The organism is Gloeotrichia echinulata CP02 (assembly GCA_038087035.1).
Classification (GTDB): domain Bacteria; phylum Cyanobacteriota; class Cyanobacteriia; order Cyanobacteriales; family Nostocaceae; genus Gloeotrichia; species Gloeotrichia echinulata.
Genome location: CP051187.1, coordinates 1,862,501 through 1,977,843, shown reverse-complemented (window position 1 = coordinate 1,977,843; position 115,343 = coordinate 1,862,501). Strand labels below are relative to the sequence as shown.

Genomic DNA, 115,343 nt, shown 5'->3' with positions numbered 1-115,343 from the left:
GGGGTATTATATGAGAAGTTAAATCAAATTCAGAGGCAACATTTAGGAGAAACAGTTGTAAATTCCTGGAATGGCTATGAAGGCATAGAGCAAAATAACGCTGAAGCTACTTATTGTTGTACTCGCCTTCCCGAAGATGGTGAAATTAATTGGTCAGGTTCCACCAGAAGCATAGATTGTTTGATTCGGGCATTAGCCCCGCCTTTTCCTGGTGCTTATACTTACTTTGAAGGCAAAAAGTTGCTGATTTGGCAAGCCAAGTATGTAGATCATCCCCCCAAGTATGTAGGACGCATTCCCGGAAGAGTCATTGGCAGATCTAAAACAGAAGGTTTTGTTGATGTTCTCACAGGTGAGGGCGTGCTGAGAATTTTGCAAGTGCAATTGGCACCAGAAGAAAGAACAGCAGCAGCAAATATAATTAAGTCTGTGAAAACCACTTTAGGTTTACGCATTTCCGATTTGCTAAATCATATTCAAATCCTGGAAGCAGAAATTACCAAACTAAAAGAAGATGCAAAATAGTCGAGTATTAATTACCGGTGGTGCAGGTCTAGTAGGCTCCCATATTGCCGATTTGTTAGTCAAAGAAGGAGTATCTGAAATTATTGTTTTAGATAACTTCACCCGTGGACAACTGAAAAACCTCGCCTGGACAAAAGAGCAAGGTCCATTGGTAATTGTGGAAGGCGATATCCGCGATCAAAAACTCCTTGGGGAAGTGATGCAAGGTGTGGATATAGTTTTTCATCAAGCCGCAATTCGCATTACCCAATGTGCTGAAGAACCGCGTTTAGCCTTAGAAGTTTTAGCAGATGGGACCTTCAATGTTTTGGAAGCAGCGGTAAAAGCGAAGGTAAAAAAGGTAGTAGCTGCTTCATCAGCATCAATTTATGGTATGGCGGAGGAATTTCCCACCACGGAATCCCATCACCCCTACAATAACCGCACCATCTACGGTGCAGCCAAGACCTTTAATGAAGGATTGTTACGCAGTTTCTACGATATGTATGGGCTGAATTATGTCGCGTTGCGATACTTTAATGTATACGGACCGCGAATGGATATTTACGGTGTATATACGGAAGTGCTAATTCGTTGGATGGAGCGCATCGCCGCAGGTCAGCCGCCATTGATTTTCGGTGATGGTAAACAGACAATGGACTTTGTGTATATCGAAGACATTGCTAGAGCGAATATCTTGGCTGCCAAAGCGGATGTTACTGATGACGTATTTAACATTGCCAGTAGTGTAGAAAGTAGCCTGAATGACCTAGCTTATAGTTTAGCTAAGGTGATGGGGTCAGATTTACAACCAGAATATGGCCCAGAACGCAAAGTCAACCCCGTAGCCCGCCGACTAGCAGATGTGAGCAAAGCCAAGAAATTACTCGGTTTTGAGGCAGAAATCTCCCTAGAAGAGGGATTGCGGCGGTTAGTAAGTTGGTGGCGGGAACAAAAGCTGACAAAGGAAGCTACTAATGTCTGAAAAAATACAAACAATTCCAATTGCTAAACCTTGGATGGGGGAAGCTGAGGCAGAAGCGGCAAAGCGTCCAATCCTCACTGGATGGGTAACACAAGGACCTGAAGTTGCGGCCTTTGAGCAGGAATTTGCTGCTTATGTCGGTGCAAAGCACGCTTGCGCTGTATCTAATTGTACTACAGCGTTGCACTTGGCCTTGTTAGCTGTAGGTGTGCAGCCAACAGATGAAGTAATTACCGTCAGCCATTCCTATATTGCCACCGCCAACAGCATCCGCTACTGTGGGGCGATCCCAGTATTTGTGGATATCGAACCACAGAGCTATAACATCAACCCGATGTTAATTGAGGATGTGATTAACGAACGCACCCGTGCGATTTTGGTAGTCCACCAAATCGGAATGCCTTGCGACCTCAAAGCCATTTTAGAAATTGCTCACCGTTACAATTTACCAGTAATTGAAGACGCAGCCTGTGCGATCGGCAGTGAAATTCTCTCCTATGGAAACTGGGAGAAAATTGGTAAACCACATGGGGATATCGCCTGTTTTTCCTTTCACCCCCGGAAAGTTATTAGCACTGGCGATGGGGGGATGCTGACTACATCTAATCCTGAATGGGATAAACAGTTTCGTCTCTGGCGACAACATGGGATGAGTGTACCAGATACAGTCCGCCACGGTGCTAAACAGGTGATATTTGAGTCATATCCCATGTTGGGCTACAACTACCGCATGACTGATATTCAAGCAGCCGTTGGACGGGAACAACTCAAACGCCTACCGGAAATTGTGGCACGTCGGCGTTATTTAGCACAGCGATATCAGGAATTGCTCGCAGATGTGCCGGGATTGAAGTTACCCACAGAACCAGATTGGGCAAAGAGTAACTGGCAAAGTTTCTGCGTTAGGTTACCAGAGAAGTGTGACCAACTGCAAGTAATGCAGGCGATGTTAGATGCTGGGGTGTCTACACGTCGGGGAATTATGTGCGCTCATCGGGAAAGTGCTTATCAAAAAGAACCTTGGTCATGTGGTGTTGTCAAGGAAGATTGTCATTGCGAAATAGGAAGTTGTCAGCGCTTAAGTGAGAGCGAGCAGGCGCAGGAACGGGCGATTATTTTGCCATTGTTTCATCAAATGACCGAGGAAGAACAGGAACGGGTGGTTGAGGTTTTGAAAAAGGTTTGTCAGATTTAGGAATTCGTTGACAATGGAAACAACATCTCAAGATACACTAAGCCTATGGCGAGAAGAAGGTAGTCGCCTGATTCCCCAAAACTTTGAAGTGTTTAATAGCCTAGTGGCGCAGGCGAAAGCGCTGGTTCAGCGGGGAAAGTATGAAGAAGCTGCGGTTTATGGAGAGATCGCAGCTTGGTTTACATGTGCACAACCCTGTGGTTTATTTGTCAGCTTTGAGCTTGAGCAAATCCTCTTAAAGATTGGACAACAAGCTATCAAATGCAATAGTTATCCGAGTCAAAATCCCTCAATATCTCAAAGACCAAAGAAGATATTGCATGTGTGTACATCTGTGATGTCCATTGGTGGACTTTCCAAGATGCTTTGGCGCTGGATTCAGCAGGATACCGAGAGTACCCATTCAGTAGCTTTGACAAAGCAGGAATCAAATAATGTACCGCAAATCTTGAAAGACTCTGTGAGCAAGAGTAACGGTAAGATATACATGTTGAACCAGTTAGCTAGTGGCCTGATTTCTCGAGCTAAAGAGCTACGGGAAATTGCCGCAACAGTAGATGTGGTTGTACTGCACGTATATAACCAAGATGTGATTCCCATGATTGCTTTTGCGAATAAAGAGCAATCTCCACCAGTGATATTTTTGGATCATGCGGATCACCTGTTTTGGCTAGGTGCTAGTATCAGCGATGTGGTTGCTAATTTGCGTGAGTCTGGTATGCGCTTATCACAGCAACGTCGGGGTATTGAGCCACAACGCAACGTACTTCTGCCTACCATTGTAGAACCTACTGACCGAAAACTTTCTCGCGTGCAAGCCAAACAACAGATCGGTATTCAAGAAGATACTATCGTATTGCTCTCAATAGCTAGATCTGTTAAGTACAATAGATCTGTCAATGGCATGAACTTTGCAGATGCACATGTTCCTATCCTAGAAAAATACAAAAATGCTTGTCTGTTGGTTGTGGGTGCTAACAATCCAGAGGATTGGTCAACAGCCATTGAGCAAACAGAAGGCAGAATTAGAGCGATCGCCGAAACTGAGAATACTGCTATATATTACCAGGCTGCTGACATTTATGTTGACTCGTTTCCATTTGTTTCCATTACATCCCTATTAGAGGCTGGAAGCTATGGTGTACCTTTGGTAAGCCGTTATCCTTACTCTTGCGATGCTTCCGAAATTCTTGGTGCTGATATGCCGGGGTTAACAGGTAATCTAATTAGAGTGCGGAACCTTGAAGAGTATACAGATTGTCTAACGCAGTTGATCGAAGATCAAGAATTTAGACTTTCCCTAGGGGAAGCAACCAAAAATAAAATAGCACAGACACACTGGGCAAGCAATTGGCAACCTGCTTTAGAAAATCTCTATACTCGTGCTATTACACTCACCCCTGTAACTGCACCGTTGGCTCCCAAGGATCAGATGTTTCTGGGTGAGCCAGATGTTTTCTTACCCAATGTTCATGGCTGGTACTTCAATTTTACTCTGGCAATTCAACCTTATCTAAAATTTATGCCCTTGACTCAACGGCTGTACCACTGGTACAGATTAGTCAAAAAGCATGGACTTCGCAATCGGGTTACTTTATTGCTACCTAGTTGGCTGTATTCACGCTATCAAGGCTTGAAAGTGGGTAGTAAATTGTAATCTGCCATCTGTAATCTATTTTTACTAATAAATTTAAAAAAATAAAAAGTATTATGAGTATTAGCGTTGTTTGTACAATAGATGATAAATATGCACAGCACTGTGCAGTCATGCTAACATCATTATTCAAAAATAATCCCACTCAAGTTTTTGAAGTTTATATCATTACTGACAGCATCAAATCTCAGGAATTTCAAAAATTAGAGATATTCCTAACCCCGAATATACATAAGTTTTATTTTATTAAAATAGATAAAGATAGCTTTCAAGAAGCACCTATTAGCCATCATATATCTATTGCTGCCTACTTTAGATTATCAATAACTGAAGTATTACCTATTGAGTTAGAAAAAGTATTATATATAGACTCAGATATAATTTTTAGGAGAAAAATAGATGATTTATGGAAAATTGATATTGGAAATTTTACCCATGCAGCAACTATTGCTATAGGTATGGATGATTATCCAAAAAAAATAGGTTTACCAGAAAATTCCCTTTATTTCAATTCCGGATTAATGTTAATCAACCTTGAATATTGGCGGGAATTAAAGATTTTTGAACGAGGATGTGAACTAATTCGTCAACAACGTGAAAAACTGCAATGGTGGGATCAAGATGTTCTAAATATCCTCCTTCATAATTCTTGGCTGCCTATAGATTTAACATGGAACTCACAAGTATTTATGGATGATGAAGAAGTGCCAATCAGTTCTCTGTACCAAGAGAAATACACAAAATTTAATTATCTCAAAGCCAAAGTTGATCCAGCAATTGTTCACTTCATAGGAGGTGGTAGTTCAAAACCTTGGTATTATGGTTGTAAACATCCATTCAAACATGAGTACGAAAAATATCTTCACGCTACACCTTGGAAAAATACAATTCCCATTGGTCAGCCAAGCTTAATTTCACGAATCAGATTTCGTCTTGGTATAGGTAGTAAACTGCGTCAGATATGGCAAGTTTTAACAAACAAGTTTATTTAGCTATTACTCGTGTTTAAGCAGTTATTAAAACTACAACTAAAGCTGATAAATAGGTGGGAGCGTTTTCGTCTGAGATTCAGCGGAGTGCAATTGGATTCTTCTTGCTCTATAGGTAGGCAAGTTTTAGCTCAACTCGGATTTTCTAATGGCTTTACTGGTGAAATTTATTTATCACCAAACGTCAAATTAGAACAGGGTGTGATTTTACAGGCTTGGGGAGGAAGTATCGCAATTCAAGATAATGTTTTTATTGGTCCTTACACCGTTATTTATGGTCACGGTGGTGTGATAATTGGTGAAGACTCCTTGATTGCAATGCACTGTCGCATTCTTTCCTCCAATCATACAATTCCTGAGCAAGCGCAACATATTCGTTGGCAACCTGATATTTTGATGCCTACGACTATAGGTAAAGATGTCTGGCTTGGTGCAGGAGTTACCGTTTTAGGAGGAGTCACAATCGGCGATGGTTGTGTCGTAGGTGCTGGTGCTGTTGTAACCAAGGATCTACTACCTTATTCGATCGCTATAGGTGTTCCGGCAAAAGTTGTAAAGACACGCACATGATACCTCTAATTTCAGTCATTATTCCAACTCATAATCCTAATTTAACTAGATTGCAAAGAACTCTGTATGGTTTGATCTCGCAGTCTTTACCATACAGCAATTGGCATTTGTTAATTGTTGATAATGCTTCTAACGATCCAGATTTATTTGCGAATTTAGACCTCTCCTGGCATCCGAAAACAAAAATTATCCGAGAAGAACGTCTGGGACTAACACGGGCAAGAATTGCTGGAATTCAGGCAAGTACAGGCGATTATTTGGTATTCGTTGATGATGATAATGTTCTCTGTAGCAATTACCTCAAAGACATCGTTGAAATTTTTAATAACTATCCGCAATTAGGCGCAATTGGCGGCAAATCACTGCCAGAATTTGAAGTAGAACCAGATCCCTGGATTAAACAGTTTTGGGGTTGTCTTGCATTGCGAGATTTAGGAGATGATGTCCAAATTTATGCTTATGAAAAAACATCTAATTTTGAAAAAATTCATCCTGTATTTGCACCAATTGGTGCAGGTATGGCATTACGCCGAAAAGCCGCAGAGTTCTACGTTAGCTGTATCTTAAGTGATCACAGTAGACTAGCGCTTGATCGCACAGGAAAAAGCCTTCAATCTGGTGGCGATTGTGACATCAACCTGACCATTTTAGACGCTGGTTGGTCAGTCGGTTACTTCCCACAACTTAAACTCACTCATCTGATTTCTGCCAATCGCCTGACCAAAGAGTATCTTGCTCGCCTAAACTTTGCCTCTTCACGTTCCTGGGTTCAAGTGTTAGATGCTCATCATATTAGACCTTGGAAAAAAATTCCCAGTTGGAGTGTTATACCCAGAAAAATAAAAGCTTTTATTAGCTATAAAGCGTGGAAAAGTCGTGCTAACTATGTGAATTGGCAAGGTGCTTGTGGGATGTTAGAAGGTTTAGAAGTATTGAAACAGAAAAGCAATTTATGAATATAACTCAGGTTAGTCAACTAGCCAAAAAACTCAAGCTTGGGAAAATTTTATATAAATTTTATTATCAACCAAATGCAACAATTTGGTTTCGTTATAATTTACTTTTAGCCCGTTACGGTGAAAATCAATTAAAAAGTAAATTGCAGTTTATTCAGGCTCCACAATTCCCTGATATAGATATAGATATCACCTTTATGACAGGTGAAAAATATTGGCATCAAACTGTGCTTTGTGCATTGTCACTAGTACATGTTATTGAGCATGTCCCGCATTTCACTATTTATGATGATGGCACACTCAACCTTGAAAGAATTCAGCTATTAAAAAGGCTATTTCCCCAGACTTGTATAATAACCAAAGCACAAGCAGAAGCCAATTTAGAACCTGTTCTGCCAAAAACAAGCTATCCAGCTTTATGGACTGCACGTACAAGATTTGTCCAAATGAGAAAACTTATAGATATCAACATCTTATCTCCAGGTAAGCTTTACTTGGATAGTGACATGATTTTTTGGCAATATCCGTCTGAATTAATTGAATTTTATAACAACAAAAAAGCTTTTTTTATGGTGCAGAATAACGTTCCAGAATTCTGGGGTTTTATTTGTGATACCACCAAAATTTTTGCATCTACTGGAATCCAGCCAATTCCACATTTCAATGCAGGTATTTTTTTCTTGGGTAAGACAGAAATTGATTGGGATTTGGTTGAGTCTTGGACTAAAACTTTAATGGACATTCCCGAACAGCATAATCCGATTACTCTTGAGCAAACCTTACTGGCACTAATTTTTGCCCAGATCAAAAATGCGATTGGCTTACCTGATGCTTATTATGTAGCATCTGATGATAATTTTCCTCAGCATTTTATATTGACTCATTATATAAATAATCAAATGAAGCTTAAGTATATGAATAGAGAATGGTATCGCTGGTTTTCTCAGTTTGCAAATTAATAATCATTAAGATATAGCAATGTCAATAGATTTATCTGTCATCATTCCTGCCTATAATCGCGTGGAAATGCTCAAATATACCCTTGAGAGTATTCACCATGCTATTCAAGATTTAATTGTTGAAATCATCGTTGTTGATGACGGTTCACAACAGCCGTTATCGGATTGTCTGGCGGGTTTTTTGAATTTACCAATTTGCTTCATTCGTCAAACTAACCAAGGTTCAATTGTTGCTAGAAATCGAGGACTCAGAGAAGCAAAAGGTAAATATATTTTCTTTTTAGACTCGGATGATATAGTGCATCCAGAAAAATTCATTACCCAAATTGCTGCTTTAGAAGACAATCAAGCAGATATTTGCTACACCGATGAAGCTAGTGTCAAGCTTCAGGGAGACTACAATGCTCTTATTTCCCAACCCACACGTATCCTGACTACTGTTACCCAAGCAGCTGAATTTTATTTGAAAGTTCAACCACTTCCCTGCAATCCAATATACCGCCGGAGCTATTTACAGAAATATTTAATAAATCCAATAGTTCCGGAAAATCGGATTTATGACCCAGTAGGAGATGTCTGGATTTATTATAATTTGGCAGCTTACTCTGCAAAAATTACTAAAGTCAACGGTTATTACAGCATTTATGGCGAACATGAGGAGGAACGATATACGAATCATTGGGAAAAGTTAGGAGTAGCTTCCCTAGCATTAGCGTTGACATTCATCAAAAACTGTCCTGTTAATGAATCAACATTTGCAGCTCGGAGAATAACAGGTGAGTGTGCGTTAATTGGCTGGCGTAGATTGCCCAAAAATTTTGATTTAACCTTTGAAAATAAAGTACTAGAAATTTGGCAAAAGTCTCCTCAAAGTAATTTAGAAAATCTAGGTGGCAAGATATTTCAAATCATAGCAAAAATAATTGGTATACGAAATGCAGCATCTATTTTCAGGTATTTTCAAAGACCTGATTACTCAAAAATCCAGACAGTCACTAATGAAGAATTAAAAAAATTAGTCGCTAGCTTAGAGAACATTTAAATGCTTTTTGAACTAGGTAATAGTATGTCGTAAAAAGTAAATTATCTTCTTTCATAATGTTGCATTCCATGACATTAATCAAAAATTTTCGCCCGGTTGCAAAGCGTTGGCATTTGGGGAAGCTCGCTTACAAATTTTACTACGCTCCCAAAGAAGCATTGCAGAAGATCTGGCGTAAGGGGTTAATCAATACAGTAATTGATGCTTGGGCACAAGACCAGATGCAGCAAGCAGCTTATCAACTACCCACGATTTCCCCTACTTCCTCAGTACCTCCCCTGCAAATCCATTTTTTGACAGGTAAAAAGTTCTGGTATCAGACCTGCTTCTGCGCTTACTCAATGGCTAGGCATACCGATGTGCCCATTTGTCCAGTCATTTATGACGATGGTTCTCTGGAGAAACAATACCAAAATGCCATTCGCCAAGTGTTTCCCAACGCCAAAATTTTCCTTAAGCCAGAGCTTGACACCCGTATTGAAGAATGTTTGCCAGCGCACAAATTTCCTTATCTGCGAGAACGCAGAGAAAACTACCCCAACATCCGCAAACTGACTGATATTCATGTTGGTAGTAGAGGTTGGAAACTAGTGCTTGATTCCGATATGCTGTTTTTCCGTGCGCCGACTATGCTACTAGATTGGCTCAAGTCTCCCGAAATTCCCTGCCACATGGTAGACACTGAAACTGCCTATGGTTATCCTGAAACTTTGATGGCATCTTTAGCAAAAGCGCCGATCTCCGACAGGCTCAACGTTGGCATTTGTGGGCTGAAGAGTGAGGACATTGACTGGGAACAACTCGAATACTGGTGTAAAACCATGATTGAGCAACAAGGCACTCACTATTACCAAGAACAGGCACTTATCGCTATGTTGATGGCGGGTAAACCCTGTGCTGTTGCTCCGGCGGCAGATTACATTGTAATGCCCAATCAAGGAGAAGTCATTGAGCCGAAAGCTGTATTACACCACTACGTTGCCGACTCTAAACCCTGGTATTTCCGCTACGGGTGGAAACATATTTGACAGAATACATAACGAAATTAAAAATTAGCATAAACCTATTTAATATACTAATTAATAAATCATTATGTTAATAAGTAACAAAATAATTCAGGGTTTATGGATAGGTGGTGAACTTTCAATTATGGAACAACTATCTATCAATTCATTTATAAAATCTGGGCATGAATATCACTTATATGTTTATAGTGATGTTAAAAATATTCCCAAAAATACAGTAATTAAGGATGGTAATCAAATTTTACCATCTGAGCGTATTTTTACCCATAAATCGGGGTGGGGTAAAGGAAGCTATGCAGGATTTGCAGACCTCTTTCGGTACCATCTTTTGAAAAAAATAGGTGGTTGGTGGGTAGATACTGATGTAATTTGTCTCAAGCCCTTTGATTTTGAATTAGACTTTGTAATTTCCTCTAGTTATGAAGGTAAGTGGGGTTCCCTGGCTAATAATTGCGTATTAAAATTGCCTAAATTTAGTAATTTAGCTAATAATATTTGTGAAATTAGCAATAGTAAGGAGCCAGGAGATTTAGGTTATGGAGAGATTGGTCCATTGCTATTACAAAAAGTTGTGAAAGAACTAGAATACCAAGAGTATATTGTCTCACATGAAGCATTTTGTCCAATCACATGGAGGGCTGTGGATAAAATAGTTTATTCGCCAGAAAAAATCACAATTAAAAAAGCTATCAAAGCAGTAAAAGATCTGATTAGACCAATTATCAGTCCTGAGACAAACCCAGGAAAAATCACTACAAAAAGTTATGCAGTTCATCTATGGAATGAAATCTGGCGACAAAATAATTTAGATAAGAATGCTAATTATGACAAAAGTTGTTTATATGAACGCCTGAAAACAAAATATTTATGATCTAATAGTTATTAATTATGAGCATAAACCCTCTAGTTTCAATCGTAATACCAGCTTTCAATGTAGAAGCATGGCTAGCAGAAACCCTAGAATCTGCTTTAGCCCAGACATGGCAAAACACAGAAATCATTATTGTGGATGATGGTTCAACAGATAACACTCTTGCAGTAGCTAAAACTTTTGCATCCTCTAAAGTTAAAGTCATTAGCCAAGAAAATAAAGGACAGAGCGCAGCCGAAAATCGTGCCTTACAAGAAGCTCAAGGAGATTTTATTGAGTATCTCGATGCAGATGACTTGCTAGCACCTGACAAAATTGAGCGCCAGATTCATCTGTTGGGTGATAGCAATTCTGAGTTTGTAGCATCAGGAGAATGGGCAAGATTTTACCAATCTCCTGAAGAAGCTTTGTTTATTTCTCAACCTCTCTGGGTAGATATGTCACCGATTGAGTGGCTAATTTGTGCTTGGGAAGGTCATTACATGATGCATGGAGCCGCTTGGTTAGTACCACGACACATAGCAGAAAGAGCGGGTTGTTGGAACGAAAAATTATCCCTAATCAATGATTTTGATTATTTTAGTCGCATTCTTTTAGTGAGTCAGGGAGTTAAATTTTGCCAGGGAGCTAGAACATATTACAGGTCTGGAAATACCAACAGTCTCAGTGGTTCCAAGTCTCGTAAGGCTTGGGAATCTGCTTTTTTGTCCCTGGAACTTGGCACGAATAATTTGTTGGACAAAGAAGACAGCTTGCGTACACGCCATGCTTGTACAACTGTTTTTCAACGCTTTATTTATGAAGTTTATCCTGATGTCCCAGACTTACAGCAAAAAGCTGAAGCAAAAGTTAAACAATTTGGGGGTTCTGATTTGAAACCTTCAGGTGGACCAATGTTTCAGCTTTGGTCATCACTTGTGGGCTGGAAGCAAGCAAAAAGAATTCAGAGATTTGCTTATAAAAACGGATATCTAAAAGCTGCGGTAGGCTGGAATTTGTCAAGGCTATTTGAGCGAGTTTTGAGCGTTTAAGGCAGAAAAATATGCAAAATATCTAATCTAATGGCAAAAATTTTGATTTTAATCGGCGCTCACCTTTGCACAGCTCCCCGACCACAAAAAGAAGCTGAGGCCTTAGCAAATGCTGGACATGATGTAACAGTACGCGGTTTTTGGTTTGAGCCAGAACTAGTAAAGCGCGATCGCCTACTCATGGCGAACAAAAAATGGCAATTTGCACCCATTATCGACTTTCAACCAAACCAAAAATTTAACAACTGGGCTATTCGGCTCCAGGGACGTTTAGCCAGAGAAAAATTTCAACGTTTCGGGATATTTTCACCTGACCTACTGGGCTACGGAGCAAAAGCGATGCTAAAAGTTGCTCGAAAAACCCGTGCAGATTTAACGATAGTCCACTCAGAAGCAGGACTTTGGGTAGGAAACCAACTGTTAAATGAAGGTTATAAGGTAGGTGTAGATTTTGAAGACTGGTTTTCTGAAGACCTGTTACCATTGGCTCGTGTCAGCCGTCCGATTACGCAGCTAAAACTGCTCGAAAGCCGACTAGCCCAGGAGTGTAACTATTGTCTTACCACCTCCCAGTCCTTAGCTGAGGCTCTAGCCAAAGCTTATCACGCACGCCAGCCCACAGTGATTTATAACGTTTTTCCCTGGTCTGAGCGCTTGCAAATTGACCAGCAAAAGCGCGATCGCCAAAATCTCAATGTACCCTCTGTGCATTGGTTTTCCCAAACCATTGGACCGGGAAGAGGTCTGGAAACTTTATTTGAAGCTTTACCCTATATCAAAATTCCCTTAGAAATTCATTTACGGGGTAATTACCCGGAAAGTTCCCGCCAATGGTTAGAGCCATTAGTACCTGATGAATGGCGCGATCGCCTCTTTATTCACCCTACTGTTCCCAACGGAGAATTATTATCTCGTATTGCTGAACATGATATTGGTTTGGCTTTGGAGTATAACGATATTCCTAGTCGCAATCTTACAGTCACAAATAAACTTTTTCAATATCTACAAGCTGGTCTAGCAATTATTGCTACTGATACTGCAGGTCAAAGAGAAATTTTATCTCAATATCCGGCAATTGGTCACTTGATACCCAGCAATGATCCAATAGCACTAGCTCAAGCACTCAAAAATTTACTCTGTGAATCTGAGAAATTGCCAGCTGCTCAAGCTGCTTCTTTACAAGCCGCTAAAGAGCAATTTTGCTGGGAAACACAAGTTAATTTCCTCTGGAAAACCGTTAACATAGCCTTTATTTCGTAATACATATTACCATTTAAAATAAAATTATTGTCTGTATAGACGCGGTTTCTAACCGCCAAGGTGAGTAGTAAATTAGACTTTTCAAACATCCCCTTATGCATAATGTAACTCTGCAGATTAACCTTTCACCTAGTGATATTGCCTACGCTCATCTAACAGTACCAAATCTAGTTACTGCACATCGTGCTAATGTCGATGAAACCCTAGCAATAGTTGACTGTTGTCGCCCACAGAAAACTAAGATTATCGATCCCGATATTCGCTTTCCTGAACCTCAATTTAGTCAGAAAGTCCAAAAAATCGTGAGGATTGCCGAAGACTTAAAAGCAAAGGGTTATCTAGATCGAATTGTTTACCTGCATCCAGGAAACTCTTTGCAGCCAGTTATTGCTCGCAAGTACTTGGGTAATTGGGTAAATGAAACTCATGACTATGGTGCCTGTGCGCTTATGTCTTATCTAGCAGCCTTTGAAGCAACCACCACATCCTATCTTATCCATTACGATGCTGATATGCTGCTTTATCAAGCGCCAAACTATGATTGGTCAGTTGAAGCTAAATATCTAATAGATAAATATCCTCAAGCAGTAGCTGCTAGCCCAAGAATTAGCCCACCATTTCACCAAGAAAATCATCTTCCGGATGCACCGAGTGTTCATGAGGGACGGCCGTTGATTCCTGTTAAAGGTGGTTGGTGTAATGATTGGTTCAGCACCCGTTGCTTTTTAATGGATAAAGAAAAGTTAAATAGATATTTACCACTTATTCAAGGTCGTCTCATACTAGAAACATTAGCAATCAAATATTTAAATCGCGGTTATCCCAGATCTCCTGAGATTATGCTCTTTCAGCGTATAGGTCGTGCTGGTGGTTGGCGTTTAAACCTCAAATCGGAGCAAGCATGGTTGTTACGTCCTGCTACTAAACCACCTCGTTATCTAGAGCTATTACCAAAAATTCAACAGTTGGTGATGAAAAATCAAGTGCCAGTTGAGCAGAAAGGACAAGCGGATATTAATCTATCTGCATGGGAAAAGTTGTTTGAAACATCAGCCTGAAATGCGTATCTTACTGACTGCAGATCCGGAACTCCCAGTACCACCAAAACTTTATGGTGGTATTGAACGTATTGTTGATTTATTGGTCACTGGACTACGAAGCTGTGGTCATACTGTGGGACTCGTTGCTCACCCTGAGTCTAGCGCAAAAGCCAGTCAATTTTTTCCTTGGTGGGGCAAGCAATCTCAAAACAAATTAGATGCATTAAAAAACACAACGGTCTTGTGGTCTGCTGTGCAGCAATTTCAACCGGATATCGTTCACAGTTTTTCTCGCGTCCTTTATTTGTTACCCCTTCTCAACTCTCGCTTACCCAAGATCATGTCTTATCAGCGCAACCCCAGCCACCGAACGACCAGTTGGGGGGCAAAATTAGCCAAAGGTTCTCTAACCTTTACTGGTTGCAGTGATTACATTAGCGGCATTGGGCAGAAGGCTGGAGGAGTTTGGCAGACAATTCACAATTGCGTTGAACTAGAAAAATATACTTTCTGTCCAACTGTAACACCAGATGCTCCCTTAGTTTTTCTCAGTCGAGTCGAAGAGATTAAAGGAGCGCATCAGGCGATCGCCGCAGCTCGCAAAGCAGGAAAGCGCTTAATTATTGCTGGAAACCAAGTCAATACAGATGAGGGAAAACACTACTGGGAACAGGAAATAGCCCCTTATCTTGGGAAAGATGGTATTGAATATATTGGATCTGTCAACGATGCTCAGAAAAATGAATTACTTGGTCAAGCAGCGGTGATGATTGTCCCCATTCAATGGGATGAACCTTTTGGAATTGTTTTTGCTGAAGCTTTAGCCTGTGGTACGCCTGTAATTTCTTGTCATCGCGGAGCATTGCCAGAAATTGTGCGTGAGGGTGTAGATGGTTATTTGGTGAATAATTTTGAGGAAGCTTGTAGTGCGATCCAAAAAATATCTCAGATTAATCGTTATCATTGCCGTCAACGTGTTGAACAGTGCTTTTCTGCTGATGTGGTTGTTACTCAATATGAGCAGCTTTACCATAAATTAATCTCTTCTAAACCTCAACCTGGTTGAAACCTGTAGTTTTGATAAAATTAGCTGAACAGATCACAATACTGCTCGGTTAAGCCCTTTTTGGTCATCATAGACAACAATATTTCAAGGGTTTCAGCCTACTTGATTTCCTTAAGCGAGCAGTATTGGAACACATCATACTCAACATGCTGTTGAGAAAGCTCTAGGTTTTAAAATTGATGTGATTTATTTGTGGAGTTTTGTTAAATTATTAACTGATTTTGTACAGAGATGATTATGAAAAAGCTTATCGATTTAGGAAATTTACTGTCTTATTTTATTGAATTTATTATAAGAGAAAAAAGACTACCACAAAAATTGACGGAAAATTACTTTTTTCATTTTCCAGGTTATGCACGAAGACGCTTTGAACAAGAATTAAAACATGTAAAATCAGAAGGTACTACTTTGGTTTATTTACCTAATTTACAACAAAGATATGTATATCAATTACTCCATATTTTCAGTCTATCTTTTCCACAATTAATTTTTCTCTGTAAAGAAAATAATATCAAAGAATATATAAATCTAGGGTACGAAGGTAGAAGAATCTTTTCCATTAAAAACTTAAAGGTGGTTTCAACAATTCCTGATATCTTTCAAGCAGATGTAGTGGTTATTTGTGATAATAATGAAAATAATGAAAACGATGTATCTAAATTCACAGCAAAAAAAACTCAGATAATTATAGAAACTGATGTATCACAAAAGCCAAAAACGGAATCTTTTATGCTACCATATGGGATTCACCCTTATTTTTTACAAAATCATGAAAAATTTAATACTGACATTAGTCAACTGCGGTTGAAAAATAGATCTATATCTATTTTTTTCTCAGGTAATACTCGATTTCTAGGTGATAAACATTTAGTTGAAAGATATTATAGCGTACCATCGCGTGAGCGATGTGTTCAATTCTTGACTGAAAATTCAACCATCCTAAATATATGTGTTATTCAAAAATTCAAAGAGAGGAAGAATTTTAATGATAATCCTAATAAATATAAAGATTACTCACTAGTTTTTTGTACCTGTAAAGGGTTGCCTGAAAAATGGTTAAATGAATTGTCTAATGCTAACTTTTTCCTGGCACTTCCTGGTGGTTATATGCTGATGTGCCACAATGCCATTGAAGCTATGGCAGTAGGAACAATTCCTATTCTCAGCTATGAACATTGGTTTTTTCCACCTCTGATTAATGGTGAAACCTGCTTAACCTATAAATGCTTAGAAGAAATTCCTCAAGTTATCGCTTATGCAAACAAATTGAAAAAAAATGTTATTGAAAAAATGAGAGAAGCAGTCATAAATTATTATGATCGTTATTTGAGTGTTTTGAGAGTGGTTGATTTTCTGCAAAAATATGAGGGTTCTAAGCTCCATTTATATATTAATCATGAAGAGGCCGAAACTCTGCGAAAAGTGACAGATAAATCAATTCTAAGTTGTGGTGGCAGTCTCCAAGCTTTACCATAAATTAGTTCATAGCTAATGAAGGTTCTGAATGGCATAAAATTTAAAGACAATCTACGGAATTGTTTTAGCTAATAAAATTCATGAGAACTATTGCTCTACCTTTGCCTCTAGCCTGGATACAATCACTTGACTTTCCTCATAAATTAGGGATATGTGAGCGAATGTTTGGTCAAACTATATCTTCTCACGGTATATGCTGGGTAAAAACCGGAGCAGGAATTACCTGGAAACTTGATCTCACAAATCCCACTCATCGCTGGATTGTTTATGGCAAATATGAGGGAGAAGGATTTATCAACTGGGCTACAAGATTCCTGCCAAAAGATGGAATTATTGTAGATTCTGGAGCGAATATCGGTCAAATGCTGATGTATTTATCTCAATGGATTCCACAGGGAAAAGTATTAGCATTTGAACCTGGGAGGGAAGCAGGTAACTGGCTAGCAGAGTGTCTCTCTGCCCATAAAGCCCTACCTGTAGAACTTCTGCGATTTGGTCTTGGTGCCTCCACGGCTAAACTTCGCCTACAGAGTATTGGAGATAATTTTGGGCACGGGGCTTGGAACCAAATATCTGAGACTGAAGGTGAGGAGATTCAGATTGTACGTCTAGCAGATGAGTTGGTAGCACGTTCGCTCACAACTGTTCATTTGTGGAAATTAGACGTAGAAGGCTACGAGATTCCTGCTTTACAAGGGGCAGAAGTCTTACTCAAAGAGCAGCGCATTAAAGCTATCTATGCAGAATTAGCTGGTGAAAATGGGCAACGAGTTAGGGAGTATTTAGCAAATTTTGGGTACTACTGTCACTTCCTCAATAGTCAAGGTAAGCCCTATCTAGCTGAAGAATTGCCAGAACATACAAACGGGTTATTTCTGCCAAGATAATTTTTCAGAAATCATTTTAGCAAATAATTGATTAGAAAAAAAATGACAATCAATGTATCCGGAATTTCCAATCAATCTCTCATGGGAAAACTTCTACGCTTGCTCCTAAAAATAATTCCATCTACAACTATTTTACCTATCTTACAGGGTAGACTTAAGGGAAAAAAGTGGATTACAGGTTCAAGTCAACACGGCTGTTGGTTAGGCAGCTATGAATACGATAAGCAAATTATGTTTGAGCAAACTATAATCGAGGGAAGTATTGTATTCGATCTGGGCGCAAACGTTGGATTTTACACACTTCTAGCCTCAACTTTAGTTGGTTCTCAAGGAAAGGTATTTGCATTTGAACCAATGCCCACTAATGTTGATTATCTGAAGCAGCACCTGAGATTAAATCGTATATCTAATGTTAGTGTTATTGAAGCAGCAGTTTCAGATACTACTGATATTGCTTATTTTGAAGTCAATTGTTCTAGATCTGAAGGGAAATTATCACCACAAGGTACTCTTGAGATTAGAACAGTTACTCTAGATGACCTAATTGCTAAAGGGGATATTCCTACTCCCCACTACATCAAAATTGATGTGGAAGGAGCAGAAATGAAAGTTCTTTTAGGAGCTAAGTCTATGATTGTAAATGCTCATCCAACTATATTCCTAGCAACTCACGGTGATGAACTTCATGCACAATGCATTTCTTTTTTGACTTCATTAGGTTACAAATTACAAACAGTCAGTGATAAAATGTTGTCAGATGCTGATGAGTTGATTGCTTATTATTGAACATTCAACTTTTTTGTTAGCCATTGCCAGCGTAATATTTCTGTGTAGGCGCGAATTATATTCGCTTGATACTTGAAATAATGAATCATCGAGTTCTCATTATCAGTCCCCACTTCCCACCAATTAACGCCCCCGATCACCAAAGGGTGAGAATGTCTTTGCCTTATTTGGAAGAATTTGGCTGGGAATCTCATATTCTGACGGTGCGACCAGATGAAGTGGAAGGAGTTCACGATCCACTGTTAGCAAAAACAGTTCCCCAGCATATCCCAGTCACACGTACAGGAGCATTATCGATCCAACAGACTCGAAAAATTGGTATGGGTAGCCTGGGTCTGCGATGTTTTCCTCAGCTACTCAGGGCGGGAAATCGTCTTCTGCAACAGCAAAAGTTTGATTTGGTATATTTTTCCACAACTATATTTATCTCGATGGTGCTTGGGCGGATTTGGTATCGTCGTTTTGGTATTCCTTACATTTTAGACTTCCAAGATCCCTGGCTCAGTGATTACTACCAAAAATCAAGTCATGCAACGCCTCCAGGTGGTAGTTTGAAGTATGGGTTTTCTCAACTGCAAGCTAAACTACTAGAACCTGTTGCCCTAGGGGCAGTTAGTCATGTGATTAGTGTGTCACCAGGCTATCCGCAAATCCTACAACAGCGATATCCTCACTTGCGCCCGGATCAGTTTACGGTTCTACCCTTTGGTGCCCCAGAGGCAGATTTTGAAGCACTCCCCTCACTTCCGGTTCAGCAAACAATATTTAATCCTGATGATGGTAAGCGTCACTGGGTTTACGTAGGTCGAGGTGGTGATGATATGGCCCTAGCGTTGCGGGCCTTATTTTTGGGTATTCAGTGCGATCGCCGTCAAAATCCCGACGCATGGCAATCAATTCGGTTACACTTTGTTGGCACCAGCTATGCGCCGAAAGAATTAGCTGTCAAAACAGTAGAACCAATTGCTCAAGAGCTTGGTGTTGGTGATTTAGTGACCGAATATCCCGTTCGCATTTCCTACTTTGAAGCACTAAAAGTCCTCACGGACAGTGATGCTATCCTCCTGATTGGTTCCAATGACTCTAGTTATACAGCTTCCAAACTTTACCCCTGCGTTCTAGCTCGCAAACCCATATTTGCGATTTTCCATTGTCAGAGTTCTGTGGTTGATATTCTCAACCGCTGTCAAGCTGGGGAATCTGTAACTTTTAGCTCCAACAACCAACCAGATGACTTGCTCGGTGATGTAATTACTGCTATTCACAGATTGCTTTCTATACCAAAACAATTTATACCAAAAACGAACTGGTCAGCCTTTAAACCTTACACAGCAAGAGAAATGACCAGGAAGCAATGCCATATTTTTGATCAGTGTCTTGCTACTTCTGATAAGAGTAAATGACCATGAATCAGTCTTACCCAAGCACTTACCAGTCATTAGCTTTGCTACCCGTCGTTGAACGATATCAACAGCGACATCTGCTGAAAGTATTTTGGCTAATTGCTGTGGCGTTATTGGTATATGAATTTCGGGCTGAGACTAGTTCGGTAATCACTAAATTGGCAGCAATCTTAATAACTGTGGCAGCACTTATGCCCAGCTATCTTTGGTGTTCTGGTCGAGCATTGGGAATGCCTATTTTTCCTTTGTTTGCTCTCACATACACTTGGACTCATGCCTTACCCTTGGTGACTAATCATACGTCAGTAGTGATTTATTCTCCTAACAGTCATTTATTTGCTAGCCTCACTGTTGGTGGATTGTTAGGCTTAGGGACTTTAGTTTGGTTTCGATTGGTTAAATTTCCTCCTCCTTTGCCCAAACATTATCGGGCATTAAACGGTAAAAAGGGGAATTTATTTTTCTTATTAATTATGGCGCTAGCCGTTATTTTCAATGTGTCTAAAAACGGAGGATGGCTATTACTAGACGGAGGTATATTTGCTGCTGTTCGTGGCGCTGTTTTAGGACTAACTGTCCTGGCTAGCTTTGTGTTGACATATCAGTTAGGTAACCGGACTTTATCAAAAACTCAGTCACGATTATTTTTAATTTTCCTGATTGCCTACATGCTAGCAGATTCAGTTGGTTTACTACTTGTAGGCGCTGCTTCTACTTTTATGGTATCTACATCTGCCTTTATTATTGGTCGTAAAAGAGTACCAATTTTGGCGATTTTAATTGTTGCTGTCTGCCTATCTTTTTTGCAACAAGGCAAGGGCGAGATGCGTGTCAAGTATTGGTTTGAAGCAAAAAAACCAGCGATAGTTCAACCTTGGCAGTATGGAGACTGGTATAGGGAATGGATTGGTTACAGTTTAGAAAAGATGCAAAAGAAAGATGAGACATATACATCATCCAAGTCAGAAAAAAGTCCATCTTTTGTAGAACGTTCCAGTGTAATTCAGATGCTCCTTTTAGCTCAGAAGAAAAGCCCGCAACCAATTCCCTATTTATATGGAGAAACTTACGCTATTATACCACAGCTATTGATTCCCCGTTTCCTTAATTCCAATAAAATTCGCAGTCATGAAGGCACTTATATCTTGAGCATTCACTATGGATTGCAGAAACGTGAAAATACTTATGGCACGACGATTGGTTGGGGGTTGCTGGCTGAATCTTATGCGAATTTTGGTATTTTCGGCTGTGCTGGACTGGGCATAATTTTAGGAACCTTATACGGAAAAGTCACTCGTTGGTCGATGAATGCACCGATTCTTTCAGCCCAATCACTGTTTGCTGTGCTATTATTGGCGTTTTCTTTTCAGACTGAGTATAGTGCTGGAGTATACGTTTCTGCTTTATTTCAATCCAGTATGGTGCTGTTGGGGATTGTGGTAGTCTTAATGAAGAACCATAAAATACCAAAATTTCCAGTTTAGGGACTTCTCAATTAAAAAATATTCAACTATTTATTGTGGGGTGGGAGTCTCACCTGCCCCTAACCAAAGGCAAGATTACCCAGGTCATAAGATTTGCTAATTTATTTGGTTTATTTCTAGGACTTTCCTGATTACTCATGAAAAACAAGTTCAGTTAGCCCATGAAAAAACTGGCGATTGTTATATCCCATCCAATTCAATATTATTCTCCTTGGTTTAGTTATCTGGCTAACACAGCAGGTTTAGCTGTGAAAGTTTTTTATTTGTGGGATTTCGGTGTTTCAAAGCAGATCGATGTAGGTTTCCAGCAGGAGATCCAATGGGATATCCCATTACTGAGTGGGTATGATTATGAATTTGTTCCTAATATCAGTTCTCATCCTGGGACTCATCACTTTTGGGGTTTACAAAATCCATCGCTAGTCTCACAAATTCAAGATTTTAACCCGGAAGCAGTGTTGTTGATGATTTATAACTATGCCAGTATCTATCGTTTTTTGTGGAGATGGAATACAGGTAAAACTCCGTTGTTATTCCGTGGAGATTCTCATCGATTGCTAGCGTCTAATGGTGTAAAATCTTGGGCAAGACAGCAAGTTATTAGCCAACTATATCGTCGCTTTGCGGCTTTCCTTTATGTTGGTAAAGCCAACTATGATTATTTCCGCTATCATCATGTTGCCGATGAGCGTCTGTTTTTTTCTCCCCATACAGTAGATAATAATCGCTTCTTGGCTGAAGCTGATACAGTTCATCAGCAGGCATTCCTATGGAAACAAGGTTTGGGGATTCCCTGTGATCATGCAGTAATTCTGTTCGCAGGTAAACTCGAAGAGAAAAAACGTCCTTTGGACTTGCTCAATGCTTTCTTGTTAGCAAATATTTCTCAGGTATCTCTGTTATTTGTAGGTGCTGGTCCATTAGAGAAAGAACTAAAAAAAACAGCAGCAGGATACCCAAATATTCACTTTGCTCCTTTTCAAAACCAAACATTAATGCCCCGTACTTACGCAGCTGCTGATTTATTTGTTTTACCCAGCTACGGTAGTGGAGAAACTTGGGGACTGGCTATTAATGAAGCAATGTGTTTGGGTCGTCCAGTCATTGTCAGCAACCATGTGGGTTGTGCCCAAGACTTAATTCATAATTATCAAAATGGTTTAATTTTTGCCGCTGGTGATGTACCTGCCTTAGCTAATAGCCTACAGCAAGCATTATCAGACCGTCAACGCTTGCGAACGTGGGGAGAGAACAGCCGTGGTATTGTTTCCAAATATAGTTACACTCAAGCGACTCAGGGTTTAATTCACGCTCTCGAATATGTCAAATCAAGCAAAATCCAAGCATTTACATGTCTGGACACCCCACCTGTTTAGTTTTAATGGTGGTATCCAAACCTACTCAGCATTTTTTATTCAAGCTTTACAAAATATTTATTCTGACAGTCAGTATGATGTGTTTATCAAACATGACGTTCAGACCTCGCCCAGCAACCCCTATTTACCCCAAACTCGATTTCACTTTGCAGGTCGTTTACCACTCAAAGTCCGCACACTCTTTTTTGCAGCCCAAATCATTGGCCAGGGTCTGATACACAAACCAGACTTAGTGCTAGCAACGCATCTAAATTTTGCCCTGGCGTCCCTGCTACTCAAACGTTTAACGGGTATCCGTTACTGGGTAGTTGCTCATGGGATAGAAGCCTGGAATATTAAAAGCACAGCTTTGATCACAGCTCTGATGGAGGCAGACTTAATTTTAGCCGTCAGCAGCTACACACGCGATCGCCTATTACAGCAACAAAACCTCGACCCCAAAAAAGTCACCCTCCTACCCAACACCTTTGATGCTTCTCGCTTTGCGATCGCACCAAAACCTGATTATTTGCTCAAGCAATATAGACTCAAACCAGAACAACCTGTGATCTTAACTGTTGGACGATTAGCAGGAATGGAGCGATACAAGGGGTATGACCAAATTATCAGAGCCATGCCCCAAATTCGTCAATTTATTCCTAACGTTCACTATATTATTGTCGGACAAGGAGGTGATCAACCCCGAATTGAGCAGCTAATTGCTGAACTAAAACTACAAGATTGTGTCACCTTAGCTGGGTTTGTACCTGATGAAAAGCTCTGTGATTACTATAATCTCTGCGATGTTTTTGCTATGCCGAGTAAGGCCGAAGGCTTTGGTATTGTTTATTTAGAAGCATTAGCCTGTGGCAAAGCTGTTTTAGGAGGGAATCAAGATGGGGCAATAGATGCCCTCTGTCATGGTAAATTAGGGGCACTTGTCAACCCTGATGATGTCCAAGCACTGGCACAAACACTGACCGAAATTCTGATTAAGAAGTATCCCAACTCTTTGATGTATCAGCCAGAGTCATTGCGGGATTTAGTGATGAATGTATTTGGATTTGAACAGTTCCAATCAACGCTAAATCAACATTTGGAAACACATTTATATAACTGAAGAATAGACCAAAAAAATCAAATTTTCTAGATTTGTGTTCTGACAACTGTTGGATTGGACAAAACATAGATATATCGACTCTTAGCGGATATTTGGTAAGTATTCAAAGTAATAAAATTTTTCCACAGACACCTATAAACAGGGTACTTGCTATACCTTTAGAAAGCAAAGTAACCAAGTAGATCCCATTGAAAATTGGGACTTTAAAGTTCTATTTCTACACCGTATGGGGGTAGAGTAGAAAAATAAACTTTGGATATTCTTCAAACATCCTCTAAGCTTTTTAAGTTACTATTGTTTCACAACTAACAATAGAAATTCGGATAATATGTGTGGCATTGCTGGAATTCTTACAGTCCATCAGTATCAGGATAAATTAGAACAAATTATACGGCGGATGCAAGTTGCTTTGCATCACCGTGGACCAGATGATGCTGGTATTTTTATTGCCCAAGAAAAACAAGCTGCTTTTACCCATACGCGGTTGTCAATTCTCGACCTCAGTAGTGCTGGACATCAGCCTATGTCTACTTCTGATGGGCGATACTGGATTACTTTCAACGGTGAAATCTATAACTTTCAACAACTGCGACGGGATTTAATTACTCAAGGAGAAAAATTTAATTCGCAAACAGATACAGAAGTAATTCTGAAGTTATACCAAAGGTGGGGTAGTGATTGTGTACAGTATTTACGTGGCATGTTTGCCTTTGCAATTTGGGATGATTTTGAGAAAACTTGTTTTTTAGCTCGTGATCCTCTAGGTATTAAGCCACTCTATTATTGGCAATCTGGTGCAACGTTAATATTTGCCTCAGAATTAAGAGCGCTGCTTGCCTCCAGCTTACCTGCTGTTAATTTGAGCATGGAGGGATTATATGGTTATCTGATTAGTGGTTCAGTTGCGGAGCCAAATACTTTAATCGAGGGAGTTTACTGCTTAAATGCTGGTCACTATCTGCATTGGCAGGCTGGTCAACTGACGCAAAAACAATATTGGCAAATTGATTTTACGCCAGAATCAATTACATTGGAACAAGCCCGCGACAAAGTGCGCTCTGCCCTGATTGATTCCATTCAACACCATTTTGTCAGTGATGTACCAGTAGGTGTGTTTCTCAGTGGCGGGATAGATTCCACAACAGTGGTCGCCTTAGCACGTCAAACCCAAACTGGGTTACTAAAAACTTATTCAATAGGCTTTGAAGAAGCGGAATGGAATGAAGGAGAAATAGCCAGCAAAATTGCTCATCATTTTGATACTGAGCATACAGAATATACAATTACTTCTTCTGTAGGTCAATCATTATTTCCGAAATTCCTAGAAACCATTGACCAACCAACTGTTGATGGCTTTAATACTTTTTGTGTATCCCAATTAGCTCGTCAAGATGGTACAAAAGTTGTCCTTTCTGGATTAGGAGGAGATGAATTATTTGGAGGCTATGGCTCTTTTCATAAAATTCCCCAAATGGTTCGCTTAAGTAGGACAATTAAAGCCTTTTATCCGCTGAATATTGGTATTGGTATGGGATTAGAGCATTGGGCAAGAAAGCCCCAAATCAGACGCATAGGAGACTTCTTACAAGATACCCCAGACTCGAAAGCTGCTTACCGCAGTTTTCGAGGGATATTCTCCCATCAAGAAGCTTGCCAAATAGCACATCAATACCTTCCAGAACGGGATTTACCCCAACGTCTTCGCCATGATCAAGTTATGTCTCTACCTTCTGTTGAAGATGAAGTTAGTTTATTGGAAATTAGCGGCTACATGCGTAATCAGCTATTAAGAGATAGTGATGTTATGAGTATGTCATGGGGCTTAGAACTACGAGTACCCCTTGTAGACCGTGTGTTTGTAGAAACGATTGCTTCTATACCCAGTAACCTGCGCTTAATGCCGAAAAAAAAGTTGTTAATTGAATCGGTTCCCGAATTACCCAGTTGGGTGACTAACCGACCAAAACGAGGTTTTTCTTTTCCTTTCCAAAAATGGATAACAGATGAATGGCATGAATGTTTTCAGGGGATAAATTCATCGGAAAATATAGATTTGGGAAATTGGTATCGTCGTTGGAGTCTGGCATTACTACAGTATTGGTGGCAAAAAGTTTCTAACTAATCTATCGGCAATTAGTAATAAAAAAACTAGTGTGTTTCCTAGTCAGAAATTATTTTAATAAATAAATTAACTGCAATGAAAACAGTTTTACAGCAAGCATATGTCTGTCATGTAGTTGCCAATATTAATGAAAATAGTGGCGGACCAGCCTATTCAGTAACTAACCTAGCACAAGCTTTATCAGTGCAGGGAATTTCCCCTCATTTATTTACCCTTGACTATCAAGGACATGGTAAACAAGTTTCTACAACAAATGTCAATCTTCATAGCTACACGGCGACAAAATTAGCAAAATATCTGCGGGGATTTCAGCCAAGCGCTAGTCATGCTTTACAAAAATTGGCAGCAACAGAATTGGATTTAATTCATAATCACGGACTTTGGATGTTTCCTAACCTTTATGCCCGTCAAGCAGCCACAAGAAATAATCTACCATTGTTGATTTCTCCTAGAGGGATGCTAGAGGCTTGGTCTTTAAGGAATAGTTGGTTAAAAAAACTACCTGCATGGTTTCTGTATGAACAACAGAATCTCCAGAAAGCCATCGCCTTCCATGCAACTTCAAAAGAAGAAGCTAAGTCCCTTCGCCAGCTAAATTTTCGTCAACCTATCGCTGTAATTCCCAATGGAGTCAGTATCCCTAACCTTGATACTCAACCTAGTCGAGAGGTTTTATGTAGCCTATTTCCTGAACTGACTGCCAAAAAATGGCTACTGTTTCTATCTAGGATTCATCCAAAAAAAGGTCTAGATAACTTACTATTGGTATGGAAAACACTAGTAAAACAATTTCCTGACTGGCATTTGGTAATTGCCGGACCTGACTTAATCGGCTATCAAGCCAAATTAGAAGAGCTAACAGCAACATTACAATTGCAGTCACAAGTGACATTTACGGGAATGCTATCTGGAGAGCAGAAAGCCTCTGCCCTAAGTAATGCTGATTTATTTATTCTGCCAACCCATTCAGAAAATTTTGGGATTGCAATTGCAGAATCTTTAGCTTATGGGGTACCTGTGATTACTACTAAAGGCGCTCCTTGGCAGGATTTAGAAACATATGGCTGCGGTTGGTGGATTGAGAATAACCAGCAAGGACTAAGAAATGCTTTGGTAGATGCTATAGAGATGTCTGGGAGTGAGCGACAAGCAATGGGTGTTAAAGGCAGAAATTTAGTTGACACCAAATACTCTTGGAATGCGATCGCCAAGGATATGGCAAGTGTTTATCACTGGATTCTCAGTGGTGGTGAACCGCCTAGTTGTGTTCAGTTTTATGGCGCTTAAGGAGGTTGGAGATTGATTATTTCTATTGCTACAGGTCCTTGGTTTCCTGTTCCTACTCTACAAGGAGGGTCCCATCACCGTCTTTGGCAGGGTTTGGCAGAAGAATTTGCAGCGGCTGGTCATCAAGTAACTATCTTGTGTCGTTCCTATCCAGGACAACCCCCCACAGAAATCATCAATGGCGTTAGCTACATCCGTCGCGGTGGCTTTTCCCAAAGTCCAAACATCTGGCTCGACTTGGTGAAAGATTTAGCTTATGCTCTGCAAACCTTTCCTAACTTACCGTCTGCCGACATTTTAGTCATCAACGATTTTTGGCTACCTGTGTTTGCGCCACTGCGTTCTAAAGTGGGCAAAATTGTTGTCAGTGTCGGTCGGTTTCCTAAAGGCCAATACCCTTTGTATGCTCGTGCAGACCGTTTTACAGTTTTGTCCCAGTCAATTTGGCAGGGAATCGCACAACAGTATCCTAATGCGATTCCACGTATGCGATTAATTCCTAACCCTGTTGACACTCGCATCTTTTCGCCACCTACACAGCCTAGGACAGAGAAATCAGAAAAAGTAATTTTATATGTAGGCAGAATTCACCCAGAAAAAGGAATTCATCTGCTTATAGATGCTTTTTCCATCCTATCTCAGCAAATTTCTCCGGTCAAATTGAGGATTATTGGACCGAGTAAAGGAAGTCAAGGTGGTGGTGGTGAAGGTTATTTTAATCAACTAAAGCAGAAAGCTGAGGGATTAAATGTGGAATTTATAGAACCAATTTTTAATCCCAATAAATTAGTAGAAATATATCGCTCTGCTGATTTATTTTGTTATCCTTCATTAGCTGAAAAAGGTGAAGCTTTTCCCATTGCACCTTTAGAAGCAATGGCAACTGGTTTAGTACCAATTGTTTCAGATTTAACCTGTTTCCAAGATTATATAGAGAACGAGCAAACTGGATATTTCTTTGAACATCGTAGTCCAGATGCTGCACAAAATCTCGCAACAGTAATGGCATCAGTGATTCTAAATTCTACCAAGAGATATCAAATAAGTATTAAAGCTAGCCAAAAAGCATCTGAATTTAGTTATCAGCGGATTTCTAGTCTATATCTGGCTGATTTTGAGGATTTATTCAGCAATGAAGGCGTTAAGAATAGTATAGCAGTATAGCCTTGCTATTTGAATTATTTGTCTGAATAAAAAGCTGTTTTTTTGAAGAATACACACACAATCTTAGGTTTTATGCTCCAAGAAATTACTCCACTCATCCTTACCTATAATGAAGCCCCAAATATTGCTCGCACTCTCCAGCAACTCACTTGGGCAAACACAATTGTAGTTATCGATAGCTACAGCACTGATGAAACTCTAGAAATTTTGCGTTTCTATCCCCAGGTGCAAATTTTCCAGAAAAAATTTGATACTCATGCTAATCAATGGAACTACGGTTTAGAGCAAGTTAAATCCCAGTGGGTATTGTCTCTAGATGCAGACTATATTGTGACAAATGAACTGATCGCTGAAATGGCTGCTTTATCAGCAGATGGGCGAATAGATGGCTATTGTGCGAAATTCAAATACTGTGTTTTTGGTAAACCATTGCGAGGTACAATCCTACCGCCACGTCAAATCCTCTTTCGCAAAGACAAAGCAATTTATATAGATGATGGACATACTCAGCTTTTACAACTCTCTGGTAAGTCTTCCATGTTTTATGCCTATATGCACCACGATGATCGCAAACCCTTAAGTCGCTGGTTGTGGGCGCAGGATCGCTACATGGTAATTGAAGTGCAGAAATTATTAGCAACTCCCACAAATGAATTGAGTTGGGGCGATCGCATCCGTAAACAAAAACTTCTTGCTCCTTTGATTATCCTCTTATACTGCTTAATCCTCAAAGGTGGTATTCTCGATGGTTGGCGAGGTTGGTACTATGCCTTCCAACGGGTGTTAGCAGAGATTCTTCTAGCAACTCGTTTGATTGAAACTGAGAATATGTACAAAAATTCTTCTCGACTATCTCAGCAATCTTGGAACTTAACTGCTAGTAGATTACAGCAGAAAATCTAAAAAAGGTTTACATATACTTTTGAGTGACCGCAGGATTAATAAGTTACGTTTATTAGCGGTAGAAAAAGATAAGACGATGACCCAAATAATAGAAGAATTATTGGATAGCCTGCCAGAACCCAAAAAAGACGTTTAATAAATTAAACGTTGGCGATACATCCCCGGTCTGAAGACGCGGGGCTTTTCGCCTATCGGTTATTTTTTGTAAAAAAAAGAAAATAATGTTCGCGTAAATCATCCGCGAACAAGACGGTATCAGGTGAGGAAACCCCTACTGCCATGCTGCCAACTCTGGCTTTCATCGATTTGTTAGACTGAACACACCAGGATTTTTCAGTCAAATCTCTGATAATGCCAGCAGACGAGGCTACCCATGCTTACTAGTACGCTACTTCTCTCGAACCAACTCCCCACCCTGCAATATTCCTCCACACCGGAGCGATTCGATGAAACCTGGGAAGCCCCCCTGGCTACCCTTCTGGGGCTAGGACGCGCCGCCGGCGCTGATTTCATCGAAATATTCCTAGAACGTCGTAACTACATCAGTTGTCTTGCTGAAGACGACACCATCACCAGTATTTCCCCAAGCCTAGCCACAGGCGCGGGCGTTAGAGTATTTCGCGGTAAAGCTGATTGCTACGTCAGCACCAATAATCTTTCCTTTTGGGGATTGAAAGCAGCTTTAGAAAAAGGGCTGTCAATTCTGGGATTACAATTACCCGCACCTACGGCATTTATACCAGAAATCAACCTGGAATTACTGCGCGACTACGCCACCAAACGCGGTAAAGATGGCTGGTTACCTCTGTGTAGCTCCATCCGCGAAATGGGAGAAGTCCTCCTTGATGGTACTGCTAAACTCAAACAAAAAGCCACCCATGTCCAATCCCGCCGCGCCACCTACTTCCGCGATTGGCAAGAAATTTTAGTCGCAGCTAGTGATGGTACCTTTGCTCGTGACATTCGCCTCACCCAGTCCGTAGGATTTAATCTCCTGTGCGCCGATGGTGCAAATCGCACCTCCATCGGTCAACGTGCTGGTAATACCAGCGATGCGAATTTCTTGAGAACCTGGGATTATCAAGAAGCGTCCGAGCAAATAGCCGAATCCGCCGGGAAAATGCTGTATGCAGATTACGTCGAATCAGGTAATTACCCGATTATCATGGCGAATCACTTTGGCGGCGTAATTTTCCACGAAGCCTGCGGACATTTGCTGGAAACTACTCAAATTGAACACCAAACAACACCCTTCGCTGACAAAAAAGGCGAAAAAATTGCCCACGAAAGTTTGACCGCCTGGGATGAAGGGCGTTCTGACAATGCCTTCGGTACAATTGACATGGATGACGAAGGTATGCCGGCTCAAAGAACCCTGTTAATTGAAAAAGGTGTTCTCAAGAATTTTATCGCCGATAGAACAGGCTCTGTACGCACAGGACACCCCAGAACCGGCAGTGGGCGTCGTCAAAATTATACCTTTGCTGCCGCTAGCCGGATGCGGAATACTTATATCGCACCTGGCGAATACAGTGTTGATGATTTATTTACCTCAGTTGATAAAGGTATTTACTGCAAAAAAATGGGTGGTGGTAGTGTTGGTGCTACAGGTCAATTTAACTTCAGTGTAGATGAAGCTTATTTGATTGAAAATGGCAAAATCACTAAACCATTGAAGGGAGCTATTTTAATTGGTGAAGCGAAGGAAATTATGAATAAGATTTCCATGTGTTCTCAAGATTTAGAACTTGCACCTGGATTCTGTGGCTCCGTCAGTGGCAGTATTTACACCACAGTTGGACAACCCCACATCAAAGTCGATTCAATTACCGTCGGTGGACGCTAGAGAATTTTAGATTTGAGATTTTTTGTAGGGTGCGTTAGGCTGAAGCCGTAACGCACCGTTAATTCAATTCGCTGCGTTAAACTTGGTTATAACGCACCCTAGAAAATTTAGCCAAAGACAAACAGAAATCATAACATCCACAATTGACTATGCCGAATATTAGTGAAATTGCAACCTACGCCAAAGAAAACGCTGAAAAGCTTGGCATTAAAAAATTTGACATTTACGGCTCTACTGTCGATGAAACTAGTGTGCAAGTCGATCAAGGTGAGCCAAAACAAGTTAAAGCCTCAAATCGTTCTGGTGTTACTGTCCGCGTCTGGAATGAAGACAATACAATGGGTGTCACCAGCACTACAGATGTAGATCCCCAGGGACTAGAATTAGCTTTAAAAACTGCCTACGAAGCTAGTTTTTTTGGTGTTAAAGAAAATGTCCCAGATTTTAGCCCAGAAGCTACAATTCCTATCGCCAATATACCCCACGATAAAGCACCCCAAGCACCTGTTGCTGAATTAATCGAAAAATTGCTGGTAGCTGAAAAAGAATTACTAGCTGCTCATTCCGCAATTAAAGGGGTTCCGTATAACGGCTTGGCGCAAAGAGATATTGATAGATTTTATCTCAATAGCGATGGCGCTGTGAGAACAGAATCTCACTCTTTTGCATCTGTTTATCTTTACAGCAAAACTGAAGAGGAAGGCAAAAAACCTCGCGGTGCAGGTGCTTTGAGAATCAACCACAGTTTAGATAATCTAGATTTGAATGGTTGTATCAAAGAAACTGCAGATAAAACAATTAGCCACTTGAATTATGAAAAAATCACGACTGGTAAATATCGAGTCGTTTTTTCTCCTGAAGCTTTCTTAAGTTTGTTGGGGGCTTTTTCTAATTTGTTCAATGCTCAAAGTATTTTGGACAACCAAAGCCTCTCTAAACCTGATGATTTAGGTAAGGAAATCGCTTCCCCTCTGCTTTCAGTTGTGGATGATGCATTGCATCCGGCTAATGTCGGCGCAGAAGCTTTTGATGGTGAAGGAACTCCTACCCGTAAGGTTTCGCTGATAGAAGGTGGCGTTTTAACAGGCTTTCTCCACAGTGCTGGAACTGCTAAAAGGTTGAACGCACAGCCTACAGGTAATGCAAGTATTGGCGCTAAAGTTAGCGTCAGTCCTAATTTTTATCATGTTTTTGCTGCAGCTAATGCTGCACAGGAATTAAGTTTAGAAACTGCCGAAAATGTAATTTTGATTGATGATTTACAAGCGCTTCATGCGGGTGTGAAAGCCTTACAAGGTTCGTTTTCTTTGCCTTTTGATGGTTGGATAATTAACAAAGGTGTGAAAACAAGTATTGAGTCAGCCACAGTTGCTGGTGATTTTCTGGAACTGTTGAAATCAGTTATTTATGTGGAAAAAGAAGTGGAGTTAACCCCTGGGGGTGTTTGTCCTCGGATTTGGGTTGATGAACTCTCGATTACTGGGGAGTAATAAGAAAATAAGACCCTAAGAAAATCATCAAGGAGGTGATTAAGTAATGCTGGTTTTAGAGTACAAAGTCAAAGCTAAAAAGCATCAATACGATGCAATTAATGAGGCTATCCGTACAACTCAATTCATCAGAAATAAAGCTATACGCTACTGGATTGATTCGCCAAAAGAAGCCAAAATTAATAAAATTGCTTTAAATAATTACTCAACAGCGTTACGCAAAGAGTTTAAATTTGTTGAGGAATTAAACTCAATGGCTTGCCAAGCTGCAACTGAACGAGCATGGTCTGCTATTGATAGGTTCTACCAGAACTGTAAGAAGAAGAGGCAGTGCGGTCTTGGGGTCTCCCCAAGTGGAGCAACTGCCGTAGTAGCAGGTAAAAAGGGCTATCCCAGATTTAAAAAAGATAACCGTTCGGTGGAATATAAAACCTCTGGATGGTCGTTAGATCCAAGTAAAAGACGCATCACATTTACTGATAAAAAAGGTATTGGTGAAGTCAAGTTACTTGGTAAATGGGATATCCAAACTTACCCAGTTAAACTGATTAAGCGTGTTAGACTTCTCAAAAAAGCCGATGGATTCTATTGTCAATTCTGCATTAATGTAGATATTGAATCTGAGTCTAGAATTGCTGACGGTGAAATAGGTCTAGACGTTGGTCTAGAGTTTTTCTACTCAGATTCAAATGGTAATCATGTAGAAAACCCTAGATTTTTAAGAAAAGCTGAGAAAGCAATTAAACACGCTCAGAGACGGATTTACAAAAAAGAGAAAGGCAAAAACCAAAGAAGAAAAGCACGAAACAGGTATGCTCGAAAACATTTAAAAGTAAGTAGGCAACGGAAAGAACACGCTCTTGAATTGGCGCGTAACGTATGCAAAGCTAACGCTTTAGTAGCCTATGTTCGGCGAAGCCGTTGCCGAAGGCTAAATTTGAATGTTAAAGGCATGGTGAAACATCACTGTCTAGCCAAGAGTATTAATGATGCATCTTGGTCACTTTTCCGCAGTTGGTTAGAATATTTTGCGGGTAAATTTAACTCACAAGTTGTTGCTGTCAATCCGAGGTTGACATCCCAAAAATGCTCTGGTTGTGGTGTAATTGTGAAAAAATCCCTCTCAACTCGTAGCCATGTATGTAGTTGTGGTTGCAGTTTGCAGAGGGATGTTAATGCTGCAAAAAATATTCTGAATCTTGTCTCCGACACGCTCCGCGATGCAAAAGCTAGGGTAGGGCATACCCAAAGTAACGCTTCAGGAGTCGGAGTCACTACACTAGTTGGCGTAAGCCTGCTAGAGCAAATTCTGACGATGAATGAAGAATCCCCCGACTTTACGACTAAGTGAGCGTAAAGCCTTCGGCATAGCTTCTCCTTCGGAGACGCTCCGCGAACGCTTACCGCGCAGCGTGTCCGCAGGACTCAGCGATACTTAGTCAGTCGGGGGAGTGTCAATACGGCTACTTACACCATTCCCGAATGATCGATATAAACTATATTCTGCTAGTTGTTGACCCAAAATATGGTAAAGTCTACCATCACCATTCCCCAAAGCTTCAAAGTCAGTCACGAGCAATTCCAAGAACTTGCGGGTGTAAACCGTGACTTAAGGTTAGAAAGAACTGCTACAGGAGAGTTAATCGTCATGCCTCCCACTGGCAGCGAGACAGGTAATCGGAACTTAGATATTGAAGGACAACTCTGGCTATGGAACCGTGACAAAAAGCTAGGGAAGGCTTTTAACTCTTCTACGGGATTCCACTTACCAAATGGTGCAAATCGCTCACCTGATGCAGCTTGGATCAAATTGGAGCGATGGAACGGACTGACGCCAGAAGAAAAAGCAGGTTTTGCTCCCATCTGTCCAGATTTTGTTGTAGAGTTGCGATCGCCCTCTGACAATATAGAAACCCTACGCACAAAAATGAGGGAATATATGGAAAATGGAGCAATTTTGGGATGGTTGATTGACCCAAAAAACCAAAAGGTCGAGATGTACAGGCTAGGTCAAAATGTGGAAATATTGGACAATCCTGCTAATTTGTCAGGAGAAGATGTATTACCAGGATTTGTCTTAGATTTGACGGAAATTTGGTAGTAAACCAACATTTGGGCGGGTTTGTTGGGTATTGAAACCAATTTGTTGGCTGGGATTAAAATTTTGAGGGTTCATTTAGCTTAAAATTATACCAAAGAGAACAGAAAGCACTAAATTTAAATCGCTAGGAACGGCGTATGTGTTGATATCTTTATAAACTATTTTTTCCTGGCGTTGGAAAATGCCAAATTTCCAGGTATCTCCTGTTGTCACGGTACCATAGAGCATTGGAACTGTTGAATCAGTCCATTGATCAAGGGCAATCAATTCTACCGCCAGTTGGGTAAAACCTCTTGCTAAATCGGCATTTTTCGCTTCAATCACTAACAAATTTTGTTCAGTAGGAATAAAATAATCAAAACTGCCTTTGAGCCAATTGCTGACTTTGACAGGATATTCAATTTTCAGTGGTACTTGAATAAATTTACAAATAGTTTTGAGCATCGGAAAGATCAGTGCTTCACGTCTAGCTATCTCGGAAACAGGATCTACCAACGTGAGATTTTCTTGCAGTTCTCTTCTCAGTGGTTCTGGATCAATTGGTAACTGCTGTGGCAGTTGGAGTGAGCTATTATTAAGGGTAACACCAAATTCAGCTAGGATATCGGCGCTATCGTAGGCTAATTCGGCATATTTGCTAAAGGTATAGCTCTCGGATGGGTTCAGAATCTTGGCTTTGCTCATAAATTAGGCGATCGCCAACCCACAGTATATATTGCTGGTTCATTTTTTTTGCTTCTCATCAATATTGTAATCCTTAGCGACTGATCCACGATATAATTTTAATGGCTATTCCGGCTAGGTGTAGGTTATGAGTCCTTTGACATTAAATTTAGACACCGTTCATCTGACAGACGAACAATTCTATCAGCTATGTCAAAATAACCGCGAGTTGAAATTTGAACGAACGGCTAGCGGAGAGTTAATTATTATGTCCCCCGTTGGCGGTGAAAGCGGTATAGCACTTCCTATTCAGATGAGGTACAAAATTGTATCACGCGATGTAGGGGCACGGCACTGCCGTGCCCTTACCGATGTACCTCACTAGGGCGAGAAACGCTATAATCGAGAAGCAGACTTAATTATTGATCTGGGAATCTGGAATCGGCAAACGGGACTGGGTTATACTTTTAGTTCTTCTACTATATTTAAACTACCCAACGGAGCTGATCGTTCCCCCGATGCGGCTTGGATTCAACGGGAACGTTGGGAAGCACTCACTCCTTACCAAAGACGCAAGTTTCCCCCGATAGCACCGGATTTTGTGATTGAATTAAGGTCAGCAACCGACGACTTAGATACCCTACGCCAAAAAATGCGAGAATATATGGATGCAGGGGTGCTATTGGGATGGTTAATTAACCCCCAACAGCAGCAAGTGGAAATTTATTGCCCAGGAAAAGACGTGGAAGTGCAAAATCTCCCCACAGAATTATCAGTGAAAAATGTATTGCCAGGATTTGCTTTGAGTTTATCCTGTTATTAGGCTTTACCACTGCCGATTAAATACAGCAGTGCCATACGCACAGCTACACCACTGGTAACTTGCGATTGAATTAGGCTAAATTCTGGGTCATCCATTAATTCTGAGCTAATTTCCACACCACGGTTAACTGGTCCGGGATGCAAAACTTTGACGTTGGGCTTACATACTTGTAGTTGGTTGCGTGTAATCCCAAACAAATGATGATATTCTCGCAAACTTGGCAGTAAATGAGCAGTCATGCGTTCCTTTTGGAGACGCAAAGTCATGACAAAATCAGCGCCACACAACGCTGGTTCAAGATCCCAATGTAAAAATAACTGACGATTTATCAGGGAAGTATGGGGGTTGGGGTAGAGATGACCTGGGGGGTCATCTCTACGGGGTTGGGGATTAGGAGTTTGTGATTCTATATTAGCATAGCTTTCGGAAAAATCTGAAAAATATTCAGAAAATAATTTGGGTAACAGGGTGGGGGGTGCCGCTAGATGCACTTGGGCACCACAGGCAGTTAAACTCCAGATATTCGACCGGGCTACGCGAGAATGCAGAATATCGCCAACGATCGCAATTTTTTTCCCCTTTAATAGTTCCACCCTGGGACTAGTTGGGTCAATTAAAGTACAGATGGTAAATAAGTCTAGCAGGGCTTGGGAAGGATGCTCATGTTGACCATCGCCAGCATTGAGAACACTGACTCGTACACCTAGACGATCCATTTCCTGGGCGATCGCATTCGGTACCCCCGCCTCGCGATGGCGAATCACCATAATATCAGTTCCCATCGCCAAATAAGTCTTGGCCGTGTCGAGTATTGTCTCTCCCTTGGTCATCGAAGAAGTAGCTGCTGCGAAGTTCAGGGTATCAGCACTTAGGCGTTTAGCAGCGATTTCAAAGCTACTGCGAGTGCGCGTAGACGGTTCAAAAAATAAATTCGCCACCACCTGTCCCTGTAAGGTTGGCACTTTCTTCGTCCGTCGTGATAGCACCTCTTGAAAACTTGCAGCAGTTTGCAAAATAGTATTGTACTCAACAGCACTGAAGTCCGCTAGGGAAAGAATGTGATGACGATTCCAGGTGGTAGTAGGCATAAATAACTATCAGTTTTTGGTGTGCATCTGTCGGGCAGAGGGTTAAAATGCTTGATGAGGGTAAGTTCACGCTTATCCCCTATGAGTCAAGAATCCCACTCCTTCTGGGAGTGCGAGTGTCAAATATGCAGAGGCAATAATACCACCTGTCTTCTATCGAAACAGATATCTTTAAGAGAACTGATTAATCCTTGGGTTTGTCAGGACTTTAGTCCTGAAGACAAAGTAATCACCGTAAACACAGTCAAGGTAGTATGGCGAAGTACTATGTTTGTTTCGCCATCTGATTTAGTTTAGCTAAGGTCTCGTCACACCAACCAATCAGAGCCTGAGTCACATGCAGCTTGTAGCTAGCTGTCATTAGCCAGTAGGTAGCGTTCAGGCTCTCTGCCTCTTGCATTTTCACATCTTCTACTAGAGCTATGTACTTTTGTAGCAGTTTTTGTTGCTGATGGCGAAATTGTTCCAAATGACGAATATTGTCGCCGACAGTCATCTGGTGTCCAAAGAATAGCTTTAACAAAATCTCGATTCTGTCTACTTGCGGATCAACAGGTGTCGTCAACCATTGTTGCAACTCTTTGTAGCCTTTGTCTGTGAGCATATAAACGTGGCGATCTGGCTTACCAACTTGCGCCTCAACCGATTGAGTCGCCAGTCCTTCAGCCACCAATCGTTTCAGTATGGGGTAAATTTGGCCGTAGCTCTCATTCCAAAAGTTGCTGGTATTGGCTTCAATTTTCTTTTTGATGTCGTAACCCGACTGGGAACCAAAGCTCAATATTCCCAGGATAGCGTACTTGCTTTTGTTTTCTCTTGACATTATGCTTTTAAATTATATAGCTTCAAGATATAGGAATAGATTTTTCATGCGTTATTCGTCTACGCAGTTGATGATTTTTAGTTGAAAATAAACACTGAAAACTAGAAATAGTTCAGTGGATACGCGCAAAACATACTGGTTAGGGTCGTCATGGGTCATTGGTAAGTGCTTAGGGAGTATTTACGTTTTGCAATATAGTTTGGTTTATTATCGGTGATTTACTTAAGTTTCATAATTGGTTGTGGGATTTTTCCGTGATTAACTGACTGGAAAAAGTTCTGAGTAATTGAGGGGAAGGTGCAAGTAAAAATAATACTCGCTAGTCCCTAGCCCCTAATCCCTAGTCTCTTTCTCATAGCCAGAGAATAAGCTAAAAAACATCAAATTTGCATATCCATCTATTTTTCTCCAACTCTTGTGAGCGCAGCAGCAAGTTGCTTTGCTTGTCAAAGTTATAGCAACCGCCCTTGGGCATAATGATCACCCTAATGATGGAAGTCAAATGTTGAACAGCATATTTCACCGTAGCTAATCTTTGGCAAACATTCACAAAAATTCATGAGATTATTGAGAATGTGAGTGTGATTTTAGCTTAGTTTGCTGATGATTAAACCAAGGTTATACCATTTTGGATATGGGTTGTGTCAATCCATCGGACGTCAACATTTTTCTCAATGGTATTAATAGCACAAAATCAGCGATTGCTCTGGAAAATATACAAATGATGCATTGAGAAATGCAGCTAATGTCTGTCAAGGGAATCAAAGAACTAGGGCAAGATTTCAGTTCCTTAGCAGCAAAAGTGCATAATTTCAAGCATAATCTTTCATCAAGACGCCTGATGGCGGATGCGCCCAAGAAAGCCGGAAGGACTCGTCAAAGGCGCGAAACTTAGCCATAATTTTCGCCAGATTATTGTGGTAAATGGAAGACCTTCAAAGCTAGAGAAATCAAGCTGAGAAAGGTTAAAAACCCGATAGTATCCAGCATTGTTGTCACTAACGGACCACTCACCAAAGCAGGGTCAAGCTTCAGTCGCTTCAAACCCATTGGTAGTAAAGTGCCAAGTGTAACAGCTACAATTGTGTTGGTTGCCATGACCATTCCCGCCACTAAAGCTACCCATCGCTCTTGAGGGCGGGCCCAAATCAGGGAAAGCAAAATCATCGTCACCGCTAAAGCCAAAGCAGTTCCTAAACCAGCACAAAGTTCTTTGTGAAGAATTTTGAGCGTATCTTTGGGCGTCACCTCACCCACACCTAAACCGCGAATTGTTACCGTTAATGCTTGAATCCCTACAGTCCCACCGGTATTAGAAAAAATCGGCATAATAACTGCGAGAACCGGCACAGCAGAAATCACTGACTGGAAGGGAGCGATCGCACTGGCTGCACCAATATATAGTCCCATAATGCCCAATAACCAAGGCAAGCGTTTCAGAATCGTAACTTGGGGAGGAGATAAAGCAGCTTCATCGCCACTGACACCCGCCAATTTTTGAATATCTTCTGTTGCTTCCTCTTCCATGATATCGATGACATCATCAATTGTGATAATGCCGACCAATCGGTCTTCCCGGTCAACTACGGGGATAGCGATTAAGTCATAGCGCTTCATGATTTGGGCGACTTCTTCCTGAGAAGTTTCCGTTCTCACCTTGATGACGCGATCGCTAGCAATATCTCGGATGAAAACCTCGGGAAAAGTAAATAGCAGCTGGCGCAGAGATACAACACTAACCAAAGTCCGATTATTGTCTGTGACGTAGGCGTAGTAAATCGTCTCCTTGTCTTCATCCTGACGGCGGATTTTACTTAGGGCTTCGCCTACAGTTAATCCTTCCTGTAACCGGACATATTCCGTCGTCATCACCCGTCCGGCGGTACCTTCTGGATAACCTAGTATAGTCGCGGTTGCTTGTCTTTGTTCTGGACTCAGTTCCTGTAATAATCGTTTGATTACCCCAGCAGGTAGCTCGTCAAACAATTCGGCGCGTTCATCAGGACTCATGGCCTCTACAAGTTGCACTACCTGGACATCATGGAGAGAATTGATCAATTCTTCCTGTACTTCTGTCGGTAGATATTCAAAGACATCAATAGCTTGAGCCTTGTTCAGCAACCGGAATGCGATCGCCCGCTGTTTTTTAGACAATTGTGTAATGTACTCCCCGACGTCAACGGGTTGTACATGATTTAAATCCCATTTGAGCTGGTTTAAGTCAGAAACCTCAACAACTGAATTGCGAATGTCTTGTATGAGCATAATACCTCCTATGGTCTCCCCCTCGCTGGGATACACACGCTCACCAGCTTAGAAGAGGTTAATATTGCCGTCTTGTGGACTTTGGTCCATAAAATTCAACAATTCAATATCGATATCTAATCAGGCATCACTAAGTCATAATACTAACCCGGAATAGTGTAATCCGGTAGATGCAAGTATCAGTGTACAAAATATGTGGTCTTCCACACAAGTAACTTACTCAAAGCCCTGATTTTCGTTTAATTAAAGTAGATTTTACTACTCTTTAAGTCTGTGTCAAGCCAATAAATGAATTTATTCCGAAACTTCACAAAGTCAAAAATAACACCACACAATGAGTGCTATTTATTTTAATATCAAAAGTTGTAGTATGTAAATATACTGAATATTAACACCCTTGTTCAGGCAAATATCTAGTATTATTACTTCTACCACTTTGAGCCAAAATCTGTTTAAGCGCTATTAAACACTTATCAGGCTGTTAAATCTCATCTACTTGGTTTGACTTAACACAATATTTCCTAAGTCCCTATTGTTAGGAAATTAAATTTATAGCTCGTAGTTGCGCTTCATCTCTATTAGCAAGGCTTTCCCGCTCTTAAGCGCAACTACCAACCTCAAGACTACGAATTTACGCAAAACTACGAACCTTTACCAGAAAATCTGGGTTTCGGCTCATAAGCTAATTGGGCGCAGCGTCACTGGTGGCTTTTTTGTCATCTTGATTGACGAGGTAGCACAGCGTAGGGGACACCTGTTATAGTCCACACCAACCAGCAGATATCTTGCTTAAATAACAGGATAACAATTATCCCAGACATCTGACAGAAACCCCGTGACTTTTCGCAATACATCATCATTGGTTGACGCCAAATTATCTGTAGGGTGCGTCAGCGACGAGAAACCCTGGAAACACCAAGAAAATATTGATACTGACGCACCCTACTAACTACCTACGTTAATACTCATTTAAAGTTATTCAAAGAGCGGCGATTGCTCAATTACAAACCATTCGTGATATAAAATAGCCAAGAAAAAATTTTCGCCGACAACGCGATCGCACACAGCCATAAAGCCGCAGAAAAAGGGGTCATCATCAAAAGTTGTATCCTTGAGGAATAAAGTCAAGGAATTGCCGTCAAAACTAAAAACTGAACGCCAAATGGTAATATTGGCGTGATGGGATTTGTCAACAGGTAACAGGACAGGGTGTCCCTCAATCATGATAAATTCTGGCTGGGAGTAGCGAAGAACTCCAGCCCAATCTTCTGGTCCTTCGTGTTTTTCGATAATCCGATCCCATCGAACGGACTTGATTTTTGCTAACGCTTGCTGCGATAATTCAGCCAATTTCATTTTTAATCACGGCTGGTCTAATGGTCTATTATATAGTCTAAGCGCTTATAAGCTCTGATACTTTTGACAAGAGTCAATAGATAATTTTTGGCAGAAATCTCCCATTTTGGTTATGGTTCATTAACAATTTCGTGATTTGGTGCCTAGGAACACGAGATAATAAAAAATTGAGACCCCCCTCGGCTGTAATTCCATCGGTCGAATTCCCCAAGTCGCTCAAAATAAAATCATGAAAACGTCCAGCGAATTGCAAACTCATCTGGAGAATTACTACCAGCAAATCAAGACAATCATTCTTAAACGTCAAAATCCGATTACTGGTTTGCTACCTGCGAGTACAGCGATAACAGCCCACGGTGATTATACAGATGCGTGGGTACGAGACAACGTTTATAGTATTTTGGCTGTTTGGGGTTTAGCACTTGCCTACCGCAAGGTTGATGAAGATCGAGGACGCACTTATGAGCTAGAATGCAGTGTGATTAAGCTGATGCGCGGGTTGCTGTTTGCTATGATGCGACAGGCGCATAAAGTCGAGCAATTTAAACATACTCAATCGCCATTGGATGGGTTACACGCCAAGTACAACACCGCTACGGGTGATATTGTTGTTGGTGACGATGAATGGGGACATTTACAAATTGATGCCACATCTATATTTTTACTGATGTTGGCGCAAATGACCGCTTCGGGATTGTCAATAATTTATACGCTTGATGAAGTTGATTTTGTCCAAAATCTAGTTTACTATATTGGACGCGCATATCGCACACCAGATTACGGGATTTGGGAACGGGGTAACAAAATTAATCATGGTAGTGCGGAATTAAACGCCAGTTCTATAGGTATGGCTAAAGCCGCCTTAGAAGCCATCAACGGACTAGATTTGTTTGGCGTGCGTGGTAGTCAAGCATCCGTGATTCATGCGCTACCAGATGAAATCGCCCGCACCCGAATTACATTAGAATCCTTATTACCGAGAGAATCTAGTTCCAAAGAAATTGATGCGGCATTGTTGAGTATTATTAGTTATCCGGCTTTTGCGGTGGAAGATGTAAATTTACGCGATCGCACTTTTAACGATATCATCAACAAACTCCAAGGAAAATACGGCTGTAAAAGGTTCCTGCGCGATGGACACCAAACCGTTTTAGAAGACACCCAACGTTTGCACTATGAACCGTGGGAACTCAAGCAATTTGAAGATATTGAATGCGAATGGCCGTTATTTTTTACTTATTTAGTTTTAGATGGATTGTTTCGCGGCGATAAAGAGCAAGTTAAAAAATATCAACAACTCCTAGATTCATTACTCGTAGAACAGGATGGCTTGCTGTTATTACCAGAACTATATTATGTGCCATTAAAAAACGTAGAAGCTGAAAAATTAGCACCCCAAACTCAGCCCCGATTGCCCAATGAAAATATACCACTTGTGTGGGCACAAAGTTTATATCTTTTGGCGCAAATGTTAAGTGAAGGCTTAATCGCGGTAGGGGATATCGACCCATTGGGTAGACATTTATGTGTCGGGAAAAATCGCGAAGCCTTGGTACAAATTGCCTTAATCGCCGCCGATGAAGATTTACAGAAAAAATTAGAAGTCCACGGAATTGAAACCCAAACACCCAAGCAAATAGCGCCAATTCAAGTCAGAAATACCGAAGAACTATCAGATATTTATGCCCAAATTGGTCGCAACGATAAACTTGGTTTAACTGGACGCCCGATCCGCAGGCTGCGGAGTTTAACAACAGCCAGAATTTTTCGGATTCACGATAAAACAATCGTGTTTTTGCCCTCAGTTTTAGACTATCAGCAATTTTACTTAACCTTTGATTACCATTTTTTGGTCGATCAAATTAGAAGTGAACTCAGTTATATTCAAAAATATTGGAGCGATTTAGGGCGTCCCATCCTCACCTTAATGTTGACCCACACCATGTTAGAAATTGGTTCTCAAGCCTTACTAGAACTGATGGAAGAACTGAGAAATGGTGTATGTAACAACGTGCGGGTAAAATTAGGCAGACTCAATCAGCTAATGTTAACAGCAGCCACAGAACGGGTGAATCTTCTAAAAACACAATTACCTTCCTCGGAAGTGAAAAATGCGGGATTGCGTTGCTGTTATCTGGCTTATCATGCTAATAAAAATTGGCTATTAGGACATACCCAAGAATTTCAGATGGAGTGCGAAACCAACTTGGGAATGTTACTTTCTTATTTGCGGTCATCAGAAAATCTCTACGAGCAAATTGAATTATTACAGACTTTAACCCGCTTGCAAGGACTAGAGTTTGATACCGGCTTTGGTGGACCTAGAAATCCTGTGAAAGTGGCAGATTTACTAGATGAAGTGTACACCAGAGCGGGGGAATTAAGCATTTGGACTGTAGTGCGACGCGCTGCGGGGTTGAGACAAATGGCTGATATCAGCTTGTCGGACGTAGTGACAAGTATTTTGGTGCGAGGTAAACAAATCGCCGTAGGTAAAGCTTACACCGAAGCCTCAGTCATTACCGTACCCATATCCCACAGCGAAATAGTCGAAAAAATCAATGAATTTTGCCGTGAAGATATTCGCGATCGCGTACTCACCCAAGAAATTCTGATTTATCTTAGCAGTTTAATCAAAGCAGAACCAGAACTATTTCGAGGACTGCTAACCTTGAGAGTTGGCTATCTTATCTTATTAATTACTAGCGAAATCGCCAGAGAATTAAAACTCACTCAAGACGAAGCATACGAAAATTTGATGCAACTTTCACCATTTGAAGTGAAAATCCGCCTACGTCAGGTATTAACTGGATATAGCGGAATGAGAGATTTATTACGTCAGCAAGAATCACTCCACGTCAAACAAAAAGAAAGTGACATTGATTGGGTAATCATCCCCACAATAGCCGAAGATATAGAAACACCATCAGGCGGTTGGCGACGGTACCGCCAAGCCGAAGGAGCGCTCAACCGCGTACCCAAAGGATTTTTTCAACAAGTTTGGCTAGTAATGCAACATTGCAAAGGCCTAGTAATTGGTGATAAACTAGAACGACGCAATCGCTTGGATAGTGAATTAATGTTGTCAGAAATGACAGCAGGAGAAAAGAATTTTGCCTTACGCATCGAACATCTGCTGAATAAAATCGAAGCCCCAGAATATCGCCAAGTTAATATCGAAGCCATGATAGAATTAGCAGCGATCGCCTCCAATAACCCCAGCCTGCAAATCGAAGAATATATCGTCTTAGACGTATTAATCGGTCATGCCGTCAGATTAGCATGGTTAGAACAACATCCCGAAAAAGGCGATCGCTATGACGAAGACAAAGGTTTAGCCTGGCGATCATTTTACAATACCTCTCCGAGAGATTGCGCCAGTTATATTTTAAAGGCGTTCCGCTTCTTGACCGAGTTTGTCAAAGATTTTTAACTGTAACCTTTTGACATATTACAAAAGGTAAATATACCTCAAATCCTTACCAATGACAAATGACAAATGACAAATGACAAATGACAAATGACAAATAACAAATGACAAATAACAAATGACAAATGACAACCGTATCAATCAAATTCTGTTTCCATACCAACAGGAAAACTGGAATCAAAAATCTGCCCAATTGTATAAGGACAGTCAGAAGGTAATACTTTTTTCTTGATGGATGTTTCAGCCAGCATCAAATCTAATCCTGACACAAAACCTTCTATTGCTGCTAGATCTAAGTATGATTTCAGACTGGGATTATCTCCCAAAAGCTTTTGAATCTCGCGCCTTTGGGTATTAATTGTCACCTGCCAACTTCGCGTGCGCTTTTCTGGCTGATATTCCCATTTGAGCAAATGTCCAATCAAAACACCCAACCGATTTTCTAGTTCTCGTCTTTCCTGTCTCCCCAAAGATGCAATTTCCTCAGCTAAATTTGCTAGATCCAGTTCGTTAAACTGACCAAGACGCAACCGTTCGGACTGTTCTATCGTCCACCGATAAAAATCCGTCTCATACAAACTAGCTTCCATATTTTTACCGCTGAAGTTTCGTTATGGCTGCGATAGCAAAGCTTGCTGCAAGCATCACATATCTTAAACTTTGACACAATATGGTATAATTGCCCTTTATTATACCATATTATGTGTAAATTTAGAGGAATTATCCAGATGGCACACTAGTAGGGTCTTTCTCTGCGTCCCTCCGCGCTTTCCTCCGTGTTCCTCTGCGTTAAAAAAAATCTCCCCCACTTCCACAGCAGGGGAAATTTAAAATCTTATATTGTTCGCAACATTACTTGACAGAAATGCCATCAACATCGATAGTATTTGCGGTGGAGGTAGAATCATCGGGAGCATTTGGGGCTGTGGTATCCACATTACCTTTGCGGACTTTCCAGCCATCAATCACTAGTCCAGACACTTCAGTAACCAACAGGGTCAACAGGAAAACATCATCTATTTGTCCCACAATAGGTATAAAATCTGGGGCAATATCAATGGGACTGATTAAATAGACTATGGTTCCCAAAATTATCCACCAACGGTACTTTGGGTTACGAAGCAAATCGCGATACCAGGTGTAAAGTGATTGGATTGAGAAGTTCATTTTTTAAGCCTCCAGTTACCTTTTATTTTGGCAAATTATGTTCTAAACTCCCGGTGGGAATAACCGCCCAAGTTAGTCTGGATGATGCTACTCGTAGTTTATAACCAAATACCTGACCTGTGCCCCTGCACCTGAGTATGTTGGTCCATTAATCTCTAGAATTAAAATGCTCTGGGATAGTTGCTCTAGAAATGGAGGGAGGAAACCTAAACAGTGGATATTTTAGATCTTTTTCACAAGGGCGGTCCAGCGATGTGGCCTCTGCTGGCGCTGTCGATTCTGTCGTTAAGTGTAATTTTTGAGCGTCTGTGGTTCTGGTTGCGAATGTTGACCCAGGAAAAGGAAATAGTCAATAGTGTCCTCGATGCTGCTTATGATAATCGTTGGGAAGCAGCAGCGGAAACTGCAAATCAAGCAACTAATCAGCCAATTGGACGTTTTCTCTACGCTCCCCTACGCCTACAAAAGAATGATCCGGAAACTTTTCGACTGGCCCTAGAGTCAACAGCGGAAGATGAGTTAGCAGGAATGCGACGGGGCGAAAAACTTTTAGAATCTGTGATAGCTCTGGCGCCACTGTTGGGGTTGTTGGGTACGGTTTTGGGCTTAATTCAGTCTCTGCGAGCGATTCGCATTGGCGATTTGGGCACCGAATCTGCAGCTGGAGTGACTACAGGGATTGGTGAATCCTTAATTAGTACGGCAAGTGGACTAATCGTTGCTATTGTTAGTTTGGTATTTTACCGCCTATTTCAGAGTTTTGTTGTCAACCAAGTCAAAGTTTTCCGTAAAGCCGGGAATGATTTGGAGTTAATCTACCGTCAGTCGCCGCCTGATTTTAGTAATAGTACATCGATTATCGTGCGACCACCCTCACAAGAAAGTTTTACTCCACCCCGTAAACGTGGTAAAAACAAGTTTTCCGAGCCTCCAGCGGAAACTTTGGAGGAACCCCAATCTCCTGAACAATAGTTAACACTGGACTTGGAGACCGGGAAACCGACAAGGGAACAATTTCCCTTGTCCCCTTGATCTCGTTTCCAGAATTCAACCCCCAAAGCAGGTGTTAAGGTCAGACGATGAAAGTTAATCTACAGAGTCCAGTCGAAGAAGTCCAAATTCAAATCATTCCATTAATTGATGTCGTTTTTTGTATTCTGACATTTTTTTTGTTGGCAGGTTTGCAATTCACTCGCCAACAAGCAATTAATGTTGATTTACCCAAAGCCAGCACAGGTACATCATCTAATATCAGTTCACAGCAGGGTAAAAGTAATATTTTACCTGTGACTATCGATGCTGTGGGTAAAACTTTTGTGGAAAAAGACCAGGTAACACGGGATCAGTTAGCCCAGAGGTTAAAGGAGTATGTCCAACAAAATCCTACTGGGGTTTTGGTGCTAAATGCGTCACGGACAGCAACTTACAATGATGTGATCGAGACATTGGATTTGTTGCGACAAGTGGGAGGCGATCGCGTGTCTTTGGGCATTATACCAGGATCTTCTGAACCATCGCCGACCTCAAACCAGCCTGTGGCGCCCGCTTTCCCAACTAACCCTGGTGCAGCACCAATACCAAATATACCCAACACCATACCAGTTCCTGGCGCCAATCCCCAAGGAAATTTTAACCCCTACCAAGCTCCCTTCCCCACCGCACCAGGAGCAGGCGTCAGTCCTGTCAATCCTGGGGTTGCTCCCGTGGTTCCCAATGTACCACTTCCCCAAGCGCCTGTAGCACCGGGAAACACAAACCCTAATACTGCTCCTCAAAGATAAAAAATTGGGGGATGGGTGAGTAGAAAATATTCTTTCTAGTCCCCAATCCCCAATCCCCAATCCCCAGTCCCTTATAGACTATTCGTTGGCACCAGGAGGAGCGACTGGGGTAGTTTGTTGTTTGCGCTGTTCACGTTTTTTGCGATCAGCTGACAGAATATCTGCCATTACCACCAATGCTTGTTCTATCTTGTCTAGGTTAGAACGGTATAGGTCTAAATCTTTGCTGAGTTTTTCATCAGACAGATGCAAACCTGTAGCAATCGTTTTTAGAGCCGCATTACGTTGCTTTTCGTTTTTGACTAATTCTGGATCTGACGCTTCTAATAACGAGAATAAACCAATTGCTAATAAGCGACTGTATTTAAAGTTAGGATCGTTAGCGATCGCCTGCAGTTGTGCTTGTAATTCGTCATCTTGATGTAACTGAGTACTTTGACTCAGCCACCCAATTAAATCAGAGATGGGCAAACTTTTCGCTACGGCTTGCAATCGTTCAGCATCCTGTCTGTAGCGTTGCGGGTCTTGCTCTACAGCACGAATGATGGCGTTAAAAATTGATTCTTGATCCTGTTCTGGTTGGTAGCCTTGCATGAAGCGGTCAAAGGTTGTGACAACGCCCAAGGCATAAATTGAATTGTAGCTAAAATCGTTATTGACTGACAGCAGATGCATTTCCACCATCAACTCTTCCACTACCCGACGATAAATCGTGTTGATTGGGCGGGTGTGAAGGGTGTAAAATGTTCGCTTTGTATCAGAGACGGTACGGACGTTATTCACAAAGAAAATGTTAAGGGCGACGTATCTTTATTCTGCTATATAAATCCTAGACAAGTCTAGTAGTCCACCAGACAAACTTTGCTGGGTAAAGCAATGAACCACAAAGACGCAAAGGACGCGAAGGAATTTGAGATAATTCATTATTTTACATGAATTACTGGTTTTTAGCAACAAAAGATCGTCAATATTTTTCTATATTATCTCTATTTTATTGTCAACTGAGGAAAGCTGTCCCTTAAAGGCTACTTTGCCAAGTTGAGGTTTTTGCACCAGACCAGGTAATTGACAATGCATCTGTGACTGAAAAAACCACTTGGGGAGCTATTTTAGGACTTTATAGCTACACCAAGCTACACCAATACTGAATCCTGAGTGCAAAGTGCTGAGTATCAAGTAAAAAATCAGCCAATTTACTATCCCGTTCTCCTTATGTCCTATCCTTAAAACTCAGAACTCAAAATTCAGGACTCAACACTTTTGTTAGCTAGCAATACTACGGGGTACACCTTCTAAAGCTTCCTCCTCTGTTTCAAAAATTTCAAATACCGTATCCATCATGGTCACTTCAAACACGAGTTTGGCTTCTGGATGTACATTACAAATACGGAAGCTACCCTTAACTTTATCAGCATCACGCATCCCAGCTACCAAAGAAGTCAGACCAGAACTATCAATAAAATTGACCTGGCCGAGATTCACCACTACGTGACGGCTGAGTTTAGAAATACACTCTTGTAACTTCAGGCGAAATTGCCAAGCTGTGGTGATGTCTAGACGTCCTGCTGGTGTCAAGACAATAACGGTATTACCGTCTTGGGTTGTATAGGTTTGTTGCTCTATCTGAATCACTAAGCCTCCGTGTGGCACTTCTATCAAAATGAACTGCTACTGTATTTAGACTGTTACTGGTAAGGTCTGCGATTTCCTGTTCTAGGAATCTCGATTTTCCCGTCACTGGTATGACCATTAGTTAACTCACCACTAACAAAATTATGCAGTGCTGATACTTGAGATTAACAAGCTCCAGCTTAAATTGTCACTTTTTTTCTAAGTGCTTACCTTTAGTATTTTAACCCACCAAAATCGTGCTGAGGAGCAAGACACGAGTCATAAGTTAAGAAAATCAAAAAATGAGGCATTAAGATGCAGACAATCAAGCCGACACAAAACAGACTGAGTTTATCCTTGTAGGTAGATTTGTGGAGTTTTATTTACCACTCAAACGTCATTTATAAAGTAAACATTAAATTCTCCAGGGTAGGCAAAAATCGGTGTGGATCTTGCTCCCGTTTGACTAGCATTGTGTTACGCCGCAAGCTAATGCCTAATTTTGGTCATAAATTTAGATTATTTGCCGTAAAGCACCGCAGAATTTGGTGCTTTACACTGCTTTAACAATTACAAGTGTTGGAGCAGAAAGCCCACCAGCAGCAGACTGAAAATCCGAAAAATTTTCAGTCTGCTGCGTCCTTAAGGGGTGGGATGCAAAGAGTGCGGCTTTAGCCGCCGTCTTAGTCCTCTAATCAATTCCCGCAAAATGTCTGTTTGGGTTCTGCCTTCTTGATCGCAGTATTGCTTGAGCAATTCTTTTTCTGCCTCTGTTACACGAAAAGTTATAAAAATCTCAGGCTTGGGCATATCAAGATACCTATTTATGTGGTATCTTGATTATAGTGGTCAGGGTATTTAACCACTTAAAAAACCCAGAGCCGAAAGGCATCGCACCTTGAAAACTAAAGATAGGGGGTTCTGTGCAGGAATGCTTGCACAGGTAAAATCTACCCTTCGGGAAGGCTTCGCCAACAAGCAACAAGTACCAGAAAACCAAGGTTTTGGTCGAAACAGTACGGTAGGGCATACCGGATCTGGCTTCTGTAATGGAGTAAAAAGCTTGCGGACAGACCCACCTCTGGCATGATTGGGAAACTAATCATGGTAAGTGGACTGAATGAAACAAGAATCCCATCGGCTTTTAGCCGTGGGAGTGTCAATTCATAAATCAGGATTCAGCCCTAAGCACTTTTATTGGTTGTCCAGTTAATCCAATCTTGAGGCTTCAGGAAGATTTCATACAACTGTGCTTCGGGGGAATTGGGTTCTGGTTGATAACCGTATTCCCAGCGCACCAAGGGTGGTAGGGACATGAGAATTGATTCTGTGCGTCCGTTGGTTTGTAGACCAAAAATAGTACCTCGGTCATATACCAAGTTAAATTCTACATACCTACCCCGACGATAAAGTTGAAAATTCCGTTCGCGATCGCCATATTCGATGCCCTCGCGCCGGTTTACAATTGGTACGTAGGCTGGCAAAAAGGCTCGGCCGCAGTCTTGCACCAAGGCAAATAAATCTTCCCAACTACGTTGCTCTAGCGTTCCCACTTGATTGCTATAATTAGCCGCTTCGCCATTCGGCTCAGGACCGCGATATATAGCACCTTGACCATCTTGGTAATCCAAAAATATCCCACCAACACCCCGCATCTCGCCACGATGTTTCAGGTAAAAATACTCATCACACCAGCGTTTAAATACCGGATAATATTCACTGTGGTGTCGGTCACAAGCCTGTTTAAATGTTTTATGGAAATGGGCTGCATCTTCAGCAAAGGGGTAGTATGGTGTCAAATCAGCGCCACCACCAAACCACCACACTGGACCTGCTTCAAAATAGCGATAATTTAGGTGGACTGTAGGTATATAGGGGCTGCGAGGATGTAACACCAGTGAAGTCCCTGTAGCATAAAAGCCATGTCCGGCGGCTTCTGGCCGTTGGGCTAGAATCGAAGGGGGCAAATGGGAACCCCAAACCTCAGAAAAATTTACACCTGCTTGTTCAAAGATTGCGCCATCACGCAAAATACGCGATCGACCTCCACCCCCTTCTGGGCGTTTCCAACTATCTTCATGGAATTTAGCAGCCCCATCCAGTTGAGACAACGCTTGAGTAATTTCGTCTTGCAATTGTTGCATAAACTGACTAACCCTAGTCTGGGCGTCAGTAGGCGGTAAGAACTTAGATGATTCTGCTATCAGAGTAGGGGTTTGTGAATTGGTCAGCATAGATTCCCGAACCTAAATTACAATTTTTACAGCCAGACATTTTTATTAAAAAATTTCTGAGCAATCAGAGCCAACAAAAAGAAGCATTGAAATCCGATCCGAAAATGCTAACAATTGCTACCATTTTCTCCTTGCTTCTACCTGTAAGCGTCGGCGCTGAGTATGTGTTTTAAATCCTAGTAGCATATAAGATAACGTTACCAGAATGTGGATGTCTAATTCTTCTGGTCAAGAAACTTAATAAAATTTAGTTATTGTTAATAAAACAGGAACTAGTTATTAACGTTCTTACCTTTGGGCTTTTACCTTTGTGTAGTTTTGCTTTTGTGTAGTTTTGCTTGAAATCCTAATAGCATATATACATTACGATACCAGAAAGCCGATTTATTCGCGGATTGGTAAAAAAAAAGTTAAGAAAAGTAACAGATTGGTAGTCAAAAAAAAGCAACTAACAGACCACGGCGGAAATCAAGCTACCATTCAAAATCGACAAAATGTTTGTACCGAAGAGGATTAGGCAAATGCGAGGTTGGTTATCCAAATTTATCCATCGGAAACGTCGTCGATTTTGCGCTTCTCTAGTGCGAACCTATCGAGAGATTAGTTCAGCGTCTGTAGATGAACTTTGGCAACAAGTAGTTGACTTAACAGACGTTTCATGGCATCCACTACTCAAGAGTACTAACGTTCCCTATGGATTAGTGCCCAAACCCGGTTTGATTTTCCAGGCGATGACACGCTTTTCGCCAATACCAATTCAAATTTTTGTGGAGCGGGTCAATCACCGAGAAATGCTGAGTATCCGAGTGTTAGCGATTCCTGGCATAGAAGAACGAGTCACTTACAAAGTAGAGTCAACAGTATGTGGCACTTGTTTATCTTATTCTGTGAACCTACGCGGTTGGTTATCGCCTTTGATCTGGCCCTTGTCCCGTCCTTATGCTGATCGTGTCGCACGCTCATTAGTTGAGGCCGTAGAAAAGGCTGCATTACAAGCGGTATCTCAGAAAAAATCTCTGAATCACATCTTAGGGACTGGGGACACTTCGGCAAGCTCAGTGCATCGCTGGGGACTGGGGACTGGGGATTAGGGACACTTCGGCAAGCTCAGTGCATCGCTGGGGACTGGGGACTGGGGATTAGGGACTGGGGATGGGGGAGTGGAGACAAATGACAAATGACAAATGACAAATGACAAATCTCCCATACCTAAAGAAAGTTAAGATCTTAATGTAGATGATTTTGAAAAAAAGTTAATTCTTGTTACGGCGGTAAAGTGAAAACACTATGTACGATGTCCTCGATTCCCGCTCTGTCCTAGAAGTGTTGCGACCAGTACAAGATCCAGAACTGCAAAAAAGTCTGGTAGAACTGAATATGATTCGCAACGTTAAAATTGACGGCGGTAAGGTTAGCTTCACGTTGGTGTTGACCACACCCGCCTGTCCCTTACGCGAATTTATCGTCGAAGATTGTAAGCTGGCTGTTAAGAAACTCCCTGGTGTGACTGATATTAGTGTTGAAGTGACAGCAGAAACACCCCAACAGAAAAGCTTACCTGACCGTACTGGCATTACTGGTGTCAAAAATATTATTGCTGTTTCCAGTGGCAAAGGCGGCGTTGGTAAAAGTACAGTGGCAGTGAATGTAGCGGTGGCCTTAGCACAAACAGGGGCAAAAGTCGGTTTACTTGATGCCGATATTTATGGACCCAATGACCCCACCATGCTGGGGCTGACGGATGCTGAAATTGCCGTCCGCTCTAGCGACAAAGGTGACATACTCGAACCAGCTTTTAATCACGGCGTCAAATTAGTCTCAATGGGCTTTTTGATTGACCGAGATCAACCAGTGATTTGGCGCGGACCAATGCTAAATGGAGTAATCCGCCAGTTTCTCTATCAAGTAGAATGGGGCGAACTCGACTATTTAATTGTCGATATGCCACCGGGTACGGGAGATGCTCAGTTAACTTTAACACAAGCAGTCCCAATGGCAGGCGCAGTGATTGTAACTACACCGCAAACCGTAGCTTTGCTAGATTCCCGCAAGGGATTGCGGATGTTTCAGCAGATGAACGTACCGGTATTGGGGATAGTGGAAAATATGAGCTATTTTATTCCACCCGATCTGCCAGATAAGCAGTATGACATTTTTGGTTCTGGTGGTGGACAGAAAACAGCTACTGAGTTAGGAGTACCCTTATTGGGGTGCGTACCCCTAGAGATTTCCACTAGAGTTGGTGGTGATAACGGTATCCCCATCGTCGTTGGCCAGCCAGATTCAGCCTCAGCCAAAGCATTAACAGCGATCGCCCTCACAATAGCAGGTAAAGTATCGGTTGCTGCCCTGACATAAGAAAATTAAATTTTTATCTGGTTCCTTGGCTATAGCCTGGGAATACAGATTTTTAGTAGAGACTAAATTTAAAATCTAATAACTACTGTCTAAACTCGCACAATGTTGTTAAAACGTTCGCTCCCGAAAATTCGCTGGAAGAATTGGTTTAAACCCTGGCAGCAAATAGATTGGCTACTATTTTGCTTAACTGTTGGTGTCAGCTTCTTTGGCGGCCTGATGATCCTGAGTACGGAACTGAACCAGCCAGTAACTGACTGGTGGTGGCACTGGGCGGTAGCTGGTATTGGCAGTGTAATTGCGTTATTTATAGCACGCAGCCGTTACGAATCCCTACTGCAGTGGCACTGGGTAATATATGCTCTGACCAACGTCAGTCTCATTGCCGTAATGCTCGTTGGTAGTAGCGCTAAAGGCGCACAACGGTGGATTAATATTGCGGGTTTCAACGTGCAACCCTCAGAATTTGCCAAGATAGGCATGATTATTACCTTAGCAGCTTTATTACACAAGCGCACAGCTTCCTCTCTTGACAGTGTAATCCGCCTCCTGGCAATCACGGCTCTTCCTTGGGGATTGATATTTTTGCAACCAGATTTGGCAACATCACTGGTATATGGCGCGATTGTGATTGGAATGCTCTATTGGGCAAATGCCAACCCAGGCTGGTTGATACTGTTGATTTCTCCGGTAATAGCTGCCATTTTATTTAGTACATCTTGGCCCTTAGCAGAGCCTATAGTTCTGTTCAAAGAACTATATTTCACTCCCTTAGGCATAGTTTGGGCTGTGGCAATGGGTATTTTAGGCTGGCAGACTCTCCCCTGGCGGCGATTTGGCCTCAGCGGCCTAGGCTCATTCGCTCTCAACATGCTGGGTGGTGAATTAGGAGTTTTCGCCTGGAACCATTTGTTGAAAGAGTATCAAAAAAACCGGATCACTGTATTTATCAACCCCGATCATGACCCCCTCGGTGCTGGATATCACCTCATTCAATCTCGCATCGCTATTGGTGCTGGTGAAGTTTGGGGATGGGGTCTATTCAAGGGTCCGATGACCCAACTGAACTTCGTACCCGAACAACATACAGACTTTATTTTCTCCGCCGTCGGCGAAGAATTCGGTTTTATTGGGTGTTTGGTAGTATTATTTATCTTCTGCTTAATTTGCTTGCGTTTACTGCATGTAGCTCAAACCGCCAAAGATAACTTTGGCTCGTTGTTGGCGATTGGTGTGTTGTCCATGATCGTCTTTCAGCTAATTGTTAACGTTGGTATGACCGTTGGTTTAGCACCAGTGGCAGGAATTCCCTTACCCTGGATGAGTTACGGCCGTTCTGCCATGCTGACAAACTTCATTTCTTTGGGAATAGTAGAATCCGTGGCAAACTTCCGTCAACGGCAGAAGTATTATTCGTAAGTCATGGGTCATGGGTCAGTTAGTAAAGGACAACTGACAAAGGACAACTGACAAGTATTAAGCTATTAAGAGGAAATAAGCGAGGAGACAAATCATGATTCTGCCTGGAGCAACTGTTCGCGTCAAGAATCCCGCAGATACCTATTATCGATATGAAGGACTCGTGCAACGGGTAAGTGATGGTAAGGTAGCCGTACTGTTTGAAGGTGGTAACTGGGATAAATTAGTTACCTTTCGCTTACCGGAATTGGAAGTAGTGGAGACCACAGGGAAGAAAAAAGGCAAATAAATTTTAGTGAAGAGTGAGGCGTGAGGAGTTGCGGTTAGCAGTGAAGAGCATAACTGATAACTCCTCACTCCGCGCCTCCTGTACAGGCGGGTTTATTTTGAATGTAGTCTACCCACAGATTTACTCGTTAACCCGCCCCTACCCACTCCTAACTTCTAACTACTATGCGCCTTCCTCTACCACAGTTTGCCACTGGCGATCGCCACCCTGATCATATTGGGGAGGTAATCGAAACGACTACTACCGAATTTCTGGCACAATGTTTGGAACCGGAAGACTTGAGTTTTCCCCCAATGCCTCCTTTTGGTAGTTGGGTTCGTTCTATGGATGAAGAATCAGGCAATCACGTTTATGCTGTGGTATATTATGCCACTACTTCGCCTATAGATTCTGTACATCGGGCTGTGGCTTTGGGGATGTCTTTGCAGGATTTACGAGAGGAACAACCCCAAATATTTGCCATGCTCAAATCAGAATTCCGTGCGGCGATCGTGGGATTTGAGCAGCCGTCTCATAGTAGAGGTTCTAACCCTAGGCTATATCAGTATCTACCACCACGTCCCCCGCAAATTCATCAAGCAGTTTATCGGTGTGAGCCAGAAGCAATTGTTAAGTTTACCGAAGAACTAGATTTTTTGCGGACACTGCTTTCGATCAACGGTGCGCCAATAGATTCTTTGACTGCAGCTGCGATTCGAGATGTCTATCAGTTACGCAAAGCTGACCGACAATGGCTCATCAAGGCTGGACGTACTCTAAGTGTACTGTTGAAAGATGACTACGATCGCCTACGATTCATATTGAGTCAAATCCATCCATAGGTAGTTAGTTCCTAGACAATTGCCTAGGTAGTGTAAGTTCAGATTTTTTTATTTTCGTCAGGGTGACTTTTATGTTTATATCGCTCACGCGATTGCTCCTTGAGTAATCGCCGCTTCACCATCGCCCTTTCAAGTCCTACCTATGGAACTCATATCACAAGTTCTGGCGCTGGAACCGACATCCCAAGTTCTCGGTAAGGAACCAATTGTTCCCTTTGCCATTTTGCTGGTAGTTATCTTAGTTATACCCATTCTATTTGAGCGGCTAAGACTACCAGGATTAGTGGGTTTGGTTTTTTCTGGGGTAGTACTTGGCCCATCTGGTTGGAATTTATTCCAGGCAGAATTACCTATGATTCACCTACTATCAGATATTGGGTTAGTTTACTTGATGTTTGTAGCGGGGCTAGAAGTTGATCTAGAGCAGTTCCGTCGCCGAACAAATCACTCCTTCGGGTTTAGTAGTCTCAGTTTCACTATCCCCCTAGCACTGGGTAGCTTAGGAGGGAGAATTTTTGGCTTTGACTGGATTACATCGATATTAATTGGGTCTTTATTAGCTTCCCATACCCTTCTGGCATATCCCATTATTAGTCGTTTGGCAGTAGTCAACAACCAGGCCGTCAGTGTTACTATCGGTGCCAAGATTTTTAATGATGTTGGCGCACTACTGTTATTAAGCCTGTGTCTATCCGCTACCCATGCTGGAGCATTCAATGTCGCCAAGATACTCACGTTATCGGGTTGGTTAACAATTTACTCCGTTGTGATTTTGGTGGGCTTTGATTGGGCTGGTAAAGAATTTTTCCGGCGGTCTGGAGGCGATGAGGGAAACCAATTTTTATTTGTGCTGCTTTCGGTATTTCTCGCTGCTGTAGGTGCCCAATTGATTGGGGTGGAAAAAATTATTGGCGCCTTTTTAGCGGGTTTAGCAGTCAATGAAGCTCTAGGGGAAGGGCCAGTCAAAGAAAAGGTGGTGTTTGTTGGTAGTGTATTATTTATTCCGATTTTCTTTGTTGACTTAGGCTTACTGATTGATCTACCTGCCTTTCTCAAAAGCATTATCACCCTGAAGTTAACGCTGTTGATTGTGTTTGGTTTGCTGGCTAGCAAATTGATCGCTGCAATGTTTGCAAAACTGGTGTACCACTATAATTGGCAAGAAATGCTAACGATGTGGTCGCTGTCAATTCCCCAAGTAGATACGACTTTAGCAGTAGCGTTAATTAGTTATCGGTCTGGGTTGTTTCCACCAGAGGTATTAAACACCGTCATTGTTTTAATGCTGGTGACATCCACCTTGGGACCGTTGATTACCAGTCGGGTAGCTGTTGGTTTGAGTTCGCCACCAGCAGAAGAACAAGGCTCAACAACCCAGTCTGAACAATTAAGAGAGGAAACTCACAGTGATTTTACTATCGTAGTACCTGTTTACAATCCTCAGACCCAGCAGTATTTGATTGAAATGGCAGGATTATTAGCACATCAAGCAAATGGCAGAATTATTCCGTTAGCTATAGCTACTGCTGCTGCTCACATGGATGCGCCGGAGTTAGAAGCCTCTGTGCAGCGAAGTGAACGGTTACTCGCAAAAGCCACGAAATTCAGCCAACTATTGGGCGTACAAGCAGACCCATTGCTGCGAATTGATGATGCTTTCGCTCAGGGTATTAGTCGCGCATCTCGTGAACAAAAAGCTAATTTGATTGTCATGGGTTGGGGTAAACGTACTGGATTGAGAGCGCGTTTATTTGGTAATGTCATCGATAACGTGCTTTGGGCTTCCCATTGTCCAGTAGCGGTAACACGCTTAGTAGATTCACCGAAAAAAATTCAGCGCATCTTAGTTCCAGTGGAAAATTTGATGGCACCAGCTTTGCAGCCTGTACAATTAGCCCAAATGTTGGCAGAGGCAAACCAAGCCCAAGTTACAGTGCTAAATGTGTGCGATCGCCGCACTAGTTCCAGTAAAATCGCTGCTAGGCGATCGCATCTCTCCCTATTGGTGTCTAAATTGGCTTTGCCTAATCCACCAGAAATTCAAATCATCGCTCATGAAAACGCTGCCCAAGCCATTTTACAAGCAGCACGATTATATGATTTAGTAGTGTTGCCCTTGATACCTAATCGTACCAGCCCTGGTGGTTTAGCCGTTAGTGATGTCACAACCCAGTTAGTTAGACAACTCACTTGCTCTATCGTCATGCTCGGAGAACCCCAACGCACTCCCACAGCAGTTCTGCCAACAAGTATACCCAACACTACAGCTGCTGTCTGAGCATGGGTATGAGTCGAAACTACTTCTTGTGAGTTGGGCTTAAACCCAATCCACAAGATTGGATAATTTATTTGTTGCAAATCCCTTGCTTGAAAATCTCTACATGTAATATTATACCATTATAGTTTAAAAATGATACAAATACGTTAGTAGGGCTAAAGTAATCTTCCATACCTGAACTTAACCTGCCAATGGGAGTGCCTCTCGTCGAGACGGACTTTATTTCTTTTTAGCGTTTTGTAAGGAAATATCCCTAAAAAGAGTTAACCTTATTGAAGATTTGATGAATTTTGGACTCAAAGACTATAATTTTCCGGAGATTTTTGTTATTTTTATACATGAATTGTCTAGCAATCAAGTATGACATTACTGAAAAGGTTTAGTATATTCAAGAACCAAGTTGTAATTAACCCGGTTACTCGTAGATTTTTGTACTTAGACTAGTAATCTAATAACAAGTGGAATAGCTACTAACAATATTTGTCAATTACTCGAAAAATATGAGAATTTTGGTGACGGGCGGTGCTGGGTTTATTGGTTCCCATCTAATGGAACGGTTAATGAATGATGGGCATGAAATCATTTGCTTGGACAACTTTTATACAGGGAATAAACAGAACATCCTCAAATGGATAAACAATCCATACTTTGAACTGATCCGCCACGATATCACCGAGCCAATTCGGTTAGAAGTGGATCAAATTTATCATCTAGCTTGTCCGGCTTCTCCAGTACATTACCAATACAACCCAGTCAAAACCGTTAAAACTAACGTTATGGGTACCCTAAACATGTTGGGGTTGGCAAAGCGTGTGAAAGCTAGGTTTTTCTTAGCTTCCACCAGTGAAGTTTATGGTGATCCAGAAATTCATCCGCAAACTGAAGAGTATCGGGGTAGTGTTAATCCGATTGGACTACGTTCATGCTACGACGAAGGTAAGCGAATTGCTGAGACTTTGGCATTTGATTACTACAGACAAAATAAAGTCGATATTCGGGTTGTCCGTATTTTCAACACCTATGGTCCGCGGATGTTAGAAAACGACGGCCGAGTAGTCAGCAATTTTATCGTTCAAGCTCTGCGAGGAAAGCCCTTAACAGTCTACGGTGACGGTTCACAAACCCGTAGCTTCTGCTACGTTTCCGACCTAGTGGAAGGATTTATCCGGCTGATGAATAGTGACTATGTAGGTCCTGTGAATCTGGGTAATCCTGATGAATATACGATTTTAGAATTGGCGCAGGCAGTACAAAATCAGATCAATCCCGATGCACAGATTAATTTTGAACCCCTACCTGCGGATGATCCCCGTCGTCGCCGTCCCGATATCACCAAAGCCAAAACCTTGTTAAATTGGGAACCTACTATTCCTCTGCAAGAAGGGTTAAAACTAACTATAGAAGACTTCCGCTCTCGTATCAAAAGTGATATCAAAGAGCCAGTCTCCTGAGAGTTAAGGAGCAATGATGACCTGGGCATTCTATCAGTTCTCTCAAACCCTTGAACATTTGTGTAACCGCTACGGTTCCAAATTGGTAAGAATAACTGAAGAATATACATCGAAGACCTGCACAAAATGCGGTCACGTTCATAGAAAACTTGGTAGTTCTAAGAACTTTAAATGCCCTACCTGTGGTTATGAAATACCACGAGATTTTAATGGAGCCGTGGGGATTTTCCTCAAGGCAATGTGGGATACCACCAACACTTACTCAGTTGGTGATGTTGTACTGGATGTTCACGATATCTCAAATGTCGGAGAATGTCTCGGTTAAAAGTATCAGTCCTGTTTTTGATGCAGGCTAGGCCTATTCATAGTCGGTGCTATAAATGGCGGCGTTTTCGCCTTTATTAAAGTGTTGTCCTGACAACTTCAGTTTGAACAATATCCCAAAAAATGAGGAGTGAAACAAAATGCGTGTTTGCGTAATTGGTACTGGTTATGTTGGTTTAGTTACAGGTGCTTGCTTGGCTCATATTGGGCATAACGTCATTTGTGTAGACAATAACGAAGAAAAAGTCAAATTAATGAAATCTGGGCAGTCGCCAATTTTCGAGCCTGGACTCTCGGAAATTATGCAGTCTGCCATTAATAGCAAGAATATAGAATTTACCACAGATATCGCCGCAGGAGTAGCCCACGGAGAAATTCTGTTTATTGCCGTGGGCACACCACCTTTGCCTACTGGTGAAAGTGATACCCGTTATGTTGAAGCTGTAGCCCGTAGCATCGGCGAAAATCTCAATGGTGGTTATAAGGTGATTGTCAATAAATCAACAGTACCCATTGGCTCTGGTGACTGGGTAAGGATGATTGTTCTGGATGGCATTGCTGAACGCAAAAAAACACTGGTATCGGCTGGTGCTGTGTCTAGCGATGATCAATTACCAGAGATTGCAGCCGATTTTGATGTCATCAGCAATCCAGAGTTTTTGCGCGAAGGTTCGGCTGTTTATGACACCTTTAACCCAGATCGCATTGTCCTGGGGGGCAATAGTCAAAGAGCAACAGGCTTGATGAAAGAATTGTATACCCCAATTGTCGAGCGCCAGTTCGCTGCTGACAAATCTTTACCACCCGTACCAGTGCTGGTAACAGACCTCAGTTCAGCAGAGATGATCAAATACGCAGCGAATGCGTTTTTGGCAACCAAAATTAGTTTTATTAACGAAGTTGCAAATATTTGCGATCGCGTTGGTGCTGATGTCACTCAGGTAGCAAAAGGCATCGGTCTAGATTCCCGGATTGGTAACAAGTTCTTACAAGCGGGTATTGGTTGGGGTGGTTCCTGCTTCCCCAAAGATGTCTCGGCGTTAATTCACACCGCTGATGATTATGGCTATGAAGCTCAACTCATGAAAGCCGCTGTCAGTGTCAACGAACGCCAGCGCCTGATAGCCCTAGAAAAACTCCAACAAGCCCTGAAAATCCTCAAAGGTAAAACTGTCGGACTACTCGGTCTGACCTTCAAGCCAGATACCGACGATTTGCGCGACGCCCCAGCACTTATGCTGATTGAGCAACTCAACAGATTGGGTGCGAAAGTTAAGGCATATGACCCCATTATTTCCCAAACAGGGATGCGTCATGGTCTGACCGGTGTGCTGGTAGAAACCGATGCTGAACGACTAGCCGACGGCTGCGATGCTTTGGTACTTGTGACCGAATGGCAACAGTTTAGCCATCTGGATTACGTTAAGATGGCAAAATTGATGATCCACCCGGTTATGATCGACGGACGCAACTTCCTTGACCCGGAAACAATGGTACGGGCTGGATTCCAATATGTAGGTGTGGGAAGATAAACAATTAGGAGTTAGGAGTTAGGAGTTAGGAGTTATACCAATACTGCGTAGGTTTTGAGCCGAGAAATAAATTTCCGGCTCAAAGCCCAAACCCATTGAAATGGATTAAAAGATTACCCAGTAAGCTTTGTAGGGGCGCAAGGCCTTGCGCCCCTACCCTACTTTAAAGGCCTTGCGCCCCTACCCTACTTTAAAGGCCTTGCGCCCCTACCCTACTTTAAAGGCCTTGCGCCCCTACCCTACTTTAAAGGCCTTGCGCCCCTACCCTACTTTAAAGGCCTTGCGCCCCTACCCTACTTTAAAGGCCTTGCGCCCCTACTTTATCTATCAGCCAGCACCACAAATTCTCCCGTAGCCAAAGGGGGGCAGGATGCCCAGCCCACAAGATGGGATAATTTATTTGTTGGAGTTCCCCTAAGAGCTACGTGGTATACGCTCAATCTCTGCATATCCACTGAAAATTAAAGTTTTACCCTCAGTTTCTAAACGGTTGAGTCGCATTTTCACCCCATCAAGGTCAAAGCGATCTAAATCGACCATATTATCCAAAATTTCTACCAGTGCTACGCTCAAGGTTTGGGAAATTTCCCGTTGCGCTTCTGGTATGGAATCAAGTTCAAATTTAGGATCTTTAAAGGAAACCCGTCGCCGTCGTTCCACGGCGATGCTGACAATCATGTTCAACGGTATAAGTTCACCATTGTCTAAATCCGCCTTGGCTAAAATTCGCAGGCGATTCTCTGGCAATAGCTCTACTTGAATCTCTGGGAAAGAGACTGGTTTACCGCCAGATAATGCCGTTAAAGTTGGCAGGGAGAGATTAAGCAGCCGCTTTGTGACCAATTCTGCTTTAAAAGCCTGGTTGATACCTGCTTCTGATAATATCACTTGGGCGATCGCCTGGGTTGGTTGCTTGAGAGTCAGTTTGCCACTTAAAACCGAGCCGAAGTCAATCGCTACAGCATCCGTTTCAAAGGACATCTCCTCTACTGCGAAATCTCTCCGAATGACCAAGCCACGACCGCTCATTTTAAAGCTATCAATGCTGCCTTGCAAGAGCTTACTGGAGGGATAGCAGCGCACAAAGACTTCTACTGACTCGCTTTGGGTAAACAGGTGGCGAATCGTTTGGCTGGCGACTGTGTTGAGCATCCGCTCTCCCCAATCTGTGCTTTTAGGATCTTGTAAACCAGTAAGTCCGCCGAACATGAGGTTTTGGGTCTCTAGAAGTTCTTTATACTTTTGTAACAAACTGTGAAGAATACAGCAAGCGATCCCCAGATAAATTCTGCTAATGGGTGGGTGTAGTATGGCTGATGAGCGGAGTAATTTCGTATTAAATGTTACATTTTATATTTGCTAGCATTAAATTTAGTGCAAATTAAATGCGTCAATCGATTTTGGATTTTGGATTTTGGATTTTGGATTGACCCCGACCACAAGGGTACCTTGCTCGAGGATTTTGGATTTGGGATTTTGGATTTGTTCCGCCCACAAGGGGGCTGCAAGGGACCGAAACAATCTAAAATCTAAAATCTAAAATCTAAAATTGGCTTGGTCAACTTCTCTATGGCATTGATTGAGCCGAGATAAGAACGAAAACGGAAATAGTGGCTGAAAAGGCTTGATTTTTCGTTGTCTATAGCGGTTTTAAGTACAAGGAAGTAGCAAATTACCAAACCTAAGCAGGATAATCGCTTCCAGCCTCAATACTGCTCGGTTAAGGAAAATCGTAGGTTGGGTTGAGGCAATGCGTTACCCAACAAACCCGCCAAATGTTGGGTTAGCCTACGGCTAGCTTGCTACGTTCCTCAACCCAACCTACGCGGGTTAAGGTTTTTGGGCAAAACCTACGCAGTATTGCTTCCAGCCTCAATTTCCGAATATGTAGCTATCTCGGCTCAATGCCATTTCTCTCATACCAATCTTTACCATACTGAAAATATATTTTTTGTAATACTCAATATATTAGATTCTCCATTTTACCCTGCTCGCTCGTAATTGAGAAAAATTATGTAGCGGCTGAAAGGTAAGGGGCGTAAGGGTTGTGGGGGTTAAATTTTCTTTTTTGGGAAAAAAAGTGCCCGTAACTCGAAAAATTCAGGAATTGGGGTGGGGAAACGTCTAAAAATTGAGTAGAAAAAATACTTGGCTATTAACGTTGAAAGAGGCAGAGAAATGTTGCTCAACAAAGAAAAACTCCAGCACATCAATAGCATTGCTCATGAAGGTAAAGTAGTCGTCTTGGCTACCGATGGCGATGGGAAGATTTGGTACACAGTCAAGCAGGATGGTTTTGAAGATAGTTACCTCAACACGCCAGCAAACTTGAGAACTGGGTGGGAGAATTGGCAAGAACTAGAATTTCCCAATGAAACTAAAAAAGAGAAAGATAAAGAAGTACCAACACAAGACCAGTCAGTAATTGATAAAGAAACAGCCGAACTCACCTACCAGAATGACACAAAAAAATTTGTTCTGAAATCGCTCTACCAGACTAAGGATAAATCTGCTGTCGCCCCAGTGCAACTGGTTTCTGCGCTAGGACACATTTACGTTTTCCGTCAGTCCAAGTCCAATACTCTGTTGGTAGATCGCTTTGTTTTAGATGGGATGACAAATAAGCTGAACCGCAAGCTAGAAGTAAGATTTAAGCGCAGTAAGCAGAAGCACACACCTACGAAAAACATGAATAAGGGGTCTAATGGACTCGTCAACATTGACTCCTTAGACTTTCGAGATGCCAACGGTAACTTTTTCTACCAACCCACCACAGAACTTTGTTTAGTTAATAATCTGCAAAAAGGCTGGTTTTCTGTTGTCTTGGTTCCCACCATCGAAAATGATGTTTATCGCTGGCACATTTTTGCCTACAACAGTCAAACCCAGAAAGTTGAATTGACAACAATTCGCGCCTCAGAAGAAGGGTTATTTGATGTCAAAGATTACAGCATTTTTGAAGAATTAAATGATACTCTCGTTCCCCGCAATATTCCGGGAGTAATTAAACGAACTTTGGACATTAGTAATGTAACTGTCACAAACGGTTTAGCTGCTACCAAATACGATTTACAACAGGAACAAGAAACCCAATCAGGGGAAATGCAACTGATTAAAACGGCAACTAGATTAATGTTAGCAATTCCCACAGATAAAGGAACTGCCGCATTCAGTTTTGCTATTGCTGGAGATGGAACCCTGTCACAAATAAATCAGACACCCACAAGCAGCATTATTCGCAGCAAACAAAGGGAAATTCTCTTACCTTTGAATACCTTGGATGAAATCAAAGCCTTTGGTGATAAAACACCACCGCCTCAAGGAATCATTACGGGTTTAGCAGAGGGAACAGATAAAGACAAAGCTGAGGATTTGGTGAAAATATCTACCAATACCGCAGCCGCAGAACTAAAAAATGGCGACCTCGTAAAAATTACTAGTACAAGAGATTACCGGGGTCTTTATCGCACTACAAAAGTAGACAATAATAGCTTTGAAATTAACTTACCATCGGGTAACGGGTTGGGCTATTGGGAAAAAGAAGACCAAGAAGCTGGCGGGTTAATATTTGACGGTATGATTACCGCCTATGAAAAAACAGCCGATGGCAAGTTGCGAGTTAGCTGTCCCAATCATGGGTTAGCCAATGGGGATGAAGTGCAGATTGTGGGCACAGATGGCTATAACAATACCTATCCAGTACAGAAGATTGATAATACCCACTTTGTGATTGAACGCAAGTGGGCTGCGGGAGAAGCCGTCAAGGCGGAACTGTTATCTAAGAAGCGTCGTGGGGTAGTGTTTGATGGCAATAATGATTATATTCAACTATCTCAGCCACTTTCAATTTTCTCTGGTTCATTCACCGTTTCCATGTGGGTGAAAGTACCTAAAAATTCTAAGAATAGAGGTATATTGCTGGGAGACTATCAACTACCACAGTCAATTGATGTAAATTTTGAAGTTTTCAATGGCAAGCTGAGATTTTACTGGAATAATCAACCCGATCTATACGGTTCAAAAGATTTGAGAGATAATGAATGGCATTTCATCAGCTTTGTCCGGGATCGGGAAAACAAGAAAATATACGCATACGTTGATGGTGTAGCTGACATTAATCATTCTGGAGAAATTTCTGATAAACGTGCCGTTACTCCTCACAGAATTGGGCGTGATAGTCGGGATAAAATAATCCCTTTTGAAGGTCAAATTGCCGAGGTTCGCATCTGGAAAGTCGCCCGCACCGCAGAAGAAATCAAAAATAATATGTACCTGCAACTGACTGGGAAAGAAGTCGGGTTAGTGGGTTATTGGCGCTTAGGTGGCATCTCTGAAGGCAAAGTTATTGACTTTTCAGTTAATGGCAACGACGGCACTGTCTACGGGGATGCCTATGTGAGTGCTGCAACTCTGAACCGCAAACTAACAGGGGGAACTGATGCAGTTAAGTATAGTAATCCTGAGCTATTTGCTGTCAGCGAACGGGCAACCTACGAAGAAAGCTTTGAGTTTAAGGTTAATTTTGAACCTTCAAAACCAGTTAATCTTACCGATCTAAACAATGCAGATAATAGAGGCAACAAGATTTTCACCCTCGCTTATTGGGGAAAAAGTAGCCGTAGTGCCGAAGAGAAAAAGCCAATTTCGGCTGTGCAGAACGAATTTGAAACCTCAGGTAACGGTTGGTATCGAGTCTCATGTAACGTTACTATCCCTGATGGAGTCAGTTTGTTACGTTCTTTTGAGATTGCTAATGTTAAAGGTACTTGGAAATCGCTAGAGATTCGCAAGCATAGCATCCGCTTGTTGTCAGATAGTATTACTGAGGCTAAATTCACAGACGTTGTAAATTTAACACCTTTGGCGGCTAGTCAGGCAGAATTGGCAGTCAAATTGAAACAACTGGAATTAAAAGAGCAACAGGAAGCGGTTCTGCTCAAAGAAAAACGAGAGTTAGAGGATAAATTAGCAAAACTCAATAATCTTAATGCCACAATTACTGAAAAAGATGCTCTCAGTAAAACAGTACAGGAGCTACGAAAGCAAAATGAAAGAGACCAAAGCAACTATGACAAAGAAAAGAATAATCCTTTGAATTATTGGTGTTATATAGAGAATAAAGCAACTGGATTAGCTTTAACACCGTGGGTTGATTCACCATATAATTTTAAAAATAGTTTAGTTTTTTTGAATCGAGTTAACAAGGTTCATTTCCACTGGAATTTCATTGCTGCAGATAATGGATGTTTTGTGATTAAAAATAAAGCAATAATCATGAGTTACGAGATGTATATGTTCTGGGGTGTATTTGCTAACCATTACGATGGCATGATAGGCATGATGCATCTGATGGATGAATCATACTTAAAACAAAACCCAGAACGCCGTGAATTTAAATTGATTGATGCAGGTCAAGGCTTCTATTATATCCAAGCTAGAGCAGCAAATGGAGTATGTAAACTGGCACCTGCTAATGTTTACCAATATCAATTAGTATTGGTTAGGCAACAAGGTAGTGATCATGAAAAATTTAAATTGGTTAAAGTTGATGAACAATCTATTAATGGGAAGGTTGAAATCCTTCTCGAATCTTTGAATGGTAAACAAGCTAATCTGCGACTCAAAGAACTAGAGTTGGCAAAACTGATAAATATTATCGAGGAAGGAGTAAAGAATAAAACAACTTGGGAAAATCGCCGCACAAAAGTCATTGAAGAACTGGCTCCCATTCAACGTGAAATAAGCAACTTAAACGGTGGCTTCATCAATGGAGTCAGTAGTACTCAGCAAACACCGCAAACGATGCGTCTAGTTGCCAAAGATGGCAAAGGATTAGTCACCCAGGGCGCGTTACTTGGATTTGTGCAACCCGCCAGTCGCCTGAACGCCATCGAAACTTGTGAAGGTAACGTGCAACTGAGTTACTTCGACACCCAGGGGCGGATGCGGCAAACTAACTATGATGCGACTGCGGACGGGAAAAATGCCGCCTTTGAACAGTGGATTCCCGATGCTCAACGTGCTTGCCTGAACTTTAGCAATCGCGAGAGTATAGTTAGGTTAGATAAAGCCCTAGCTCTTCCCCCAGACTGGACAATTGAAGCCTGGTTTGTCTATCCTTTACCTGAACCAGGGAAATCGAAATATAATTCGTTAACCACAGGGGAAAAAGCGGATCATCACATTATCGTCAAAGATGGTAAAGAGTTAGGTATTTTTCTGACCAATGACCCCCTGGGACATTACTTTTACGATAGCGGCTTCAATCTGGAGTTATTACCCCAAGGATGGCATCATCTCGCGGCAATCGGTAAAGGTAATACTACACTGTTTTACATTGACGGTAAGAAAGTTGGCGATACTAAAGCTAAAGCCCTGACTGCTTCAGAAGAGGCATTGAAGGCTATCGCTGATAAGAATAGCGAGGCATACAAAAATGCCGAGAAAAAAGTTAAAGACATCAAGAATGCAAACCTGAAAAGCATTAGTGATGTTTATGCGATCGCTAACAATATAAATTATGATCAGCAATTCAGGAAAGTAGCAGAAGTCCGCATTTGGGGAATCGCCCTGACTGATGATGAGATTGCCATCAATAGCAAAACCCTAATCAGTGGCAACGAACCGGGTTTGTTAGCTTACTATCCCCTGAATGAAGCCACAGGAACCACAATCCGCGACAATTCTGGAAATGGAAAGAATGGCACAGTTTCTGGTGCAAGTTGGTGGGGCTGTACTGCACCCATTGGCAACCCCGGAAATACAGTGATGAAGTTTGATGGGGTGAATGATTATGTGAATCTAGGCAATCCCTCAGCACTACAATTTGCTAACAATTGTTACACCTTAGAAGCATGGATTAAGCCTTCTCTATCTTCACAAAACAGGGCAATTATTTCCAAATGGAATAGTGGTTCGACTGGATGGTATATCTTCTCGTTACAACCAGACAACACGATCAACATCAGTCATAATATTTCTCCTTGGACAATTACATCTTCACAAACCATTCCATCTGAGATTTATAGCCATGTTGTTGCTACTTATGATGGCTCAATAGTAAAACTTTATATCAATGGACAGCTAGCAGGAAGCGGTAATCTAGGTAAAAGTGCAGACACCACAACTGCGGTACTGATTGGTGCAATTCACGAGAATGGAACGGTATCTAAAAACTTTTTCCTAGGTCAAATTGCCGAAGTTCGCATTTGGAACAAAGCCCGTACCCAAGTAGAAATTCAGGCGGATATGTATAAACGCCTGAGTGGTAACGAGGCGAATTTAGTTGCTTACTATCCCCTCAATGAAATCAAACGAGAAGGCACTGGACAAGGGACTACCCAAAAAGTCTTAGACCTAGCTGGCAACAATCACGGCACGGTGCATAAAGCCATTACTGTATATGACAACACCCTGCCCCTAGTCAGTGATGCCCTTGTATCCAACGAGTATAGCACCGTTACTCTCGAAGATAATCTGAAGGTAGCCATCATGCGGCGGTTTTTTGCTTATCCAACTGCCAATGGCGCAACCCTGCTACCCGACAAGCGCGTTGAAGCTTTAGAACTCAGATGGATTGGTAATGCCCAGTTTGCGCCGACTTTATTAGGTTACATCGAAGGTGCGCCCCCCATACCCAGTGAAAACCTAACCCTGGAAGAAGACTATAACGGCGCGACTTCTGTGGAATTAACCATGTCTGATGATGTGACATTTAGCTGGAAGCGATCGCAAGACTCTGGTTTGGGTGGCAGTTTGGAAACTTTTCTCGGAGCGGATATGGAAGCTTCAACCAGCGCAGGCGTTATTGTTAGCGTTAGTTCAAAAGTAGCTGTAGCCCGTGCTGGTTTCAAAGGCAACTTTGATTTTAACTACCAATTCCAAAATGAGAGTAGCATCGCCTCCAGTTCATCCCTGAGCATGACCGATAAACTGGAATTGCGGGGGACAACGGAAGAATCCGCTAAATTCCCCCATTTAGGTAAACGATTCATTCCCAAAAATGTGGGCTATGCTTTGGTTGTGTCGGCATTAGCAGATATGTTTGTCACCCGACTTGCTCGCAGTGGTAAAATGGTAGGCTACCAAGTTCAACCCGTTGATGGCATTCCCCCCGATGTCAACACCATCACCTTTTTGATCAATCCAGCATACACCATGAACGGCAGCTTAGATGGGTTAACAGGGAGTAGTGCAACCAGCGATCGCTTCTTCAAGCACGTTCCGGAAATGCGATCGCAGTATGGTTCCCTCTATCCTGCTAGTTACTATCGTTTGCAAGAGGCTTATGACCTTAAACGCCAAATTGAAGCAGAAGATAAGCGACGGGAATCTTACTTCTCTAACTTTAACGTGCGTATGATTGATGAATGGGCTTTAGATCGGCAGATAGATAGTGGTGCAGCACCGAACATTATTGGAGTAGATCGGGAAGAAGACAAGCCACAAACCTCAATGACTGAAGAGGAAAAGAAAAAAGCTGAAGAGGAAAAGAAAAAGGCTGAACAAGAAAAACTGAACCAGAAACTTGACAGCATAGAAGCAAACACCAAGCAACAACAAACCGCCACCAAGAAGAAACAGGCTGAAATCCAAAGCAAAATTAGCGACCAAGAACAACGAGTTCATGCTACTGACAGCTTTGCTGGCTGGCAAAAACGGATGGAAGATATCCAAATCCGAGCGGGTAAGCGCAATATTGTCAATACCTATGTCTGGGATGCTGACGGTGGACTTCATGCCGAAGCTCAAAGCTTTGCTAACACTGTAGAGCATACCATTGGCGGCTCCTTTAGTATGAATGCAGGTTATGGTTTTGAAGGGAAATATGGGGCTTTTGGAATGGCTGCCGAATTAACAGCCCAAGCAACGGTTAACTTGACCCAAACCATGAGCAAAACCGAAGCACGCAGCAAGGGTTTCCAGTTGAATGTAGACTTGGGAGGTCTGGAACATAAAGGGATTACTAACTACAACGATAGACCCATTCTGCCAGGGGAAAAAGTTGATCGCTATCGGTTTATGAGTTTCTATCTCGAAGGTAGCACACAAAACTTCCAAGACTTCTTTAACTACGTGGTTGACCCAGAATGGTTAGCCAGCAATGGCGAAGAAGCAAGAGCTTTGCGCCAAGCACAAGCCGGTAAACCCAACAAAGCTTGGCGGGTGCTGCACCGTGTTACCTACGTTGAACGTCCCGCGTTAATGGGCTTTGGTCAGGGTATCCGCAGATTGAAACCTTCGTCAGTAATTTCTGACAATCAAATATTGATCGATAAAATTGCTGAATTGGAGGCAAAAATTAAGCTAATTCTCAACGCCGTGCAGAATCCAGCATCGGTGAAAGATTAAGATAAAGAGCATTTTGTCAATCAGCTAAAATACTCAAAATCGTCTTAATAAGACGTGAGTTCGACGGGTTGAAAAAGATGCAAAAAAAAGCTGAGACTGGAATAAGAAGAAAAATTCAAGGGTGTCTCAGCTATGTCCACAATTGTATCTCGCCTAGTACTCTGTCAAGATAAAAATGATGGACTGTAGTGCGGGCATCTTGCCCGCGTGAGCGAGACGCTCACACTACCAAAAATCCCTCAAAACAAAATTGACAGACTACTAGATGTAACCCAGATTTTCTGTGATGTAGATGATTTCTGTTCTTGATACTCCCCACGTCTAAAGCCGGGGGATTCTTAAAGAGTCCATAAACGAACTTTTAATGGAATGACTGGAGAGCGTCGCAGCAATTCCCGACAGTTCCTGAGCTAGGCCAACCAGATTTCGGGTCAGGATTGTCAAAAAGCGCGGTTTTTCTCTACGAGAGGCTTCGCCAACGCAACATTATTGAAAATCTTCTCTACGAGAGGCTTCGCCAACGCAACAAGACCGCGCTTTTTGACAAGGGTTGCTCGTTTTTTGTAGGTTTCATTCCACGGCTAGCTCTAACACTTGTGAGGCGATTGATTTCGGCACACGGATCGTAATGGTATCTTTATTCCTCCAAATTGGCTTCCTGCCTGCATTTTCACGTCTTCCTCCCCGACGATCCTGTTTGAACGCTTTTTTATTACTCATAAGGATAATGAATTTATCACAAATTCATTTTCATCCTTTTAACTATCAATTTCAGTAGATGGTGGGAGCCTAAACTCAGAATTAATGACATTAGTCCTGATTACGAACAAACTACACTAAGTTGGGCTAAGGAGTCTAACTCCTGCTGCATCTGACTTCTGACTAACTCATAGCATTGATTGACATACTCAGGATCGCTAGCGGCTTGGCGTCCGTAGCGTTCAAACCGAATTGGCGGACAAACCCGCGTATGGATAGGGGCGGGTAATGGGATATTGGGGAGTGGACCAAATGCTAATCCCCAAGGTAATCCTAGATAAATGGGAAAGACTATAGGATCAACCCCAAATAGCCAAGGTAAACCCCATTGATGCAATTGCTGGACAATTTTGTAGATATCTGCTATGACATATAGGGTATCATGGGCACCGTAGGAAATCGCCGGCACAATTGGTACATTTTCCCGCAGCGCTAACTTGATAAACCCTTTACGTTGGGCAAAATAGATTTGATTCCGCAGGTAATGGGGACGGAAGACATCTTCTGCACCACCAGGATAAACCAACACGCTAGCGCCTGAACGCAACGCCGCATAAGCCATTTTTGGATGAGCCATGATTGCTCCGGTCTTGGCGGCGAATTGCGCTACTGGACCAAAGACCTCCCAGGCTTTGGGATGCATTAAGCCGTAGACTGGTTGGTTTTCACCAAATCGTAAGAACCAGTCGTACATCATCATAAACATATCGGGAGCAGCGAGTCCCCCATTGTGAGAACCGACAAATAGGACTTTTTCTTGGGTTGGGATATTTTCCCAGCCACTAGTTTGAACTCGAAAATAGTTGTGATAGAACCACTCTAAAAGCGGCATTAGTGATGTGATGAATCTTGGATCTCGCTCATCCAAAGACCATCCGAGTTTGGTATCTAAATGGTGTTGTTTTTCTGACATCCAGGCATCTTAACAAAAAAATAATTTGTTGGTAGTCAGTGGTTAATTATCAGCTGTCAACAAAAAAACCTTGGTAAATCACTAAGTGTCACCACATGTTTTCTATATTACCAAAAAAAATCTGAATGCATGAAAAAATAGAGCAATTTTAACAGGTTATGATAGGCTATCTGCGTGAGGAAACTAGAGGTACTGAAGATGACTAAACTGCGGGTGGGGTTGCTGTTTGGCGGTCGTTCTGGAGAGCATGAAGTTTCCATCAGTTCAGCACGGGCGATCGCTAGAGCTTTAAGTGCAGAAGAAAATGCTAGCAAGTACGAAATATTGCCTTTTTATATCCAAAAAGATGGATTATGGCTTTTTGGGGAGGTCGCGCAACAAGTTTTAGCCTCTGGCGTGACGATACAAGAGCAATCACAGAAGACTAACCTTTGGCAATTCCCACCACAGACACAACTAGTCGATATTTGGTTTCCCGTTCTCCACGGTCCCAATGGTGAAGATGGTACAATTCAAGGCTTATTCACCTTGATGCAAGTCCCCTTTGTTGGTTCTGGGGTCTTAGGTTCGGCAATGGGTATGGATAAAATTGCCATGAAATTAGCCTTTGGTCAAGCGGGAATACCACAGGTTAAATATAAAGCCTTAACGAGAGCGCAAATTTGGTCAAATCCTTGTGTATTTCCCAAACTTTGTGATGAAATAGAGACAGAATTAGGCTACCCCTGTTTTGTCAAACCTGCTAATTTAGGTTCATCGGTGGGGATTGCCAAAGTGCGATCGCGTTCAGAATTAGAAGGTGCTTTAGATAATGCTGCTAGTTATGACCGACGGATAATTGTCGAAGCTGGTGTTGTCGCTAGAGAAGTAGAATGCGCCGTTTTAGGCAACGATCAACCCCAAGCTTCAGTTGTCGGTGAAATTACTTTTGATAGTGATTTTTACGATTACGAAACTAAATATACCGCAGGCCGAGCAGATTTACACATTCCGGCAAAGCTACCAGATACCATTACCAATCAAATTAAGGATTTGGCTTTGCAAGCCTTTACCGCTATTGATGCTGCTGGGTTGGCAAGAGTAGACTTTTTCTATGTGGAAGCCACAGGAGAAGTGTTGATTAACGAAATCAATACTTTCCCAGGGTTCACCGCAACCAGTATGTATCCTCAACTCTGGGCTGATAGTGGTATACCCTTCCCAGAATTAGTTGATCGCTTGATTCAACTTGCCTTAGCTTAAAGCGGAAGAAGCCCCACACTGTAACGGTACTCCGTTCAGTGTTGGGATGAATTCCGGGCGATGACGAATTGACCAACGAGCAAACTTGAGCAACGCTCAAGGAGTAATGTTGGTCGATGTTAGCGTAGCCTTCGGCGCTCGTAGAGAAGCGGCACGAAGTGCGGAATCGCCTGTCTCTGGGATTGGTAACGAGTCAATGAAGTCTTCAAGTATTTGAGTCATAGTTTTATCTTTCCCAGCCGAATATAAACGAAATTTGTTTAATCTGCGCTCACTAATACGTATTTGCAAATATTTATTTTTCATGGCTGTCACAACATTGTCACTACAAATATGCTAACATGGTTGTAATAAGGAGGTGATTAAAGTGTTGAAAGCGGTTAAGGTTAGACTTTACCCAACAATCGAACAACAGGAAGCGCTAGCCAAATCGTTCGGTTGTGCTAGATGGTATTGGAACTATGCCTTAAATGCTTGCATTCAACACTATAAAGAAACAGGAAAATCATTAAAATTAAGTGTCTATAAGGCTTATCTTCCACAGCTAAAGGTAGAGCATCCTTGGTTAAAAGAGGATTGTTATTCTGCTGTTTTACAGTGCGTAGCAATCAATTTGAACAAGGCTTACACGAACTTCTTTGAGGGTCGAGCTAAGTTTCCCTCTTTTAAATCAAAGCATCACAAACAATCACTCCAATATCCTCAAAACGTTAAAGTAGTGGGGAAAAGTTTGGAGATTCCCAAGATTGGTGTCGTGAAAGCAGTTTTTCATAGACCAATTGAAGGGAAACTTAAGACTGTCACTATCAGCAAGACTCCTACAGATAAATACTTTGCTTCAATATTGTGTGAAGTTGAACAAGAGGCAAGGGAGCAGGGATCTCTTAGCAGGGGAGAAGGAACAGAAAGGGATTCGACCCCACATTTACGAGAACCACTTAACAGAAGTGGGGGACTCAGACCCATGTTCCGCTCCGCTCCACGGCTCTTGGAAGGGGTCATTTCCCCCTGCTCAGATCCCCCTTCCCCCTGCCTCTTCGTTGACGGTGATGTAAGTCAATCAAGTGGTAACAAAATACTAGGTATTGACCTTGGGTTGAAAGACTTTGCTATTGTTCACGATGGTAATGAAGTCACCAAGTATTCAAATCCAAAACACCTGAAACGCCATGAAAAGAATCTAGCTAGGAAGCAGAAAAAATTTGCTCGTAAAGTTAAAGGGAGTAATTCCAGAAACAAATATAAAAAACTAGTAGCCAAGGTTCATGAGAGAGTATCAAATTCCCGTCAAGACTTTTTGCACAAACTGAGCAGGAAGCTGATAGACGAAAGCCAAGTCATCATTGTAGAAAATCTCAATGTTTTGGGAATGGTTCGGAATCGCAAGTTATCAAAATCAATATCTGACGTGGGATGGGGAATGTTTGTTAACTTCTGTGACTACAAGTTGAAACATAAAGAAGGACAACTTGTAGAGATTGGAAGGTTTTTTCCTAGCTCCAAAACCTGTTCATGCTGTGGTCATGTCCTAGAAGAGTTGACTCTTGATATTCGTGAATGGGATTGTCCTAGTTGCGGCACTCGTCATGACCGTGATGGTAATGCAGCACTGAACATCAGAAATGAAGGAATTCGGATATTATCTATGGACGGAGGGAACCCCGTTCTTGCTGATGGAGGCCGTGTAAGACCACCTGCTCGCAAGAGTAAGGGGCAACAGTCATTGAAATCAGAAGCCCACACCGTACCCGGTAGGGTCGGTGTTGGGTAGTTCACAAAGACATTCTCCACCAACGGAATAGCTAAATTTTGATGTGCTTGTCGGGTGCGTCAGATAGGGAAAATTTGTTGATATTCACCAACTTATCGAGTCTGACACACCCTAATAATAACTGTTTTGCCGGACATAATTCGGATTGAGTAGCCCAGACTACAGAAAAAAGCTACTCAAATCCGAAATTTGACACGGATACCTAATTGTTCGCTCTTATAGTACAATTATGGATCTAGAGGGGTACAAATCTGAAAATAATTATGGAAAATAATCAGACTGTACAGAACAAGTCAACCCAACCTGCAGCGATCAGTCCAGATCTGACAAACGGTAAATCGAGACCAACAAGTAGCTCGAAAATTCTGCTCCAGATGCTCGCACGCAATCCTTGGCTATTGTTAATTGGGTTGTCGGCGATTTTTCTTGCAATTTCTGCCTTTGCCTTGTACAGTCTGGGTTCTGTTGGGTATGTTCAACAGCAGAAAGAACCAGAAACAGTCTCAGATATCCCGACTTTATTGGAAGAATCAAGCAGTACGACCTCCGAGAGTAGCAATCCTACACCTTTATGGTTGATTGTGGCGATCGCTCTTAGCTGTGGTAGTGGTTGCTTAATAATTTTGCGCCTCCTCAATCATCCAACCCAGGCGGCAAAACTCCAGAAACAAATTAACTACGATAAAGTACAGTTAGTACCAGTCCGTCAGCAGCGATTACAAGCACGGAGTCCCAAAAATTCAGCAGTTTTTGCACCATCGTCATCACTCTCACCTCAAACTAAACCGATGATGACTGTTATGGCACCAGAACAAACGCCTCGTCTGGATCAAAGTCAGGAATCTTTAGCAGAGTTGATGGATATTCGCAAACAGAATTCCCTACCTGCGATGTTACGGAAATATTAATTAGCCGTCATCTTAATGCTATTGAGGCTTTGCAAAAGTTAATTAACAGCTTACGCCCTGAGAGCTTTTTTTACTCAGTTGCCGACTTTTCAAACATCCTCTAAGCTATAAACATACGGAGGGAGTCAAAAATGATAGTATTTTCAAAGTTTTCCAAGGCTATTGCTGTTGCTGCGCTCTTGACAGGGACTATGGCTGTAGACACCGCATATGCTCAGGTGAGTTATCCAATGACCTGTCGTGGTAGTGGCACGCTGACTATCAGAAATAATGGTGTTAATAGTGTGCAAATTAGCTTTCAGTCGGGAAGCGGTGCTGCATTTCAAGGCTTGCTTCCTGGCCAGTGTAGTTGGTCAGACAGAGCATTGAGAACTGGTGAGCCAACTACTCTCTGTGACAGCAGTGTAAGGGCAGCTCTATATGTAGGTCTATTAGTTCAGTCAAATCAGTACGCGATTGTGCAGGTTTACAATGACAATCAAGGCTGTTTCCGAGTAACCAAATTTGAAGCCTAGGGCGTTTTTTCAAAGTCTTATACAATACCACTAAAACGCTGACACATGTAGGAGCGAGTGGGGGCACGGCATTGCCGTGCCCCTACAGCTGGTATCATATCGTGTGGATTTAGGGGTATCTAAAAATTTATCCGGTTAAACAAATAGTTTGAAATCGCGGGACTAGCCCCCGTTAAATCAGTCAACAGTCAACAGTTATCAGTTATCAAAACTTTTAACTGATAACTGATAACTGTTAAAAAGGGGGGTTTCAAAGCGTCTCTCGGTACTTCGTGCTGCTACGCGAATGCAGGAGAGAGATTTTTAGTATACTTTACGAGTTTTCAAACATGCTCTAATGGCTATTTATTACCTGCAGCAATCAATTTATAAAGTCTGTCTTCAAACTTTTGCGTACATGCTGACCAATCAAATTCTATGATCGAGGGACGAGCCTGCTGAGACATTTTTGCTTTGAGTTCGGGATTTTCGAGAATTGCAATCACCTTTTGGGCGAAATCTGTTGGTTTGTTGGGTGCGGCGAGAAAACCATTGTAACCGGGACAAATCTGCTCTGATGTTGAAGGTGCAAGGGCTGCAACTACAGGAGTTCCAGAAGCTAAAGCTTCGTTAGTTGTGGTGCAGAAATTTTCGGTGACAGAGGGGTTAACAAATATGTCGGCGCGAGCAAACCAACCTAAAAGTTCTGTACCGTGGGACTCTCCCCAAATGGTAACGCCAGATTTATATTGTTCGGCACGTTCACGAACTTCTGCATCTTGGGGACCGCTACCAACAATCACCAAATGGACATCAGGAATTGTGGCTGCAATAAACGGAAATGCATCTAAAAGTTGGATGACATTTTTTTCTGCAGTGATGCGTCCTACGAACAACAAAGTCGGTCTGTGGTCGTCAGGAATCGGGTTATAGCAGATGTTTCGGGGGTGAAATTTCTCGCAATCGATTCCTTGATAGGGTAGGTATTCACTGCGTTGAGCGTTTAAGCTTTGGTATTTAGCTAACTGTTCTCGCGAGGAAAATAAATTCAGAGTATAAGTCTCACTGAACTGTTTAACTATTAGTGGTAAGATGGGACGAAGCAAATTAAAGAAAACATTTCCGAAGTAATATTGAATATAGGCAACAATATCTGTATGGAAGATAGATATAATTGGGGTATCCGTTTTCTTGGCGTATTCCACTCCTACAGGGCGACCATAACCTTGTAAGTAAAGTGAGTAAAAACCTCTCATTTGTGGAGCTTCTTCAACCACAATAATGTCAGGCTGGTATTTCTCCAGTAATTTGGTATCGCTCCAATGTTGATAGCTCAATGGTTGAGGTAAAGATTTGTAGAAAATGAGTGGTTTTGTGGGAAATGCATAGGAAGAAAAGTTAGGAAAAACCTGTAACTCATCTATCCCAGCCATAGGACGATTACCAACTTGTTTAGGGTACTGGTCATTGAATTCTGGGTGAATCAGAAATACTTCATGTCCCTGTTGTAACAACCAGCGAACTCGCTGATGTACTGCGACTGATACCCCAGTTAAGAATGGAGCATACAATCCTGTAAAAAGTGCAATTCGCAGAGGTTGGTGCTTCATAGTTATAGAAAATTTTTCTCGGAATTACTGGGTTTAAATTTACGATTTACGGATATTGGGGATTGGGGGACTATATCTCTCCCGATCCAATACTGCGTAGGTTAAGCCCGAAAATCCGCCCAGAACTAAAGTAAGTACTTGCTCATAACTAAAGTAGGGGATCTAGGCCTTGCGCCCCTACAAAGCTTACTGGGTAATCTTTTAACCCATTTCAATGGGTTTGGGCTTCTCGCTGGAAAACAACTTCGGCTCAAAACCTACGCCGTATTGTCTCCCCATCAACCTGAATATGGAAACTAGATGTTTTACAACTTAGTTGGGTGTATATAGCGCTAAAGCGCAACTGGGAAGCTCAACCTCATTTATCAGCAGACTTTGCGATCGCCTGATTGATTGAATAACTGATTAGGCTGGTGTTCGACTAACTGGACGTTCCAAGGGCTTGTAACTCGATAGGTAACGCCGCGCCACTTGACTGTTGACATTCTCATACAAGACAATAATCCTAACCCATAAATCCACTGTGTTAAGGGAATTGCGATTAACATTTTGAAGACTGTGGCAAATGACAATTGTGTTAGGGGTTGACCATGATAGTGAATTACTTGCCGCACTCCTGCTTCTAAAATTAGCATCAGCCAGAGTAATCCTAATGTGTAGGTGCTATAGTAACTAAACAATAAAGCCGCACCTTGCCAATCGCCGGTGAATAATGCCCCTAGTAAGAATATGCTGACGAGAATCGGAAACAAGATGCTGGAAATAGCATCACCCACTACAGCCGACCAACGGGGATGATAAAGTCGAGAACACAGAAGTTGGCGCTCAATTGAGTTTCTCAAGCTAGGTAAATCGCACTCTTGGCGATTGAGAATCATCAAAGAAGGCACAAATTTCACCTGCATTTTATATTTACCCAAGACGCTAGGGATCATGAAATCTTCGCGCAAGGCTTGACTCCACTTATCTAGCAGTCCTGTTTGGCGCAGCACGTCTGTTTTGATAGCTAAAGACCCACCCCAAGGAATCCCGAATAGGTACATCTGCACGACTGTGGAGACGTTACCAACATAGCGCACCAATGACCCCCAATTGTTACCTGTGGGGACGTACCAACAGTTACCTGTTGTTGCTCCCACTTTGGAATTAGCTAGAGGACTAACTAATTGTCGCAGCCAATGAGGAGGAGTGATTGTATCCGCATTAACTAAAGCAACTATTTTGTAGGAATCGTCTAATTCTGAAACGGCTTGGACTAAAGAACTGCATTTAAGACTACAATTTGGGCGGATAATCTTTAAAGGACTAATTTCAACATTAGTCGCTTCTTCCTTGCTGATGGTATCGCTAGCAATTTTCCAGGCTGGATCTTCCTGACTATCAATTATTAACTTTAAATCATACTGTGGGTAGTTTTGATTCAAGAGCGATCGCAAACAGTTGGCTAGAGTCTGATCTGCGCCGCGTAGACAGAGAATTACTGCCGTTTTGGGTAACTGGTCATCTGGTAAAAACTTTTTCTGGCGAGAACTCAGACACCACAAAAAGACAATGATTAAACATACCTGAATAGCCAGCCAACCCATCAATGATTGACACAGAAATATGACCAAGTTAGCACCTCCGGCAGAATCTGTCAACTGTTAACTGTTAACAGATTTATGAATCTAGGGAATATTTGAGGATAATGTTGATTGTTGTATTTTTGTTCAGTAAAAAGCTGGCGTCGCGGAACTCTGGTGAACCTGTTTGCACAGACACTGTAGGATTGTTGGAAATCCCAAAACCTTCTGTGGGAATACCGAAAAAGTCTTTATTGAGTTTGCGATCGCCATTTTGATCGTCAACTATAGCGACAGCATAAGTTCCAGGTTTTAAGCCAAAGAATTGCTGTTTTAGGGTCTTACCTGTGATTTTAGTGCAAGCACTTTGGGCTAAACCAGAAGTAGTTGAAGGAAATCCTTGTGCTTTAGAGTAAACTCCTATGCAAATCTGACCTTTTTGGTGTTCGATACCATTAACTACAACAGTCAGTGTTTGAGTTGGTAAAGCATTAACAATTTGAGCGCAGCTAATACTCGCTAAAGTAGCGAATACAAATGAACCGATGTGAGATATTTTCAACATAATTTTGTCGGGTATGGTGGGTGATATTTGCTATTTTATTTCCAAGAGCCAACAAGGATTTTTTAATTAATCACTTTCTCCATAAATAGGCTGTTTGGAGATGAATGATAATCGCCAAATCTGCCAGATTACTGATAGCGATTTCAGTAAGTCTTTGAGCAACAAATGTTCTGTACCTTTCAATTTAATCAAGATACTTATATGGCAGGATAGCCGCTGATAAATAGTCAAATCGACTATCCAGATAGAACGCAAAAACTCCCAAAATATTCTCCAGTGTGGAAACAACATTTTTCCCTGATTGGCAGAATCAAACCACACTGCATATCCATAAAAATCTGGCAAATAACTCAATGATTTTTGGGAATTATTTTGAGTACAAAATGACAGATAATCTGGAAAGAATAGACTTAATGATTGTTGCGAATGACTTCTTGCAAAAAATAGATATTCGGGAATTTCATAAAATCGACCAAAAAGACCAAGCCTTAATAAGAAAATTGCATCCGCAGCCCCATAACTACCCATAGGCGGTGTCATTCTGAGAGCGCTAGCACGGACTACACCGTAACATTGATAGCAAAAATGCTTAGTAAGTAACTCATGAAAACGCTCTTGTGGTTTTGGTGAATCGGTTTTCAGCTTGATATCGTAGTTCTGCAGAAATCTACCGTGTTCATCAATGAAATATACCTGGGAATGGCACAAGATTATCGTAGGGTCTTGATCAAGTACCTCAATGCATTTACTGAGGAAATTTACGGCGTGTAAATCATCATAAGCAGCCCATTTAAAGTACTCACATGACGATAATTCAAAGACCTGATTGAAGTTACAAGCACAACCGATATTTGTTTTATTCCGATAATAACGGATGCGTTGGTCTTGAGCAGCATAGGCTCTACAAATTTCCTCAGTTTTATCAGTTGATGCATTATCTGAAATAATTAACTCGAAATCTTCAAATGTCTGATTCAAAAGTGAATCTATGGCTTCTTTGAGGAATTTATCGCCATTATATACAGGTAGCCCAATACTCAATCTTGGTAAATGATTCCGCATACTCAATAAGTATTATAAAAAGGCGGAGATTAAACTGTTGACGGTTAACAATTAACAATTAACAATTAACCGTCAAGGAGCCTAATGAGTGATTAGGCCATAAATATCTGTTTTAACTTATTTCATCAATTTTTCGATATCGGTTTTTTCCAGCCATTCCTGTGTGCGCCGCAACCCTTGTTCTAGGTCAATTTTTGGGGCATAATTTAACAAGCTTTGAGCTTTGGCAATAGAATAAGCATAGGGACGAGTCATAAAATCTATAGACTCAGGTAGAATATCGGCTTTTTTGCGAAAAAGTTTTTGTCCCTGAACACGCAATTTCAGAAACAACTTGATTTCATCTTTTCCCAGAGACATGGGTGCAGGTGAATTGGAAATTTCTGCTAAACGTGTAAAATAATCTTTACAGGAAGTTTCTTGACCGTCGGTGATATTAAAGATTTCGCCGTAGGTTTCTTTGGCGATCGCCAGAAAAATCGCATCAATTAGGTTATCTACATATACATGATTGATGACTCCTGGACCATCACTAGCATAAGCAAATAATTTTTGGCGCATAAAGTGGACTGGTCGCACTATCCAAGGAATAGATCCAGGTCCGTAAACATCACCTGCTCGCATGATAGTGATACCAAAATCTGGTGGATTATTCAATTCTAATAGTGCTGTTTCAGCTTCTATTTTGGTCTGACAGTAGGGATTATTTTCCCATGATAGTGGACCTGATTCTGTCACGCGATCAGGATAATTAAAACCATAGACCATCACACTAGACAGATGAACAAAGGTTTTAATACCAGCATTTTTTGCAGCTTTGGCTATATTAATCGTGCCGTCAACATTTACCTCACGAAAATCTTTGAGTGCGCCTGCTTCTTGAGCAAGTTGAGCCGTATGTAAAACGATGTCTACTCCCTGACAAGCCTTTTCGGCAATTTTCGCATCGGTGATACTACCAACAATTACTTCAAGACCTACTAAATCTTTTGCTTTTTTGTCCTGAACTGCAGAACTTTGTAATCCCCTAACTTTCATACCCTGCGCTATGGCTAATTCAGCTGCACGCCAACCGATAAATTCATCAATTCCAGTGATGAGGATGGTTTTATTTTGGAAATTCATGTGAGTGAGAAAAAGTATGAGATAAATGTTATTTTTGGGAACAGAAACAATTCTCAACCTAGAAAATAGAGGCGAATTGTCATTGGTCATTGGTGATTGCTTCTTTGTGCTTTACTAATGAAGAATAACCAATGACGAATGACAATTCACAAATGACAACCCTGCTAAAAAATATCAGCCGGGTCAGCAGAACGGAGTTTGTTAATGGCGAATAACCCTGAAGTTATACACATTAAAACTGCTGATATCAAGACAATTAATGCATTGAAAACCGTCATAATAATTGGCAGGTTAGTGGCTTTCATCGCAAAATCGTATAGACCGATAGCAAAGATAAATCCTGGTATATAACTAATAAATGCCAAGATTAAAGCTTGTTGAAGGACTACATTTAATAAATAATTATTTGGATAGCCTATAGCTTTTAAGGTTGCATAAGCAATGAATTGAGTAGCAATATTGCTGTAAAGAATTTGATAAACAATCACCACACCGACAACAGAAGCCATGATTAGCATCAGACTAAGTATAAACCCAATGGGTGTTCTAATAGCCCAATATTGTTTCTCAAAATCAATAAAACCTTGGTATGTGAAAATCTGGACATCATTCGGCAAACTTGCTTGCAAACTTTCTAGAATATTCTCTGCATTAGCACCAGGTTTGAGGGTGATCACACCCACGTCTATCATCTCTGCAGGACGGCTATTGGGATTGATTTTCATAAAAGTTGAGTCACTGACAATTAAATTGCCATCTACACCAAAGGAAGGACCCAAGCTAAATAAACCACCTACTCTGACTCGATAACCAGTTGATGCATTAAAGGGGAATATTTCAATTGTCTGGTCAGTATCACCCTGATTAAAATCCTCGGCAATTGGTCCAAATTCAGCACGAGAATCTCGGTCAAAAAGCATGACATCGGGAATTTTTAATTTATCTAAATTTTGTTCGACTTCTGGGAGATTTAACACAGAGCTATCAGGGTCAAATCCAATAACATATATTGAATATTTTTCACTAGTTACCGGATTTTTTAATTTAGCAAATTGCAAATATATGGGGCTAACTGACTCCACACCATCAAAGCCCAGAGTTTGGTACAAACGAGTGCGAGAAAAGCTTTGATTTGAGGTCAAAGATTTATATTGAGAACTCACTAAAAATAAATCACCTCTCAGGCTCTGATGTACTGCAGTAGCACTGGAATAGAGAGCATCTTGAAAGCCTAACTGAATAAACATCAGCAGCACAATAAAAGCAATCCCAGCTACAGCCACGAGAAACCGAATTCTTTGTTGGAATAGTTGTAGCCATGCCAAAGGAATCTTCAAATTCATGGATTCATTTGATAGTTGATAGTTGTCATTTGTCATTTGTCATTTGTCATTTGTCATTTGTTATTTGTCATTTGTTATTTGTCAGGTATAATAACTAATAACTAATGACGAATGACTAGTAGTCTGTCAATTTTGTTTTGAGGGATTTTTGGTAGTGTGAGCGTCTCGCTCACGCGGGCAAGATGCCCGCACTACAGTCCATCATTTTTATCTTGACAGAGTACTAGATGTGAATGGCGACATCGACCTGTAAGTTGGTTAACCGAGACACCCGTGAACTATCTGCAGGATTATCGATGGAGATTTTTACCTGAACAATTTTACGATCTGTGTCCGATCCTGGATTGATACTGAAGATGCTTTGTTTGTCAATTTGCCAACCTACCTCGCTGACAGTTCCCTTTAATTTTCCCGAAAAAGCAGGGCTGGTGATGGTGGCTTTTTGACCTGGACGCACTTTTTCAATATCGGTTTGATAGACTTCTGCGATCACATACATTTGAGATATATTGCCGATTTCAGCAAATCCTGAAGTAGCAATTATTTCTCCACTTTTGGCGTGAATTTTTAAGATTGTGCCATCTATGGGAGATTTGATGTAAGTTAAATCCTGGTCCGCTTTTGCTTGTTTGACTGCTGTGGTAGCACTCTTGACTTGGGTTTGTGCTAACTCAACATCGACAGGGCGCACCTCGCTAATACTCTTGAGTCGGGCGTTGGCTTCTTTGATCTGGTCTTGGAGAGTGTTCTGAGTACGGGTTAGGGTAGCTTTGGCTTCTGTTAGCTGCTGTTGTACAGTCTTGAGTTGCAAAGCCTTACTATCTGCTATTGAAGCTGAAATACCACCTTGTTTGTATAACTGCTGATATCGTTCGTTCTCAGTTTGAGCATTGTCTACCTGAGCTTGGATACGGGCGATTGTCGCCTGTTGTGCAGCATTTTCTCCTTTTAATTGCGACTCTAAACGAGAAATTGTGGCTTTTTGAGCATTAATGTCTCCGGTTTTAGCTCCAGATTTTACCTGAGCTAGTTCGGCTTTGGCTACTTCCAGTTTGTCTAAGGACTGTTGCAAAGCTGTTGTAGCACGAGTATAGTCTTCTAGATATGCCAATACTTGCCCAGTTTTAACTTTATCTCCTTCTTTATGCAAGAGTTTTTCTACTCGCACACCGTTAATTGAATGGGGTGCAGACAAATAAGTAATTTTACCTTGAGGCTGTATACGTCCTAAAGCAGTAATAGCAACTTTGGCTACAGTAACCTTGGGCGGATTTTTGGTGCGAGGTTGAACACTAGCGCGAAACCAAAGTGGTGAGAAAGCGTAACAAGATACTAGTCCGGTAGCTAAGATAACAGAAGCTGCCAAAATTATTCGCCATCGACCTACACTTTGTCTGAATAACTGGCTTTCTTTGTTTGGTTCCATATTTTTATTCCAATTGTGCAATACCAGTAAATAACCTAAATTGCTATATTAGTTGCTGATAATAGCCTCATCTTTAAAGTAACCAAGATGGGTTTTATCTCTATGGTTTTACATGAAGAAATTCGAGAGATCTAATCAGTTTTATATGAATTGTTTTACGCCTTGGTAGCTGCCACTGGATGACTATTTATTTTGGCGGATAAATCGTTCTTGGCGTTTCTGGTAATTCTCCTAAGTTTTCTACCTACTGATATCATATTACCTAGCATTAAAATTCAGTTTCATTGGCAATAAAACCGAAACTTTAATAATCAGGAAGCACCGATAAACTTGGCTAATAATCAGATAATCTTGTATTTAAGTATGGCAGAAAAAAATTATCTTGTCAAGCAATTTACTCTGCATGAGTTTCTCTAGAATTATAATATATCTCACTCAAGCTTTGCAAATTACAACTAGAAAATTTTTCTCATCTACCATCCTAACTTGGGATGACTAATCAACTGATTCTGTTATTATTGGCAGATTATTATGATAATAGTTGTATACGATAAGACATTATTATAGGAATCATATTTGATTTCTGAAAAAACCTCAGTAGGCTGGGAATTGCTCACCCTAGGTGTATTTTAAGAATCAAATAATAGCCCTATATAATGTTTATCATGCACAGCCTCTGACATGTGGCGGTTGATTTATCTTAAGAAATCATCAAAAATCCTGGCTCAATTATGATGTTATGTTGAAAAAAAATACTGAGGATGATTTACTCGATATATGTATTTGTGGAAATGTTACTTAATTTACTAACTTATTTGTGAGATTCTCTAAATTAAGATTAGAGGTATGTTTAACCTGTAATCTAGAGATTTCTTCTCTAGTAGCTAAAAGTTATAAATCATACTTTTCGGTTTTTTCTCAGAGAAAAGCATTAGCAGTAAAAAAGCATAATTCGTCTAAAATAACTTTAAATATACGATTCTGTTTGGTGAACTTATGCTAGTGTTTGTATTAATTCAAATGCTTCCCAGCGGTCAGATACATTAGTTACTTTTTCAAAAATATCAAAGGTGCAAAATAAGCATAAGCGAATAGTCATCACCTTAAGACTGTTTGGGTATTTTTCAAATTCCAGCATTAATTCGGAGTAAAGGTGATGTCTTTTCTGTAACGAACTTGTCAACTTTTCTGGGGTAACTCCCATAAAATCTATTATCCTGGACGCTGAAACTGGCTATGGTATTTATCAAGATACAGCACGTTGTCATTAACACCAGAGTTATTGTGTGATTTGTCATTGGTCATTTGTTATTTGTCATTGGTCATTGGTCATTTGTCATTGGTCATTGGTCATTGGTCATTGGTCATTTGTCATTGGTCATTGGTCATTTGTCATTTGTCAGGGGTTTAGGGATTTATTGATTCCAACAGTTGTATTTCTACCTACCTACCTACATACTTACTAGCTGTCGCGTTACCATCCCCAGTACTCAAGATTAGTCTATGTCCTATGTCTGCTTATTCAATTGATACAGCCTTGGCGGAATTGGAATCCCAGATCAGCAGTTGTGAAAAGGCTTTGATTAGGTTTATAGAGGAAAAAAAAGTGAGGCCAGAACAATCTATGTCCATTAACAAAATTAACAGACAACTACAACAAAATCCTATAGCCATTATTGGTATGGCGTCTCTATTTCCTAAGTCGAGAAACCTCCAGGAATATTGGCGGAATATCGTTAACAAAGTTGATTGTATTACCGATGTGCCTGATACACATTGGAGCGTCGAAGATTACTATGATCCGAATCCGAGAACACCGGAAGATAAAACCTACTGTAAACGCGGTGGATTCATTCCAGAGGTTGAGTTTAACCCAATGGAATTTGGCATTCCACCAAGCATTTTAGAGGTGACAGATGTATCGCAACTTCTCAGTTTAGTAGTTGCAAAAGAGGCAATGGAAGATGCCGGTTATGGCGATAATCGTGAATTTAGCCGTGAGAATATTGGGGTAATTTTAGGCGTAGCAATGGCAAAACAATTAGGAATGCCATTGTCTGCAAGATTAGAGTATCCGATTTGGGAAAAAGCGCTAAAAAGCAGCGGTTTATCTGATGAAGATACTCAGAAAATTGTCGAAAAAATTAAAAGCGCCTATGTGAAATGGGACGAAAATGCTTTCCCAGGGATGTTAGCTAACGTAGTCGCCGGACGAATTGCTAACCGCTTAAACTTTGGCGGAATGAACTGTGTAGTTGATGCTGCTTGTGCTAGTTCTTTCGGTGCCTTAAAAATGGCAATTAGCGAGTTAGTTGAACATCGCAGTGACATGATGTTGACTGGTGGGGTTGATACCGATAACACCATCATGGCTTACATCTCCTTCAGCAAAACCCCTGCTGTTTCCCCTGGTGAAAATGTCAGACCTTTTGATGCTAAATCTGATGGAATGATGTTGGGTGAAGGTATCGGGATGATTGTCCTCAAGCGTTTAGAAGATGCGGAACGGGACAATGATAAAATCTATGCAGTCATCAAAGGTATCGGCACCTCTAGCGATGGACGTTACAAGAGTATTTATGCTCCGCGCAAAGAAGGTCAAATAACCGCCTTGCGTCGTGCTTATGAAGATGCTGGTTTTTCTCCTGCTACCGTTGGTCTGATGGAAGCGCACGGTACCGGTACTATGGCTGGCGATCCAACAGAATTCGGTTCTTTAAGAGACTTCTTTAATGAAGAGGACACCAAAAAGCAGCACATTGCGCTGGGTAGCGTCAAATCACAAATTGGACATACTAAAGCGGCTGCAGGTGCGGCTAGCCTGATAAAAACCGCTTTGTCTTTACATCATAAAATCTTACCACCGACGATTAACATTACCGAGCCGAACCCCAAACTCAACATTAAAAATTCCTCCTTTTATTTGAACACCGAAACCAGACCCTGGATTCGTGCGGAAGGTGAAGCGCCAAGACGTGCGGGTGTTTCCTCCTTTGGCTTTGGTGGCACCAATTATCACGTGGTGTTAGAAGAATATACCGCCGAACAACACCAAGCTTACCGCTTACACAGCGTTCCTAGTCTTGTATTGCTCTTTGCTGAGACTGCGGCTCAATTGGTGGCAAAATGTGAAGAAACGTTAAATAAGTTGCAATCTCAAGGCGGAGACAGGCATTATGCAGAATTAATTCAAGAATGCCAATCACAAGTAATTCCACAACCAGCTGCGAGAGTTGGGTTTGTAGCAGAAAATCTGCAAGAGACTTGTAAATTACTGCAAATTAGTTTGGACTGGCTGAAGCTCAAAGGGTCAGCAGCATCCTGGGAACATCCCCAAGGTATTTACTACCGCGCTTCGGGTATGGATTTGTCAGGGAAAGTAGTTTCACTATTTTCTGGACAAGGTTCTCAATACTTGGACATGGGACGGGAAGTGGTGATGAATTTCCCGCAAATGCGGCGCTTGTATAGCAGCATGGATAGTCTGCTACTCCAAGATAATTTACAGCCAGTGTCGGAAATTGTGTTTCCCCATCCCGTATTTGAGGAAGCAGAAAAAAATGCCCAAATGGCCGGTTTACAACGGACAGAATATGCTCAACCGGCGATTGGCGTGTTTAGCGCTGGGTTATATTCTATACTACAAAAAGCGGGATTCAAATCAGACTTTGTTGCTGGACATAGCTTTGGTGAACTTACAGCCCTGTGGGCAGCAGGGGTGCTGAGTGAGCAAGATTACTTATTTCTCGTCAAATCTCGCGGTCAAGCAATGGCTGCTCCTGAAGACCCAGATCATGATGCGGGTAGTATGCTGGCTGTCAAAGAAGAGATCAGCAAGGTGGAAGCAGTTGTGAAGAACTTTCCCCAAGTAGCGATCGCCAATTTTAATTCTCCTACCCAAGTGGTCTTAGCAGGTCCGACCGCCGAAATTGACAAAGTGCGTCAAGCATTACAGGATCTCGGATATGCAGCAGTTTTGCTACCCGTAGCTGCAGCCTTCCACACACCACTAATCGCCTTTGCTCAAAAATCCTTTGCGATCGCCACTAAATCTGTCAATTTCAAAGCGCCCCAAATCCCCGTTTTCAGCAACGTCACAGGTAGACACTATCCCAAAGAAGCCCAAGGAATTCAAAAAATCCTGGAAAGTCACCTGTCAAACTCAGTCTTGTTTAAGCAAGAAATTGAAAATATCTACGCAGCTGGGGGTACATGCTTTGTAGAATTTGGACCTCGGCGAATTCTCACCAACTTAGTCAAAGATATCCTCGGCGATCGCCCCCATTTTACCGTATCCTTGAACCCCAGCATCCAAAAGAATAGCGATCGCTCCCTGCGAGAAGCCGTTGTTCAGTTGCGCGTGCTTGGTTTATCCTTAACAAACCTCGATCCTTACCAACTACCACCCGCACTTCCCGCACCAGAAAACGACAAAAAGAAAGCGTTAACTGTGCGTTTAAACGGGATTAATTATAGATCCGAAAAAACCAAAAACGCTTTTGCACAAGCTTTGCAAAATGGACATCAAGTCAAGCAAGCTCAAGCAAAGCAGCCAACTTTGGAACTTGCGGAAACTGCGCCTTCCTTAGCCAATTTACAGACTGCGGCACCAACCTTCCCCATGAACGGGGGTAATGGACATAAAAAAACAGCGAGCGTTCCCACCCCAATAGTAACCAGCGTTACTCAGGAACCCCAAAAGCCTCAGATGAATCCTGCGACCCTTACACATCAACCAGCACAGGAATCGAAGATGCAACCAACACCAGAAAAACTTCTGAATGATCAACGGGTTCTACAAAGTTTAGAACACCTTTTGACACAGTTTCAACAAAATCAAAGCGAGAACTTACAACTTCACGGACAATATCTCAATCATCAGATGGAATACGCTAAAACGTTTTTCCAACTAATGCAACAGCAGAATTCCGTATTTGCTCAAAGTAAATCTGACACAGAAACTGCCAAACTAAAGCTAGTTGTGATGGAAAGCTTAGAGCGGAGTATGATGCAGTTTCATAGCCAACAAGGTGAAACCCTACGCATCCATGAGCAATATCTCCAAGAACAGATAGAATACGCTCACAACTTTTTCCAACTCATTCAACAACAGTATTCCCAGTTGCTTTCTGGTGGGGTGGTGATTCAACCTGTAGCGCCCATCGCCAAAATTGTCGAAATTTCGCCAGTAGTTGAAGCGCCCATCGCCAAAATTGTCGAACCTGCGCCAGTAGTTGAAGCACCCATCGCCAAAATTGTCGAACCTGCGCCAGTAGTTGAAGCACCCATCGCCAAAATTGTCGAAATTTCGCCAGTAGTTGAAGCACCCATCGCCAAAATTGTCGAACCTGCGCCAGTAGTTGAAGCACCCATCGCCAAAATTGTCGAAATTTCGCCAGTAGTTGAAGCGCCCGTAACACCAACAACAACAGTACCCATAACCAGCGCCACTGATTTAGCCCAAATCGGTCAAGACCTGTTAGAAATTACCAGTGAGAAAACAGGCTACCCCATTGAAATGCTAGAAATGGACATGGATATGGAAGCAGATTTAGGGATTGACTCCATCAAACGGGTAGAAATCTTGGGAGGACTGCAAGAATTATACCCCAGCTTGCCCAAACCGAATTTAGAAGAACTGGCAGAAAAACGCACCATCGGTCAAGTTGTCGAGTATCTGCAATCCCATGCTTCCAGAAGCGTTTCCGTAGAAATAGCCATTCACGAAGTACAACAAGCAGCAGAAATTGCGCCCGTAGTTACCCCAAGTGAGCCTGTAGTTGATCAGGTATTTACCCCAGTCAGCGCCCCAGTCAGCGAAATCGTTGCATTTAGCACAGAACCAGAAACAGCAAATGTAAACGATTATGCAGACTTAGGTCAAAACCTGTTAAACATTACCAGTGAAAAAACAGGCTATCCAGTAGAGATGCTGGAAATGGAAATGGACATGGAAGCCGACCTAGGGATTGATTCCATCAAACGGGTAGAAATCCTCGGCGCAATGCAAGAGATGTATCCAAACCTACCGAAACCCAACATCGAAGAACTCGGAGACTTACGCACAATCGGTCAAATAGTTGATTACCTACAGCAATTAGCTGGAGGTGAAAAAAAAAAGTCTCAGTTTGAGTTTGACGACAAACCAATCGAGGTAGAAGCAGAACCAGAAGAAGAAGAAGAAGAAGACGTAGATCATAACGTCCAACGTCGTCCAGCCAAACTCAAATTTTTACCATCACCAGACCACTTAGATTTCAGCTTACCAGAGGGACACATCAGTTTAATCACCGATGATGGTTCCCTCACCACCTCAGTGGTAGCACAATCCTTGATTGACAAAGGCTGGAAAGTAGTAGTTTTAAGCTTCCCCCAATCCCTCATTCCACATCAAGCGACCTTACCAGCAGGAGCAGAGCGGATCACCTTAGCCGACTTGAGCGAAGAACTACTACAACATAAACTAACAGCGATCGCCACCAACATCGGCACCATTGGCGCCTTCATCCATATACATCCCGTATTTCAGCTAACAAACAGCGAAAGAATTCCTTACCTAGAACAAGAAAAGGCGATCGTCAAACACATCTTCTTCATCGCCAAACATCTAAAAAAATCCCTCAACGAAGCAGCGCATTATGGACGCAGTTGTTTTTGTACAGTAACTCGACTCGATGGCGCCTTTGGATTTGAACACAAAACAAACTATGGAGTCATCGGCGCCGGTTTATTTGGATTAACCAAAACCCTCAGATGGGAATGGCCCAAAGTATATTGTCGCGCTATCGACCTTAACCCCAGCCTCGATGCTCAACAGTCAGCAAAACATATCATAGCCGAACTGCACGACTCCAACCTTTATATTAGCGAAGTTGCTTACGGCAGCCAAGGAAGAGTTACCCTCACCAGTTCCGTCGAATAAGAGAAAGGGGGGGGTGAGGAGTAATGAGTAATGAGTAATGAGTAAGGAGTAATGAGTAAGGAGTAAGGAGTAAGGAGTGAGGAGTGAGGAGTGAGGAGTGAGGAGTAAGGAGTGAGGAGTAAGGAGTAATGAGTAATGAGTAATGAGTAATGAGTAATGAGTAATGAGTAATGAGTAATGAGTTTCAAACAGGAAGATTCTAGTTCCAAACAGGAAGATTCCAGTTCCAAACAGGAAGATTCTAGTTTCAAACAGGAAGATTCCAGTTCCAAGCACGAAGTTCCAACAGGTAGGGTGCGTCAGTCCCAAAAATTTCTTTTGAAGTTAAGGATTTTGCACTGCTGACGCACCCTACAGCCTTTCATTTTCTTTGCGCCTTTGCGCCTTTGCGTGAGACAAATTCATAAAATGATGACACAAACAAAAACTCGTCCCGCATCAGTATATCTCGTCAGTGGTGGCGCCAAAGGAATTACCGCTGAATGCACAATCAAGTTAGCACAAAAGCAACCAGCCAAATTTATCCTGCTTGGTCGTTCAGAACTTTTAGAAATCGAGCCAGACTACGCTCAAAATTGCGTTGAAGAACCCGCATTAAAAAAACGCATCATGGAAAATCTTTTAGCTCAGGGAGAGAAACCAACACCCATGAGCGTACAAAAGATATATAACAAAATTCACTCCAGCCGCGAAATCAAAAAAACCTTAGCAGCAATAGAACAAACAGGAAGCACAGTCGAATATATCAGCGTCGATGTCACAGACACCCTAGCCTTACAGCAAAAAATTAACATTGCTGTCAACCGAATAGGAGCGATAACAGGCATCATACATGGCGCCGGTAACTTAGCCGATAAATTAATTGAAAAGAAAACAGAACAAGATTTCGAGAAAGTTTACACAGCCAAAGTGCAGGGATTAGAAAATATTTTAGCTTGTGTTAATCCCCATGAACTACAGCAGTTAGTCTTATTCTCCTCAGTCACAGGATTTTACGGAAATATTGGACAATCAGATTATGCGATTGCCAACGAAATCCTCAACAAATCAGCCCATCTGATGAAACAAAACTATCCCAATTGCCATGTAGTTGCAATCAATTGGGGAGGTTGGGATAGTGGGATGGTAACACCAGAAATAAAAAAAGCCTTTGCGGAAAGGGGAATTGATATTATTCCCGTAGAAATTGGGACAAAAATGTTAGTTAAAGAACTGCATCCCCAACATCACGCAACAACACAACTTGTCATTGGTAGTCCCATGACACCACCACCAGCACCCTTAGATAAAGAACTAAGAAGCTATAGTGTGCGGCGAAGAATCACAGTAGCAGAAAATCCATTTTTACTGGATCACATGATAGCAGGATATCCAGTATTACCAGCCACCTGCGCTATGTCATGGATGATTAACGCCTGTGAAGAAAGTTATCCAGGTTATAGATATTTCAGTTGCAAAGATTTTAAAATATTAAAGGGAATCACCTTTAACGACACCGTAGCCAGCGAACATATTCTCGAAGTGCAAGAAATTGCTAAAAGCGATTTGCAGTTTATCGAATTACAGACAAAAATCTTGAGTAAAACCCCTCAAGGAAAAACCCATTATCATTTCACCTCTGTAGTTAAACTACTGCGAGAACTACCGACAGCACCAACTTATGAAGCAGTGAATCTTGCAGAAGATCACATCATCAAGCTTACAGGCGAAGACTTGTATCAAAAAGACCCATCCTCATTATTTCATGGACCATGTTTTCAGAAAATCCAAAAAGTGTTAAACATTAGTCCCGAAAAAATTACTGTAGAATGCTTTTGGAAAGACATCACACCACAACAACAAGGACAATTTCCTATTCATTGGCATAATCCATACTCAATAGACTTGAGTAGCCATCCCTTATGGATTTGGTTAAACCATTTTCACCAAGAAGTGTGTTTACCAGGAAAATTAACACAATCGGAACAATATAGAGCAATACCATGTAACCAACCATTTTATGTTTCTTGTGAAATACAAGAGAAAAAAGCAACCGAAGCAACAGCCAATTTCCTCCTCCACGACTCCCAAGGACAATTATACTCACGCATCTTAGGAGCCAAAGCAGTAGTAGTACCCATCAGCCTACTTCAACCCAAATAATGTTAATTTGACAATCCTCAGCGTCCCTCTGCGTTTCCTTAGTGTTCCTCTGCGTTGAAAAACACTTATTGGATCTTAGTGGTCAAGCAATTTTTGAACCATTAATCAGCAAGGCTTCTTAATCCTTTTCAGTTCGGGGAACAGCGTAAATCCTAAAAACAAGGGGAATATAAAACAATACGGTTCAGTTAGAGCCAAAAACCTTGACCCATGTATGTTGGGTTGAGGAACGTAGGCGTAGCCTTCTCGGAGAGTAACCCAACATTTGGCGGGTTTGTTGGGTTTCGCAAAGCCTCAACCCAACCTACAATTTTCCTTAACTGAACCGTATTGGAATATAAAACTTGCTAATTCGAGCAAAAATTCCCCTCTCGCCTAATACCCAAACGAGGATATAAGCAGTGGAAAAAATAGCCATAATCGGATTATCATGCCTCTTTCCTGACGCAAATAATCCCGAACAGTTTTGGCAAAATCTCACCCAAGAAAAAGATTCCACCTCAACAGTTACCATCCAAGAAATGGGCGTAGATCCCACAATATTTTACGACCCAATTAAAGGAAAACCGGAAAAAATTTATTATCTTCAAGGTGGATTCATCCGTAATTTTGAATTGGACACCAGTGAATATAATCTGCCATCAGAATTGCTCAACAGCTTGGATAATAGCTTTAAATGGTCATTGTATGCCGCTAAACAAGCGATTCAGCAAAGTGGTTACTGGGGAAATCAATCTGTACTTTCAAAATGCGGCGTAATTTTAGGAAATTTATCCTTCCCGACCAAACTTTCCAACCAATTGTTTGCACCAATTTATCAGCAAACAATTGCACCAGCAATTGGTGAACTGTTAGAAGATAAAGACTTCCATTTACCTACTTTAGCAACAGGAGCCAAACCGTCTAAATACAACGCGATGATCAGCGGCTTTCCTGCTGCACTAGTTTCTCAAGCCTTTTCCCTATCAAGTCATCATTTCTGCATAGATGCTGCTTGTTCATCATCATTTTATGCAATTAAACTAGCCTCGCATTACCTGCGATCGCGCAAAGCCGATGTCATGTTAGCTGGTGCGATGAGTTGTACAGACCCGCTGTTTTTACGGATGTTGTTTTCCGGTATTCAAGGCTATCCCGAAAATGGAATCAGTCGTCCCTTAGATAAATCATCAAGAGGACTAATTACAGCCGAAGGAATTGGGATGGTGATGCTAAAAAGATATAGTGACGCCATCAGAGATGGCGATAAAATTTTAGCCACTATCGCTGGTAATGGACTGTCAAATGATGGCAAAGGTAAGCACCTACTCAGCCCTAATTCTAAAGGTCAAATGCTAGCTTTTGAGCGAGCATATACCGAAGCGAATCTCAGTCCCCAAGCAATTGATTATATGGAGTGTCATGCGACTGGCACTTTATTAGGAGATAGCACCGAATTCAACTCTATAGAAACCTTTTTTGGGCAACACCAAGCAGCACCTCTAGTAGGTTCTACCAAAGCAAATGTAGGTCACTTATTAGTTGCTGCCGGTATGGTGAGCTTAACTAAGACAATTTGTAGCATGTCTTATGGCTTAATTCCACCAACACTGAATATTACTGAACCGATAGGTTCTGATAACAGTGTAATTTCCGCCAAAAATATTGTCAGAACTGCCACAACATGGCACCAGAATTCTCCAATTAAACGCGCCGCCTTAAGTGCTTTTGGTTTTGGTGGAACTAACTCACATCTGATTCTTGAACAAGGGGAAGTAGTCTCATGAATTTTGCACAAGAAAGTAACAGTAAAATTGCCATTGTTGGCATGGATGCCTTTTTCGGTGAATGCCAGAATTTAGATGCTTTTGAACGGAGTATTTATGATGGTAAACAGCATTTTATTCCCCTACCAACTAAAAGATGGTATGGCATAGAAGAGCAAATAAACATACTCAAAGAGTATGGTTTAACAGACGGAAAAGCACCATTAGGGGCATATATTCAAGACTTTGACATCGATACCCTAGCCTACAAAATTCCCCCAAATGAAGTAGAAAAACTCAATCCACAACAACTATTAATCCTCAAAGTTGCAGATCGCGCCTTGAAAGATGCGCGAATTGCAGAAGGGGGAAATGTCGCCGTCATTATTGCCGCAGAATCCGAATTATCTGTACATCAGCTACAGCAAAGATGGAATTTATCATGGCAGATTAAAGATGGCTTAAATGCAGCGAAAATTGCCTTACCAGCAGACAAAATTGCTCAACTGGAAACCATTGTTAAAGATAGTGTTCACCAGCAAGTAGATATTGGAGAATATCTCAGTTACATCGCCAATATCATGGCGAGTCGGATTTCTTCTTTGTGGAATTTCACCGGTCCTTCATTTACCATCACCGCCGGCGAAACTTCGACCTTCAAGGCTTTAGAAGTAGCAGAAATGTTACTAATGACAGGGGAAGTAGATACAGTCCTCGTCGGCGCCGTTGATTTGGCTGGTGGGGTAGAAAATGTCTTATTGCGAAACCAAGGCGCAAAAATTAATACAGGCGCCAACACCTTAAGTTATGACCAGAAAGCCAATGGCTGGACAGTTGGCGAAGGCGCCGGTGCAGTGGTTCTTAAGCGTCACGACCTAGCCAAACAAAACGGCGAACGCATCTATGCAGTCATTGATGCTATTAGCTTTGGAAAAGCCAATTCCACTTCTGTAGACGGAGGAACAGTCAACCAAATCTGCAAACAAGCTTTTCAGATAGCAGGAATTAAACCTCCAGATGTTAACTATCTAGAAGTTTGTGGTAGTGGTATTCCCCACGAAGACGAAGCAGAAATCACCGGTATCCTCCAGGCTTATCCCTCGGTGGGAAATGGTTTACACTGTGCTATAGGTAGTGTCAAAGCCAATATTGGTAACACCTATGTTGCATCGGGAATTGCCAGCCTAATTAAAACCGCTCTCTGTATCTATCATAACTATATTCCCGCCACCCCCAACTGGTCCGGTGTGAAAACACCACAAGTATGGGAAAGGAGTCCCTTCTATGTTGCCACAGAATCAAGACCTTGGTTTCTTGGTAAAGACAGTAGCCACAGAATTGCAGCGATTAATAGTATAGGATTTGATGGGACTTTTGCCCATTTAATCTTGTCAGAAGAACCAGAGCAAAAACAACCCAGCAGCAAATATTTGCAGCAACGTCCTTTTTATCTGTTCCCGATAGCAGCCGATAATCAATCGGATGTACTAGAGGCTGTAAATAATCTCCAAGAAACTATCGAAAATGCTAGTTTTTTATCAGATGCTGCTAGCCAGACCTTTGCTAAATTTCAGCAACATTCTGCAGCTAAATACGCCTTAGCCATCACCGGAAAAAACAAAAAAGAACTACTCAAAGAAATCGCATCATCTCGCAAAGGTATTAATAGTGCCTTTGAGCAAGGAACAGACTGGCAAACACCAATAGGCAGTTATTTTACAGCTAAACCACTGGGTAAAAAAGGAGAAGTTGCTTACGTTTATCCAGCAGCAGTCAATTCTTATGTTGGTATTGGTCGGCATCTTTTCCGTTTATTTCCCCAAATCCAGCAAGACCCTTTTGTCACAAGTCTTTATAAACGTGTTTCCGATGTGGAAAAACTAGTTTTTCCCAGAAGCTTAAGTAAATTGTCAACTAGGCAACTGGAAACTCTAGAAAAGCAATTGCTAGACAATCATTTAGCAATGTTTGAATCCGAAATTTTCTTTACCAGACTCATCACAACAGTTCTGCGTGATGAATTTCAAGTCATCCCAAAATATGTGTTTGGCTATAGCCTTGGTGAAACTAGCATGATGGTTGCTCAAGGGGTTTGGAGCAATTTTTATGAAGGGAGTAATTCCTTTAACTCATCGGCTTTATTTGGAGACAGATTATCAGGTCCAAAAAATGCAGTGCGTGAGTATTGGGGATTACCACAAACCTCCTTTACTTTAGACCATAATTTTTGGTGTAACTACGTTCTCATGGCCAGTCCATCCCAGGTCAGAGAAGCTTTAAAAAATGAGAGTCGGGTTTATTTAACTCAGATTAATACACAAGAAGAAGTATTAATCGCTGGTGAACCAGCAGCTTGTCAAAGAGTAATTAAAAGTCTTGGTTGCAATGCTTTTACCGCTCCCTTCGACCATGTAATCCATTGTGAAGCCATGCGTTCGGAATACGAAGAATTGGTAAAAATAAACACTTTTCCATCATCCCAAAATATGCCCGGAATGGTGTTTTACTCAGCTGCTGAGTATCAACCTATCACACTTGAGAGTAATACCATTGCTCACAGTATAGCTAAAGGACTAAGCCAACAACTTGACTTTCCCCGATTAGTTAACCGCGTCTATAACGATGGTGTCAAAATCTTTATCGAAGCAGGCGCTGGTGGTGTCTGTTCTCGCTGGATTGATAAAATCCTAGACAACCAAGAACACATCACCGTATCCCTCAATAGAAGAGGTATGGATGACCATACTTCTATTCTCAAAGCACTAGCAAAACTCCTCAGTCATCGAGTTAATTTAGATTTATCACCTCTGTACAATCTTTCACCAGAAACAGGCAAGCAAAGTAAATTAACCGTCAGAAATATTACATTAGGAGGTAACTCAATTACTGCCACAATTTTAACCGAAGAAAATCGTCAACTATTCCAAAATGTAGCCAGTCAATACAGAGTTAGTTCTGTAAATATTCCGCATCAAAACATACCATTATCTAGAGAATTAGAAATTATAGATTCTCTAAATAATCAAGAAGATGAAACCATTGCTAATAATAGTCAAACTCAGCAAATATTACCATCACCAACCCAGCCAGAAAAAACCACCCCAAAAACTATCAATGAACACGGTTTAGTGCCAGTAGAACAATTACAATCTTCTGAGATAACTACCACAACACAGCAGATTACTCAACCCATTTTGTCCTCATCTCATATAACTAGCGAACTGGCGAACACTATCAATATGCTCGATTTAAATAAGTCCCAGTATCACAAACTGAATACTAACAATTCCAATGTAACTAAAGCCCACAGTGCTTTCTTAAAAGCTAGACAGGAATTTAGTCAGCAGATGAGCGAAATCATTCAACTACAAATGACTTGCGCTCAAAATTTACTGCATGAAGAATCCAAATAAGTAGCCATCATTCCCCTCCTTGCTTGCGGGGAGGGGGTAGGGGTGGGGTCTTATTTTCCAGTCAGGTCAAAGTCAAAAATTATGTTTGTAGTAGCGCATTAGCAAAAATTTTCTGCTCTTTAGCCCTACTACAAAGCAAATCAACATTCACCCTTTAGAACCCATTGCTGATAATTTGAGGGATAACTAGCGTGACCACTGTAGATACGCCACTAAGTAAACACAATAATGGTCTAGGATTTACCCCCTATACCTACAGTCAAAACCTCATCTGGAAAGGTTCATTAGATTGTATATCTTTTGACAAAATAGCCATCATAGATAAATTACAGTCCTTAGATAAACCCTGTTATATCGTCAAAGTTGCCGGTAAAATAGGAGTCACTAACGACGGTTATTTATCTCCTGCTGATAACGGAATCACAACACAAGTACAACTACTCACATCTATACCACCAATCCGCATTCAACAGTTAGGAGACCCAAATTTTCTCTCCTTTCATGGAGTAAAATACGCCTATGCGACTGGTGCGATGGCTGGCGGAATTGCTTCTGAAGAAATGGTTATTGCACTCGGAAAAAATAAAATATTGAGTTCCTTTGGTGCAGGTGGTTTAAGTCCAGACCGTTTAGAAGCCGCCATTAATCGCATTCAACAAGCCTTACCTCATGGTCCCTACGCTGTTAATTTAATTCACAGTCCTAATGAACCTGCAATTGAACGCCGTGCTGTGGATTTGTTCCTCAAATATGGGGTGAGAACTGTAGAAGCCTCAGCATTTTTAGACTTAACCGCCAACATAGTCTATTATCGTGCTGCAGGACTAAGTTTAAATGCAGCTAATCAAATTGAAATTAAAAACAAAGTCATCGCCAAAATTTCGCGCCGAGAAGTTGCTAGCAAATTTCTGCAACCAGCACCAGCCAGAATGCTCAAAGAACTCGTTGAGCAAAAACTAATTACTGAATTACAAGCAACTTTAGCAGCTAAAGTGCCAATGGCTGATGATATTACCGTCGAAGCAGATTCTGGCGGTCATACAGATAATCGTCCTTTGGTTTGTCTCTTACCTTCCATCATGGCTTTAAGAGATGAAATTCAAGCACAATATCATTACTCTCAAACTATTCGTGTCGGAGTAGCCGGAGGAATTGCTACACCACAATCTGCTTTAGCTAGCTTTATGATGGGTGCGGCTTATGTGGTGACAGGTTCCATTAATCAATCCTGCATTGAATCTGGAGCTTGTGAACATACCAAAAAGTTATTAGCTCAAGCCGAGATGGCTGATGTAATGATGGCTCCCGCTGCAGATATGTTTGAAATGGGGGTGAAATTACAAGTCCTCAAACGGGGGACAATGTTCCCGATGCGAGCGCAGAAATTATATGAGTTATACCGCAGTTATAACTCGATTGAAGAAATACCGCTTGCAGAAAGAGAGAAATTAGAAAAACAAGTTTTTCGCAAGAGTATTGCAGAAGTTTGGGAAGGAACGGCTGCTTATTTATCTCAACGAAATCCCGAAAAGCTGGGTAAAGCAGTTAATAATTCCAAACTAAAAATGGCGTTGATTTTCCGCTGGTATTTAGGATTATCTTCTCGCTGGTCTAATTCTGGAGAAAAAGGTCGCGAAGTCGATTATCAAATTTGGTGTGGTCCAGCAATGGGTGGCTTTAACGACTGGGTGCGTGGTACTTACTTAGCTGAACCTCATAATCGCAAAGTAGTTGATGTTGCTAACCACATTATGACTGGTACAGCATTTTTATACCGAATTCAAAGTTTGAAAATCCAGGGACTACAACTCCCCGATTACTACAGTCAATATCGCCCAGAACATTCTACATTGGAGATGTAAAAATGACTCTAAAACATTATTATAGTGCCGCAGATATTCAAGTCTGGCTAGTATCTAATCTAGCTGAGTTAATTGGAGTTGAAAATCAAGAGATAGATATCGAAGAAAATTTAGAAAACTACGGTTTAGATTCAGCCCAAGCAATGGTTCTCGTGAGTAAATTAGAGAAATTGCTGGGATTTCAACCGTCTCCTCTTCTCTTGTGGCATTATCCAAATATTGCATCGCTTTCACAACGTTTAGCCGAAGAATTAGAAGAAAAGTCAGATGTACAAGATACAAAATCTGACCGTCAAACAAATTCTCAAGTCCTAGATTTAAGCGCCGAAGCTGTTCTTGACCCCACCATTCGTCCTGACGCCGCCTCTCAAGTTTTTGTAGGTACACCCCAGAATATCTTTTTAACTGGGGGCACAGGCTTTTTAGGAGCTTTTATTATTCGCGAACTACTACAGCATACCAACGCCGATATCTATTGTTTAGTGCGTGCTGCTGATGTTCAAGAAGGCAAAAGCAAGCTAGAAAAAAATCTGAAATCCTATGCAATTTGGGATGATAAATACAATTCCCGAATAGTGCCTATTATCGGTGATTTATCTCAACCACTATTGGGTATTGGTGCAGAACAATTTCAAATTCTAGCAGCCAATATTGACACCATTTATCACAGTGCAGCTTTGCTGAATTATGTTTTTCCCTATTCAGCACTCAAGACAGCCAATGTTTTAGGAACAGAAGAAGTTTTAAGATTGGCATGTAAAGTCAAAGTCAAGCCTGTGCATTACGTTTCTAGTGTCGCTGTTTTTGAATCAACAGCTTATGCTGGTAAGGTGGTCAAAGAACAGGATGATTTCAATCATTGGGAAGGAATTTTTCTAGGTTACTCCCAAACTAAATGGGTTGCCGAAAAGTTAGTTAAGATTGCCGGTGAAAGAGGTCTTCCTGTGACTATCCACAGACCACCATTAATTTCTGGAGATAGCACCACAGGTGTTTGTAACACCCATGATTTTATCAATTTGATGGTCAAAGGCTGTCTACAAATGGGAAGTTTTCCCGATGTAGAATATATGTTAGATATGTCTCCTGTAGACTATGTTAGCAAAGCCATTGTTTATCTATCGATGCAAAAAGAATCCATAGGTAAAGCCTTCCACTTGCAACATCCCCAACCTGTTCCTTTAAGCGGTTTAATTAACTGGATACAATCCTTCGGTTATCCAGTTGAGAAAATGCCTTATGAACAATGGCAAGCAGAATTAATCAATAATGTCTCTTCTGTAGACAATCCTTTATATACCCTGCGACCTTTCTTATTAGAACGCTGGTCTGATGAACAATTGACCATTCCAGATTTATACCTGCAATCCAGAAGACCCCATATTAGCTGTGAAGATACCCTTCAGGCTTTAGCAGGAAGTTCCATCGTTTGTCCGTCAATCGACACCCAATTATTGATGACTTACACCTCTTACTTAATTCAGACTGGTTTCTTAAGTGTTGCTTAATAAAATTGCTGGTTACTGAAAAAACGGAATAAAAAATAAAGAAATTAAAAAATATTTTTCTTCTTTATTTTTCAATCTGTAATCGGCAATACTGAATTACATCAGTTCAATTTATAGCTAAAAAAAGCAGTTACAGAGCAATTATATTGCTCTGTTTTGTTATGTTCGTCACAGTTGAATTTATCTTGATTGTGGCAAACTCAAAAACGGTGAATCCTGTAACAGGATAGCTATAAAATGTTTTCAGATATTTGATTTATGTCAAATTCTAATGCTACTTTATTTTATCCGAAGCGCATAAAACAAATCAGATTAATAAAACCTTGTCGATAGCCGTTAAACGAAATGGTGCAGCACCCATTGTTATCCCGTCTTATACTTTTAATACCAATGGAGTAGGTAATGGTGACTTTGCTTTTACTCTTACTGGTTTCGCTCCTGGAAAGAACGATTTACTCATCGAAATACAAAATTATGTTAATTTTCCTGGAGTAAACTTGTACTTTAACCAGAGTGGAAATACTCCAGCTGCTGCATATGGTATACCTTTCAATTGCCCAGCGCCGTAAGCAGATAAGCTCGTAATCCAAATGTACAGTGAGAAACAAAAAATCACTGTACATCTGTACAACAATTGATCGCTAACTAGAGGTTGAGCCGAGATAGCTGCGATTTCGGAAATAGAGGCTGGAAATGCTTGCCATACATAGGTTTGGTCATTTGCTACTTTATTTTACCCGACGCTGTTATAGGTAACGAAAAATCAAGGGTTTTCAGTTCTTATTTCCGCGCTAGCCCTTATCTCGGCTCAACCTCTAATCAATTCTTATCTTTCCCCTGCCTACTTGCTTCAACAGCAACTGATAAAAAGTATCATTGACTACAAAATTTGTAAGCGATCGCCCTTTGGGAAAAAGTTTGTGATCTACTGACCTTTTCCACAAAACACTAAGAATTTATAATGACTACAATGTAAAAAAATGTAAAAATAAGAAATACTGTAGATGTTATCCGGTATACTATAGTTATTAATTTACTTCAGTATACTGGAGTTATTACTGTACTGGAGTTGAGGCTAAATAATGCTCATTCTGGTATTAATTTCAAGGTAGGTGATGATATGACAGGGGCAAATGAATACACAAGTAAAATCGATCAGCATATTAAATTTGTAGAAAGAATCATTCAAAAACCCAGTATATCAGCCTCTGCTAGGCAAGAATTATCTAAACAGATAGAAAGGGTTAAAAAACGTCGTAACGACCCCAATCTTTATTTAGCCATCATTGGTGAATTTTCCAGTGGCAAAAGCACATTTGTTAATGCCCTGCTCCGAGATGATTTACTGAAAACTTCTGCCCTTGTAGCAACGGCGACTGCAACAAAAATAACCTATTCTAACAGCTTTGGTGCTGAAGCATTATTCAAAAATACAAGACCAAAACATTTTATTCAGAAATTTGAAGAAGAACCTAAAAAAGCTACCAGAAAAAATAAAGTTCCGTGGATTCTAAGTCTATTTATCTGGATGCCTTTAATGATTTGGCTATCGAGTATATCTTCTTGGCTTTTAGGCTTGCTCCTACTACCTGTAGTGATCCTCATTGCCACAATGATAAGTCATAGTTTAAAACATCAACCCTATACTGCCAAAGTTCCATCTCCTCCCAACAGATTAGTTACATCAAACGATGCTCTTGTAATTGGAATTTCGCCACAGCAATTTGTGCAAATGGTAACATCAGAAGAAGAACTGGCAAGGGCTTTAGATAATTTTACGATTTACCATCCAGCTAATTTTCTCAAGGGTGGAATTGTTATTATAGACACCCCTGGAACCAATGCTGGTAACGAAGAACATGGGAAGGTCACTCAAACAGTTGTGGAATATGAGGCTGATGTAGCCGTAATTGTTGTACCTGCTAATCAACCTGTCTCTGATACGCTTATTAATTTCCTTTCGGGACCACTTTATCAATACATCCATCGTTGTGTATTTATAGTTACTAAGATGGATAGTATTCGTCAAAAAGAGCAATCTAGGCTAATTGAAACCATCGAAAAAAGACTTAGATCAAATCTCAAAATAGACCATTTATTGTTGCTTGAGGCTGCACCGCAAGTAGTCATAGATATTTTCACTGGAGCAGAAGAAGTTGAAGAAAAACTTCGGCATTGGAATGATCAGTTTGTAGAACTAGAAAAAAAATTACGTGAATATTTAGAAAGTAATCGAGAAGTCGCAATAGCAGAAAGTATAAGCAGGTTACTAACACAATTTTTTCGTCTATCTGAATTAAATCTTAAAGAGCAACAAGAACAGTTTAAACACGAGCAGGAAGCAATTGAGCGTGAAGTAATTCGAGACTTACTGTCATTTACATCTGAGCAATATACAGAATGCTCGAAGATGATTTTAAATGCTACTTCTCAAACAAGACCTAAAGTGAATAAATTAGTTGCTAGTTGTAGAGAAAATACAATATCAAGCCTGCAAAGATTGATTTTTGATACAACAACTAAAGAAGAGCTAAAAACCGCACTAGAGAATAAAGTTTCTCCTATATTTGATAATGCTCGTTCCACTCTTGATCAAGAATTAAAGACTGCCACAAGCGAACTAAATCACTCTTTTCAGAATGTTAAAGTTCACTTCGATCAAAAGTTTTCCAAACAGTATCGAAATCTTCAGGCACTATCAACTAAAGCTAATTTAGATACGAAAGCAATAGCTAAAGATGCTATTCAAGTTAATACTTCCAATGTAATGTCTGTAGCCTCTGAGCTTAGTAAGACAGCAGGGAATACATCAAATAGAGATGTAGGTGCAGGAGCAGGAGTAGGAGCAGGAGCAGTAATAGGAACGATAATTCTCCCAGGCGTGGGAACATTTGTTGGAGCGGCGTTAGGTAGTTTATTCGGTGGTATTTTTGGTAGTTTTTTTGGTCCATCATTAAGTAAACTTCAAAATAGCTCTTGGAACGAGCTACAACCCAAAATTAATGATTATTTTTACTCAGCAGAAAAAGCAATAGAACAATCCTTAGAAAACTATTCTCAACAAATGATAAATACCCTCAACAGTCACATTGATACATACATTAACACTTATCAGAAAATCGTTAATATTATGCAGCATGAGCAAAATCAGAAAAAAGAACGTCTAAATAGGCTTCAACAAGATATTCAAGCTGACTTACTGGAAATTAATACCAGAATTCAGGCTCTTGAAGTATTTGCTAATTCTACTTTCAGGTAACTTTTAAATTTTAAAATATAAGTAAATAATCATGATTGACGATATATTGATAAGCTTTGAGGAATGGTTTATTGATGAATTTAACTCAGATGATATCCTATCTCCGGAAGAGATGGATATGCAGACCGAGTCCTTATTGCCATACTCTGATGAAGTAATACTTGATATTTCAGATAGTTCTGTTGAAAATATTTCTATAGAAGAATTATCTGCTTTTAATGTAGTTGATGTCTTTCATCAATTATTAGATTGGGTTATACCAGACAATCAATGGGATGTTCACGAGTTTGATGGATTTGGAAATCCAGTAGAAAACTCTCAATTCTGGCAACAACAAAGAGGTCAAAATTCCTGTGCTGTAGTTGCTCAGACTAGCATTTTTGAGTCCATTACAGGTGATTGTATCCCTGAAGAAAAAGCTTGTGATATTGCTCAAGAAAATGGATGGTTTGACCCAGAAATTGGAACTCATCCAAGTGATGTAGGTAAGCTATTAAACGAACTTGGTATTCCAACAGAACAAAAATATAATGCCAATCTTGAAGACATTGCAGATGCACTAGAAAAAGGTGATCGCGTAATTGTTGGTCTTGATGCAAACGAGATATGGAATCCAATGCGGGATGCTAATGGTGCGCCTATTGAGCAAACGAATGCAGGTCATGCTGTTTGGGTAACGGGTATAGATACACAAGCTGATGGTTCAGTAAAAATAATTCTTAATGATAGCGGAAATCCTAACGGCAAAATGGCATCTGTCGATGCTCTAGATTTTCTAAATGCTTGGGAAGATCATAGCAACTTCCTTGTGGTAGCCGACGCACCTGAGCAAACTATTTCAGCTTAAAACAGAGGAAACATAACATGAATGTTGATAGAAATTTACTCAGACAATTGTCTACAGAAACTACCATCCAACAAAATGGTATCGCTTCATTACCTAGAGGTATCCATCGCCTCTCTGATTTGAGAGATTGGGTTACTTTTGAGACAGTTGCACTAGCTCCCATCCCAGTACAAAGACTTGATGAATGGGGAATTATTTCTCTGCTGACTGTCCCTAAAAACAGTAAGGATAAAACTGAGGGATATGCAACACCTTGGGCAGTTGTGGAATGGTCTTTAGCAACAATGCAAGTTGTCAAAAAGCTTGATTTGCGACTAATCAAAGCAAATAATCCTCTATGGCAACCCCAAGTAATTAGTACTCAACCTGCTGATACTTCTGTAAATTTGACTCCCCCAATACGTACCCTTCGTGAAAATACTTTATTTTCAGTTATAGATAATTTTTGTAGCAGTATAAGCAAAAGTAAAGAAGATTTTCTTAACTTAGCAAAGTATTATTCTGGGCTTTTACCAAAAGAGTTTTATCTGTACTATCACGATTTAGTTCCTGAAAGTAAAGAATGGTTGCTTCCTAATGTACCAGCTATTTCTCTAGAAGTTGTAAATAGCAAAGAAGAAAATATTTCATTAGACAAATTAAAGCTTCAAGTACCAGAAACACCAATTAAAGTTCCTAGTGATTTAACAGATAGGTTAGACAATTGGTTTAAGCAATGTACTGTTATTACTAGTTCCCTCTCTTCTGAAAACCAGGAGTTAGGAAAGCGTATGTCCTTGTTGCTGACAGCTATTGATAAAAGACGAATACTACCAGGATTTCGTCTTGCATTTGTTGGGGAATTTAGTCGAGGAAAAAGTTATTTGATTAATCGTTTATTAGATAGAAATATTTTACCTGAAGGTATACTACCCACTACAGCCACGCTCACCTCGATTGTGGCTGGTTCAGAAGAACAGATGGAAGTGAGAGTAGGGGGGAAAGTAGATATTCGACCTCTAGAAGAAGGATCGTGGGAGGAACTGTTAGCAACTGATCAAGCTGGTTCTGACAAAGAAGTGTTTGCAGGTGTACGTATTAGTTTGAACCATGAGTGGTTGCGATCGCTAGATACAGAAATTATTGATACTCCTGGTGCAGGTGATTTGAGCGATAGACGAGCCAACATGGTTTCCGACTTATTAAATCAATGTGATGCTGCGGTTTTACTTGTTAGTGCAACCTCTCCGTTTAGCATGACGGAAGCAGCTTTTCTAGAACAAGAAGTAATAGGTCGCCATGTTCCTCGTATTATAGTCGCAGTCTCTAAATTGGATATGATTCCTCCAGAGGAAAGAGCGAAGGTAATGCAAAATATTTGCCATCGAATTACTAATGTTGCCAGCAATATTCCTGTACTTTCGACATATCCCATTGAAGAATCACAGCAAGAAGCAGATACCTTGGCAAGCATTATCTCTGAAATTGAATCTTTAGTAGCTCAAGGTGAACGTCGCGTATGGCGTAGTCACCAAGTATGCAAACAACTTGGTGACTGGTTAAGTCAGGTGATAGAGATAACCCAAGGGGCTATTTCTACTATGCGTATGAATGTAGAGGAAATTAAATCCTCTTTACGCCAAGCTGAGAACGAAATAGAAAAAGCAGACATTACTTGGGACAATCTACGGCTGGAATTAGATAAAAGAAGGTTGCGACGGGCTAAAGAAATACGTCAGCAAGTTATCACAAACGAGAAAGAATTAATTGAAAACTTAGAATTTGAAATTCAAAGAACTCAAGATTTAAAACTGTGGTGGGAACGCGATTTACCTTTTCGCCTCAGGCGTGAATTAACAATTTTAAGTCGCAAAGTTGAAAGCTTTTTATTGAAATTCTTAACCCAAGATGTTGAATGGTTACAAAATGAGGTAACAACTCTTTTTAATACAACTGTCAAGCAGCAAGTTTTTAGACCGCAGCAAGGTGTAGAAATTGAGTTTGAACTCGAAAACCGAGATATAAATGATGTGCAAAAATATCGCTTATTTACCAGAATTGGTAGCACTGCGGCAATGATTTGTGGGTCAATTTTGGGTGGTCCAATTGGAATAGCTGCCAGTACGGGGGTGCTAATTTTTAGCGAACAGTATCTCAAGAAAGAGTTAGATACACAAAGACAAGTTTTGTCAGATGAGCTAAAACGTGTAGTTGACGCTTCTATTGATGAATATTGTCAGCAAGTTTCAGAACGCCTGCGTCGGCTATATCAAATCATTATAGAAGATATAGAAAGTGAGCAGGCAGCTTGGAAATTTGCGAAAAAAGCAGCTCTCAATATTGATAAAGTCAATACCCACAATGAAGAAAATTGGCAACATATTCTTGAACAAACTTTAACTTTGAGGCAAGAAATAGATTCTGCTTTGCCAATTTAAATAATTAATTTAAATAATATCAACATCATGGAGTATCAAAATATGCCAGAAACAAATAATTATCAAGGCTATGAAGAATTTAAGCAAAAAAACAATACTCTTGCTAGTTTGATTGAACGTCAAATCTATATTGTGCAATCGCTCAATAAACCCGACCAAGAAACAAATCTCAAATCTTTGAAGGATTTGGTAAATTCCAGTAGCTTTAAAGTCATGATACTTGGAGAGTTCAAGCGAGGCAAAAGTACTTTTATTAATGCCTTATTAGGCGAAGAAATTTTGCCAGCATACTCTACACCTTGTACTGCAATTATTAACGAAGTGAAATGGAGTGACACCAAAAGAGCTTTACTGCATTTTAATAAATCTGACGGTAAACCAGCACAGGAAACTCTTGATGTACCGATAGATGAAATTGAAAAATATGTAGTTATCCAAGATGATGCTGACCAAAGTCAAGCAATCAACGAAAGTCCCTACGAAAAGCTAGAACTTTTCTGGCCTCTTCAACTTTGTGAAAATGGTGTTGAAATTATTGACTCTCCTGGTTTGAACGAACACAAAACCCGTCAGCAAGTCACGGAGAGTTATCTAGTTAAAGTAGATGCTATTCTTCTTGTGCTTTCATGCGAACAGCTATTTGCTAAATCTGAACAAGAAGTAGTTGATAACAAGCTAAGACCAATGGGTCATGAGGATATTTTCTTCATTTGTAATCGTATCAATATGATTCGCAAAAATGAAGTCGATAAAGTCAAACAATTTGCTATTTCTAAGTTATCTAACCGAACTCGACTAGGCTCCGAACGTATATTCTTTATCAATGCATTAGGAGCGCTAGATGGGAAACTTGAGAATGATGCTGAGGCACTACAAAATTCAGGTGTACCGCGATTAGAAATTGAACTTCAGAAATTTTTAACAAATGAGAGAGGTCGAGTAAAAATTCTTCGTCCTGCTCAAGAACTAAAAAATTCTATTCGAGAAGTCAGGAAAAGTATTCCCGAACAAAGGAGTATGCTTCAGACAGATGTGGCAGAATTAGAAAAACGCCATGCCGCAGCACAAGAGCCATTAAAACTTCTAGAGGAAAAACGCCGTAGTATCATCAAAAAATTGGAAAACTCGATTGAAGATACTAAAGAGCAAGTAAGTTATAAAACTAAGGATTTTTGTCGGGAGTTAATTCCTAAAATCAAAACTATAACCCAGGAGTATAAACTTGAGAATAAGGTTAAGTTATTGTTTACCGACCCTAGACCAAGTATAGAGGCTGCTATTAAGGAAATTAGTAGCTACTTAGAAAGTCAGGTAGAAGCAGAATTTTCCAATTGGCAACGTTCAGAACTTGAACCATTACTGAAAATTAGAATGGAGGGTATTAAAAAATCTCTTGATGATGAAGCTACTGAATTTATAAAAAAGGTAGATAATCTTCGCTTAGAACTTTCTGGAGTTTCTATTTCAAAGGTAAATGTATCAAAAGAAGATATTGGTGTTAGAAATGTTTCTGCGGTAGAAAGGCTTCTTTCGGCAGGAGGTGCCTTATTAATGGGAGGAGTAGGAGGAATTGGTTCAGCTACTATCGGAGCAACATTTGGCTATCAAGAAATGTTGAAAACTTTAATCCCACAACTTGTAATTGGAATTGTGAGTTTTTTGTTTTTAGGGTTAAATCCTCTGACTTTAGTCCCAACACTTATAGGTGCTGTAATTCAGGGCAAATTAATGGAAGGGGGACTCAGTAACAAAATAAAAGAGGAGGTAAGCAAGAAATTCTCAGAAGAACTGAGTAAATCAACGGCTGATATTGTTGAGAAGGTTGGTAAGGGTGTTTCCGCAGAACTTAGTAAGGTTAAAGATATTCTAAATGATGGATTAGGGGCAGAAATTAAAAATATTCGACAACAGGCTAACAATGCACTAGTTGAGAAACAAAAAGGTCAGGCAGAAGTTGATAAAAGACTAAAGCAGTTAGACATATTAGCTCAAAACGTGAATAGTATTGACCAGGAATTAGATGATTTAATATCTCAGGTTGCTATGTAATTGTAGTTATTGGGGAGAATGTACCAGGCATCACCGTGCCAAAACGAGAGCGAAAAAACCAGGTTGAGGTTGAGCCGAGATAGCTGCGATTTCGGAAATAGAGGCTGGAAATGCTTACCATACATAGGTTTGGTCATTTGCTACTTTATTTTACCCGACGCTGTTATAGGTAACGAAAAATCAAGGGTTTTCAGTTCTTATTTCCGCGCTAGCCCTTATCTCGGCTCAACCTCTAATACTCCCAACACTTCAGACCCCAACCTAACCCCGCCACCGCCACCGCAGCAAGATAATTATCAGCAGGAACTAACTCTTGAAGACGCCAATCATCCGATGTCTGCAACTTGGCTGCTTCTGTCAGACTCAGTAACACTTCAACTTCCTCCAACTGAGCAATTCCCTCGCCTGTAGCCTTTAAATAAGCCTCCTTGCAAGTCCAATAGCGGAAAAACACCTGTTGCTGTAGGTGAGGAGCAAGCGATCGCACTACATCATATTCTCTAGGTAAAAAGAACCGTTTAGCCAGGGCTTCCAAGTCAGACATGGGGCGGATGTATTCTAAATCTATGCCAATTTGGCGATAACTCACCCCACACAACCCTAAACCCACAGAGTGCGACAAATTAAACCATAGCCCACTATCAGCAAATTTAGCAGCTAACACTGGCTTACCACGGACTTGATAATCAAACTGCACTTCACCCGCAGTAATACCCAAGTAACGAGCCAATATATTTCTGAGAATACCACGACCAGCGATGAAACGCTGCCGATGTTCCTGAAAATAGAATCGTTGAGCGCGAGCCAGTTCATCGCCAGAAAGGGTTGCGGTGAAATCTTGCAACTTTGCTTCCGGTACATCAAGGTCAATTCGCCAGACATGGACTTCATCTGGCGACAAAGTTAAATTTGCTGGTGCCAATAGCCAATTAACATCAATCATAGGAATACGCGGGATGCGGGAAACTCAGCGTCTTCAGACCGCTCGTGGTCAGCGGCACGAGCGACTTCAGTCGCAGTGGTATTTGTGTTAAAATTAGATCGTGAGTAAGAACAAAAAACATCTACGTGTTGAAGCATCCTAGTATCGGAGAAATCCCGGCTCCTATGAAACAACGGTTAGGTTTAAGTCCTGGCGCAGTATGACAGGAAAGAGCAAATAAAGGCTTGTTGCGGAGCGTACCGCGTCTTGGCTTAGTGATGGATTCACCAAAGCATTGGAAAAAATAAAAGTAGCTAGAAACCTAAGCTTGACTTAGAGTGACTAGGTAGACGGCGTTTGACGGTCGTAGCGAGAGTTTTACTCTGTCTGTAGAATCTCAGTGTCTTTAGACCTGAGAGTGTCAATTAGTCAGGGAGTGGGAGAGTAGTGAAAAATTGGACTCTTTGCGCCACCCTTCGGGTTCCGCCTTAGCGGTACTGCGCCTCTGCGTGAGACAAATTCCTATTTTGATTCCCATTCCCCCATTCCCCCAATCCACTGTAAAACCCGATTCCAAGCCCACCAAGGGTCAGGGTCTTGTGCATCGCGCTGACCCTCTTTGCTGCTCAAATAGCCAATATGACCTCCATGACGGGTGAGCAACAAATCTATCGCCGGATTGCTAGTACAGGCAGTTTGCAAATCTGGTACAATGTCTGGATGAAAAAATGGGTCATCGGCGGCATATATAATCAAGGTGGGCTTTGAGATTTGGGGCAGTAGTGGTAAAGCGCTACTTGCTTTGTAATAGGCTTCTACGGAGGGAAAGCCCAATTGACCAATTACCAGTTCATTGTCAAAAGCCCAGATACTATTTGCCCGTTTAATCGCTTCTGGGTCAATGCTTCCAGGATGAGCATCATGTATTCGCCATGCAAGTTTTTTCAGCTTCTTTGCCATTCCGGCTTCCAAATATCTGCCGAAGGGGTCTTTAACTAAATAAGAGAGCGATCGCCATGAATCCAGACTTGGACAAATTACTGCACTACCGCCAATGTCGCTGTATTTGATCCCTAAATCCTCATTATCCTTAGTTAGTTCCGCCGCCGCTTTCATTCCCCAAAGCGCCAATTGTCCCCCCAAAGAAAACCCTGTAAACCAAAATTTCCCCGGACAGCCCATTGATGCAGCCGCTGCAGCAATGCGGACAAAATCTTCTCCCTCGTACAAGCCATCGGAAGTCAAAGTCGGCGACAACTCAGCTGTTTTACCGTGGGCACGCCAATCAAATAACACGACAGCGTATCCTTGGGCATATGCTTTACGTCCCAGGAGTCTCAAAAACCACTCTTTGCCGAGTTCTCCTGTAATGCCATAAGTACCTACAATCGTACTATGAGCGTTTTTTGGTATGGCAACCCAACTATAAACTGGTACCCCTTGCCCACCAGTTAAGACTATTTTCTGATATGGGGGTTCTGGGTCTTGGGTGGTGCTTTCCCAGTAAGTTCTTCCCCATAAAGAGGTGTAGACAGTCATTGCCGCGCCATTCTGTAACAAGCGAGGCGGTTTATAAGTAGGATAACAGATCATATAAAGAATTTCGTCTAATTAAGCGCTAATGTTACAATTCTTTCATTTTAAGGTTTATGTTAGATTTAAAATCTTTTTTATAATCAAGACAGCAATCTTTGTATCTACCAAAGGTTCTTAATTATCCTTAATAAGTAGTCATAATTTTTTAAGAATGCCCAGGATTCTTGTCATAGACGATGACCCAGCAATTTCAGAACTCGTTGCCGTCAACTTGGAAATGGCTGGCTACGATGTGAGTCAAGCGGA

Annotated in this window: 87 protein-coding genes and 1 pseudogene (2 of these 88 running past the window's edge); 65 read left to right on the top strand and 23 right to left on the bottom strand. The window is 41.3% G+C overall.

The genetic code is table 11. The features are described 5' to 3' along the window. From HEQ19_08720 to HEQ19_08575, 30 genes are all read left to right on the top strand, one after another. Positions 1–525: the 3' portion of a methionyl-tRNA formyltransferase gene (locus HEQ19_08720; GenBank protein ID WYM03318.2), read on the top strand. It extends 453 nt beyond the left edge of the window; only the last 525 of its 978 coding nucleotides appear in the window; its start codon lies beyond the left edge, outside the window; its stop codon occupies positions 523–525. Beyond that, a complete protein-coding gene (locus tag HEQ19_08715; GenBank protein ID WYL99598.1) occupies positions 515–1,489 on the top strand; it encodes an NAD-dependent epimerase/dehydratase family protein in 975 nt (324 codons plus the stop codon). Before HEQ19_08720 ends, HEQ19_08715 begins: the two co-directional genes overlap by 11 nt. Further along, positions 1,482–2,684 carry a DegT/DnrJ/EryC1/StrS family aminotransferase gene (locus HEQ19_08710; GenBank protein ID WYL99597.1) on the top strand — a complete coding sequence of 401 codons (1,203 nt, stop codon included), beginning with the start codon at positions 1,482–1,484 and terminating at the stop codon, positions 2,682–2,684. The genes HEQ19_08715 and HEQ19_08710 overlap by 8 nt, the downstream gene beginning before the upstream one ends. 13 nt (positions 2,685–2,697) lie before the next feature. Then, positions 2,698–4,341 carry a glycosyltransferase gene (locus tag HEQ19_08705; GenBank protein WYL99596.1) on the top strand — a complete coding sequence of 548 codons (1,644 nt, stop codon included), beginning with the start codon at positions 2,698–2,700 and terminating at the stop codon, positions 4,339–4,341. A 53-nt stretch (positions 4,342–4,394) separates the two neighbouring features. Further along, a complete protein-coding gene (locus tag HEQ19_08700; GenBank protein ID WYL99595.1) occupies positions 4,395–5,330 on the top strand; it encodes a glycosyltransferase family 8 protein in 936 nt (311 codons plus the stop codon). Between the two features lie 84 nt (positions 5,331–5,414). Continuing rightward, entirely contained in the window at positions 5,415–5,897 is a 483-nt protein-coding gene (locus tag HEQ19_08695) for an acyltransferase (GenBank protein ID WYM03317.2), read from the top strand. Continuing rightward, positions 5,894–6,853, top strand: a complete 960-nt coding sequence (locus tag HEQ19_08690; protein ID WYL99594.1) for a glycosyltransferase — start codon at positions 5,894–5,896, stop codon at positions 6,851–6,853. The genes HEQ19_08695 and HEQ19_08690 overlap by 4 nt, the downstream gene beginning before the upstream one ends. Then, a complete protein-coding gene (locus HEQ19_08685) occupies positions 6,850–7,812 on the top strand; it encodes a glycosyltransferase (GenBank protein ID WYL99593.1) in 963 nt (320 codons plus the stop codon). Before HEQ19_08690 ends, HEQ19_08685 begins: the two co-directional genes overlap by 4 nt. A gap of 19 nt (positions 7,813–7,831) precedes the next feature. Then, on the top strand, positions 7,832–8,854 hold the full coding sequence (locus tag HEQ19_08680; GenBank protein ID WYL99592.1) for a glycosyltransferase family A protein: 1,023 nt from the start codon (positions 7,832–7,834) through the stop codon (positions 8,852–8,854). A gap of 68 nt (positions 8,855–8,922) precedes the next feature. Beyond that, positions 8,923–9,882: a glycosyl transferase gene (locus tag HEQ19_08675; protein WYL99591.2), complete on the top strand. Its 960-nt coding sequence runs from the start codon at positions 8,923–8,925 to the stop codon at positions 9,880–9,882. Between the two features lie 121 nt (positions 9,883–10,003). Continuing rightward, on the top strand, positions 10,004–10,750 hold the full coding sequence (locus HEQ19_08670; protein ID WYL99590.1) for a glycosyltransferase: 747 nt from the start codon (positions 10,004–10,006) through the stop codon (positions 10,748–10,750). Positions 10,751–10,767: 17 nt separating this feature from the next. Beyond that, positions 10,768–11,781: a glycosyltransferase family 2 protein gene (locus HEQ19_08665; protein ID WYL99589.1), complete on the top strand. Its 1,014-nt coding sequence runs from the start codon at positions 10,768–10,770 to the stop codon at positions 11,779–11,781. A 30-nt stretch (positions 11,782–11,811) separates the two neighbouring features. Then, positions 11,812–13,041 (top strand): glycosyltransferase, encoded by a 1,230-nt coding sequence (locus HEQ19_08660; protein ID WYL99588.1) that lies wholly within the window; start codon positions 11,812–11,814, stop codon positions 13,039–13,041. Between the two features lie 95 nt (positions 13,042–13,136). Further along, positions 13,137–14,099 (top strand): hypothetical protein, encoded by a 963-nt coding sequence (locus tag HEQ19_08655; protein ID WYL99587.1) that lies wholly within the window; start codon positions 13,137–13,139, stop codon positions 14,097–14,099. Further along, entirely contained in the window at positions 14,083–15,147 is a 1,065-nt protein-coding gene (locus HEQ19_08650; GenBank protein WYM03316.2) for a glycosyltransferase, read from the top strand. The genes HEQ19_08655 and HEQ19_08650 overlap by 17 nt, the downstream gene beginning before the upstream one ends. 237 nt (positions 15,148–15,384) lie before the next feature. After that, positions 15,385–16,623 (top strand): hypothetical protein, encoded by a 1,239-nt coding sequence (locus HEQ19_08645; protein ID WYL99586.1) that lies wholly within the window; start codon positions 15,385–15,387, stop codon positions 16,621–16,623. 80 nt (positions 16,624–16,703) lie between these two features. Then, a complete protein-coding gene (locus HEQ19_08640) occupies positions 16,704–17,510 on the top strand; it encodes an FkbM family methyltransferase (GenBank protein WYL99585.1) in 807 nt (268 codons plus the stop codon). 42 nt (positions 17,511–17,552) lie between these two features. After that, positions 17,553–18,296, top strand: a complete 744-nt coding sequence (locus HEQ19_08635) for an FkbM family methyltransferase (GenBank protein WYM03315.2) — start codon at positions 17,553–17,555, stop codon at positions 18,294–18,296. Positions 18,297–18,448: 152 nt separating this feature from the next. Further along, positions 18,449–19,699 (top strand): glycosyltransferase, encoded by a 1,251-nt coding sequence (locus tag HEQ19_08630; GenBank protein ID WYL99584.2) that lies wholly within the window; start codon positions 18,449–18,451, stop codon positions 19,697–19,699. Between the two features lie 2 nt (positions 19,700–19,701). Continuing rightward, positions 19,702–21,183: an O-antigen polysaccharide polymerase Wzy gene (wzy, locus tag HEQ19_08625; protein ID WYL99583.1), complete on the top strand. Its 1,482-nt coding sequence runs from the start codon at positions 19,702–19,704 to the stop codon at positions 21,181–21,183. Between the two features lie 161 nt (positions 21,184–21,344). Further along, positions 21,345–22,559, top strand: a complete 1,215-nt coding sequence (locus HEQ19_08620; protein ID WYL99582.1) for a glycosyltransferase family 4 protein — start codon at positions 21,345–21,347, stop codon at positions 22,557–22,559. Next, the gene (locus HEQ19_08615) at positions 22,504–23,658 is read left to right on the top strand and encodes a glycosyltransferase (protein ID WYL99581.1); all 1,155 of its coding nucleotides are present in this window, start codon (positions 22,504–22,506) and stop codon (positions 23,656–23,658) included. The genes HEQ19_08620 and HEQ19_08615 overlap by 56 nt, the downstream gene beginning before the upstream one ends. Before the next feature lie 328 nt (positions 23,659–23,986). Next, positions 23,987–25,780: an asparagine synthase (glutamine-hydrolyzing) gene (gene asnB / locus HEQ19_08610; GenBank protein WYL99580.1), complete on the top strand. Its 1,794-nt coding sequence runs from the start codon at positions 23,987–23,989 to the stop codon at positions 25,778–25,780. A 75-nt stretch (positions 25,781–25,855) separates the two neighbouring features. Further along, positions 25,856–27,067 (top strand): glycosyltransferase, encoded by a 1,212-nt coding sequence (locus tag HEQ19_08605; GenBank protein ID WYL99579.1) that lies wholly within the window; start codon positions 25,856–25,858, stop codon positions 27,065–27,067. Between the two features lie 12 nt (positions 27,068–27,079). After that, positions 27,080–28,231 carry a glycosyltransferase family 4 protein gene (locus HEQ19_08600; GenBank protein WYL99578.1) on the top strand — a complete coding sequence of 384 codons (1,152 nt, stop codon included), beginning with the start codon at positions 27,080–27,082 and terminating at the stop codon, positions 28,229–28,231. A gap of 72 nt (positions 28,232–28,303) precedes the next feature. Further along, entirely contained in the window at positions 28,304–29,134 is an 831-nt protein-coding gene (locus tag HEQ19_08595) for a glycosyltransferase family 2 protein (protein WYM03314.1), read from the top strand. 373 nt (positions 29,135–29,507) lie between these two features. Next, positions 29,508–30,980 carry a TldD/PmbA family protein gene (locus tag HEQ19_08590; protein WYL99577.1) on the top strand — a complete coding sequence of 491 codons (1,473 nt, stop codon included), beginning with the start codon at positions 29,508–29,510 and terminating at the stop codon, positions 30,978–30,980. Positions 30,981–31,129: 149 nt separating this feature from the next. Then, positions 31,130–32,470, top strand: coding sequence for a TldD/PmbA family protein (locus tag HEQ19_08585; GenBank protein WYL99576.1), 1,341 nt, complete (start codon positions 31,130–31,132; stop codon positions 32,468–32,470). Positions 32,471–32,516: 46 nt separating this feature from the next. Continuing rightward, a complete protein-coding gene (locus HEQ19_08580) occupies positions 32,517–33,821 on the top strand; it encodes a transposase (protein ID WYL99575.1) in 1,305 nt (434 codons plus the stop codon). A 174-nt stretch (positions 33,822–33,995) separates the two neighbouring features. Then, positions 33,996–34,571, top strand: a complete 576-nt coding sequence (locus HEQ19_08575) for a Uma2 family endonuclease (GenBank protein ID WYL99574.1) — start codon at positions 33,996–33,998, stop codon at positions 34,569–34,571. 75 nt (positions 34,572–34,646) lie between these two features. Here HEQ19_08575 and HEQ19_08570 read toward each other — a convergent pair whose 3' ends face one another. Continuing rightward, positions 34,647–35,255 carry a hypothetical protein gene (locus HEQ19_08570; GenBank protein WYL99573.1) on the bottom strand — a complete coding sequence of 203 codons (609 nt, stop codon included), beginning with the start codon at positions 35,253–35,255 and terminating at the stop codon, positions 34,647–34,649. 127 nt (positions 35,256–35,382) lie between these two features. Here HEQ19_08570 and HEQ19_08565 point away from each other — a divergent pair. Then, a pseudogene (locus HEQ19_08565) lies at positions 35,383–35,529 on the top strand (Uma2 family endonuclease). A gap of 123 nt (positions 35,530–35,652) precedes the next feature. Continuing rightward, positions 35,653–36,057, top strand: coding sequence for a Uma2 family endonuclease (locus tag HEQ19_08560; GenBank protein ID WYM03313.1), 405 nt, complete (start codon positions 35,653–35,655; stop codon positions 36,055–36,057). Here HEQ19_08560 and HEQ19_08555 read toward each other — a convergent pair. Further along, entirely contained in the window at positions 36,054–37,145 is a 1,092-nt protein-coding gene (locus tag HEQ19_08555; GenBank protein ID WYL99572.1) for an aspartate carbamoyltransferase catalytic subunit, read from the bottom strand. The two genes, HEQ19_08560 and HEQ19_08555, sit on opposite strands and share 4 nt — an antisense overlap. A 265-nt stretch (positions 37,146–37,410) precedes the next feature. Next, the gene (locus HEQ19_08550) at positions 37,411–37,968 is read right to left on the bottom strand and encodes a PadR family transcriptional regulator (protein ID WYL99571.1); all 558 of its coding nucleotides are present in this window, start codon (positions 37,966–37,968) and stop codon (positions 37,411–37,413) included. A 745-nt stretch (positions 37,969–38,713) separates the two neighbouring features. Between HEQ19_08550 and HEQ19_08545 the strand changes: the two genes are divergently transcribed. Further along, positions 38,714–38,863, top strand: coding sequence for a hypothetical protein (locus tag HEQ19_08545; protein ID WYL99570.1), 150 nt, complete (start codon positions 38,714–38,716; stop codon positions 38,861–38,863). A gap of 17 nt (positions 38,864–38,880) precedes the next feature. Here the strand turns inward: HEQ19_08545 and mgtE are convergent, their stop codons facing one another. Both mgtE and HEQ19_08535 read right to left on the bottom strand, forming a co-directional pair. Beyond that, positions 38,881–40,233 carry a magnesium transporter gene (mgtE, locus tag HEQ19_08540; protein ID WYL99569.1) on the bottom strand — a complete coding sequence of 451 codons (1,353 nt, stop codon included), beginning with the start codon at positions 40,231–40,233 and terminating at the stop codon, positions 38,881–38,883. A 975-nt stretch (positions 40,234–41,208) separates the two neighbouring features. Then, positions 41,209–41,589, bottom strand: coding sequence for a hypothetical protein (locus HEQ19_08535; GenBank protein WYL99568.1), 381 nt, complete (start codon positions 41,587–41,589; stop codon positions 41,209–41,211). 229 nt (positions 41,590–41,818) lie between these two features. On the opposite strand from HEQ19_08535, the gene HEQ19_08530 reads away from it, so the two are divergent. Beyond that, positions 41,819–45,022, top strand: a complete 3,204-nt coding sequence (locus HEQ19_08530) for a glycoside hydrolase family 15 protein (GenBank protein ID WYL99567.1) — start codon at positions 41,819–41,821, stop codon at positions 45,020–45,022. Between the two features lie 134 nt (positions 45,023–45,156). Here HEQ19_08530 and HEQ19_08525 read toward each other — a convergent pair whose 3' ends face one another. Together HEQ19_08525 and HEQ19_08520 are read right to left on the bottom strand one after the other, a co-directional pair. Beyond that, positions 45,157–45,609 (bottom strand): DUF29 domain-containing protein, encoded by a 453-nt coding sequence (locus HEQ19_08525; protein WYL99566.1) that lies wholly within the window; start codon positions 45,607–45,609, stop codon positions 45,157–45,159. A 262-nt stretch (positions 45,610–45,871) separates the two neighbouring features. Then, entirely contained in the window at positions 45,872–46,186 is a 315-nt protein-coding gene (locus tag HEQ19_08520) for a YkvA family protein (GenBank protein ID WYL99565.1), read from the bottom strand. 213 nt (positions 46,187–46,399) lie between these two features. Between HEQ19_08520 and HEQ19_08515 the strand changes: the two genes are divergently transcribed. Together HEQ19_08515 and HEQ19_08510 are read left to right on the top strand one after the other, a co-directional pair. Beyond that, on the top strand, positions 46,400–47,158 hold the full coding sequence (locus HEQ19_08515; protein ID WYL99564.1) for a MotA/TolQ/ExbB proton channel family protein: 759 nt from the start codon (positions 46,400–46,402) through the stop codon (positions 47,156–47,158). A 107-nt stretch (positions 47,159–47,265) separates the two neighbouring features. Continuing rightward, a complete protein-coding gene (locus tag HEQ19_08510; protein WYL99563.1) occupies positions 47,266–47,967 on the top strand; it encodes a biopolymer transporter ExbD in 702 nt (233 codons plus the stop codon). 78 nt (positions 47,968–48,045) lie between these two features. On the opposite strand, the gene psb29 is transcribed toward HEQ19_08510, so the two are convergent. The 3 genes from psb29 to HEQ19_08495 form a co-directional block, all read right to left on the bottom strand. Then, on the bottom strand, positions 48,046–48,750 hold the full coding sequence (gene psb29 / locus HEQ19_08505; GenBank protein ID WYL99562.1) for a photosystem II biogenesis protein Psp29: 705 nt from the start codon (positions 48,748–48,750) through the stop codon (positions 48,046–48,048). Between the two features lie 480 nt (positions 48,751–49,230). Then, positions 49,231–49,599, bottom strand: coding sequence for an STAS domain-containing protein (locus HEQ19_08500; GenBank protein ID WYM03312.1), 369 nt, complete (start codon positions 49,597–49,599; stop codon positions 49,231–49,233). Positions 49,600–50,220: 621 nt separating this feature from the next. After that, complete coding sequence (locus tag HEQ19_08495) at positions 50,221–50,388, bottom strand: ribbon-helix-helix protein, CopG family (protein ID WYL99561.1); 168 nt, start codon at positions 50,386–50,388, stop codon at positions 50,221–50,223. Between the two features lie 88 nt (positions 50,389–50,476). On the opposite strand from HEQ19_08495, the gene HEQ19_08490 reads away from it, so the two are divergent. Then, the gene (locus HEQ19_08490) at positions 50,477–50,668 is read left to right on the top strand and encodes a hypothetical protein (GenBank protein WYL99560.1); all 192 of its coding nucleotides are present in this window, start codon (positions 50,477–50,479) and stop codon (positions 50,666–50,668) included. 94 nt (positions 50,669–50,762) lie between these two features. On the opposite strand, the gene hemF is transcribed toward HEQ19_08490, so the two are convergent. Next, positions 50,763–51,812 carry an oxygen-dependent coproporphyrinogen oxidase gene (gene hemF / locus HEQ19_08485; GenBank protein WYL99559.1) on the bottom strand — a complete coding sequence of 350 codons (1,050 nt, stop codon included), beginning with the start codon at positions 51,810–51,812 and terminating at the stop codon, positions 50,763–50,765. A 334-nt stretch (positions 51,813–52,146) separates the two neighbouring features. On the opposite strand from hemF, the gene HEQ19_08480 reads away from it, so the two are divergent. The 10 genes from HEQ19_08480 (at position 52,147) to HEQ19_08435 (ending at position 62,284) form a co-directional block, all read left to right on the top strand. Then, positions 52,147–52,329, top strand: a complete 183-nt coding sequence (locus HEQ19_08480; GenBank protein WYL99558.1) for a hypothetical protein — start codon at positions 52,147–52,149, stop codon at positions 52,327–52,329. Between the two features lie 4 nt (positions 52,330–52,333). After that, the gene (locus HEQ19_08475) at positions 52,334–52,903 is read left to right on the top strand and encodes an SRPBCC family protein (protein ID WYL99557.1); all 570 of its coding nucleotides are present in this window, start codon (positions 52,334–52,336) and stop codon (positions 52,901–52,903) included. Positions 52,904–53,099: 196 nt separating this feature from the next. Further along, positions 53,100–54,170 carry an Mrp/NBP35 family ATP-binding protein gene (locus HEQ19_08470; protein ID WYL99556.1) on the top strand — a complete coding sequence of 357 codons (1,071 nt, stop codon included), beginning with the start codon at positions 53,100–53,102 and terminating at the stop codon, positions 54,168–54,170. 102 nt (positions 54,171–54,272) lie between these two features. Continuing rightward, entirely contained in the window at positions 54,273–55,589 is a 1,317-nt protein-coding gene (gene rodA / locus HEQ19_08465; protein ID WYL99555.1) for a rod shape-determining protein RodA, read from the top strand. Positions 55,590–55,683: 94 nt separating this feature from the next. Continuing rightward, entirely contained in the window at positions 55,684–55,878 is a 195-nt protein-coding gene (locus HEQ19_08460; protein ID WYL99554.1) for an NAD(P)H dehydrogenase subunit NdhS, read from the top strand. A 164-nt stretch (positions 55,879–56,042) separates the two neighbouring features. Further along, positions 56,043–56,699, top strand: coding sequence for an HAS-barrel domain-containing protein (locus HEQ19_08455; GenBank protein ID WYL99553.1), 657 nt, complete (start codon positions 56,043–56,045; stop codon positions 56,697–56,699). 142 nt (positions 56,700–56,841) lie between these two features. Then, positions 56,842–58,977 (top strand): cation:proton antiporter, encoded by a 2,136-nt coding sequence (locus HEQ19_08450; GenBank protein WYL99552.1) that lies wholly within the window; start codon positions 56,842–56,844, stop codon positions 58,975–58,977. A gap of 500 nt (positions 58,978–59,477) precedes the next feature. Next, positions 59,478–60,428, top strand: a complete 951-nt coding sequence (locus HEQ19_08445; protein ID WYL99551.1) for a UDP-glucuronic acid decarboxylase family protein — start codon at positions 59,478–59,480, stop codon at positions 60,426–60,428. Positions 60,429–60,441: 13 nt separating this feature from the next. Further along, positions 60,442–60,753 (top strand): transposase, encoded by a 312-nt coding sequence (locus HEQ19_08440; GenBank protein ID WZI67144.1) that lies wholly within the window; start codon positions 60,442–60,444, stop codon positions 60,751–60,753. 139 nt (positions 60,754–60,892) lie between these two features. Continuing rightward, the gene (locus HEQ19_08435; protein ID WYL99550.1) at positions 60,893–62,284 is read left to right on the top strand and encodes a UDP-glucose/GDP-mannose dehydrogenase family protein; all 1,392 of its coding nucleotides are present in this window, start codon (positions 60,893–60,895) and stop codon (positions 62,282–62,284) included. Between the two features lie 414 nt (positions 62,285–62,698). Here HEQ19_08435 and HEQ19_08430 read toward each other — a convergent pair whose 3' ends face one another. Next, entirely contained in the window at positions 62,699–63,493 is a 795-nt protein-coding gene (locus HEQ19_08430; protein ID WYM03311.2) for a DUF2993 domain-containing protein, read from the bottom strand. 939 nt (positions 63,494–64,432) lie between these two features. Between HEQ19_08430 and HEQ19_08425 the strand changes: the two genes are divergently transcribed. Further along, positions 64,433–71,635, top strand: a complete 7,203-nt coding sequence (locus tag HEQ19_08425) for a LamG-like jellyroll fold domain-containing protein (GenBank protein ID WYM03310.2) — start codon at positions 64,433–64,435, stop codon at positions 71,633–71,635. A gap of 820 nt (positions 71,636–72,455) precedes the next feature. On the opposite strand, the gene HEQ19_08420 is transcribed toward HEQ19_08425, so the two are convergent. Beyond that, positions 72,456–73,307: a lysophospholipid acyltransferase family protein gene (locus HEQ19_08420; protein ID WYL99549.1), complete on the bottom strand. Its 852-nt coding sequence runs from the start codon at positions 73,305–73,307 to the stop codon at positions 72,456–72,458. Positions 73,308–73,505: 198 nt separating this feature from the next. On the opposite strand from HEQ19_08420, the gene HEQ19_08415 reads away from it, so the two are divergent. Next, positions 73,506–74,549, top strand: a complete 1,044-nt coding sequence (locus HEQ19_08415) for a D-alanine--D-alanine ligase family protein (protein ID WYL99548.1) — start codon at positions 73,506–73,508, stop codon at positions 74,547–74,549. A gap of 96 nt (positions 74,550–74,645) precedes the next feature. On the opposite strand, the gene HEQ19_30755 is transcribed toward HEQ19_08415, so the two are convergent. Then, positions 74,646–74,771 (bottom strand): hypothetical protein, encoded by a 126-nt coding sequence (locus tag HEQ19_30755; GenBank protein ID WZI67143.1) that lies wholly within the window; start codon positions 74,769–74,771, stop codon positions 74,646–74,648. Between the two features lie 145 nt (positions 74,772–74,916). On the opposite strand from HEQ19_30755, the gene HEQ19_08410 reads away from it, so the two are divergent. The 3 genes from HEQ19_08410 to HEQ19_08400 all read left to right on the top strand — a co-directional run bounded on the left by HEQ19_08410 (position 74,917) and on the right by HEQ19_08400 (position 77,743). Beyond that, positions 74,917–76,320, top strand: coding sequence for an RNA-guided endonuclease TnpB family protein (locus HEQ19_08410; protein ID WYL99547.1), 1,404 nt, complete (start codon positions 74,917–74,919; stop codon positions 76,318–76,320). Positions 76,321–76,583: 263 nt separating this feature from the next. Beyond that, a complete protein-coding gene (locus HEQ19_08405) occupies positions 76,584–77,228 on the top strand; it encodes a hypothetical protein (GenBank protein WYL99546.1) in 645 nt (214 codons plus the stop codon). A gap of 131 nt (positions 77,229–77,359) precedes the next feature. Continuing rightward, the gene (locus tag HEQ19_08400) at positions 77,360–77,743 is read left to right on the top strand and encodes a hypothetical protein (protein ID WYL99545.1); all 384 of its coding nucleotides are present in this window, start codon (positions 77,360–77,362) and stop codon (positions 77,741–77,743) included. A 341-nt stretch (positions 77,744–78,084) separates the two neighbouring features. Here HEQ19_08400 and HEQ19_08395 read toward each other — a convergent pair whose 3' ends face one another. The 7 genes from HEQ19_08395 to HEQ19_08365 form a co-directional block, all read right to left on the bottom strand. Next, positions 78,085–79,332 carry a glycosyltransferase gene (locus HEQ19_08395; protein ID WYL99544.1) on the bottom strand — a complete coding sequence of 416 codons (1,248 nt, stop codon included), beginning with the start codon at positions 79,330–79,332 and terminating at the stop codon, positions 78,085–78,087. Positions 79,333–79,697: 365 nt separating this feature from the next. Next, positions 79,698–80,918, bottom strand: coding sequence for a glycosyltransferase family 2 protein (locus tag HEQ19_08390; GenBank protein WYM03309.1), 1,221 nt, complete (start codon positions 80,916–80,918; stop codon positions 79,698–79,700). Between the two features lie 73 nt (positions 80,919–80,991). Next, positions 80,992–81,459: a DUF2141 domain-containing protein gene (locus HEQ19_08385; GenBank protein WYL99543.1), complete on the bottom strand. Its 468-nt coding sequence runs from the start codon at positions 81,457–81,459 to the stop codon at positions 80,992–80,994. A gap of 66 nt (positions 81,460–81,525) precedes the next feature. Beyond that, the gene (locus HEQ19_08380) at positions 81,526–82,521 is read right to left on the bottom strand and encodes a glycosyltransferase family 2 protein (protein WYL99542.1); all 996 of its coding nucleotides are present in this window, start codon (positions 82,519–82,521) and stop codon (positions 81,526–81,528) included. 117 nt (positions 82,522–82,638) lie between these two features. Then, positions 82,639–83,646, bottom strand: coding sequence for an NAD(P)-dependent oxidoreductase (locus HEQ19_08375; GenBank protein WYM03308.1), 1,008 nt, complete (start codon positions 83,644–83,646; stop codon positions 82,639–82,641). A gap of 164 nt (positions 83,647–83,810) precedes the next feature. Further along, positions 83,811–84,989: an ABC transporter permease DevC gene (gene devC / locus HEQ19_08370; GenBank protein WYM03307.1), complete on the bottom strand. Its 1,179-nt coding sequence runs from the start codon at positions 84,987–84,989 to the stop codon at positions 83,811–83,813. 223 nt (positions 84,990–85,212) lie between these two features. Continuing rightward, positions 85,213–86,415, bottom strand: a complete 1,203-nt coding sequence (locus tag HEQ19_08365; protein WYL99541.1) for an ABC exporter membrane fusion protein — start codon at positions 86,413–86,415, stop codon at positions 85,213–85,215. A gap of 1,261 nt (positions 86,416–87,676) precedes the next feature. Between HEQ19_08365 and HEQ19_08360 the strand changes: the two genes are divergently transcribed. The 12 genes from HEQ19_08360 (at position 87,677) to HEQ19_08305 (ending at position 112,579) form a co-directional block, all read left to right on the top strand. Then, on the top strand, positions 87,677–87,826 hold the full coding sequence (locus HEQ19_08360) for a hypothetical protein (protein ID WYL99540.2): 150 nt from the start codon (positions 87,677–87,679) through the stop codon (positions 87,824–87,826). A 99-nt stretch (positions 87,827–87,925) separates the two neighbouring features. Beyond that, complete coding sequence (locus HEQ19_08355) at positions 87,926–93,337, top strand: beta-ketoacyl synthase N-terminal-like domain-containing protein (protein WYL99539.1); 5,412 nt, start codon at positions 87,926–87,928, stop codon at positions 93,335–93,337. 177 nt (positions 93,338–93,514) lie between these two features. Next, positions 93,515–93,682, top strand: coding sequence for a hypothetical protein (locus tag HEQ19_08350; protein WYL99538.1), 168 nt, complete (start codon positions 93,515–93,517; stop codon positions 93,680–93,682). A gap of 63 nt (positions 93,683–93,745) precedes the next feature. Next, positions 93,746–95,479 carry an SDR family NAD(P)-dependent oxidoreductase gene (locus HEQ19_08345; GenBank protein WYL99537.1) on the top strand — a complete coding sequence of 578 codons (1,734 nt, stop codon included), beginning with the start codon at positions 93,746–93,748 and terminating at the stop codon, positions 95,477–95,479. A gap of 401 nt (positions 95,480–95,880) precedes the next feature. After that, on the top strand, positions 95,881–97,245 hold the full coding sequence (locus tag HEQ19_08340) for a polyketide synthase (protein WYL99536.1): 1,365 nt from the start codon (positions 95,881–95,883) through the stop codon (positions 97,243–97,245). Continuing rightward, positions 97,242–100,637: a type I polyketide synthase gene (locus tag HEQ19_08335; GenBank protein ID WYL99535.1), complete on the top strand. Its 3,396-nt coding sequence runs from the start codon at positions 97,242–97,244 to the stop codon at positions 100,635–100,637. The genes HEQ19_08340 and HEQ19_08335 overlap by 4 nt, the downstream gene beginning before the upstream one ends. A 191-nt stretch (positions 100,638–100,828) precedes the next feature. Then, positions 100,829–102,499 (top strand): PfaD family polyunsaturated fatty acid/polyketide biosynthesis protein, encoded by a 1,671-nt coding sequence (locus HEQ19_08330; protein ID WYL99534.1) that lies wholly within the window; start codon positions 100,829–100,831, stop codon positions 102,497–102,499. A 2-nt stretch (positions 102,500–102,501) separates the two neighbouring features. Beyond that, positions 102,502–104,007 carry a thioester reductase domain-containing protein gene (locus HEQ19_08325; GenBank protein WYL99533.1) on the top strand — a complete coding sequence of 502 codons (1,506 nt, stop codon included), beginning with the start codon at positions 102,502–102,504 and terminating at the stop codon, positions 104,005–104,007. Positions 104,008–105,127: 1,120 nt separating this feature from the next. After that, positions 105,128–107,266, top strand: a complete 2,139-nt coding sequence (locus HEQ19_08320; GenBank protein ID WYL99532.2) for a dynamin family protein — start codon at positions 105,128–105,130, stop codon at positions 107,264–107,266. 31 nt (positions 107,267–107,297) lie between these two features. Beyond that, positions 107,298–108,113, top strand: a complete 816-nt coding sequence (locus HEQ19_08315; protein ID WYL99531.1) for a hypothetical protein — start codon at positions 107,298–107,300, stop codon at positions 108,111–108,113. A 17-nt stretch (positions 108,114–108,130) separates the two neighbouring features. Then, on the top strand, positions 108,131–110,530 hold the full coding sequence (locus tag HEQ19_08310) for a dynamin family protein (protein ID WYL99530.1): 2,400 nt from the start codon (positions 108,131–108,133) through the stop codon (positions 110,528–110,530). Positions 110,531–110,572: 42 nt separating this feature from the next. Next, positions 110,573–112,579 carry a dynamin family protein gene (locus HEQ19_08305; GenBank protein ID WYL99529.1) on the top strand — a complete coding sequence of 669 codons (2,007 nt, stop codon included), beginning with the start codon at positions 110,573–110,575 and terminating at the stop codon, positions 112,577–112,579. Between the two features lie 232 nt (positions 112,580–112,811). Here the strand turns inward: HEQ19_08305 and hetI are convergent, their stop codons facing one another. Continuing rightward, positions 112,812–113,522, bottom strand: a complete 711-nt coding sequence (gene hetI / locus HEQ19_08300; GenBank protein ID WYL99528.1) for a 4'-phosphopantetheinyl transferase HetI — start codon at positions 113,520–113,522, stop codon at positions 112,812–112,814. A 501-nt stretch (positions 113,523–114,023) separates the two neighbouring features. Continuing rightward, positions 114,024–115,094, bottom strand: coding sequence for an alpha/beta fold hydrolase (locus HEQ19_08295; protein ID WYL99527.1), 1,071 nt, complete (start codon positions 115,092–115,094; stop codon positions 114,024–114,026). A gap of 154 nt (positions 115,095–115,248) precedes the next feature. Between HEQ19_08295 and HEQ19_08290 the strand changes: the two genes are divergently transcribed. Beyond that, a protein-coding gene (locus tag HEQ19_08290; GenBank protein ID WYL99526.1) for a response regulator transcription factor crosses the window boundary here: on the top strand, positions 115,249–115,343 show its beginning. 649 nt of this gene lie beyond the right edge of the window; 95 of the gene's 744 nt are visible here — the first part of the coding sequence; the start codon lies at positions 115,249–115,251; its stop codon lies beyond the right edge, outside the window.

Bases quoted from the DNA above. Each gene is read 5' to 3' on its own strand.
- HEQ19_08715 (WYL99598.1), top strand. From the start codon at position 515: ATGCAAAATAGTCGAGTATTAATTACCGGTGGTGCAGGTCTAGTAGGC.
- HEQ19_08710 (WYL99597.1), top strand. From the start codon at position 1,482: ATGTCTGAAAAAATACAAACAATTCCAATTGCTAAACCTTGGATGGGG.
- HEQ19_08705 (WYL99596.1), top strand. From the start codon at position 2,698: ATGGAAACAACATCTCAAGATACACTAAGCCTATGGCGAGAAGAAGGT.
- HEQ19_08700 (WYL99595.1), top strand. From the start codon at position 4,395: ATGAGTATTAGCGTTGTTTGTACAATAGATGATAAATATGCACAGCAC.
- HEQ19_08690 (WYL99594.1), top strand. From the start codon at position 5,894: ATGATACCTCTAATTTCAGTCATTATTCCAACTCATAATCCTAATTTA.
- HEQ19_08685 (WYL99593.1), top strand. From the start codon at position 6,850: ATGAATATAACTCAGGTTAGTCAACTAGCCAAAAAACTCAAGCTTGGG.
- HEQ19_08680 (WYL99592.1), top strand. From the start codon at position 7,832: ATGTCAATAGATTTATCTGTCATCATTCCTGCCTATAATCGCGTGGAA.
- HEQ19_08675 (WYL99591.2), top strand. From the start codon at position 8,923: ATGACATTAATCAAAAATTTTCGCCCGGTTGCAAAGCGTTGGCATTTG.
- HEQ19_08670 (WYL99590.1), top strand. From the start codon at position 10,004: ATGGAACAACTATCTATCAATTCATTTATAAAATCTGGGCATGAATAT.
- HEQ19_08665 (WYL99589.1), top strand. From the start codon at position 10,768: ATGAGCATAAACCCTCTAGTTTCAATCGTAATACCAGCTTTCAATGTA.
- HEQ19_08660 (WYL99588.1), top strand. From the start codon at position 11,812: ATGGCAAAAATTTTGATTTTAATCGGCGCTCACCTTTGCACAGCTCCC.
- HEQ19_08655 (WYL99587.1), top strand. From the start codon at position 13,137: ATGCATAATGTAACTCTGCAGATTAACCTTTCACCTAGTGATATTGCC.
- HEQ19_08645 (WYL99586.1), top strand. From the start codon at position 15,385: ATGAAAAAGCTTATCGATTTAGGAAATTTACTGTCTTATTTTATTGAA.
- HEQ19_08640 (WYL99585.1), top strand. From the start codon at position 16,704: ATGAGAACTATTGCTCTACCTTTGCCTCTAGCCTGGATACAATCACTT.
- HEQ19_08635 (WYM03315.2), top strand. From the start codon at position 17,553: ATGACAATCAATGTATCCGGAATTTCCAATCAATCTCTCATGGGAAAA.
- HEQ19_08630 (WYL99584.2), top strand. From the start codon at position 18,449: ATGTCTTTGCCTTATTTGGAAGAATTTGGCTGGGAATCTCATATTCTG.
- wzy (WYL99583.1), top strand. From the start codon at position 19,702: ATGAATCAGTCTTACCCAAGCACTTACCAGTCATTAGCTTTGCTACCC.
- HEQ19_08620 (WYL99582.1), top strand. From the start codon at position 21,345: ATGAAAAAACTGGCGATTGTTATATCCCATCCAATTCAATATTATTCT.
- HEQ19_08615 (WYL99581.1), top strand. From the start codon at position 22,504: ATGTCAAATCAAGCAAAATCCAAGCATTTACATGTCTGGACACCCCAC.
- asnB (WYL99580.1), top strand. From the start codon at position 23,987: ATGTGTGGCATTGCTGGAATTCTTACAGTCCATCAGTATCAGGATAAA.
- HEQ19_08605 (WYL99579.1), top strand. From the start codon at position 25,856: ATGAAAACAGTTTTACAGCAAGCATATGTCTGTCATGTAGTTGCCAAT.
- HEQ19_08595 (WYM03314.1), top strand. From the start codon at position 28,304: ATGCTCCAAGAAATTACTCCACTCATCCTTACCTATAATGAAGCCCCA.
- HEQ19_08590 (WYL99577.1), top strand. From the start codon at position 29,508: ATGCTTACTAGTACGCTACTTCTCTCGAACCAACTCCCCACCCTGCAA.
- HEQ19_08585 (WYL99576.1), top strand. From the start codon at position 31,130: ATGCCGAATATTAGTGAAATTGCAACCTACGCCAAAGAAAACGCTGAA.
- HEQ19_08580 (WYL99575.1), top strand. From the start codon at position 32,517: ATGCTGGTTTTAGAGTACAAAGTCAAAGCTAAAAAGCATCAATACGAT.
- HEQ19_08575 (WYL99574.1), top strand. From the start codon at position 33,996: ATGGTAAAGTCTACCATCACCATTCCCCAAAGCTTCAAAGTCAGTCAC.
- HEQ19_08570 (WYL99573.1), bottom strand. From the start codon at position 35,255: ATGAGCAAAGCCAAGATTCTGAACCCATCCGAGAGCTATACCTTTAGC.
- HEQ19_08555 (WYL99572.1), bottom strand. From the start codon at position 37,145: ATGCCTACTACCACCTGGAATCGTCATCACATTCTTTCCCTAGCGGAC.
- HEQ19_08550 (WYL99571.1), bottom strand. From the start codon at position 37,968: ATGTCAAGAGAAAACAAAAGCAAGTACGCTATCCTGGGAATATTGAGC.
- HEQ19_08545 (WYL99570.1), top strand. From the start codon at position 38,714: ATGTCTGTCAAGGGAATCAAAGAACTAGGGCAAGATTTCAGTTCCTTA.
- mgtE (WYL99569.1), bottom strand. From the start codon at position 40,233: ATGCTCATACAAGACATTCGCAATTCAGTTGTTGAGGTTTCTGACTTA.
- HEQ19_08535 (WYL99568.1), bottom strand. From the start codon at position 41,589: ATGAAATTGGCTGAATTATCGCAGCAAGCGTTAGCAAAAATCAAGTCC.
- HEQ19_08530 (WYL99567.1), top strand. From the start codon at position 41,819: ATGAAAACGTCCAGCGAATTGCAAACTCATCTGGAGAATTACTACCAG.
- HEQ19_08525 (WYL99566.1), bottom strand. From the start codon at position 45,609: ATGGAAGCTAGTTTGTATGAGACGGATTTTTATCGGTGGACGATAGAA.
- HEQ19_08520 (WYL99565.1), bottom strand. From the start codon at position 46,186: ATGAACTTCTCAATCCAATCACTTTACACCTGGTATCGCGATTTGCTT.
- HEQ19_08510 (WYL99563.1), top strand. From the start codon at position 47,266: ATGAAAGTTAATCTACAGAGTCCAGTCGAAGAAGTCCAAATTCAAATC.
- HEQ19_08495 (WYL99561.1), bottom strand. From the start codon at position 50,388: ATGCCCAAGCCTGAGATTTTTATAACTTTTCGTGTAACAGAGGCAGAA.
- hemF (WYL99559.1), bottom strand. From the start codon at position 51,812: ATGCTGACCAATTCACAAACCCCTACTCTGATAGCAGAATCATCTAAG.
- HEQ19_08475 (WYL99557.1), top strand. From the start codon at position 52,334: ATGCGAGGTTGGTTATCCAAATTTATCCATCGGAAACGTCGTCGATTT.
- HEQ19_08470 (WYL99556.1), top strand. From the start codon at position 53,100: ATGTACGATGTCCTCGATTCCCGCTCTGTCCTAGAAGTGTTGCGACCA.
- rodA (WYL99555.1), top strand. From the start codon at position 54,273: ATGTTGTTAAAACGTTCGCTCCCGAAAATTCGCTGGAAGAATTGGTTT.
- HEQ19_08460 (WYL99554.1), top strand. From the start codon at position 55,684: ATGATTCTGCCTGGAGCAACTGTTCGCGTCAAGAATCCCGCAGATACC.
- HEQ19_08455 (WYL99553.1), top strand. From the start codon at position 56,043: ATGCGCCTTCCTCTACCACAGTTTGCCACTGGCGATCGCCACCCTGAT.
- HEQ19_08450 (WYL99552.1), top strand. From the start codon at position 56,842: ATGGAACTCATATCACAAGTTCTGGCGCTGGAACCGACATCCCAAGTT.
- HEQ19_08445 (WYL99551.1), top strand. From the start codon at position 59,478: ATGAGAATTTTGGTGACGGGCGGTGCTGGGTTTATTGGTTCCCATCTA.
- HEQ19_08440 (WZI67144.1), top strand. From the start codon at position 60,442: ATGATGACCTGGGCATTCTATCAGTTCTCTCAAACCCTTGAACATTTG.
- HEQ19_08435 (WYL99550.1), top strand. From the start codon at position 60,893: ATGCGTGTTTGCGTAATTGGTACTGGTTATGTTGGTTTAGTTACAGGT.
- HEQ19_08430 (WYM03311.2), bottom strand. From the start codon at position 63,493: ATGTTCGGCGGACTTACTGGTTTACAAGATCCTAAAAGCACAGATTGG.
- HEQ19_08420 (WYL99549.1), bottom strand. From the start codon at position 73,307: ATGTCAGAAAAACAACACCATTTAGATACCAAACTCGGATGGTCTTTG.
- HEQ19_08415 (WYL99548.1), top strand. From the start codon at position 73,506: ATGACTAAACTGCGGGTGGGGTTGCTGTTTGGCGGTCGTTCTGGAGAG.
- HEQ19_30755 (WZI67143.1), bottom strand. From the start codon at position 74,771: ATGACTCAAATACTTGAAGACTTCATTGACTCGTTACCAATCCCAGAG.
- HEQ19_08405 (WYL99546.1), top strand. From the start codon at position 76,584: ATGGAAAATAATCAGACTGTACAGAACAAGTCAACCCAACCTGCAGCG.
- HEQ19_08400 (WYL99545.1), top strand. From the start codon at position 77,360: ATGATAGTATTTTCAAAGTTTTCCAAGGCTATTGCTGTTGCTGCGCTC.
- HEQ19_08395 (WYL99544.1), bottom strand. From the start codon at position 79,332: ATGAAGCACCAACCTCTGCGAATTGCACTTTTTACAGGATTGTATGCT.
- HEQ19_08390 (WYM03309.1), bottom strand. From the start codon at position 80,918: ATGGGTTGGCTGGCTATTCAGGTATGTTTAATCATTGTCTTTTTGTGG.
- HEQ19_08385 (WYL99543.1), bottom strand. From the start codon at position 81,459: ATGTTGAAAATATCTCACATCGGTTCATTTGTATTCGCTACTTTAGCG.
- HEQ19_08380 (WYL99542.1), bottom strand. From the start codon at position 82,521: ATGCGGAATCATTTACCAAGATTGAGTATTGGGCTACCTGTATATAAT.
- HEQ19_08375 (WYM03308.1), bottom strand. From the start codon at position 83,646: ATGAATTTCCAAAATAAAACCATCCTCATCACTGGAATTGATGAATTT.
- devC (WYM03307.1), bottom strand. From the start codon at position 84,989: ATGAATTTGAAGATTCCTTTGGCATGGCTACAACTATTCCAACAAAGA.
- HEQ19_08365 (WYL99541.1), bottom strand. From the start codon at position 86,415: ATGGAACCAAACAAAGAAAGCCAGTTATTCAGACAAAGTGTAGGTCGA.
- HEQ19_08355 (WYL99539.1), top strand. From the start codon at position 87,926: ATGTCTGCTTATTCAATTGATACAGCCTTGGCGGAATTGGAATCCCAG.
- HEQ19_08350 (WYL99538.1), top strand. From the start codon at position 93,515: ATGAGTTTCAAACAGGAAGATTCTAGTTCCAAACAGGAAGATTCCAGT.
- HEQ19_08345 (WYL99537.1), top strand. From the start codon at position 93,746: ATGATGACACAAACAAAAACTCGTCCCGCATCAGTATATCTCGTCAGT.
- HEQ19_08335 (WYL99535.1), top strand. From the start codon at position 97,242: ATGAATTTTGCACAAGAAAGTAACAGTAAAATTGCCATTGTTGGCATG.
- HEQ19_08325 (WYL99533.1), top strand. From the start codon at position 102,502: ATGACTCTAAAACATTATTATAGTGCCGCAGATATTCAAGTCTGGCTA.
- HEQ19_08320 (WYL99532.2), top strand. From the start codon at position 105,128: ATGACAGGGGCAAATGAATACACAAGTAAAATCGATCAGCATATTAAA.
- HEQ19_08315 (WYL99531.1), top strand. From the start codon at position 107,298: ATGATTGACGATATATTGATAAGCTTTGAGGAATGGTTTATTGATGAA.
- HEQ19_08310 (WYL99530.1), top strand. From the start codon at position 108,131: ATGAATGTTGATAGAAATTTACTCAGACAATTGTCTACAGAAACTACC.
- HEQ19_08305 (WYL99529.1), top strand. From the start codon at position 110,573: ATGCCAGAAACAAATAATTATCAAGGCTATGAAGAATTTAAGCAAAAA.
- hetI (WYL99528.1), bottom strand. From the start codon at position 113,522: ATGATTGATGTTAATTGGCTATTGGCACCAGCAAATTTAACTTTGTCG.
- HEQ19_08295 (WYL99527.1), bottom strand. From the start codon at position 115,094: ATGATCTGTTATCCTACTTATAAACCGCCTCGCTTGTTACAGAATGGC.